Here is a 112,274-nt window from a genome sequence, read left to right on the forward strand (position 1 = left end):
GGTCATCGATGATCTGAATCGGCAGCACCGGGCCGAAAATCTCCAGGCGCATGATTTCCATGTCGGCACGGCAACCGGCCAATACCGTGGGCTGGAAGTGAAAGCCATTGGGCAGATCGGCAATCTGCCCGCCACTGATCAGGCTCGCGCCCTGGCTCAATGCCGTGCGGACTTTGCGGTTGACGCTGTCCAGGCCCTGACGGTTGATCAGGGGACCCATTTCCACATCGGGTTGGGCAATCGGGTCGCCGTAGCGTGTGGCGCTCATCGCCGCCGCGATGCGCTCGATGAACTGATCCGCCACCTTGCGCTCGACATACACCCGCTCGGCACAGTTGCACACCTGTCCGCTATTGATGATGCGCGAATCACGGATGGCCTTCACCGCCAGGTCCAGGTCGGCATCCGCCAGCACGATGGCTGGGGCCTTGCCGCCCAGTTCCAGGTTGAGCTTGGTGATGTTCGGCGCGGCGGCGGCCATGATGCGCGAGCCGGTGTCGACGCTGCCGGTGAAGCTGATCATGTCCACGCCTTTATGCGCGCTCAGCGCCGCGCCGACTTGACCGTCGCCGCACACTACGTTGAACACCCCAGGTGGCAGGTCGGTTTCGGCGACCAGTCGGGCGAACTCAAAGCAGTTGTTCGGGGTTTCTTCGCTGGGCTTGATAACGATGGTGTTGCCGGTCAGCAAGGCCGGGGCTATCTTGCGGGCGATCAGGAAGAACGGGAAATTCCACGGCAGAATCCCGGCCACCACGCCCAGCGGTTTACGGAACAGGAAGATGTTTTCGTTCTGGCGGTCGCTGGTGATGATTTCGCCTTCGATGCGCCGCGCCCACTCGGCCATGTAATCGAGGTAGTCGGCGGTGAAATTCACTTCGACTTCTGCCAGGCCGCTGATCTTGCCTTGTTCCAGGGTGATGGTGCGCGCCAGGTGCGCAACGTTTTCCCGCAGCTTGGCGGCAATCCTGCGCAAGTAGCCGGCGCGGTCATTTGCCGGTTTACGTGACCAGTCCTTTTGCGCGGCGCGGGCGGCAGCGAGGGCGCGGTCGACGTCTTCGGCCGTCGAGGCCGGGACTTTAGACAACACCGCACCGGTTGCCGGGTTGATCACATCGAGATGGGCAGCGCTGGCCACGAACTGGCCATTGATGAAGTTTTCATAGACAGGCACGGACGACATGGGGCGACTCCTTGGCTGATCAGTAGGTACGCGACGGCGCTTGTTCGGTGGTCGGTGTGCGGTAGCGGGCGAGGGTGGCCATGGCGCCCTGGCGTAGCAGGCTGATGTCGATGGCCACCGCGATGAACTGGCAGCCCCAGCTCTGGTAACGGCGCGCATCCTCTTCATTGGGCGCGAGAATGCCGCAGGCCTTGCCGGCCGCGAGCGTGGCGTTGACTGCGTGTTGAATGCGTTCCTGGACTTGCGGGTGACCTGGGTTGCCGGCATGGCCCAGGCCGATGGACAAATCCGCCGGGCCGATGAACACCGCATCGACGCCTTCGACGGCAGCAATCGCTTCGACGTTATCCACGCCCAGCCGCGATTCGACCTGCACGATCAGGCACAGCTGTTCATGGGCGGTATTCAGGTAATCCGGCACGCCGTCCCAACGCGTGGCGCGGGTCAGGCCGCCGCCGACGCCACGTATGCCGTGGGGCGGATAGCGCATGGCGCGCACCAGGGCCTGCGCCTGTTCGGCGGTTTCCACCATCGGGATCATCAACGTCTGCGCGCCGACATCCAGCAGTTGCTTGATCAGATTGGCGTCGCCATTGACCGCGCGAACCACCGGCGATGTGGAGTAGGGCGCGACGGCCTGCAACTGGGCGAGTACGCCGGGCACGGTGTTCGGCGCGTGTTCGCCGTCGATCAGCATCCAGTCGTAACCGGTGGTGGCGACGATCTCGGCGGCATAGCCGGTGGCGAAGCCGGCCCAGATGCCGTATTGGGTCGTCGGGTGTTTCAGCGCGGTCTTGAAGGCGTTGTGCGGCATGTTCATCAAGGGCTCCTTTCTCAGCGGCTGTAGGGCCGATGCAGTTGGCATTCGGGGTTGAGCGTCACACCGAAACCAGGTTGATCCAGTTCAGACAAGCGCATGCGGCCGTTCACGGGCACTGGTTCGCCGAGCAGTTGCGGATGAAACATCGGCACCACTTCGTCAGCCTTCGGCGCCATCATCAGGAACTCGGCGAACGGGCTGTTATGCCGGGTGGCGACGAAGTGATAGCTGTACACCGACGAGCCGTGAGGAATGACCAGCGCGTTGTGCGCGTCGGCCAGGGCCGAGATTTTCACCAGTTCGGTGAGACCGCCGCACCAGCCGACGTCCGGCTGAATGATGTCGCAGCAGCCCATCTCCAACAGCATGCGGAATCCCCAGCGGGTGGCTTCGTGCTCGCCGGTGGTCACCAGCATGCCTTTGGGCACGTTGTTGCGCAGTGCTGCGTAGCCCCAGTAATCGTCCGGTGGCAGGGCTTCTTCGATCCACTTCAAGCCGTGTTCGTGGGCGCCGACCGCCAGTTTGGTGGCGTAGTTGAGGTCAAGGCTCATCCAGCAGTCGAGCATCAGCCAGAAGTCCGGACCGACGCGCTCACGCATGGTGGCCAGTTCTTCGAGGTTTTTGCGCAGGCCTTCCTCGCCTTCGGCGGGGCCGTGGTGCAACGGCATCTTGCCGCCGATGAAACCCATTTTCTGCGCCAGGTCCGGGCGGGCACCGGTGGCGTAGAACTGCAATTCATCGCGCACCGCGCCGCCCAGCAGCTGGTGCACCGGCTCCTGGCGGATCTTGCCGAGCAAGTCCCACAGCGCCAGGTCGACTCCGGAGATCGTGTTGATCACGATGCCTTTGCGCCCGTAATACAGGGTCGACTGGTACATCTGGTCCCAGATTTTTTCGATGTCGGTCACCCGTGCGCCTTCGAGGAAGCGCGCCAAGTGTTTTTCGACGATGTACGCAGCAGGTTCGCCGCCGGTGGTCACGGCAAAACCGACGGTGCCGTCGCTGGCTTCGATCTCCACTACCAGGGTGCCGAGTACGTTGATGCCGAAGGTGCGGCGGCTCTGGCGGTACTCCGGGTATTTGCTCATCGGCGTGGCGATGTGATCGTCGATCCAGTGGCCGTCCGCCTGATCGTGATAATCCGCGCCGCCGCCACGCAGGGTGAAAGCACGGACGTGTTTGATGGTTGGAATGCCCATGGTGTGACTCCTCAGGTTTAAACGGTGGCCGGTTTGTTCGAAGCTTTATGGCCGGGCGAACGCACGCCCAGCACGAGCAACGCGGCAATGACAGTGGTAGAGGCCAGCAGGTAAAGACCGGCGGCCGGTGAATGGAAGGCGCCTTCGGCCCAGTTCTTCAGTACCGGGGCGATGAAGCCGCCGAGGGCGCCGAAGGAGTTGATCAGGGCGATGCCGGCCGCCGCCGCGCTGCCGGCCAGGTAACTGGAAGGGAAGGTCCAGAACACCGGTTGCACGGCGATGAAGCCGGAAGCGGCAAAACACAGGGCGACGATGCCCAGGATCGGACTGCTGAAGGTGACCGAGCAGGCGATCCCGGCCGCGGACATCAGCAACGTCAGGCAGGCTGTGCGCCGACGTTCGCCGGTGCGGTCGCTGTAGCCGGGGATCAGGTACGCGGCGACGATGGCGCAGATCCACGGGATCGCGGTGACCAGGCCGACCATCAGCCCGACCTTGGTGCCCAACAGTCCACCGACCTGAGTCGGCAGGTAGAACACCACGCCGTAGACACTGGCCTGAATCAGCAGGTAGATCAGGCACAGGTACAGCACCGAGGGTTGGCACAACACGTTGAGCAGGCTGCGGCCGTGGTTCTGTTTGTGGCTGTCTTCCTGATCGAGCAGGCTCTGGATTTGCTGACGTTCCTCGGCGGTCAGCCACTTGGCATCGGCGGGGCGATTGTCCAGGTACCAGTAGGCCCAGATGCCCACGGCGGTGGCCATCAAGCCTTCCACGGCGAACAGCCACTGCCAGCCGTGGAAACCGGCCCACCCATCCATTTCCAGCAGCAGACCGGACAACGGGCTGCCGAAGATGAACGCCAGTGGCGCACCGAAATAGAAGAAGCCCATGGCTTTGCCGCGTACCGCGTTGGGAAACCAGTAGGTGAGGTAAAGAATCACGCCGGGGAAAAATCCGGCTTCCGCCACACCGAGCAGAAAGCGCAGGACGTAGAACGTGGTTTCGTTATGGGCAAAGACCATGGCCGCGGAGACCAGGCCCCAGGTCACCATGATCCGGCACATCCACAAACGGGCGCCGACGCGGTGCAGGATCAGGTTGCTGGGCACTTCGAGCAGCGCGTAACCGACGAAAAACACCCCGGCGCCGAAGGCGAAGGCGGCGTCGCTGATGCCGGTATCGGCTTGAAAGGCTTGCTTGGCGAACCCGACGTTGGCGCGGTCGAGGAAGGCCATGATGTACATCAGCAGGAGAAACGGGAGCAGCCGCCAGGAAATTTTGGCGAGCAGAGGCGCGGGTAGAGTCTTCATCGCAGTTTTCCTTTGGTAGGGCATTTGTTCTTATGGGGAAGACTGTACGGCGGCTGATCGATGCGTTACAAATCGAATCTAGCTAACAACTGATACCTTAAGGGTATCGATATAAAAAGGCCCGCCATGACTACGCCGATCCTCTCCCGCAGCCTGTTCAATCGCCTGCGCTACAAGCACTTGCACATGCTGGTGGCGCTCAGCACCAGCCAGAACCTGCACCGCGCTTCGCAATCCCTGAACATGTCGCAACCGGCCGCCACCCGCATGCTCCATGAAATTGAAGACATGTTTGGCTGCGACCTGTTCGAACGGCTGCCTCGCGGCATGCGACCGACGGCGCTGGGCCAGGAGCTGATCCGTTTTGCCGAGTCGGCCCTCAGCGGTCTCGACCGTTGTGCCGAGGACCTGATGGCGCGGCAACAGGGCGGTTACGGTTATCTCTCCATCGGCACCATCATGGGCGCGGCGCCGGATCTGGTCATGGATTCAATTGCCGAGATCAAGGCGCTCAACCCGCAGCTGCGGATTCGCATCATGGGCGACACCAGCGACCAGGTGATCCAGTTGCTGGAGCAGGGCCGCATCGACCTCGCCATCGCTCGGCGCAACGCTGCCACCGACAGCGAGCATTACGAGTTCGAGCAACTGGGTAACGAACGATTGCTGGTGGTGGTACACGCCGGTCACCCGTTGGCCAAACGCAAGAAACTGGAACTGGCGGAACTGGTCAGCGCCTGGCCGTGGATCCTGCAACCGGAAACCAGCCCGGCACGTATCGGTCTGGATCAGGCTTTGCAGCGCCTGGCGTTGCCGCTGCCGGCGGACATCATCGAATGCAGTTCGGTGTACTCCATGCAGCAACTGATTCAACTGACCGACGCGATCATGGTGCTGTCGGAAACCGCCTTGCGCGACTACCTGAAAATGGGCCTGGTGGTGGCGTTGCCGGTGGAACTCGACGTGCAACTGGCGCCGTTCGGGCTGCTGTTGCGCAAGGGCGAACACATCAGCCGGGAACTGGGGTTGTTCATCGATCTGCTGCGTGGGAAGGCTGTAGTTTTTTGATTCTTTGGTCAGTTTTTTGTAACCGGTTGTTTTCTAACGACGCATAACTCTATAAAGTTAACCTTTCGGTCAGCTTTGCACTCTCATCACAGCCCTTTGCAACGTCAGAAAGGGCTTCTGCAAGACTCGAGATTTCCTGTACATAACCAGAAGGGCGGACCCCATAACCGCCCAGAGGATGATCCATGTCCAACCGTGATATATCCCGGCGCTCGTTCCTTCAGGGCGGGCTGGTAGCGGGTGTGAGCGTGACGCTTACACCGCTGAGCAGTCAGGCGCTGGCGGCCTTGATGGAAAACAGCGTGACCGTGCCGTCCGAGCAATGGCTCGGCAACAACGGCAAGGCGCGCGCCCGTAACGATGCCTTGTCCAAGGTCTGCGGCAGCAAGGTCTTTGCCCGTGACATCCGCGCCAAGGACATGCCGGGCTGGCCGCAGCAACAGGGCCATGCGATGTTGCTGAAAACCATCAAGGCCGATCGCATCTATGACGGTTATGACCTGTCGTGGCTCGGTGCCGAATTGCAGCCTGACCGAATCGTCACCGCCGAAGATCTGGTCAAGGACGGCATCGTCTTTCCGGAAGAGCACGCCCCCGATCCGCTGTTGCCGGCCGGCAAGGTGCCGATGTTCATCGGCCACCCGGTGGCGATCCTGATCTGGAACGATTTCGAGCGCTTCCGTCAGGCCAAGGCCCAACTCAAGTTCAATGACAAAGCGATTCGTTACGGTGCCCAGGTGCCGTTCTACGAAGGTGATCCCTACGGCAGCTTCCGCTATGTGCGGGTGGGCGGCGCGACTTCGGCGGACGAGGACGAATTCGCCAGCCTCAAGGATTCGATCCTGTTCCCGATGCTGCGCAACCGCCGTCCGGTGTGGGATTCCCAGCCGAACCTGCACGGCAACCTGACCGAGCGCGGGCTGTTCTACGCCGAGCGCATGAAGCAGCAGATCGACACGCCACCGGACAACTGGCTGGTGTTCGACGAGCGCTACAAGACGCCGTCGATCGAACCGGCCGCCATGGAACCGGACAACGGCAACGGCTGGTACGACCCGGCGACCAAGACCCTGCATTTTGTCGTCGCCACTCAGTGCCCGCTGGAAACCGCCACCGAGACTGCGAAGATGATCGCGCCGTCGCGTTTCGGCCTGGCGAACCTGAACATGCACCCGGGTTACACCGTCGGCTACGGCTCCAAGGACCACAACATTTTTGTGTACTACGCGGCGCTGGCGGCGTTGTATGGCGCCGGTGTGCCGGTGCGCCTGGCCAACGACCGCTACGAGCAGTTCCAGAGCGGCATCAAGCGCCACCCGTTCGATATCCGCTATCAGCTGGCGGTGGACAAGACCGATCACAGCTTCAAGATCTTCCGCGCCGAGATGAGCGTCGACGGCGGCGGACGGATCAACTACAGCCCGTCGGTGGCGGCGGTTGGCGCTACGGCGGCGCAGTCGATCTATTACATGCCGCAGAACGATCTGCAGGTCACCGCCTATCATTCCCGCGCCGTTGAAGCCGGGTCGATGCGCGGGTACGGCACCCTGCAAAGCATGGCTTCCACCGAAATGATGGTCGATGAAATCGCCGATCGCCTCGGCATCGACGCCATCGACCTGCGCAAGAAGAACGCCCTGCGTTCGGGCATGAAGAACACCCAGGGCGCAGTGCCGGCGGGCGCGTTGCGCTTGCATGAAATTCTCGACAAGGCCGCCGTTAACGAGGTCTGGAAAAACCGCGACGCGATCAAGAAGCAGCGTGAAGCGGCGGATCCTGATCACTGGTATGGCGTCGGTTTCGCCATCTGTCAGAAAGACTTCGGCACCGGTTCCGAAGCGCCGATGGCCAGCGTCGAATTCACCGCCGACGGCCGGATCAGCCTGCGTCATATCGGTATCGAGATCGGCACCGGCATGTCCACGTCGCAAGCCATGGTCGTGGCCGATTTCCTCGGTCTGCCGGCGCACGAAGTGAAGACCGGCGAAACCGAATGGAAAGAGTTGCAGCTGATCAGCGGCGGCAACCCTTACATCATGAGCCAGGCCGAGCAGGACAGCTTCCTGCGCAATCCGCGTTGGGTTGGCAAGATCGCGTCGGCCTCGTCGGCGACCAACTCCGCCTACTATTTCAGCCACGCCACCCGTGAAGCGGCGCGCGTGTTGTTCAACCACGGCCTGTGGCCGGCGGCGCTGGAAATCTGGCGACAAGGCCCCTACGGCGGCCAGGCCAACCCTTACGTGGTACGCCGTGAAGACGCCCATTGGGTCGACGGCAAGCTCACCGCCAACGGCATGGAGCCATTGCCCTTCGCGATGCTGGCCAAGCGTGCCCACGAGCGCGGTCTGGTCACCGGCGCGACTGTGCACGGTTTCAACCGCTGGAGCTGGGCCGAGGCCGAGTTCAGCATCGACGGCGTGCGTGAGCGTCTGCCGCTCGATGGCCTGGCGGTGAAGTACGGCGAAGGTGCGCCGAAGGCCAAGCAGGCGCAAATGCACAGCGCCGGTTTCCATCTGCTGGATAGGCAGAACATCGCGTACCCGGCGACTCAGTTGAACAACGCGGCGGTGACCTACTACAGCCCTGTGGCAACCCTGGTGGAATTGAAAGTCAACAAGGGCTCGGCCGAGGTGCAGGTGCTCAACCATCACTCGTGGGTCGAGTGCGGGCGGGTGCTGGTGCCGGAGCTGGTCAAGGGCCAGATCGAAGGCGGCACGGCCATGGGTATCGGCCATGCGTTGATGGAAGAAATGCCGCTGTACGAAGGCGGGCCGGGGGAGGGTGACTGGAACTTCAACCGTTATCGCCTGCCGATGGCGCGGCATGTGGCGGTGTGGAAACAGACCGCGGAAATCCTGCCGCCTCTGTCGCCGAGCGATCCGTCCAAGGGCATCGCCGAAGTGGTGATGATCCCGGTGGTCGGTGCCATCGGCAACGCCGTGGCCCACGCTATCGGCAAACGTGTCCGCGACCTGCCTATCACTTCTGCTCGCATCAAGGAGGCCCTCAATGGCTAACCGTCCGCTTCAACTGACCCTCAACGGTCAAACCGTCGGCCCGGTGGACATCCCTGATGACCTGCCGATGATCGACTACCTGCACGAATACAAAAACCTCACCGGCTCGCGCCTGGGCTGCGGCCAGGGCATCTGCCACGCCTGCGTGGTGATCGTCGACAACCCCGACGGCACCAGCGAAGAAGTGCGCACCTGCATCACCGGCGCGCACTACTTCGAAGGCAAGAAAGTACGCACCATCGAAGGCCACGCGACCCGCGACGAGCAAGGCAAGGTCACCGAGCTGAACCCGATCCAGCAGCGTTTCGTCGACGAATTCGCCTTCCAGTGCAGCTACTGCGCGCCAGGTTTCGTCAACGCCGCGACGGTGCTGGTGGAAAAGCTGCAGCGCCGGCCGATCGTCAAAAGCCAGCTGGAGAAAGTCATCGAGGACAGCCTCGGTCATCACATTTGCCGCTGCACTGGCTACGTGCGTTATTACAACGCGACGCGCAACGTGCTGAGCGATCTCGGCCTGGTCAAAGAGGGTTAAGCATGAAGCATCTATTGACCCGCCTGGCATTGGCGGTCGGTCTGGCTGCGCCTGTGTTGCTGGCGCAGGCGGACGATCAGGTGGTTCGCGGGGCTTATCTGGCTCGCGCCGCTGACTGCATGGCCTGCCATACCGCACCGGGTGGCGCGCCGTATGCGGGCGGTCTGGCAATCGTCTCGCCGTTCGGCACCATCTACGGCACCAACATCACCCCGAGCAAAGAGCACGGTATAGGTCTGTACAACGATGAGGAGTTTTTCGCCGCGTTGACCGAAGGCAAGCGTCGCGACGGTGCCAACCTGTATCCGGCGATGCCGTACACCTCGTATCACCTGATGCCTCGGGAAGACTCCGATGCGATTCATGCCTACCTGAAAACCGTCGAGCCGATCGAACGTGCCGCACCGGTCACCCGCCTGAGCTTCCCGTTCAACGTGCGCCTGGGCCTGATGGGCTGGAACATGCTCTACGGCAAAGAGGTGAAGCTGGCGCCGACCGAAGGCAAAAGCGAAGCCTGGAAGCGCGGCCAGTATATGGTCGATGTTCTCGGTCATTGCGGTGAATGCCATACCCCGCGTGGTTTGCCGGGCGCGATGCAGCAGGACAAGCGCATGACTGGCGGCCTGCTTAACGGTTACCTGGCGCCGAGCTTGCTGGCCACTGACCTGGCGGCTCGCGGCTGGAATCATCAAGACCTGAGCGCCTTCCTCAAGCACGGCATGAGCGCCCAGGGCACGATGTTCAACGAGATGTTCCCGGTGTTCCACAACAGCACCCAGGGCCTGAGCGACCCGGACCTGGCGGCCATGGCGACCTTCTTGCTCGGCGATCAACCACCGGCGGCGAAAGTGCTGATGGATGTGCCGTTTGACGCGCTCAGCGCGAGCGCCCAGCGTGGCCGTCAGGAATATTTGAACGTCTGCGCCGGTTGCCATGCTGTCGGTGGCGAAGGCAAGCCGCACATCGCCGTGGCCATGCGTGGCAACACCACGCTGCGCCTGGAAGATCCGCGCAACCTGGTGCGGGTGATCGACGATGGCATCGGCGAACAGAAGTTTGCCGGGTTCGAACACATGCAGCCGATGCCGGGTTTCGCCGAAAAGCTCAGTCATGAGCAATTGACGGATCTGCTCAATTATCTGCGTCAGGGGTGGGGCGGTCAGGCGGGTGATCTGGCGGTGAACGAGGTGCAGACGTTGCGCGCGGATGCGCCGCCGCTCGAGCACAAGGTGCACTGACATGCAGCATCTGGATCTGCAGGTGGTGCGCCGGGCGTTGGAGTGGTCCACGGCCGGACAGCGTGTCTGGCTGTGCACCGTACTCGCCACTTACGGCTCGGCACCGCGCGCACCGGGTTCGTTGCTGGCGGTGAACGCCGACGGACAGTGGATCGGTTCGCTGTCCGGCGGTTGTGTCGAGGACGACTTCCTCGAGCGTGTTGCCGAAGGTGCCTTTGAACAAGCTGTCAGTGTTGTGCGCTACGGTGAAGGCGATGACCCACGCTCGCGGGTCAGCCTGCCCTGTGGCGGCGTACTCGATGTGCTGGTGGAAAACCTTGAATCGAATTGCGAGGTGCAGGCGCATCTGCGCGAGCTGGAGTCGGCGCTGTTGGGCCGACGCCGCTTGATTCGTGAAGTTGACCTGTCCAGCGGCACGCGCAGTCTGTTCGATGATCGCGAACAGGGCGCGCGGGTCGAACGCGAGATCGACCGGGTTCGACTGCGCATCGGCGCGGCTCAGCGTTTGTTGTTGGCCGGGTACTCCAGCGTGGCGCAGGCCTGTGCGGAATTTGCCGTGGGCCTGGGATTCGAGGTGATTCTGTGTGATCCGCGTGATGAAGTGCTGCAAGGCGTGGTGCTGGACAACGTGGAGATTCGTCGTCAGCTGCCGTCGGTGTTTATCGCCGACGGCGGTTGCCACAGCGATACCGCAGTCGTGGCCTTGACCCACGATCCGCGCATTGACGATTTGGCGATGATGGAGGCGGTGCGCACCGAGGCGTTCTACATCGGTGTGATGGGCTCCCTGCAAACCTCGCAAAAGCGTTTTGAGCGACTGCGTCGCATCGGGTGCTTGGGGGATGCGGAGCTGGCGCGGATTCATGCGCCGATCGGTTTGAACCTGGGCAGCAAGACACCGGCGGAAATTGCCCTGGCCGTACTCGCCGATATCCTGCGGATTCGCAGCGGTATCCCGCGAGAGCAGCTCTAACAGCGCTCCCACAAAGTACTTCGGTGTTGCTTAATACCCGAACTTGTCCCGCAGTCCGTAATACCAGGCACCCAATGCTGCGAACGGAGTGCGCAACAATTGGCCGCCGGGGAAGGGGTAGTGCGGCAGTTCGGCAAATGCGTCGAAACGCTCGGCCTGGCCACGCAACGCTTCAGCCAGGACCTTGCCCGCCAGGTGCGTGTAGGTCACGCCGTGGCCGCTGCAACCCTGGGAATAGTAGATGTTGTCGCCCAGGCGGCCGACTTGCGGTAGGCGCGACAGAGTCAGCAGAAAGTTGCCGGTCCAGGCGTAGTCGATTTTCACGTCCTTGAGCTGCGGGAAGGCCTTGAGCATTTTTGGCCGGATGATCGCCTCGATGTTCGCTGGATCCCGCGCGCCATACACCACACCTCCGCCGAAAATCAGACGCTTGTCGCCACTCAGGCGGTAGTAGTCGAGCAGGTAGTTGCAGTCCTCGACGCAATAATCCTGAGGCAACAGGCTTTTTGCCAACGCATCGCCCAAGGGTTCCGTGGTGATGACCTGAGTGCCGCAGGGCATCGATTTGGCGGCCAGTTCCGGCACCAGGTTACCCAGGTACGCATTGCCCGCCACGATGATGAATTTAGCCCGGACCTTGCCCTGTGGCGTGTGCACCACCGGATTCGCGCCGCGCTCGATGCGCACCGCCGGCGATTGCTCATAAATGGTGCCGCCCAGCGACTCCACAGCCGCCGCTTCGCCCAGCGCCAGATTGAGCGGGTGAATATGCCCGCCGCTCATGTCCAGCATGCCGCCGACGTATTGATCGCAGGCCACCACCTCGCGGATGCGTCGCTGATCCAGCAGCTCAAGTTGCGTGTGACCGAAGCGCTCCCACAAACGCTTCTGCGATTCCAGATGGCCCATCTGCTTGGCCGTGATGGCGGCAAACACGCCACCGTCCTTCAAGTCGCACTGAATGTTGTATTTGGCGACCCGCTCACGAATGATCCGCCCACCCTCGAACGCCATCTGCCCCAGCAACTGAGCCTGCTTGGGACCGACACTGCGTTCGATCACATCGATATCGCGGCTGTAACTGTTGACGATCTGTCCGCCATTACGCCCCGACGCGCCGAAACCCACCTTGGCCGCTTCCAGCACCGTCACCCGAAAACCGTTCTCCAGCAGGAACAGCGCGGAGGACAGGCCGGTGTAACCGGCGCCGATCACACAGACATCAGTCTCAATGTCATCCTGCAAAGCCGGGCGCGGCGGCACCGCATTGGCCGATGCGGCGTAGTAGGACTCTGGGTAGGGGGTGTTCGCCATCCTGCTGCCTCTGTTTAATATATTTTACGAGTGCGTCGATCCTACCCGAGTTAAAAAACCACCGCCAGCCACCGGAAAATCTTCTTCGCAGCCGCAAAATTAAATATTTTGCATATTCATAGGGTTAGCTCGAAAAAAGGTGTTGACACCCCTCCGGAATTCCGTAGAATGCCGCCTCACAGCAGGCACGTAGCTCAGTTGGTTAGAGCACCACCTTGACATGGTGGGGGTCGTTGGTTCGAGTCCAATCGCGCCTACCAAACAAAATCCGCTCTGCTGGGCGGTCTAGAAGGGCTCACCGAAAGGTGGGCCCTTTTTTGTTGTCTGCGATTTGCAAAACCTTGGTAAATCCCAGACGTGCCTGGATAATAACTTAGCTCAAATGAAAACCAATTCGATTTGACATTGAACTGTCAGCACTGAATTGCATCCAACCTGAACACGTGACCAAGTGTTTCGTCGTTTTTAGGGTGGGAGAGCGATTGATGGGGACGCGAACGATCATCAAGTTCCTTGCGGCTTAACTATCCATTTGCCTCCTGCTTCAGTGGACGGTGGTTAAAGCATCTTCGTGGATCGCATCTCATGTGCTTCTGCGATGGATGCTCTGACTAAGCCCTGTCTCGCAGCTTTTCAGGCGTAGAATAGGTAATGCCATCTCATCAAAAGGAGTCGCACATGATCTCCGACCAAATGAACAAGCAGGCATCCGACAGCAAGGCAGTCTGGGATCAATACTTCTGCGCTGCGTTGATTGCCGAAAGCAATCTGACGGCACCCGTTGTAGGCGGAGCTACTCATGAAGACAGGCAGAATCTGTTGATCGAGAGGGCCAAAACCCTCGCCGACAAAATGATGGAAAACCGAAAATAACCAGAGCCCAGCCATCGCGCTGGGCTCTTCACATCTGGCGCATCTCGCCGTGGCCTTGATGATTCAGGCAATCAGCTCGACTTTTCCGGTTGCCAGGCGATAAATGCCCCCGACTATTTTCAACGTTCCCTTGCCGAGTGCGTCGTTCAGCAGTGGTGCGGCTTTCTTGAGGCGCTCGACCGAGTTTTTGACATTTTGCACGGTGGCGTTTTCCACCAGATCTCCAGGCTGGTTGAGTACGGTCTCGATAGATGGTTTGAGTGCGTCCGTCAGTTTCGGGATCTGCCCGGGGAACACCGTGTGATCCTTGACGGCTTTTATGCCGGCCTCGATAGCGCCGCAGCTTTCATGCCCTAATACCAGAATGAGTGGCGCCCCCAGCACGGCGACACCGTATTCAAGACTTGCCAGACCTTCATCCGTGACGAAGTTACCCGCCACGCGGATGGCGAATAGATCGCCTCGTGCGGTATCGAACGCGTACTCGGGGGCGATGCGCGAGTCGGAACAGCTCAGTACTGCCACGAACGGGTTCTGGCCGGAGACCAGGGCTTCGCGTTCGTCCTTGAAGTCATGCGTCTCTGAGTCACCACTGACATACCGTTCATTTCCCTTCATCAGCCTTTCCAGGGCCTCATCCGGATTGATCACGTTTTTTGGTTTTGGCGGCGCGGCGGTTTTTTCGGCTGCCTGAATGATTCTATCGGGCAGTACACCAGCAAGTAGCAGGGTGCCGGCGCCTAACCCGGCGACCCGCAGAAAGTGACGACGATCATTCAATTTTGAAGCAGAGTTTGAATCGCATGATTCACACATGATGTTGTGTACTCAGTTCAATTCGGTGGGAATGACAGCTGTTGGGGGTAGTGCAAGCAGGAACCTGCGGCACTGAAGTGTTGAAGTCTAGTCGGTCTGCAACGTTGTGTTTGGAGAGTGGGGAGGGTGCAAATCGTCGATCCATGGACTACTACTGACAGGTTGATTCAACTTCGTCCTGACGGGAGTTCCTCGATGCTGATTCACTGGTTTCTGGCGGCGGCACATCTTTTGACGCTTGCGCTGGGTTTCTGGGCGGTTCTGGTTCGCGGTACGAATTTTCGGCGTTTGGCAATCGGCGCGGGGGAGGCTCGCAGTGTGTTGATCGCGGACAACCTTTGGGGGATTTCTGCGCTTATTCTGTTGATTACCGGTGGGATGCGAGCCTTCGGTGGGTACGAAAAAGGCACGGATTATTACCTGCACCAACCGTTATTCCACCTCAAGATGACACTGTTCGTGCTTATCCTGCTGCTGGAAGTGGCGCCGATGGTGACTTTGATCAAGTGGCGGGTGGCGCTGGCGCGTGGCGCGGCAATCGATACCGGGCGCGCGATGCTGTTTGCGCGGATCAGTCATGTCGAGGCGTTGCTGGTGCTACTGATGGTAATAGCGGCCACTGGCATGGCGCGCGGCGTGACGTTTGGTTGATTGAGCAGGGGCGGCGAGTCGGCGCTTGAATCTTTAGCCAGCCGTCGTTCCGGGGCGAACGGGCTGGCTACTGACTGCATCAGGATTCAGGGGGTCTGTGGCTTGTCCGGGGCGGTCAGGCCGGCCTGAATACGCTGATAAATCTCTTCGCGATGCACCGCAACGTCTTTCGGGGCGTTGATGCCGATTCTGACTTGCTGGCCGCTTACGCCTAGGATGGTGATCGTAATGTCATCACCAATGTTTATGCTTTCACCGACTTTGCGGGTGAGTATCAGCATGGTCTTCTCCTTGATTGCTTTATGGGGCACCTGATTCGGACAGTGCAGAGGTCGGTGGTATGTATAGATTAGTGCGAAGTCTCACGGTTTGGGTGCCTCTTTCTGACGCGCAGATACAGCATTAATTCCCAAGGCGTAACTATACAGAGGCCGCAACCATCATTCTCGTTGTTTTGCGCCCATTTTGCGGCACTCGAGAAGTATTCATGAGTGTTAAAATCCTCGCTTTAAGCCTTCAGAGGGAAACGCTGTGCGCAAAATGGTCTTGGTAATGGCGGTACTGGCGCTGGCGGGATGCGGTGAAGGCAAGCGTGTGGATGCGCCCAAGCCTGCCCCGGCAACGGCCGTCGCGCCGGCGCAGGCATCGGTGCCGCAATGGGATCTGGAAGTGCGGGGCGCAACTCCCCAGGCCGTCAGCGACCTCAGCGGCTGGTTGATCGAGCACAATTTCATGTCCAATGTCGTCCGGGAAAACGGCAAGGTGCGAGTGTTGATGGGGCCGTTTAATTCGAAAGCCGAAGCCGAGGCCAAACAGGCGCAGGTGAGTACTGCCATCACCAAGGCGAAGAAGCAGAACATCGAGGTGCTGGTGCTGGAGCGTCCGGTCGCTCAGTGAGTCCAGGCAAATATCGGATCAAGCAGCGCGACATGCCCCGCCGGCATTGAACCTGATTTACAACAAGGTCGGCGGCTGAAAACACAAAGGCCTCGGGGAATGAACCCGAGGCCTTTTGTGTTTTCAGCGTGCATTCAACCGCAGGTTTTCATGTCGACCGGACCGACAAATTCGTTGCCGCGTCCCATGACGCACGCCACGCTCTGGTTGCGTTGACGCTCCCAGGCTTGGACCGGATAGGTTTTGTCCCAGGCTTCATACAGTTGCCGATCCTGTTTCGACAGGCGCAAACCGTACTGTTTGCTCATGTAGAAGTAAGTCCGGGCGATCATGCCGCGAATGGACGGGCGCGGCATGACTTTCTTCGCCTTGAAGTCGACCTGTGTCAGGCACGAACCGTATTGACCCGATTGCTCCGGCAGCCAGCCAAAACTGAAATTGCTGCGATCCCCATTCACCTCACCGATGCTGGGCACCAGGTTATGCAGGTCAGCCTCGGCTTTCTGGTAGACGGGATCGTAGCGCGTGCAGTTCTTGCGTCCGCCATCCTGCCAGCACTGGCGCTGATGGCCAATCTGCCAGGCCGGAACAATGTGTTCCCATTCAATGCGGGCCGCGCGCTTGGCATTCTTTCGCGGCACATAACCGCAAGCCGCGAGGTTCACCCGGTTGCCGGTGTATTTGCAGCCGCAATAAAACTCGGTGGATTGTGGGGCGTACAGCTTCCAGGCCACTTTCTTGGCTTCGTTAAAGGTGCGGGGCGCGTCGGCCTGGGCACCCGTGGCGAACAACAGAAACAGCAAAGCAAAACAACGGACACTCATTAACTCAGTCTTCCTTCGGCACAACCCAGAAAATCTGCACACCACCATCGTCGCGATAGGCGAGGGTGACGTTGTCGTTCTCGTCGATCTCTTCCAGCAGGCGCTCCCACTCATCCACGGGCTCGTCCGGAAGACGAAAAATCAGGGCTGCCTTGGCTTTTTGAGCGGTGGGGGAGTTGATGATTTTCTGAACGCGCAGGCCCATGCGGACATAGGCGTCAGGTGAGGCGGAGGTGGTGTCCACGGGATTATCCTTATTAAGCTGTACGTGCATACAGTATTTAACTGTAGGCAATTTCGCAACTGCTTAAAAATCAAGAGAATCCTCTGACAGCGGCTTTTTCAATTTGGTGTAGGACGAAAGGAGTATTTTTGTCAGGCGGGGTAGGAGCCACTCGCCAAGGCTGGCGAGTGGTGAAAACAGTGCCCGACCGGAATCGCTCGGGCGAAGGTGAATCAGTATTCCCAGAACATCCGTTGCAGTTCTTTGCTGTCGTTGGTCTTGGTCAGGGCGACCATGGCCAGGATGCGTGCTTTTTGCGGATTCAGGTCGTGCGCCACGACCCAGTCGTATTTGTCGTCAGGCTGTTCGGCGTTACGCAGTACGAAGCCACCGGCGTTGACGTGGGAAGAGCGAATGATCTGCACGCCGTCCTTGCGCAGGGCTTGCAGGCTTGGAACGACCCGCGAAGACACCGAGCCATTGCCGGTGCCTGCGTGGATGATGGCTTTGGCACCCGACTGAGCCAGCGCCTTGTAGGCGGTGTCGCTGACGTTGCCGTAGGAGTAGGCGATTTCTACGTCCGGCAGGCTCTTGATGGTCTTGATGTCGAACTCGGAATCCATGGTGTGGCGCTTGGCCGGCAGGCGGAACCAGTAAGACTTGCCTTCAACCACCATCCCGAGCGGACCCCAGGCACTTTTAAACGCCTCGGTCTTGATGTTGATCATTTTGCTGACATCGCGACCCGACTGGATTTCATCGTTCATGGTCACCAGTACGCCTTTGCCACGCGCCTCTTTGCTGCTGGCCACGGCCACGGCGTTATACAGGTTCAGCATGCCATCGGCCGACATCGCGGTGCCCGGACGCATGGAGCCGACGACGATGATCGGCTTGTCGGTTTTTTCCACCAGGTTCAAGAAGTAGGCGGTTTCTTCCAGGGTGTCGGTGCCGTGGGTAATCACGATGCCGTCGACGTCTTCGCTATCGGCCAGTTCGGCCACGCGGCGACCCAGTTGCAGCAGGTTGTCGTTGGTGATGCTCTCGGACGCGATCTGCATGACCTGTTCGCCGCGAACGTTGGCCAGTTGGCTCAGTTCCGGAACGCCGGCGATCAGCTTGTCGACGCCGACTTTCGCGGCTTGATAGGTGGCACTGTTGGCCGCGCCGGCACCGGCGCCCGCGATGGTGCCGCCGGTGGCCAGAATCACCACGTTCGCCAATTTCTGTTGGGTTTCGACTTCTTTTGCCTGAAGGGCGGTGGGCAGGAGCAGCAGGAGGGCCAAGGCGCCCGGAACAAAAGTTTTCAAAGCAGATGTCATTATTTTTCTCTCTAGTAGTGACGGTGCTGATGCAGGTTCATCTAGATGCGCCCCAGGCGAATCTGAACGCTTGGGGTGCTGGACAAGAGCAGGATCTGTACCAGTCATGTTTTGCGTTGAGAAAAACGTTTAACTTGATGATTTATTTGGATATTTAAACAGGTTGTGCACTGTGCCCTGGCCTTGAAGTGTCCGGGTTACCGACTATCGGCCACTTTTGCGTTCGGCTCACCGAAAGCCGGATCCTGATTCAGCTCTAAAGAAACCCGTGCACAGGTCGATCTCCCTCTTGAGGAATCTTTTATTCAGGGAGTTCACATGTCGTTGACGGTCGGTTTTCCAAGTGCATCCGTGATCAACATCGGCGGTAAATCGCCGGCAACCGTCGAGACGTTGAATGACGCGGCGACCGAAACCACCGAGCAGCGGTTGGGACTGGAGGAGGGCGAGAAAAAAGCAGTCAGCCTCGGTGATGTTCGCGGTTCCGAAACCGAAAGCGGTGATAGCCAAAGCATCGCGGTGAAGATGCTGCTCAAGCGCATGCAGGAGCTGCAACAGCAACTGCGCGAACAGCAGCAACAACTGGCGGCCACGCAAGCCGCGGAATTTCCGACGCCGGAAGCCAAGGCAACAGCGGTGATGGCGATCCAGAGTCAGATCGCCGACACCTCGGCCGCGCTGTCGCAAGTGGCTGCAGCCCTGGCGAAGGAGTTGACCAAGGCCGCCAGCACAGGAAGCGTGATCAGTACCACGGCATGATAAAAGCGGTCTGTTTTTTCTGCCCGTCGACCCTGCAAAGCGCGCTATCGGTCGTTGACAAATTTTGACAAGGTTCGCATAGTTCGATCTACGCAAACGTTTGCGCGACGTTAACGGTGGATAAATCCATCGATGAGCGTCACGCAGCTTACGCCAGCGCAAGCGTTGCTCACAATAATCATAAGATCGGAGTGAACCCATGAAGCTGCCATTCGCCGGACGCCTTCTTGCTGTCGCTATGCTGGCTGCCGCATCCGCCGCGCTGCCTGTCTCTTCGGCATTCGCCGAGTCCCCGGAAAAACCTAAAGTCGCGCTGGTCATGAAATCCCTGGCCAACGAATTCTTCCTGACCATGGAAGATGGCGCCAAGGCCTACCAGAAAGACCACTCCGGCGAATTCGAGCTGATTTCCAACGGCATCAAGGACGAAACGGACACGGCCAACCAGATCCGCATCGTCGAGCAGATGATCGTGTCCAAAGTCGATGCGCTGGTCATCGCGCCTGCTGACTCCAAGGCCATGGTGCCGGTGATCAAGAAGGCGGTCGATGCCGGCATCACTGTGATCAACATCGACAATCAGCTTGACCCGGTGGTGGTCAAGAGCAAAAACATCAGCGTTCCGTTCGTAGGCCCGGATAACCGCAAGGGCGCGCGCCTGGTAGGCGAGTACCTGGCCAAGCAGCTCAAGGCCGGTGACGAAGTCGGCATCATCGAAGGTGTGTCCACCACCACCAACGCCCAGGCTCGCACCGCGGGTTTCAAGGATGCGATGGAGGCCGCGCAGATCAAGGTGGTGTCGGTACAGTCCGGTGACTGGGAGATCAACAAGGGCAACCAGGTTGCCTCCGCCATGCTCAGCGAATACCCGCAAATCAAAGCCCTGCTGGCCGGTAACGACAGCATGGCGGTCGGTGTCGTGTCTGCCGTGCGCGCCGCCGGCAAGGCCGGCAAGGTGCAAGTGGTCGGCTACGACAACATCAACGCCATCAAACCGATGCTCAAGGACGGCCGCGTGCTGGCCACTGCCGACCAGTTTGCCGCCAAGCAAGCGGTGTTCGGCATCGAGACCGCGTTGAAAATCATCAAGGGCGAGAAAGTCGGCAGCGCCAACGGCGTGATCGAGACCCCGGTAGAGCTGATTACCAAGTAATCCTCAGGCGACACAACGGTGCTCGCCCGTCCGGGCGAGCGCATGGAGAGTTTTTATGTCCGTTCACGCCCCGAACGCTGTCCTGTCGGTCAGCGGTATCGGCAAGACCTACGCCCAACCGGTCCTGACCGGCATCGACCTGACGCTGATACGCGGTGAAGTGCTGGCGTTGACCGGCGAGAACGGCGCGGGCAAAAGCACGCTGTCGAAGATCATCGGCGGACTGGTCACGCCGACCACTGGCCAGATGCAGTTTCAAGGGCAGGATTATCGTCCGGGCAGCCGCACCCAGGCTGAAGACCTGGGCATCCGTATGGTCATGCAGGAACTCAATCTGCTGCCGACCCTATCGGTGGCAGAAAACTTGTTTCTCGATAACTTGCCTAGCCACGGCGGCTGGATCAGTCGCAAACAACTGCGCAAGGCGGCGATCGAAGCCATGGCCCAGGTCGGGCTCGATGCGATTGATCCGGATACCCAGGTCGGCGAACTCGGCATCGGTCACCAACAGATGGTCGAGATCGCCCGCAACCTGATCGGCGATTGCCACGTGCTGATCCTCGACGAACCCACCGCAATGCTCACGGCCCGCGAGGTCGAGATGCTGTTCGAGCAGATCGCCCGTCTGCAGGCGCGCGGCGTGTCGATCATCTACATCTCCCATCGCCTAGAAGAACTGGCCCGGGTCGCCCAGCGCATTGCGGTACTGCGCGACGGCAATCTGGTGTGCGTCGAGCCGATGGCCAACTACAACAGCGAGCAACTGGTGACCTTGATGGTCGGCCGGGAGCTCGGCGAACACATCGACATGGGGCCGCGCAATATCGGCGCGCCGGCGCTGACGGTCAAGGGCCTGACCCGCGCCGACAAGGTCCTGGATGTGTCTTTTGAAGTGCGCGCTGGCGAGATTTTCGGCATTTCCGGCCTGATCGGGGCAGGGCGCACAGAATTGCTGCGCCTGATCTTCGGTGCCGACAGCGCTGACAGCGGCACGGTGGCGCTGGGCTCCCCCGCGCAGGTCGTCAGCATTCGATCTCCGGTGGACGCGGTCGCTCACGGCATCGCCCTGATCACCGAGGACCGCAAGGGTGAAGGCCTGCTTTTGACGCAATCGATCAGCGCCAACATCGCACTGGGCAACATGCCCGGCATTTCCAGCGGCGGCTTCGTCAACAACGGCGACGAGGCCTCCCTGGCCCAGCGTCAGATCGATGCCATGCGCATCCGCAGTTCCGGCCCGACACAATTGGTGTCCGAACTGTCCGGCGGTAATCAGCAGAAAGTGGTAATCGGTCGCTGGCTGGAGCGCGATTGTTCGGTGCTGCTGTTCGACGAACCGACCCGGGGTATCGACGTCGGCGCCAAGTTCGACATTTATGCGCTGCTCGGTGAACTGACCCGCCAGGGCAAAGCGCTGGTGGTGGTGTCCAGCGACTTGCGCGAATTGATGCTGATCTGCGACCGCATCGGTGTGCTGTCCGCAGGCCGCCTGATCGACACCTTTGAGCGCGACAGCTGGACCCAGGATGATTTGCTTGCCGCCGCATTTGCCGGCTACCAAAAACGTGATGCGCTGCTCAACGAAGCAGCGCCTAGGGATCTTCCATGAAAACCGCATCTTTAGCCGGCAAACGCAGCGGCAACTTTTACGGCCTCGGCACTTACCTGGGCCTGGCCGGTGCCTTGCTGGCGATGGTTGTACTGTTCTCGATCCTGAGTAGCCATTTCCTGTCTTACGACACCTTCAGTACTTTGGCCAACCAGATTCCGGACCTGATGGTCCTGGCGGTCGGCATGACGTTCGTGTTGATCATCGGCGGCATCGACCTGTCGGTGGGCTCGGTGCTGGCGCTCGCTGCGTCCACCGTCAGTGTGGCGATTCTCGGCTGGGGCTGGAGCGTCCTGCCAGCGGCATTGCTCGGCATGGCGGCGGCTGCACTGGCCGGGACCATCACCGGCTCGATCACCGTGGCCTGGCGCATCCCATCGTTCATCGTCTCCCTCGGTGTGCTGGAAATGGCCCGCGGCGTGGCGTATCAAATGACCGGCTCGCGCACGGCGTACATCGGCGATGCCTTCGCCTGGTTGTCCAACCCGATCGCCTTCGGCATTTCGCCGTCGTTTATCATTGCCTTGCTGATCATTTTCATCGCCCAGGCGGTGTTGACCCGCACCGTATTCGGTCGCTACCTGATCGGTATCGGCACCAACGAAGAAGCGGTGCGGCTGGCGGGGATCAATCCCAAGCCCTACAAGATCATGGTGTTCAGCCTGATGGGGTTGCTGGCGGGGATCGCCGCGTTGTTTCAGATTTCGCGCCTGGAAGCAGCGGACCCGAACGCCGGCTCTGGTCTGGAGCTGCAGGTGATCGCCGCCGTGGTGATTGGTGGCACCAGCCTCATGGGCGGGCGTGGTTCGGTCATCAGCACGTTCTTCGGCGTGCTAATCATTTCCGTATTGGCGGCCGGCCTGGCACAGATCGGCGCCACCGAACCCACTAAACGCATCATCACCGGCGCGGTGATCGTGGTCGCGGTGGTACTCGATACTTACCGTAGTCAACGCGCAAGCCGGCGGACCTGAGTCATGGCAACGATCAAAGATGTGGCAGCACTCGCGGGCATTTCCTACACCACGGTTTCCCACGTGGTGAACAAAACCCGGCCGGTCAGCGAAGAAGTGAGGATCAAGGTCGAGGCGGCAATCAAAACCCTCGATTACGTTCCCAGCGCCGTGGCTCGATCCCTCAAGGCCAAAACCACGGCCACCATCGGGTTGCTGGTGCCCAACAGCCTCAACCCGTACTTCGCCGAACTGGCCCGAGGGATCGAGGATTACTGTGAGCGCAATGGCTATTGCGTGATCCTCTGCAACTCTGACGACAACCCGGACAAGCAGCGCAGCTACTTGCGCGTGTTGCTGGAAAAACGCATCGACGGTCTGATCGTCGCATCAGCGGGCGGTGACAGCGGGTTGGCGCAGGGCTTGTCGGGTGTGCGCACGCCGATGGTGATTGTCGACCGCGGGCTGGAAGGTGTCGATGCGGACCTGGTGCGCATCGATCACGAATACGGTGCCTACCTGGCGACCCGCCATTTGCTGGAGCTGGGGCACCGGGACATCGCCACCATCAGCGGTCCGGCGACCACCAGCGTGGCGCAGATGCGTCTGGCCGGTTTCTGCCGGGCCTTGAAAGACGCGGGCATCGAAGTGCCTGCCGAGCGCATGCTCGAAAGTGATTTCACCAGCACCGGCGGTTACAACGCCGCCGCGATCCTGCTGGAGCGCAACCCGCCCAGCGCCATCTTCGCCGCCAACGACATGATCGGCATCGGTGTGCTGCGAGCCGCCGCCGAACGCAATGTGCGTGTACCGACGGAACTGTCGGTGATCGGCTTCGACGATATCCAGATGAGCCGATATGTCTACCCGGCGCTGACCACCGTGGGGCAGTCGATCCTGCAGCTTGGCGAGATGGCGGCCGAAGTGCTGCTGCGCCGGATCGCCAAGCCGGATCTGGTCACCGAACAACGGATTGTGATGCCAAGCATCGTCATGCGGGAATCGACTGCGCCTCTGGCCGGTGTTTTTGCCCAGTTCCGTTAAATAAAAGTACCTGATGAAACCGAACAAATGAGTAGCAATGTATGCCAGCAAAAGTAGTGGTGATTGGCAGCCTGAACATGGACCTGGTGACTCGGGCGCCGCGGCTGCCGCAGGGTGGTGAAACGTTGATCGGTCATTCGTTTGCCACGGTGTCCGGCGGCAAGGGCGCGAATCAGGCCGTGGCTGCCGCGCGATTGGGGGCCCAGGTGTCGATGGTCGGCTGCGTGGGCAGTGATGCCTATGGCGAAGAACTTCGCGCCGCCCTGTTGGCTGAGCAGATCGATTGTCAGGCCGTCAGCACCGTGGACGGATCCAGTGGCGTGGCGTTGATTGTGGTGGACGACAACAGCCAGAACGCGATCGTGATCGTTGCCGGTGCCAACGGCGCATTGACGCCGGCGGTGGTCGGCTGTTTCGATTCGGTTCTGCAATCCGCCGATGTGATCATTTGTCAGCTGGAAGTGCCGGATGCCACAGTGGGTCACGCACTCAAACGCGGTCGGGAACTGGGCAAGACCGTGATCCTCAATCCGGCACCTGCCAGCCGTCCATTACCAGCGCACTGGTACGCGAATATCGATTATCTGATTCCCAACGAGAGCGAGGCATCGGCCCTGAGCGGCTTGCCGGTGGACTCTCGGCAATCTGCGCAAGCTGCCGCAACCCGCCTGATCGAACTGGGGGCCGGCAAAGTGATCATCACTCTTGGTGCCCAGGGTTCGCTGTTTGCCGATGGCCAACGCTTCGAGCATTTCCCTGCATCGACCGTGAAGGCAGTCGACACCACGGCGGCGGGCGATACGTTTGTCGGCGGTTTTGCCGCTGCGCTGGCCGGCGGTAAAAGCGAAGCTGAAGCGATCCGTTTCGGCCAGGTCGCCGCGGCGTTATCGGTCACCCGTGCCGGTGCGCAACCCTCGATTCCCTCCTTGTTCGAAGTGCAGGCATTCAAGACTCCATGAAAAAGACACCTTTGCTCAACGTTGCCCTGTCACGGCTGATCGCTTCCCTGGGCCATGGCGACACCGTGGTGATTGGCGATGCGGGGCTGCCGGTGCCACCCGGTGTCGAGTTGATCGACCTGGCCTTGACCCACGGCATTCCGGACTTCATCAGCACCTTGAAAGTCGTACTCAGCGAAATGCAGGTTGAAAGCCACGTAATGGCCCGGGAAATCCTCGAAAAAAAACCGTCGGCACTGGCTGCTCTGGATGAGCTGAATGCCAAGGGTGTCCTGGGGCAGCGTGAGCTGCTCAGTCATGAGCAATTCAAGATTCTCAGCCGGCAGGCCCGAGCGATCGTGCGCACTGGCGAATGCCAGCCGTACTGCAACATCGTGCTGGTCGCCGGAGTGACGTTCTGACCCGCTCTTGTTTTCTACCCTGCACAAGGAGTGCGCCATGTACTGTTATGTCCGCAAACTGCCTCATCTGCTTCGGAGCCTGCTGCTTTTGTCCGTGATAACCACAACCGGCGCCCACGCGGCGCAGAAGATCGACTTGATCATCGACACCGACCCCGGCGCCGACGATGTAGTTGCCTTGCTGTTTGCGCTGGCATCGCCGCAGGAGCTGAACATCCGCGCATTGACCACCGTCGCCGGCAATGTGCGCCTGGACAAGACGTCGCGTAACGCGCGGCTGGCCCGTGAATGGGCAGGACGCGAGGAGGTGCCGGTCTACGCCGGAGCGAAGAAGTCGATGATGCGCAAACCCATCTATGCCGAGAATATCCATGGCAAGGAAGGGCTGTCGGGCATCACTGTCCATGAGCCGAAGAAAGGCCTCGCCGAGGGCAATGCGATCGAGTACCTGATCGACACGCTGATGGCGGCCGAGCCCCATAGCATCACCCTTGCCATGTTGGGGCCACAGACCAACCTTGCCCTGGCGCTGATCCAGGAGCCGGAAATCGTCCGGGGCATCAAGGAAGTGGTGATCATGGGCGGTGCGCACTTCAACGGTGGCAACATTACGCCCGTGGCAGAGTTCAACCTGTTTGCCGATCCGCAAGCCGCCGAAGTGGTGCTCAAGAGTGGGGTGAAACTGACTTACCTGCCGCTGGACTTGACCCACAAGATCCTCACCAGTGACGCGCGCCTGCAACAGATCGCCGCATTGAATAACAATGCCAGCAAGCTGGTGGTCAGTATTCTGAACGAATACATCAAAGCCGATATGGAACACTACGGCATCCCGGGTGGCCCGGTGCACGACGCAACGGTGATCGCCTATCTGCTCAAGCCGCAGCTGTTCAGCGGTCGCGAAGTGAACGTTGTGGTGGATAGTGATGAAGGTCCGTCTTTCGGCCAGACCATCGTCGACTGGCATGACGGCCTCAAAGCGCCGAAGAATGCCTTCTGGGTTGAAAGCGGCGATGCCCAGGGCTTCTTCGATCTGCTGGCTGAACGCCTGGCGCGCCTGAAGTAGCCCTCACGCCCGAAAGTAGCGGCCTGCGGGTTTTTATTCCTTGCCTGTGTTTGCTGAACCCATGTGATCGGTCGCGTACTTTTCGAATACTTGCGCGATAAATTGCCGGGCTGCTTCGGTACCCAATCCTTTGACCAGTAGATCGATACCAATGATTGCCAGCTCTTCCGGACTGCCCGGGCTATAGGAGCTGTGGCCTTGTGGCCACTTGACTGTGATGTTGGCGTCGATGCTTACGGTGGTCATGATGGCGCTCGTGCGGTCGGAAAAGTCTGAGCAACGAGTTAACCATTTTGCAGCGCGTTTGGCACTGCGACTTAGGCATGACTCGAAGGCTATGCGACACTTGGTCTTTGATGACTTTTCAAGGACCGCGCAGTGCAGATCGATTTGAACACACCTGACGGTTTGACCCTTGATTCCGTGCGTCAGCTGTTGGCGTCAGCCAGCGACGATGAACATACGCAATTGCGTGTGACCAAGGGCGGCATCGCCTATATTTCATCGGGAGTCGTGGGTGGTACTGATATCGACGGGCTTCTGTTCCGTCTGGAAACCTGGGCCAAGGGCTCTGGTTATGTCGGGCGCGTCGCGGCCAGCGACGAGGTCTGGGTCATGCAGATTTTCAATGCGCTGAAGCAGAACTGGCCGAAGCCGGCCTTCGACTACATTGATGTCTATTGAGCATCGTTCATATTCAGTCACGATTGAAGGATGAAGGGCAGGGCGATGCTCAGGCAAACTTGCCGTTTGTCTGCGGCGCAAGGACAGGTCGCTGGCTCTCCTTGTGAAACCAAACGCCGGATTGGCGGTCGCACGATCTCAGCTTAACTCTCGAAAAAAGGAGGCTTCATGCCTTGGAAGCTCGCGTCATTGGGTACCTTGTTGGCCGTTGCCATGCTGGCCGGTTGCAGCACTGCCACCACCGAGTCGGCAACAGACCCTGTAACGACGACTGACACAGGTCACAGCCGTTGCGATGCCAAAGCGGCCGAATTCGCCATTGGAAAACAGGCTTCGCCTGAATTGCTGGAGCAGGCGCGTACACGGGCTGGCGCACAGAATGCGCGGTTCCTCCTGCCTACCGACATGGTGACGCTGGAGTATCGCTCCGATCGTCTGAACCTCAACACCGATGCCAATCGGGTCGTCATCCGCATCAACTGCGGCTGATCATTCAGGCTTTTGCGTTGCCCACAAAAAACCCCGTCACATGGACGGGGTTTTTTTAGCGCGCCTGGAAATTACTCTGGGCGAACTTGAGCAGCTTGCATACCCTTTTGGCCTTTCTCAGCCACGAAGGAAACGGTTTGGCCTTCTTTCAGGCTTTTGAAACCGTCGCTTTCGATAGCTTTGAAGTGTACGAACAGGTCGTCACCGCCACCTTGAGGAGTGATGAAGCCGAAGCCTTTTTCATCGTTGAACCATTTAACGGTGCCGGTTTGGCGATTAGACATGGTGTATCTCCAAGAAACATATATTTTCAGTAGTACTGTGCTGCTCAGGCCAACTGGGCACACCGGGGTATCATAGTCGAAATGTTCGCTTTGGGAGCCCCCCGCGGGTGCCGTTTGCCCTACAGTCGCACATTCTTTGTTGCCCGATACGGCTGGAAGCCCCGTTTTAAAAGGCTTTCAGCCGAAAGTAAAGACGATAAAAAAACCTGTAAAACCTGCATAAATCGTAGGAAAAAGCGCTTTTCAGAGGCCGTTCATCGGCTCAAGTCACTTTTTCAGCGTCTTGAGAGGCTTATTTTTTCGCCGGGTTAGTGGCCTTGCATTTGGAAATCTGGGTCAGGGCCTGTTGTTTCAGGGCGTCACTGGCCTGGTTATCCATCAGGGACTGAAGGTCCTTGGCGGGGTACGATTTGATGGCATCGGCTCCGCAGGCGCAGTGGGCTTTTGCAGCCGCGGCGCCGATCTGAGGCGTGGCGGCCTGGGTGCACTGCGCCATGTACTTCTCGCGCTCACCCTTCGGCCAATCGGCGTGGGCGGCCAGCGGCAGCAGCAGGACGATGGGGGCGACTACAGCGAACAAACGATTCAGACGCATGCCGGGATGCTCCTTGTGGGTCAATGTCTTGTTATCTGAGGGGGGAAACGGCGATCAAGTTCAGCACTCTGGCATAAAAACAGCGGATTTGCCCTGACGGAAAACCTCTACGCCGCCCTGACCGTTCATCTGTGCTAGCATGCCTGGCTCGGGCGCTTGCAGGCTCCGGTCGACCTTCAGTCCCGGTCGCGGCAGATGCCCGAATAATCCTGATTTGAATCCCAGTCACTCTGGTTCGGTTTTCCGGTTGGCCGCAAGGCTCCTGCCGCTGTAAGGCAGGCGTTCGTCATTGAATGGCCTGGATCGGATCTTGTACTGGCTCATCCCAACCCACGTGACCTTTGGTAGGGGTCACCACTAGGAGAGGAGGCGCCATGCCAACTATTACTCTTCCCGACGGCAGTCAACGTTCATTCGATCACCCGGTTTCCATCGCCGAAGTCGCCGCATCCATTGGTGCCGGTCTGGCCAAGGCTACTGTGGCCGGCAAGGTCAATGGCAAGCTGGCCGACGCCAGCGACATCATCGACAGCGACGCTACGCTGCAAATCATCACGCCAAAGGATGAAGAGGGGCTGGAGATCATTCGCCACTCTTGCGCCCACCTGGTTGGCCACGCGGTCAAGCAGTTGTACCCGACCGCCAGAATGGTCATCGGTCCGGTCATCGACGACGGCTTCTATTACGACATCGCCTACGAGCGTCCTTTCACCCCGGACGACCTGGCGGCCATCGAACAGCGCATGCAGCAGCTGATCGAGAAAGATTACGACGTCATCAAGAAAGTCACTCCGCGTGCCGAAGTGATTGAAGTGTTCAAGTCCCGCGGCGAAGACTACAAGTTGCGCCTGGTCGAGGACATGCCGAACGAACAGGCCATGGGTCTGTACTATCACGAAGAATACGTCGACATGTGCCGCGGTCCGCACGTGCCCAACACCCGCTTCCTGAAATCCTTCAAGCTGACCAAGCTGTCCGGCGCCTACTGGCGCGGTGATGCCAAGAACGAGCAGTTGCAGCGCGTCTACGGCACTGCGTGGGCTGACAAGAAGCAGCTGGCTGCCTACATCCAGCGCATCGAAGAAGCCGAGAAGCGCGATCATCGCAAGATCGGCAAGCGCCTGGGCCTGTTCCACACGCAGGAAGAGTCGCCGGGCATGGTGTTCTGGCACCCGAACGGCTGGACCCTGTACCAGGTGCTCGAGCAGTACATGCGCAAAGTGCAGCGCGACAACGGCTACCTGGAGATCAAGACACCTCAAGTCGTTGATCGCAGCCTGTGGGAGAAATCCGGGCACTGGGCCAACTACGCCGACAACATGTTCACCACTCAGTCGGAAAACCGCGACTACGCCATCAAGCCGATGAACTGCCCTTGCCACGTGCAGGTGTTCAATCAGGGTCTGAAGAGCTACCGCGAGTTGCCAATGCGCCTGGCCGAATTCGGTGCCTGCCACCGTAACGAGCCATCGGGTGCACTGCACGGCATTATGCGCGTGCGTGCGTTCACTCAGGATGACGCCCACATCTTCTGCACCGAAGAGCAGATGCAGGCCGAGTCCGCTGCGTTCATCAAGCTGACCATGGATGTCTATGCCGACTTCGGCTTCAAAGATATCGAAATGAAGCTGTCCACTCGTCCGGAAAAACGCGTCGGTTCCGATGAGTTGTGGGATCGCGCCGAAGCAGCATTGGCCGCAGCCCTTGATAGCGCGGGCCTGCCGTACGATCTGCAGCCGGGCGAGGGTGCGTTCTATGGTCCGAAAATCGAATTCTCGCTGAAAGATTGCCTCGGCCGCGTCTGGCAATGTGGTACCTTGCAGCTCGATTTTAACCTGCCTGTCCGTCTGGGCGCCGAATTCGTCTCCGAAGACAACAGCCGCAAGCATCCGGTGATGTTGCACCGGGCGATCCTGGGTTCCTTCGAGCGCTTCGTCGGAATTCTGATCGAGCACTACGAGGGTGCATTCCCTGCGTGGCTGGCGCCGACCCAGGCAGTGATCATGAATATCACTGATAAACAGGCAGATTTTGTTGCCGAAGTGGAAAAAACTCTCAACGAAAGCGGGTTTCGTGCCAAGTCTGACTTGAGAAATGAAAAGATCGGCTTTAAAATCCGCGAGCATACCTTGCTCAAGGTTCCCTATCTCTTGGTTATTGGAGATAAGGAAGTCGAGATGCAGACTGTCGCTGTGCGTACTCGTGAAGGTGCTGACCTGGGCTCGATGCCCGTCGCCCAGTTCGCCGAGTTCCTCGCGCAAGCGGTTTCCCGGCGTGGTCGCCAAGATTCGGAGTAATTATTATTAAGCGTGAAATGAGACAAGATAAACGAGCTGCACCGAAAGCCCCGATCAACGAGAATATCTCGGCACGCGAGGTTCGGTTAATTGGCGCTGACGGCGAGCAGATTGGCATCGTCTCGATTGATGAAGCGCTTCGTATTGCTGAAGAAGCCAAGCTTGATCTGGTAGAAATCTCCGCCGACGCCGTCCCGCCTGTTTGCCGGGTGATGGACTACGGCAAATCGATCTTCGAAAAGAAGAAGCAGATTGCTGCGGCGAAGAAGAACCAGAAGCAGATTCAGGTAAAAGAAATCAAGTTTCGTCCAGGGACGGAGGAAGGGGATTACCAGGTAAAACTGCGCAACCTGGTACGTTTCCTGAGTGACGGGGACAGGGCCAAGGTATCCTTGCGATTCCGCGGCCGTGAGATGGCCCACCAGGAGCTGGGGATGGAACTCCTCAAGCGAGTTGAAGGTGACTTGCTTGAGTACGGTTCGGTCGAACAGCATCCTAAGATGGAAGGACGCCAGCTGATCATGGTCATCGCCCCGAAAAAGAAGAAGTAATCAACAGGGCACGGCAGGCCTTCTGATTATGTTTATCAACTGAATGCGGAGTATCCGAACATGCCAAAAATGAAGACCAAAAGTGGTGCTGCTAAGCGGTTTCTGAAAACTGCTAACGGTATCAAGCACAAGCACGCTTTCAAGAGCCACATCCTGACCAAAATGTCGACCAAGCGTAAGCGTCAACTGCGCGGTAGCAGCTTGCTGCATCCGTCTGACGTGGCAAAAGTCGAGCGCATGCTGCGCCTTCGTTAATTTTAGTCAAGAATAGAGGAAGTAACTCATGGCTCGTGTAAAGCGTGGCGTCATTGCCCGTAAACGTCACAAAAAAATTCTGAAACTTGCTAAAGGCTACTACGGCGCTCGCTCGCGCGTATTCCGTGTTGCCAAGCAAGCGGTAATCAAGGCAGGCCAATACGCCTACCGTGACCGTCGTCAGAAAAAACGTCAGTTCCGCGCTCTGTGGATCGCTCGTATCAACGCTGGTGCTCGTATCAACGGTCTGTCCTACAGCCGTTTCATCGCCGGCCTGAAAAAAGCGTCCATCGAGATCGACCGTAAGGTTCTGGCTGATCTGGCAGTGAACGAAAAAGCGGCGTTTGCTGCGATTGTCGAGAAAGCTAAAGCCACCTTGGCTTAAGTACCCCCGACAGTCACCCGGCCTCACATCTGTGGGGTCAGGTGTTAAACGTCATAAATAGGGGAAGAGCCTTCAAGCTCTTCCCCTATTTTGTATCTGGAGTCTGTACATGGAAAACCTGGACGCGCTCGTCTCGCAAGCACTAGAGGCTGTGCAAAGCGCTGAAGATATCAATGCCCTGGAGCAAATCCGGGTTCACTACCTTGGCAAAAAGGGCGAATTGACTCAGGTGATGAAGACCCTGGGGAATTTGCCGGCAGAAGAGCGTCCGCAAGTCGGCGCGCTGATCAACGTTGCCAAGGAGCGTGTCACAGAGGTTCTCAATGCGCGCAAGGCGTTGTTCGAGGAGGCCGATCTTGCGGCCAAGCTCGCCGCCGAATCCATTGATGTGACCCTGCCTGGCCGCGGCCAGACCTCAGGCGGTCTGCATCCGGTTACCCGGACTCTGGAACGTATCGAGCAGTTCTTCACCCACATCGGCTACGGCATTGCCGAAGGCCCTGAGGTCGAAGACGATTATCACAACTTCGAGGCGCTCAACATCCCAGGCCATCACCCGGCCCGTTCGATGCATGACACCTTCTATTTCAATGCCAACATGTTGCTGCGCACCCATACCTCGCCGGTACAGGTCCGCACCATGGAATCGAAACAGCCGCCGATCCGCATCGTCTGCCCAGGCCGTGTGTATCGCAGCGACTCCGATATCACCCACTCGCCGATGTTCCACCAGGTCGAAGGCCTGCTGGTCGATCGCGATATCAACTTCGCCGACCTGAAAGGGACCATCGAAGAGTTCCTGCGCGTGTTCTTCGAAAAAGAACTGGCAGTACGCTTCCGTCCTTCGTACTTCCCGTTCACCGAGCCATCCGCTGAAGTCGACATGGAATGCGTGATGTGCAGCGGTAAAGGTTGCCGCGTCTGCAAGCAGACCGGCTGGCTGGAAGTCATGGGCTGCGGCATGGTTCACCCGAACGTGCTGCGCATGTCCGGGATCGACCCGGAAGAATTTTCGGGCTTTGCCTTCGGCATGGGCGTTGAGCGTCTGGCCATGCTGCGTTACGGCGTGAACGACTTGCGTCTGTTCTTCGACAACGACTTGCGGTTCCTCGCGCAATTTCGCTAGTCGTAACGAATTCTTAGGAGAGCAGGATGAAATTCAGTGAACAATGGCTGCGTGGCTGGGTCAGCCCGCAGGTAAGTCGCGACGAGCTGGTTGCTCGTCTGTCGATGGCCGGTCTTGAGGTCGATAGCGTTACGCCGGCCGCCGGTGTATTCAGTGGCGTAATCGTGGGCGAGGTGCTGAGTACCGAGCAGCACCCTGACGCCGACAAGTTGCGTGTTTGCCAGGTCAGCAATGGCTCGGAGACCTTCCAGGTCGTTTGCGGTGCGCCAAACGTGCGCCCTGGCCTGAAGATCCCGTTCGCCACCCTCGGTGCCGAGCTGCCGGGCGACTTCAAGATCAAGAAAGCCAAGCTGCGTGGCGTCGAGTCCAACGGCATGCTGTGTTCGCAAGCCGAGCTGCAGGTCGGTGAAGGTAACGACGGCCTGATGGAGCTGCCGGCCGATGCGCCGGTGGGTCAGGACATTCGTGAATACCTGAACCTGGACGATGCCAGTATCGAGGTCGACCTGACCCCGAACCGTGGCGACTGCCTGTCCCTGGCGGGCCTGGCCCGTGAAGTCGGTGCACTGTACGCCACCCCGGTCACTCGTCCAGTGGTTGCTGCCGTTCCAGCTGTGCATGATGAAGTGCGTCCGGTTGAAGTGCTGGCGCCTGCCGCTTGCCCACGTTACCTGGGTCGTGTGATCCGTAACGTCGACCTGTCCAGGCCTACACCGCTGTGGATGGTCGAGCGTCTGCGTCGTGCCGATGTACGCAGCATCGATGCTGCCGTCGACATCACCAACTATGTGATGCTGGAACTGGGTCAACCGCTGCACGCTTTCGATCTCGCCGAAATCAATGGCGGCATCCGTGTGCGCATGGCTGAAGAAGGCGAGAAGCTGGTACTGCTCGACGGTCAGGAAGTCAGCCTGCGTAGCGATACCCTGGTGATTGCCGACCACACTCGCGCCCTGGCCATTGCCGGCGTCATGGGTGGCGAGCACAGCGGCGTCAACACCGCGACAACGCGTGACATTTTCCTGGAAAGCGCGTTTTTCGATCAGATCGCCGTCGCTGGCAAGGCTCGCTCCTATGGCCTGCACACCGACGCTTCGCACCGCTACGAGCGTGGTGTGGACTGGCAACTGGCCCGTGAAGCCATGGAGCGCGCCACAGGCCTGCTGCTGGACATCACCGGTGGCGAAGCCGGCCCGATCATCGAAACCGTCAGCGAGCAGCACCTGCCGTCGATCGCGCCAGTAACCTTGCGCGCCCAGCGCATCACTCAGATGCTGGGCATGGAAATGGATTCGGCCGAAGTCGAGCGTCTGCTCAGTGCTTTGGGTCTGAAGATTTCTGCCGAGGGAGCAGGGCAGTGGCGCGTTGAAGTGCCAAGCCATCGCTTTGATATCAGCCTGGAAGTCGACCTGATCGAAGAGCTGGCCCGTTTGTACGGTTACAACCGCCTGCCGGTTCGTTACCCGCAAGCGCGTCTGGCGCCGCAAGCCAAGGCCGAAGCCCGCAGCGATCTGCCTGAACTGCGCCGCCTGCTGGTTGCCCGTGGTTATCAGGAAGCAATCACCTACAGCTTCATCGATCCGAAACAGTTCGAACTGTTCAATCCGGGTGTCGAGCCGTTGCTGTTGGCCAACCCGATTTCCAACGATATGGCCGCCATGCGTTCGTCGCTGTGGCCTGGTCTGGTCAAGGCGCTTCAGCACAACCTGAACCGCCAGCAGGATCGCGTTCGTTTGTTCGAGAGCGGTTTGCGTTTCGTTGGTCAGCTCGAAGGCCTGAAGCAAGAGCCGATGCTGGCGGGCGTTGTTTGCGGTAGCCGTCTGCCGGAAGGCTGGGCGCAAGGTCGCGATGTCGTCGACTTCTTCGACGTCAAGGCTGACGTGGAAGCGGTACTGGGCTTCGCCGGTGCGCTGGATGCCTTCACTTTCGTGCCAGGTAAGCACCCGGCGTTGCACCCGGGTCAAACCGCGCGCATCGAGCGCGAGGGCCGACTGGTCGGTTTCGTCGGTGCCATCCACCCTGAATTGTCGAAAACCCTGGGTCTGGATCGACCAGTGTTTGTTTTCGAGCTGGTTCTGGCGGAAGTGGCTAGCGGAAAAATGCCGAAATTCCACGAGTTGTCGCGCTTTCCTGAAGTGCGTCGTGACCTGGCATTGATTGCGCACAAAGACGTCGCAGCCGCGGCAGTACTGGACGTAATCCGTGAAAATGCAGGCGAATGGCTGACAGACCTCAGGCTATTTGACGTGTATCAGGGTAAAGGCATTGATCCTGATAGAAAAAGCCTCGCAGTCGGCTTGACCTGGCAGCATCCATCGCGCACTCTTAATGACGATGAGGTGAATTCCACGACGCAAAACATCCTCACCTCGCTCGAACAAAGGTTGAACGCCACGTTAAGGAAGTGACGTATGGGGGCTTTGACGAAAGCTGAGATGGCGGAACGTCTGTATGAAGAGCTGGGCCTGAACAAGCGGGAAGCCAAGGAATTGGTCGAACTGTTTTTCGAGGAAATCAGGCACGCTCTTGAAGATAACGAGCAGGTAAAATTGTCCGGTTTCGGCAATTTTGACCTGCGGGACAAACGCCAGCGGCCTGGCCGCAATCCGAAAACGGGAGAAGAAATCCCGATCACGGCTCGCCGTGTGGTCACCTTTCGTCCAGGGCAGAAGTTGAAGGCCCGAGTTGAGGCTTATGCTGGAACCAAGTCATAACGACGAGCTACCCGTCATCCCAGGCAAACGCTACTTCACCATTGGTGAAGTCAGCGAGCTGTGTGCGGTAAAACCGCACGTGCTGCGCTACTGGGAGCAGGAGTTTCCTCAACTCAACCCCGTCAAACGCCGCGGAAACCGCCGGTATTATCAGCGCCAGGACGTGCTGATGATCCGGCAGATCCGCGCGCTTCTTTACGATCAAGGGTTCACCATCGGCGGCGCGCGTTTGCGCTTGTCCGGTGACGAAGCCAAAGACGACACCACGCAATACAAGCAAATGATTCGCCAGATGATCGCCGAACTCGAAGATGTACTGGTGGTCCTCAAGAAATAAATTCCTGCTTTTAAATACTTCCAGTTTTCAAAAGCTTGCGATATATTCTTGAGCGTTCCTCGAGAAGAGGAACAAGATTCACGCCTAGTCGGGGCGTAGCGCAGTCCGGTAGCGCACTAGCATGGGGTGCTAGGGGTCGAGTGTTCGAATCACTCCGTCCCGACCATATTTTTCAATGACTTAGCCCGGTTCGGAGACGACCGGGCTTTGTTGTTTCTGGGCTTTAGTCATTTTGGTCACCGTTGGGTCACCGTTAGCAAAAAGCTCTTAAAGTGCCATTCGGGGCTTCGTCGCGTTGAGACCTGTCAAGGCTGATCAGTTCTGATTGTATTGGCTGCGATCCTTCCTCTTCGCGAATTTTCTCTTGGGGGGCGCTAGCTGACATCGACACGACTAGCTGTCTTCAGATTTTTTCTGATCACCACCAGAAGGATATGACAAATTAGGGCGAGGCCGATCACCAACCGCTTACGGTGGGTGTTTTCGTCCTGCAGCTGGCAGAGTTCCCGTGCCTGTCGCAGCAGTGAGGGGGGGTGGAGCCAGTCAGATGGTCTCAGGAGGCGGCGCAAGCGCGAACCCATCACGTTGCATTGCTTGAGCGGAGATCGTCGCATTATGAGCGTTGTGGGAGGTCGATTTTTCTGGTGTTCGGAGGCAGGCCCGAACTGGGTAGTCAGGCAAAGCTCGAAGCGACTGGCAAAGTAAGCTTTCTCGAAGCTCGTCACATTGAATAGATTCGATGTAGCTGTGCGCCCATCCATCGTAAGTGCATGTAATGGCTGAGGCTATGGGCGCTTAAAGTAAAGCGCCCGGTGCAAACTTCCTTTTAATTACTCATTTTCATCTACGGCTACACTGAAGCCGAGGTCTTTTATCATTAGCGCGCCTGGAGTTACACATTCAGTGGCGTTAATAAATAGCTTGCCAGTGCTGAAGTGTTGGGTGTACTCCACCCTCCATGTGAAGAGCTGCTTTGCTTCTGTGTTTTCACCCCGCGATATAGCGAAGAACGAAGTTTCGAAGTCGACGTCGTCCTCATCATAGGCTTGTTGACTTGTCTGAACAGTATCACCTTGCTTCAAGGTGTCGGAGTCAACTCGAAACTCTTCATTTTGAAGGCTAATCACAGCCTCACCCATACCTTCGATGTAAAACGCCATCCGATTTCACTCCTTGGTTAGAGTGGAATTGTAATGGTGAATCAATGGGTCAAGCCAGTGTTTCGAAAAATGGTACTCAAGCCGGTTTGTAGTGGTCAGCTAATTCCTGACATGACGTTAAGTTTTTCTCGGCCTGAGCTAGCGCCAACCCACCGTTGAATTGATGGGCCGGGGTAATCTGGGCTTGTGTTTTATGTTATTGATTTAAAAGGGAATTTGATATTTTTTATGCTGGAATACTGTTTGGAATTCCATTGGCTGAGGGCTGCAACGGCGAGCTGTGCAATGAAGTTACCTACATTTCAAACCCTGATTGAGTCAGGGCTGCTCTACCGCGGAGGGGACGTTGCTTCGTGGGCCAGGTCATCAATCTATCCTCATTAGTAATGGGGCGGGAGGCCCCTAGCAACATTGCTGCGTTATAGCACCAACGTGACCAATGAATCACCGATGCGGAAAGTCCACTTGCTCTGTCCCTGATCAGTCAGGGGCAGATGTCGGCTTTTGGCAAAGCAGACATTTGGACAACCATCGTCAACAATCTTACTAATCAGAAACCGGCTAACCCTTGAGCCGATCCTGCCGCTAGAGACCGAGCTCATCCAGTGCAAGGAGCAGCTTGGCACCCAGCATGATCCGGTCAGTAGCATCTATGCCGTTTTCCTGTGGCACTCGATATATCTGGTCACTGCCGATGTCGAAGCTTGCACGTAAGTCCTCCATATTCCGTACGAGTTCAGGGTCGTCAGGTAAGTTTTCGAGTTTCCAGCCATCGTCGACACTTTCGATTGCGACAGTACCACCCGTTCGTTCCAGCCAGCGACGCAGGGTTTCGTATCCAATAAACCAGAGGTTGTTGTCTGGAATTTTCAAGCCGCTCGTGGTCGCCACCGCCGAGAGATAGGGGTCGCGGTAGTAACTGCGCATGACTGTCAAGTTCAGCATGCAGATGCTGTAGCCACTTTGGCTGATGGCATAGCGGCCCGAGTTACCTTCACGCATGCGCGGGTACTTGACCAGGTAATAACGCCAGTCCAGCACATGGTCGCGTTCGCACGCGGCGAGAAACGCCTGCTGAATCTCTTTGAGCACGGCGAGATCGTTACCGCTTTGCGCGACCTGATCGAGTAGTTGGGTAAGGGGTTGTACCAACTCGGGACTTTTTCTATTCGCAAGCAGATCTCGCCAGACTGCTTCGCTGCGCGGCGAGCCGAAATCGTAAAAACGGTAGCCGCCATAACGATCCTGCTTGCGCGAATAATCGCCCAGCGAGAGAAGTGCGCCGGTCAACTGTGGCCAACAGTGCACATCTTCGAACAAGGTGAGAAACGCTAAGGCACGTTGGGCAAAAATTGCAGGGTCCTGGGCTGGGTCGAGGTCAAACACGGCCAGTGCGCCGTGCAGCACGATGTTGTCTTCCAGTCGGTAGACCACTTCGCGCAGCGACGGGTGGGCGGCAAGGAAGCTGATCTTGTCCTTTTCGTTCGCTATTTGCTTCTGATTGAAGGTCGATACGCCGTCCAGGGTTCCGTCGACGATGACACGGCGCACATCTTCCAATAAGGCGGGCATGTTCTGCGCGCGCATTTCACCGCCACCGGACGCTTCGATCAGGTTGCGCACGACACGTAACTGTTCAGGGAAATCAGCGGTTTTGTGCATGCGATGCAATAGCACTGCGTAGAGCAGTAGGCTATGAGATTGACTCCACTCGGCATTCCCGTAATGCCGGCAGCAACCACCGAAGAGGTCGATGCGGCTCTGGTCGGGCTGGGAGCGCAGAGGATTGAACAGCAGCAGGGCAGATGAGGATCGAGCGTCGGCTGTACGCAGCCAGCTGTTGAAGGCATTCTTCGTGTCCAGTTTGACCCAGACATCGAAGGCTGCGAACAGGAAGTTCAGGTGCTCGACCGCCTTCGCTTGGTCGCTGGCAAACAGGCTTTGTGCCAACTGATCGAGGCTGGCCTTGCTGTCGGTGCGATTGCCCTCGCGCCAGGCGCAAAGGTCAAACACAAAACGGAAGTAGCGCATGAATTGATCATCAATAAGCTGATCAGCGTCCTTGTAATCCCAGATGACATCCGTCCACACGGTATCAACCCTGTGTGCGAAATCGTCGGCTTGTGCAGGACAAACGCTTTTGAGCAGCGTCTCGAAATGCGCTTTGAAGTTTTCGAACGGTGTCAGCGGCTTGCCGCGAGAGTTCATCTTGATATAGAGGTCGTCATTGAGCTTGTTCTTCACCACCGGCAGTAGGTGGAAGCTAATTGCCGGATGGTCGGTCGCGGCAAGACGTTCCCAGGCAGCAGCGAATGCTTCGCTGCTGGCGCCTGCAAAGCGCTGTTCCAGCGCCTGCAGCATGACTAGCATAGCGCGGATACTGGAGTCATGTTGCCAGCCGTGAAAGTACCAAGGCTGATCGACAACCCAACCCTTCAGGTCGGTTTCGCTGGCGGGTGGTCGATAGTTGGCCAATGCCTCGCAGAACTGACGGGCACTGGCGCGGGTGGCGTAGGTAAAGTTGCGCCATGCTTGCCCTTCGATGGGTTCGCCGGCCTGCCAGCTAAGGTACCAGTGCAGCAGGAACAGCGTGGTCAGGCGCTGTTGGCCATCCAAGGGGTAGAGGGTGCCGTCCACGACATCGCCATAGATGAAATCCAGGCTAATAGGGCGGTCGTCATTCATGACGGCATCATGTAAGGCATCGACGAAGTCCTTGCGGATTCGCTCCACCGATGCACCATGGCGGCCTTGTGCATAATCGCGCTGGATCAGCGGAATTTCGATTCTTCGGATTCCATGAGTTGCATGCAAGTTATTGTCGAAGAGTGAAATGTACGACGTGAGCGTGTGGTTCATGCCATTTTCTCTTCGTTCAGGAAATAGGGCTTTGCGATCTCGAGGATTGTATCGAGGTAATGATTGCGATCTTGTGGGCCCCAGAAATGGTTCTGGTGCGCGTTCGCCGGGGTGTAGTACTTGAGGAAGACATTGCGCGTGCAGACCGGTATATAGCCTCCCTTGCGGTCTACATCCAGTAGCATTTGCCGCTTGGCCTCGAACACCGCGTTGCTCAGCAGGCTGTTGTCCGACCTCGACAGCAGGGCTAGGTTGGCGATGGAATGCAGGCCATGAGCGGAGGCAGTCTGCTCGTCGGGCGCATTGAAAGCGGCGACGACACGACTGGCCAAGTCTTGAAAGGTATTGCCGAAGTTCTGGGCAGTGCCGACCTGCTCAAGCGCTATCTTTAGATCCTCCAGCAGCTGCGACTGTTGCGGGACAGTATTGGGAGCCAGCTCATTGAGCGCGGTCAAATGCAGCCTTAACCAGGTTTGCCATTGTTCGGCCTTGGTCAGGTTCTCGGCATCCTGCGCATGGATGTGCTCCAGCGACCATGCAGTATCGGTGTGCATGTGGAAGGGGAAGCGTTGGTTGGCGTGTGGGACCCGGCGCATGGTTTCGACATTCACCAGTAACAGCAGGTGCAGCAACTTGTCGTAGTCCTTTCGATCGTCATAGCTGAGCGCTTCCACGTCCGAAGCCTTGAGGTCCAACGACTTTCTGATGCGGTGATCCAGGTCCTGTTCGAATTGACGCTTGCTTTGATTTGCGGACAAGCGAGCCAGTTCTCCGAAGTCCATCCCTGTGAGTACCAGATAACCCACCTTATGAAACAGGTTGCGGTTGTTGAACCAGCCAAGCATCAGGTCATGAAGGTTGAGAACCTGCAGCCAGAATGCTAGAGGGTCGGCATCGATATCCTGCCGCAGAGACTCGAAGGTATGGTAGCGCGTTGACTTGCGTGACTGGCTGCCGGGTACCAGGGAATCGAGCAAAAGGCTGATCCTAGTCGGGTAGCGGTCGGCAACCTTCGGCGAATTGCCACAGATGAAACCCCACAGCTCGGGAGCATGGAGATCGCGCTCGATGATGTCCCATTGGCTGGCGACCTCGGCGGCTCGATGGGCATGCTCGACCTTGATCCTGGACAGGAGCAACGCTTTGACCAACTCCGCGTCCGTCAGCGGTATCCTGCCGACGTTCAATCGAGTGAACAGGGCCGTGGCATCCATGTCCTGAGGGGCTTGGTACCAGATCACCGCTACTTTCTCGAACAGCGCTTCATAGAATTTGTTAGCCGCGAATTGAATGCGAGCGCCGTGGGCATCGAACCACTTGCCAATACAGCGGTACGCCCTGTGCAAGTGGAAGTAATCGATGTTGCTGTCGTAGTCGTCCAGCTCCTCATCGCCGAGCCTTTCGAGAAATGTTGCGCTCCCTGGGCGGGTTTCGTAGTGCAGTGAATAGGGCAGCGGGGCCTTGTTCAAACCCGTTTTATGCATGTAGAGCAGTATCAGGTAGATCGTGGTCAAGCGCTGCTGCCCATCGACCAATTCCCATTGACATGTCTGCGCCGTAGAGCCTCGTGAGTGCTGTTTGACCACAATGGGCTGTAGGTTATAGGGCTGGTCCAGTTCTGCGGTTTTCAACGCCTGCCAGATGTCGTTCAGCAGGCGGTCCACATCCGTAGTGTCCCAACGGTAGCCACGTTGGTATCCCGGCACCCTGAAAACACCAGAAATATCGCCTACGAATTTGCTTGCCAGCGTTGCAGCGGTCAAATCGACACTGTGTGAGTCCAAGCAAAGTTCTTCCATGATTTACGATCTCGAATCGGGTGCTGGGTAGGCATAGGATGTTTGGCGCTTCGCGTGGATTCAATCACCCAGTACGGCTTATTGCCATCATTTTGACTGGCGGATGGGCAAAATCCATGAAACTCAGCCTTCCAGGCGTCCACCCGACATCGCGAATGCCTATGTCTGGTCAGTGGCAGCACGTTTGGGTAGTCATGTCCAATGCACTTACGCAATTGCATCGGATCTGCGGTCCGAGCAATTAATCGCCCGCGTATACACTCGCTGCTCGACGAAGCGTTTCGTGCACGTGTGATCGTATTACTGGAGGGGCGAGCACTTCAATGTCGCCAGCATTGCTGAGCAGGAACAGGCGTAAGCCTTGGGTGTCGTGGAGGGTGCAGCTCAAGTCCCATCGGTCGTCGGCGTATTGCACTACAACCTGGTCTTCAGCCAGCGGGTTCTCGGTAAGCCGATTGTGCAGGTTGGGGCTAAGACGTAGTTTGAGTTGGATGGGACTTTCGCCGTGTATCGTCATGAGATGCTTTTGGGCCTCAAAGGAGTTGACGTCGTAGCTGGCCGGGCCAGGTATTTTCTGCCAACTCGTCTTGACCTCTACCATTCGATGCAGCATGAGGGCGCACATCGACTTGGGGCCGTTACTGCTGTACTTGCCGCGGGAGGTGTCTGGCGCGGGTGGATTCGACTGCGGCCACTGCTCCTCGAGCACGTAGGCAGACAGATAGACGTTTGAATCCTGATAGGAAAGTGCCAAGGGTTTAAGTAGGTAAATGCACTCAACGCCGCCGGCGTCTCTTGGAAGGTAGGTCACCTCAAGCGAAGCATCGTCCAGAATCGCCCCTTGGATAAGGTCGAGATGCGCAGGGTCATATTTACCGGGTTTGAGCAGCGTAAAACGGGTCCCCGAAGTGATTCGCTGCGTCCAGGCGACAGTCCGCTTGGAGTGCTTGGTTATTTCCGTGGTTGCGTATTCGCGTAGCTTGGTCAGTTGTTCCGTATGTGGTGGGAAGCCGAAGCGCTCTGCGTGGTCGAAAATAGCGGCCAACGTCATTGCCTCTGTGGGAGAGAGCGTCAAGTCGAAGCTGCCCCGACCGGTTTTCCAATATTTTGATTTCTTATCTGAGCCGGTTTCACCCTGAGTTACCAACTCGGCTTCGGTCAGAGCCTCGAGGTCTCGCAGTGTGGTTTTTACATGGAGGCTGAAATCATTGAACCACCGACATAGTTCAGTGTGGATATCCGCCGTCGACAGGGACTTGCCTTCGCGTTGAAGAATTTTGCGCAAAGCGGTACGGCGTCGGTGATGATTTATCATTGCTGAAGCTCAGGGACAAAAAGTGGGTTTATCTGCTGGGACTATGTACTGGCTGACAAGCAATCCTGCGACTACATGTGTCAGCCCACAGGAGCATTTCATGAACGACCAAACCTATCTAGCCCTTCCTGACGTTTCTGGGTTCATCAGCTGGCTGGCCACTGAGCTCGATTCACAAGTGCACTTTAATCATCAATATGTCAATCGCAAGACTGATGAGAAGTGGTCATGTAGCAGCCTGTACAACGCCTTCGAAAACTACCGTTGGAACCATCCGGGTAATGCCCGCTTAGGCTTCAATCGAGGGGTTTGCTCCAGCAGCAACGGTATCGCTTTGTCTGCCCTGCGTCAGGACTTGGTGAATGCTTGTGGGAGCGACTCGCGCACTCTTGATGCAACCGTCGACGTGATGCGCTGGGGCGGTGTAACTGCCCACAATGTGGATTGGCTGAAGAAGAATGAGGTCGGTCTTGGCCGCATGTTGCAAGACGTACGAGCTGCGATAGTCGCCGGCGACAGCCAGGCACCTGTCTTGCGTTCGAAAAACCTTCGTTTCAACTCGGGGATGACCAAGGTGTACTCCTTGCTCTGCAAGGACTTCATCATCTACGACAGCCGCGTTGCCGCAGGTCTGGGCTGGATGGTCGTAAAGTATTGCCTGGCATACGGACTGTTCAAGGTTCCTGAAGGGCTGTGCTTCCCTTGGGCCGCTGCCAAGGAAGGAGAGAATACGCTCGCTCCCAAGCGCCGCGACCCTGGTACCGGCGGGCTTAAGTTCAAGGTCTTGCGCTCAGGCCATCATCACGCAATGTGGAATATGCGCGCCAGCTGGGTGCTGAGTGCGGTCCTGGCGCATCCAAGCGCCGCCGGCAGCCGCTTCCATTTGGTGCCCACTCCGAATGACCCGCTGCGCGCCCTGGAGGCTGCACTCTTCATGATTGGCTACGACCTGGGTGATCAGCTTCGAGCTTTGGCGGCTTAAAACCAGGTCGACAATTCCCTCCCCGTTGCTTGATGGGGAGGTCATTCTGAATGAGTGAGGTACAGGATGCGTGGCATGAATCCGTTGCAGGCTTTGATTATGCAGCTCGCCGCTGAAGGCGTCAGCGCTGGTGACTTGAGAAAGGCCGTTATGCAGGCATACCCAAATCTTTGTGATGCGAAGTATCAATCCACGCTATTTGGCCTGCAGGAGGCCGATAGCCTTATGGGCCAGGAAGTGGGCGGCGAGTGGTGCTTCACAGCAATCGATAAAACTGCCCCGGACTACCTTCACCCGGAGTACAGCGCTGAATTTGCCGAGAAGATCTTGGCCGCATCATGCGGGGAATTTGTAGAGATCAGCGCAGATGATTTGCTGGCTCAACTGGATGAGATGCTGGCAAAGGCACGCGCCAAGAAACCGGACACAGGGCCGTAAAACACCCGGCAGCCCAGTATTCAATACGGATGCGGTGTTTAACGAACATCAACTGTGTATCAGTCAGCAAGGGGTGTCTTGATGGACATCAAGTCCGATTTTGTGTCCGTCGAACGAGATGAGTTCGATGGTCTCACCACGATTCAGCACCTGCGTCACTGCCGGTATCGCTCTGGCAAGAATGAAATCACCTTCTCGTGGCGCCGCAATATTCGTCCTGCTTCAGACCGCATGATTCTTGATGTTGAGATCAAGACCTCGCGCTCGGGCGGCTGGCTGCCCTCTCAATTGACCTTGTTGGTCGATGGTCGACGGATCGAGTTGAAGTATCTGACAGGCAAAAACAGCGAATTTCGAGGGGGTAGCTTCTTCGAAATCGGTATGTTTTTCATCGACCCATCTCAAAAGGTTCTTCGCTGCCTGTGTGATGCCAAAGTACTGAAGGTCAAGCTTCAATCTGACGAGAAAAATGAGCACACGGTTTTTTCGGACGAGTTTTGTGCCCAGCTACAGTTGCAGGCTCAGCAGTTCTATAACAACGCTTTCGATGGTGACGAGTATTTGTCAGCCGTCAGTGGCGTAGCCGTACGGACAGAAGACACAACGTTCGCTGAACAGATTGCCAGCCGCGAGTCGCGCTATCGGCAATTGTGCAAATATCGACTGCTATGGGCTGTACTCTGGGGCAGTTTTTTTGGTGGGCTGTGTGTGCTTGGCGCGTTCGAGATCATGACGTTTTCCGTCAGGTCGACGGACCAGTTGATCATCGCTGGAGTACTCAGCGCCTCAAGCTGGCTCATTCCTCATCTTAAGATCCTTTGGATCGAACACCAGAAAAACAAAGAGTGTCCGAGTTGTCACCATAGAGCGATAAAGCTGGTCCGCTATCATGAGGCGGTTTATCAGGTCCGATCCGTGGAGCGCCTTGTCATCGACAGGCTGACAGGGCAGCGCAAGTCGCGGCAGGTGACCGTGACGGACCATGAGGTGAGTCAGGATTTCGAGTGCAAGGACTGTCGGCATCTATGGACGCGAAGCCATATTGCTCGAGGTTTCTAAGACATCCTGTCAATGAACGGCATCGCTAGGCTCGGATCTGATCTCGGCTAACGACTCATCTTGTCGCACCACGCTGTAGTCTGGAATAAGTGCCCACAGATTGAGGAGTGTCTATGGTCAGGCCAGTGCGTCCTTTCACCATGCGTTGCAAAAATTGTGGCTGGAGCCAAACGGTTTTCCCGCTCAGTGATGTCTTGCGATTCGAAGACTGTCCTGAGGTTTGCCCGCGTTGTAAAAGTCGGGATGTAAGTATGGAGCAAGCCACGGCCCTGGAAGTGGCCGTGGCGAAAGTAACGCGATTATTTGGTTAGTCCTGAGCCTGAAACTTTGCCTGGCGGCTATAGCGCACCATTTAGTTCTTTTACTTTGTATACGCCAGGCTTGACTCGCAGGTACTTTGCTTCAGCACCCTGTTCGACATTGTAGCCGCCGGCTCCCGTCTGCTCGTCCTGCGCGTAGTTGGCGATGGTCGTCCCGATCGTCGATTCCATAAAGAACTCGAATCCGATCCGATATTTTTCAACCAGGTTCTGCTCTATAGAGCACATGACCCGACGACGTTCGCTCGTCAGTTCCTGCACCTCAAAGGGTTCGCTCAGCGCACCGTTGCGCACTTCCAGCAGGATTGATTCATACAGCGTCATGCTTTTTTCCTTGTGATGTCAGCGGTCGAGATCAACCCGACTGCTGTGATTGGTCGTTTACGCGAATGTGGAATCACGCCGGCGGCTAAAAAACCTGAATCGCTCCCGCGGCCACCGGCAGAAAGAGCCATGCGGCAATGACAGGCCGACCCGATGCCGCCTCAATCGCTTGGGCGTAAGCATCGAGCTGACCCGCATGTTCCTCGGCCAATCGTTCCCACTGGGCTTCGGGCGCCGGGTTAGATTTGTGGTCAATGAGCACCCAGCCATCTTTTGTGTCCAGCAGAAGATCGATCCGACCATTGAGCACCTGACCCGAGCGCAGCAACTGTTGCACCGGATACTCAGCCAGGGCTTTGCCCTCTGGCCAGCGGGATTCGATCCAGGCGTGCAAGGCCAATTGCTGTGCGATGACCTGACTGGCATTCACATGCTCGTGCACTGCGTGGCTCTGCAACAGGTCCTGCACCTCGTCTAAGGTGAGGGGGCAGTTGGGGTCAGTGAATGAAAGGCACAAACTGGCATGAATGGCCGTTCCCAATGCACTCATTTCCGGGCTGCCTTGGAAGGCTATGCGAGTGCCGATTCGGTATGTATTACGGGCTGTGGTGCTGGTGCGAGCGCTACTGCTGGACGGTTGGAAGCCCAGTGGCAAACGAGGCTGGATCGCTTGTGCCGGGGCAAACCAGTGCAGACTCTGCTCAATCACCGCCACGGGCACAGGTGAGTCACTGGCAATGAGCGTTTGGCAATCGGCGCGCAACTCTTTTCCATTCGGCAGCTTCAAAGTCGACAGCCCGGGAGGCGTCATCAACCATGGTGCCTGGACAGTGTCGAGCCACTCTCCTGTGATCTTTCTACTCGAACGGGCGATGACCAGCAGGTCTCGGGCGCGGGTCATGCTCACGTAGAGCAGGCGTTTTGCTTCTTCAGCAGCTTCAGCCCGACACGCCTGGCCCATGGCAGTCTGCTCGAAGGTTTCGCTCAACGGAACCGCTTTCTGTTTGCCCAGTGGCCATGGCCAATAGCGGATAAAGCGGTCATGCAACGGTTTATGTGGATCGAATGCGCTATTGGACTGAGCCGAGACTGACCATAACCGGTCGCTGATATCGCGTGCCAGATCCATCAAAATCACGACCGGCCATTCCAGACCTTTACTGGCGTGATGAGTCATCACTTGAACGGCATCCAGCGCAGGAGTGGCCAGTGCATCGCTTTTGGCGTTGGCGACGTCGTCCAGCCACAACAACAACCCAGAGATGGATGCCGCTCCTAATCCATTTCGGCAGAGATCCTCATATTGCTGCGCCAGATCGATCAAAGCATCCAGGTTGGCCAAACGCTTTTGCGCCAGCGCTGTCGAGGTTGACCAGCCGGTGACACGCGTTGGTAAATCACACTCGGCGATCAGCCGTTGCAATGCCTCTGTCGGTGTCAGCACCGGCAGATCTGTGCGCAGTTGTGCAACGGCCGCCACAAGCGGGTGTTGCGAATACTCGCCGAGGCTCAGTTCACGCCACTGGGCTTTGGGGTGTCCGGCATTGAGGTAACGCAGGCGCTCGGCAACCCAGCTTTCCGGCCCTTCGGTTTCGGTTAACGAGATAATCTGTGCCGTTGCCAGGGTGTCGGTCGGGTCGTTCAATCGGCGCAAACACGCCAGTGCCAGAGTTGCCTCAGCGGTTGCCAGCAACCCGGGTTGGGTTGTGGAGCAGGGAATGCCCAGAGTCGCGAGGGCGGCGGTTACGTTCGCGACGTTACTGTGGGAGTAGCAAAGCACCGTAATATCGCCCAAACGCACCGCACGGGCTTCCTGGCGGGTTTTATCGAATACCTGATAACGGCTGGCCAGCAGTTGGCTAATCCCCTCGGCCAATGCGTTGACTTGCAATTCGGCATTTTTTCCATCCAGTACCCAATTGGCGAAGGCTGGGCCAGGTAGCTGATCCGTACGGGTCGGTATCAGCTCAATGTCCTTTGTTTCCAGGCTATTGGAGAAGGCTTTGTTGAACACATCGTTCGTTAGTTCAACCAGTTCGGTACGTGAGCGCCAAGAGTTAGGCAATACCTCTTTCTTGCCACCCATATCGGGCAAAGCCTTAAGGATGGCTTGCATCAGCGCACAGTCGCTGCCCCTAAAACCATAGATTGCCTGCTTGATATCCCCGACCCAGTAAACCTTTTTTGCAAAGCGTGAAAGCTTGAGAAAAATCGCCAACTGCATAGGGCTGGTGTCCTGGAACTCGTCGACCATGATCAGATCAAGCTCATCCTCAAGCACTTGCGCCACGGCTGGGTTGTCCAGCAACTTGAGCAAGGCGTGTTCCTGATCGGCAAAGTCCAGCACGCCAAACTCACGTTTACTGTGTTCGTACACTTTTAATACATCTATGGCCAGGCCGAAAACCTGTTCGAGATAGACGCGGATGTCGCGATGTAGATCCGGGTGTTCGGCGTAGCGGCCTATGGTTTCAGAGAGGGTTGTTACCAATGGCTTGAGCTTGGCCTCAGGAGCTTCCTTCGCCAGTTTCGCCCAATCACTCCAGCGCGCGTTGCCATGCTGCAGTTCATAGTGGAAGCGGGTAAGCAACGTTATGTAGGCTTCTGTGTTCTTTTTATCGCTGCCAGAGGCCTGTAACAGATCCAGTACCTTGGGAATGCTGTGCAACAACTCGCCGTTCAAGTCGGCTGTGGTCGGTTTGGGGAAATGCTTCAGCATGTCGTCGGCATTTCGGGCAGCAAAACCACGAGACAGTTCAAGATCAATGTCGTTGGTGCGCAACTGACTCAGAAGCTTGCGCAACTCATCGCGCCAGTTGGTATTAGCAAACTCGCCTTGTTGATTGGTGTCTTCAAGGCCCAGACGTCGGGCGACGGCGAGTAGATTATCCAGGCGTTCACCATCAAGGACCCGGTCAACCGCTTTGTTCAGTAGCAGGGCTGCCTGGTTTTCTTCCAACACACGTTGCTCGGGTGGCATGCCTGCTTCGAATGCAAAACGCTCAAGCAATTGCCCGCAAATACTGTTGATGGTCCCGATACGAGCTTGGCCCATGGCTGTGGCTAGGTTGATTTGGCCCTGCTTGAGAAGGTGGCTACGGACTCGCTCGCGCAGCTCGGCAGCGGCTTTTCGGGTAAAGGTCGTGGCAATCACACCCGAAGGCTGGACCTCCTGATCAAGCAACTCCTGGTGCAGTATTTCAGTAAGCCGGTGGGTTTTGCCGCTGCCGGCGCCAGCACTGATAAATGTGATGTGTGCGGTGGTCGACATTGTCATTGCTCCCATCCGGCCAAGGCCAGGTAGTCGTTGTAGGCTTCGTTAAGGTATTCCATCAGCATCGCCTGATCGGGAGGGATCGAGTCCTCATCCTCTTCAATACCTTGCAGCGCAACTTCAAACCGCCCCTCTGCCTGCTGCGCCTTCCGCCACTTCCAGGCCTCGGTAAAGCTGAGCCACAACTGAGGCATTGTGCTTGGCGGATTGGCTGGCACTTGCTCTGAATCTCTGAAGATATGGTCATCCGGGGTCAGCAGGCGCGCGGACTCAAGGATGAAATAGGCTACGGATGGCCATGAACCGTTGTCCTGACGAAGCAGCTCGGCATAAATCACCAATTGCAGGTGGCGGTTTGCCTTGAGCTGCTCCGGGTACTTCTTGCCCCCCGACCACTTCATGTCGACGATGCCACGATGTCCTGACGCAGTGGTCAATACGAGGTCAGCTGAGCCGCCCAATGTGCCACCCGCGAAGCAACCGGCCAGCTCCTGTTCAGACGTTATGACCATGATGCCAGCATTGAGTAAGTGCGATCGCAGTCGAGTCAAAGCACGCAGCGCACGATGGCGCAGTGTTGCCAGGTCGGCACCGCGTCCTTCCATCAGCAACACCGCGCCTTCTTCACGTACCACACGGGGGAAGTGGGTCGAGAACCAGCTGTTAAAATCTGTGGTGCTCATGCTCAGCGCGTCCGGCCGAGTGAAAAAGTGCTCAGCCAAGCGATGGGTCAACGAACCATAGAGCAAAAAACCGTCGCTCAGGCTCTGGCTTTTAGACGCCTGAATCTTGGCTCCGTATTGCAGCAACCATTGATAAGGGTTGAACAGCAACAGGTTGAGGCTCGAGAAAGACGCTTTCTCAGGCGTCTCGATCGGGATGTCGGGTGGCAGGCGCCACCAGCGTTTGCGCAGTGGCAGTGGCGCCGATGCTTGGACTTGGCAAAGCGGGCCGGGGGTATGCAGAAGCTCCTCGAGAATATGCACCTTTGGCTGCTGCACAACGGCTTCGATCATTTGCCAGAGCGGGTGGCTTTCCTCCCGTGGTGGCGCGAGTACCAGTATCAGCCGGCAGTTTGCTGCCAGGACTGGTCGCAGCCAGTCACGGGCTGCTTGAGTCAGTAGTGTGGCACCGTCCGGTAGCGCCACCCCGGCATCGGCCAATTGAATGCGTTCGGCCTTGGACCAGGGCGACAGGGGCGGTAACACCGGCATGCTCAGGTGCCACCAGATCACTGTGTCGGCTTGCTCAATGGCCGCACCTGGACGCGAGACGCTTAAGTGGGCGCCGACTTGTGCGGCCAGCAATGGATTATCCACGCCGCTGGCTGTGGCTTGCTCGATGACCTGCTGCAACTGCCGCGGTTTTAACCGCTCCACACCTTGAAGATGCAAGGTCTTGAGGGAGTCTAGTGCCGCTTCACACTGAGCATAACCTGCCTGAGCCGCGAATCTATGCGCGGGCTCTTGGTGCCCCAGGCGTGCTTTAAAAAACTTCAGCAACCGTTCGACACGTACCAGCACCTCACTGGGCGCCACGCCGTCGTCAGTCGTAAAAGTGGGCATATTCAGCCACTCGTCAATCGAGGCAAGTACGTCGGGCGCATCTGCAGCGTAATGCGCTGCGATTTCCTCCAGTGCATCCTCCCACTTGCTCCCGACGAGGCCGGGTGAGCTTGCTATTTTGGTTGCCAAGCGCCGACGTGCAAACAAACGAATCGGGCATATCGAGTGGGTCAAAAACTGCAGGAGTGCCGGGTAGTTGGCTGGTGCCCAAAGCAGCTCCGTGGCCAGTGGCAATACCTGCAGGGCAGGGCGTAGATTGCTGCTGCCATTGAGGCCATGGCGAGCCTGGCCGGCACCAATAAAATGACCATCAAGACAACCACCCTCATCACCCGTCACCAGCAAGGTGGGGGTGCCCTGGCCCAGTGAGCGGCTCAGCCAGCTGGCGGCCAATGCTCGAGTTTGCGCTTGAACAACTTGCACTGTGCCATCTTCTTGCCATTGAATGGGCGTGACCTCTACACCGGCAATGCTCTGGCGCAATTGCATTTGCAACTGCCCCAGAAAACCTTGCGCCTTACCCTCCGGTATCTCCAGGCGTTCGTTAGGCAGGAGATTCAGCACCATTTGCCAAGCCAGTGGATAAAGCTCGAAAGCGTCAGCCAACAGCACGGTCTTGATCGGGGGGCGACGAGAGCCCAGCGCCTTGGCAACATTTTGCAAGCGCTGTCCCATAGAAGGGGCGACCTGCACGCGAGCTTGAGTCTCGATCTCGGCAAGGTCTTTCAGACGTTGGCTGGCGTCGGCACCGACGCGCCCATCCCAACCGTGCAAATACAAATCATCCCGCCAGGCCAGCAATGCAGCAGCCACCCCCAATTCATCGGAGGAAAAACTGGCATGATAGAAGCGCAGTGGGTTATTGCAGTGCGCCAGGCAATCGCGGTACGTGGCTGTACGTTGTGCCGCACAAGGCTGACGTGCCACTAGGCCCAGCTGGGTCTCCAGAATATCCAGCAGTCCCTGTGGCCCGACGGTCAACGCCCCTAATCGATTACTGGCTCGGGTTGCCCGCTGACCATCGAGTTGCATGCCGAATGTGATAAGCATTTCTGACACGTTGACGCTCCTTGTGAACGCTGGTAGTTCAACGCACCGTGATTGGCACGTTGTTGCATAAGGAAAAATAGACTGCTGATCAGCGACGTGGCGCTACCCTACGAACCTGGTGCGACGGCTTGTGTCGCGCCTGCCAGGTTTTGTAGCGAAACCACGGTACCTATTGCATCCGCCACTGAATCCAGTGGCCGGTAGGCTGCCGCCGCACGATGCAGTGTTTTGCCAATCTGAGCCCGCAGCTCGGGCGGCTGCTCCACCACCATTGAGTCGCCCAGGGACAAAATCCACCAGTGCAACTGCCAGGTGTTGCTCAGTGTCGAGCGTACTCGAAAGCCATTCTCCAACGGCTCCAGTGTCATATCCGCACTCAATGGTGTCTCACGAATCAGCCGCGTCTGATGCTCACTAACCCAAGCTTGAAACTGAATCTTTTCGGGGGTGCCGAACTGCAAGGCGTCACTGGCCAGGTACGCACACAAGTCAAATGCCTGTAATCCCTCTACGGGTTTATCGAGCTGATCGACATTGCGAAAACGATGCACCGCAAACTGGCGCACATCGGTATACGGATGTGCTGTGGCGATCAAATAGGTCACCAACCCACGCTGCACCATGGCTAATGGATTGAGTGTCATTTCACTGAGTTTGTCGGTGTGTGCCGAGTAATACTGACATCGCACTTGACGCTCATTAATCAGCGCCCTCTGCAATGTTTCCAGCAACAGTGGGTCGATATCCGGCGCCTGCAGGTTTAGGTCCGGTCGCACACTAGCGACCTTCTCCAGCCAACGGGCAGCCGGGTTATCGTCCTCCAATCCCTTGAGCTTCTGCCGCGCATGCACGAAGCGCGGCTCCAGCACACTGAGCATGCTAGAGGGCAACAACGGGCGGATCGCGTCTGCAACCAGTGTCAGGCTCAAGGCTTCGGTCAGCGTTATGCCTTGCAATTCCACATTTACGCCAGGAGTCCAGTACCAGGCTTGTGGCGTGATGTTTTCGCTGCACTGCAACGGGAAAACCAGCGACAGATCAATCAAGTCACGTTCAACGGTGCGCCGGCTAATCTTGAAGCCGGAAGACTCCAGTCGTGCCAGCAACTCGGTGACTGTAATACCTGATTCACGTTTGGGCAGGTGTTTGAGCAGTTCCCACTGGCGGCTGACAGTGGAGTGCGATTTGGCTGACGGCACGCGATTTTCCTTGTGCAGGCGAGTTATGACTTAATCACCGGATAACAGGCATCGCCCCAAAGTGTTTTCGGGTTGTCGAGCATAAGCAGAATCACCAGGGGGACAAGCTTTGCCAGCAGGTTTGAGCAGTCACGCAATTGTGTGCGATTGACGCTGCCGTCCCAGGTGGCTCCGCCATGAATCATTTGGTTGCGAAGGGTATAGATGCGGTTAAACATCACCCCCAGCACCTTGGCTGTATCGCGATCGGCCAGTGCTGCATGAGCGCTACGTTTGCCGTTACGCAAGCGTTCCTCCCACATGGCTTCATTGATCTTGCCGTTCTGGAAATCCCAGAAGCTTTGGAAAACATAAGGGTTGTCCAGCAGTGCACGTATGCTCCCGGAAAACTCTGACCAAACCAGTTTTTCGATCAGGTGCTCGGTGTCCAGCGTACAAAGTTTTTGCAGGAAAGCCTTGAATGCCTCCTGTTCGGACAATCGATGCTGCTCATCAATATCGGTGGCATAGGCAGCGTTGAAAGCGATCCAGAGGAAGATGAAGCGCCCGTCAACGTCCTCTGCCTGTTCCGCACGATTGAGCCAGCTCAGGGCTCGGTGAACCCGTAGCGCAAGGTTTGGGTGGTGCGCGTCGCGTTCGTTACGGTGGCGTGTCTTGAGTGACTGGTAATCCATTCCAGGTGCTTCCTTTGGCTGAGGGGATCCGCGGGACCTTGAGGATCATGGTTTTATCGGCGGATGAGGGGCGGGATTGAGCATTCAATGAGCCCTGCGACACATTATGACGCGATATGGCGTTAAGCTATCATGTAATAAAGTTCTGTATCTATTCACTGATACGTTATAGAGCAGGTGTTTTGGATGACGCATTGCGTGTCCATCCAGCGCAGGCTCATATCTAGGCCCCAGACAAAAAATTGAGGCCAGTGGTCGCGGAAGCGGGTGACGAAGACCTCCATTGCTTACTTACATTTAAGGTTTTTTGATGTTGAAACTCGATTCGCCGTTGGCGCGGATGAAGGCAATAGCGTCCGGTTTGTTCTTGTTGGCGGCAGCGCTCTATGTCGCAGCCTTGATGTTGATCCACTCCCATCCCGTGTTGGGGGGGTACATGAAAGCCTTCTCCGAGGCTGCGATGGTTGGCGCTATCGCCGACTGGTTTGCCGTTACTGCCCTGTTCCGACGCCCCTTGGGTTTGCCTATTCCTCACACGGCTATCATCCCGCGCAACAAGGCGCGTATTGGCGCCAACCTGGGGGGCTTTATTTGTACTCACTTTCTTTCACGTGAGCAGGTACTTCAGAAGGTCAGCGAATTTGATACTGCCAGGCGGTTGGCGCAATGGCTGTCGAAGGAAGACAACGCCGCAGTCTTGTCGGGTTTAGCCGTCAATCTGGCTGGGCATGGTATTGGCGCCCTGCGTGACGAGCGTGTGCGCCAGTTTGTACGCAGCACTGCTCTGGCGCGCCTGGAAGAAGTTGATTTGGCAAAAATGAGTGGTCAGTTGCTGGAAGTGCTCACCGATGATGGGAGGGCACAGGAGGTACTCGACGCCGTATTGAATCAAGTCGATGTTTCACTGCAAGGCGAAGCGACAAAAAAACGCATCGCCGACGTTCTGGCCACGGAGTTCGAGTTCTTGCGGTTCAACGTTTTCGGCAAGGAACTGCCTCTGCACAACGTTGCCGGCAACTGGTCATCGGCAAAGTTGGTCGAGCGAATCTCTGACGTGATCAGCGAGGTCAACCACGACACTGAACACCCGTTGCGCAAACATTTCGACCAGCAGTTGGGAGCCTTGGTGCATAAGCTCAAGGAGGAGCCAGCTTTTCGTTTGCGTGCGGCACAACTGCGCGCTCAACTCGTTCAACACCCGGCCCTGCACAGCTACCTGACTGACATGGTCGACGATGTAGTGACCTGGTTCGAGCAAGACGTTGTTCGAGGAGATTCCACAACGCGCCAGCGACTGGAGGAGGGTTCCCGCAAGCTTGGCCAGGCATTGAGCGAAGACGCCTTGATGCAGGGCTGGATAAACGACCGGATTTTGGCAATGGCGGGCCCATTGGTTGAGCGCTATCGCTCAGAGATTGGCCGCTACATCGCTGAGCGCATCGAAGCCTGGAACGAGAACGAATTGGTGGAGCAACTGGAGTCACACGTGGGCAAAGACCTTCAGTTCATTCGTATCAACGGAACATTGGTGGGCGGGTTGGTGGGGGTGATCATTCATCTTGGAACTCAGCTTATATTGCAGATGTGAGCCGTACTTTGAATGGTAGTTACCATGTGAATTTAAATCCGGCGAGGTCGCCGCTTAAAGGTTTCCAGGCAACGGCCGACAAGACAAGAGGCTGAGGCTACCAAGGACCGGATCTTCCATGCAGTTACTCTGTCCGTCACGACGGGTTCAGCGATTCAAAATGAATTTTCTCGAGGCGACGCAATTTGTCGCGAAGCATTGTCATGCTCAACCCAGCCGAAAACAGGAGTATGGATCATGCTGAAAAACATTCTTGCCGCAGTTGGCCTCGTCGTTATCGCTAGGAAAGGGTACGAGGTGTATCGGTCTTACAAGTCAATGGAGGCGGAGAATGAGTTTTTGCGAAAGGGGCAGGGGCCAGTTTAGTGCCCGCTCCATCGCCTTATTGCTGCTTGTAGACCTGCGTCTGATTGACAGTTTACCAAGGCATGGCAAAGTGATATTACTTGAAGGATGACTCCGGTCCATTGGTGTTCAGGCGCCAGGCTGTGCGCTGGACATTACGACTTGGGGGCAACTTGTGTTTGATCCCGGATGCGCCAGTGCTTCCGACACTGTAATAAGGACATTTCATGCCAGCTGAAAATTGGCTGATTCAGCTCAATCGCGAGTCAGCTGAATTCGCGCGTCTGTATCAGGAGTTGCAAGAGGGAAAGACCATCGACCGAACTTTGCGTATAGCGGTCTGTGGTCTGATGAACGCCGGCAAGAGTGCCCTGCTCAATGCATTGACCGGCCATCTTGAAATGGAGTTCTTTGAAACCAAGGCCGTGCGCTCGACGAATACGGTGCAAACCTTGACCCATGGAGGGATTACTTACGTTGACACTCCGGGCATTGACGCCAATGACGAAGATGACCGGAACGCCTGGCGTGGCTTGGCGACCGCCGACTTTATCCTGTTCGCCCACAATCTGGGTACGGGCACACTGGAAACCGTAGAAATCAACTTCCTTAAGGAATTGAAACAGCGGCGTCCTGATATCGAAGACAGCTTACTGGTCGTTCTGACCCATGCCGAAAGTGCGTCGGAGCAAAGGCAGGATCGTCTGGACGCAATCAGCGCCATCCTATCGGCGTTGTTCAAGGCACCTCGCACGTTGATCCCGACCTCGTTCACGACATACCGCAAAGGCGTGTTGGAGCAAAAGCCCGCCCTTATCGAACATAGCGGTATCAACCTGCTGCACCAGCACTTGAAGGCATTTGTCGAGCGCACCGAAAGCGAACTGCACGCCGTCCGCCGTACGCGAGATCAGCAGCGTCTGGGTAAGTTGGAGGCCATTGTCGATAAGGCCATCGCCAAGCGTGAACGCGCACTGGCTGCCGTCGAAGCCAAACAATCACAAGCTTTTCTAGTGTTGAGCCAGAGTGTGAATCAGTTGGTCAGTACGACCCGAGAACGCATCAGTCGCTACGAAACCCTTGAATCCGATTGAGAGAGCATTGCTATGTGGTGGTTTTTGGTGGTACCCGTGATCGGCGCCGTGGCTGCGGCCCTCACTAGCTCCGACGATGAAGAAAAAGAAGAGGCTGAACGCCGGGCACGCATTCAGGCCCGTGAGGCCGAGGCACAAGCCATTGCTCGTCGCAAACAGGCAGACCTGGAAAAACGTAAGGCTCAACTGGTTGCCGACGTTGATGGCCAACTGAACGATTTGTTTGCGACGCACCCCGCCGTGCTCGATCGAACCGACCAGGGCGCGTTGCACGTCAGCTTTGACAGCCTTCGTACCTTTGCAATCAAGAAGGTGCCGAGCAAACCAAAAACCATGTTGAAGCACCTGGAGGCAATTGCCCCCGGTGCAACCTTCAGCCCGATTTGGACGAAGCATGCGGTCCAGGCGCACGCACTTCAGAAAGAAATCACGGGCCTTCAGCGCCTGAAAGAAGAATTGCTGGGATAAGCCACGATGACCGACCGCCACGCCAACCGAAATGATTTGTTAAATGTCTTCGCCGGGATTGCCGGTGAGTTTGATCAGGTTAAACGCCAGATCGACCGCCGGGAAAGCGTGCTCGAGGCTCAGCTGAAGAAGCTTGACGTCGCTCGCAAGACTTCGCCCTGGCGTGAAAGTCCGCTTGAACAACGTCACCCGTTGCAGGACATGGCTGAGCGCTGCCAGCAGGGGCTCGACAGTCAGCTTGATACCTGGATCAAGAGTGCCGAAAACTATGAGCGTAATACTTCGTTTCGCAAGGATTTCGATGACTCGCTGCTGATCTTCGTCTACGGCAAGGTCAAAGCCGGAAAGTCCTCCCTGGGGAATTATCTCGCCTACGGGAACACTGCTCCGGGCGCTGCCGTGATCGACAGCGCCTCCCCTCGCCCCGAGTTTTTCTGGCGCGAAAGTACCGGCACTGCGGAAACCATGTCGGCAGAACTAATGAGCAAGCAGCGATGCTTTGGCGTCGACGTGGTGGAAGCGACCAGCTCAATCCAGGGCTTCAGGTTGCCAGGTATGACCTGGGTCGATTCCCCTGGGGTTCACTCGGTCAACAGCGTCAACGGCCAGTTGGCCGACGACTATGTCGCGTGTGCCGACCTGATCGTATTCCTGAGCAACTCCAGCAGCCCTGGCCGGCACTCCGATATGAATGAGGTCGTCGGGCTGCTCAAGAAAAAGAAAAACCTGATGGTGCTTATTACGGGCAGCGATGTGATTGAGCAGGATGTTGATGACTTGGGTAACCTGGTTAACCAACGGGTAATGAAGGAGCGATCGGATCGCGATGACCAGATTGGTTACGTCGAGTCGGAGCTGGCCAAGATCGACCCATCGGCACACTCGCTCCTGGATCAAATCAATATTCACTCGATTTCGGTGCGTTATGCCGAGGAAGGTGGCCCCCAAGAGCAGGCGCAACGCTGGCAGGACAGTGGGCTGGCCGACTTCGCCGCAGATATTGGCAACATAGCCCGCTCCAAGGGGCTCGCCCTCAAGCGCCAGACACCCTTGAAGAATCTGCAGGCGTTCTGCGTCAAGCTGGTCGAGTCGACGGATAAGCTGGAAAAAGAGCTGGTTGATATCAGAACAGGGCTGAGCGCTGCGCGTAAGGACCTGAAACTGAGCATCGATCATATTCTGAGCCAACTCAGAAAAGAGTTACCGGGTCAGATCGAAAAGTATGCCGATCAATATGCGATGAACGACCAGGCTTTTTCTGAATCCTGCCGTAAGTTGCTCGATCATGCTTTCCAGCATTACGCCAGCGAACTGTGCGATTCGATTGGCCAGAAATTCGAAAACATTGAAATTCACGACCAGGCGGTTGGACCTGTCGCTCGCGAGGTCCCTCAGTTTTCAGAGCGCGTTGAAAAGATCAAATTCGACTCCCGCCGCAATGAGTCATTTGGCAGGGCTGGGGGAGCTGGTTTCGGTGCCTGGGGGGGCGCTGAAGGCGGGGCAATTTTAGGCAGTATGATCCTGCCAGGTGTGGGGACTATCGTCGGTGGCCTGATCGGTGGCGCACTTGGAGCCTGGGCGGGAAACAAGGCTGGGGGCGCGGCGGGCGAATACTTCAATACCACTGAAGAAATCGAAGTGGCTGTAGGCGACAACCGCGACGAAGTTTCACTGGGGACCCGCAAACAGTTGCTTGAGCTTGCCGAGAATCGGCTGAAGGTCCTGTATGAGCAACTGGACCAATTGTGCTTTATCGACATCGCCGACTGGTTGAAAAACTTCCACAGCGCATTGAAAGACATGCGCCAGCACACGCTTACTCAAATTCAGGAAATCGAAAAGGAGCTGTCCCATGGCATTGCCTGACTTCGCACGGGTTATCCACACGTATGAACGGGTCAGCACCCCGCTGGGCCGTTGGCTGTCCGAACAACAACGTGATGAGCTGGGAGCCCGGCTGCAGACCAAGGCTGAGCAGTTACACCCTCGAATCATGGTCTACGGTAACTACAACGCTGGCAAAAGTACCCTGCTCAATGCCTTGATGGGGCGGGCAGATGCCAAGATGGCGGATCGACCGGAAACGGCCGCGGTAACCGAGTACCGCTGGGGCAATTACACGCTGCTCGACACACCTGGCATCGACGCACCGATTGAGCATGAAGAGGTGGCTGAGAACCAACTGCACAATAGCGAAGTGGTGTTGTTCGTGGTCGCTGCAGGCGGTGCCACCGACGAAGCGAAAACCTGGGAGCGGTTGGTCGATATCGTCGCCTCAGAGCGCCGGGTAATGCTTATCGTCAACAACAAGGCAGGCATTACGGTCGGCGATCGCGATTATGTCGGCATCACCGATCGCTTACGCATTCATCTGCAGCGTGCGGCGAGTGAGCGCGGTATTGAAAACATTCTGGACAAGGTCCCGGTGCAATGGGTCAATGCCAGAAGCGCCCTCAAAGGACGACTCGAGGACAAGGCGCCGCTGGTAAGCGCCAGCGGCATTCTTGAACTGGAAGAGGCACTGGGCGACTTCCTGGAGCAGAGCGACACCGGGACAATATTCGCGGCTTGCCGCAAAGACTTGGTGGTTGCGATCGAACAAGCCAATTTGCGTTTGGTGCAGGCCGGTAATGACCGTCAGGCTGAAGCGCTGACAAACGCCAAAAAGCAGATTGAAAACGAGCGCAGCCGTCTGACTGCATGCCTGAACGATCACCTGGATCGCGATTGTCGTAGCGCAAAGCAGGCAATTGTCAGTCTGATTACTTCGGTAGCAGAAGGACAAGTCAGGGGTGACACCAACCAGGCGATGGAAGAGGGGGCGGCAGAAGTTGTCCAGTCTCTGGGCGACAAACTGATGCGCACGCTGGAGTACGAGCTGCCCAAGACTCAGCAGAGCCTGGGTGAAATCGGTGAGAAACTGGCCGAGTCCACTCTCCGACACGCTGACGCCATGCTGAATGCGGATCTGGATGCGCCGCAGGATGCTGGTGAAAGCATCCTGTCGCCAGCCATCAAGGATGCCTTGAAGAAAGTCCCCATGGGTAACGTCAAGGACATGACTGAACAGGGAGTGAAAGCGGCACTGGAGCTAGGAAAAGAGTTTCTGCCCAAACTGTTCAAAGGTATTGGCCCCAAGACCATGGGACGCTGGGCCAGTACAGCGGGTCGCTGGGCGGGGCCTTTGGTACAGGTCGGCGTGGCGTTGTACGACATCTACCAGGCTATTCGTACAGAGAATGCGGAGAAGGCAGCGCAAGCTCGTCGTACCAAAGCCATCGACGATTCTGCCAGTTCGTTTGTCCACGATTTGCGTCAGGCCTACCAGTTCCAAATCACTCTGGTGGTTGAGCAGGTGTTCAAACCTATGGATGAGTGGATCGACGCGCAAAGCCAGGCTCTGGTGCAACAAGACAAGGCCGCAGAGAACGATAGAATTCTGTTCGAACAGGCACTGATTGAACTGCGCCCGCAAGACTGATCTGGTCATTAACGCATCTCATCTCAACATTCGCTCCGGACATAGGACGGGGCGAATGCTTCCAGAGAGCCCAGAGTCACGCCTATTATTCTTCCATCTCGGAAGTTCAATTAATTCGTGATGCAGTTCGTCACGAATCAAAATGCCGGGTTGAGTCACTCATAAAGCCAAGGCTTCAACTCATCCAGATTCTTCACCACGATCTGCTGCGCCGCCGCTTTGGGGTCGAGCTTTTTCGGATCGATTTGAAAGCGTTGCAACACATACTTGACCAAGGCGCGGCGTGTCGGAATGACCAGCACACCATTCTCCATGCCGAAATCGGCTTCGATGATTGCTTTCTGTTCTGGCTTGAGCCTTGAGTCGGGTTCGATGATCACGGCTACCTTGGTGTTCCAGTCTTCATCCTCGTCGATGAGGTTCTCGGTCTTGCGTTCGAACTCCGGTTGGCCGCGCAGACGACTCAGCACAAAATCCCGGTATTCACGATTCTTCTCGCAATACGCCCGCACATGCCAACGCATACCGGTGTAAATCAGTGTGTGTGGTGCAATCAAGCGAGTTTCTGGAGCCGGGTTAGCGAGTGAAACGTACTCGACTTCAATAACCTCGCTGTCGCGGCATGCCTTAAGCAATGGGCGCAACACTTCAGGTCGAATCGTCCGGTCCGGCACCTCCAGAACCATGGTGTGGGCATACGCCAAGGCCAAACCTTCCACATGCGGCGCACGGGAATGGGTCTGGTTCAGCAGGTGCAGATAAGCGCTGGCGCTGTCGTCGATGAACAATGGCTTGAACTGTTTGCTGGGGACGTAGCCCTTCAGCTGCTTGTCATATGTAAGGTTTTTAGGCGCATGTTCGGTGATGTAAGTGTTGATGTCCTTGGACGCCTGCTGACGACTGATCCCGAAGCTTTGGATCAGGTGCACTGTGGTCAGCCGGCCTTCCCACCAGGCGACAGTCTCGATCAGACGATAGCGAAGTGCCAGATCCCAGCGAACTTGCTCGATGTCTTGTTTGCGTTTCATGACCGCTCCATGTGCGTGAATACTTTACCTGTATAAGTCTACATTCTAGACCTGTCGTTTAACACTACATATCTTGTGTCTGTCTTCGAGATTTATCGAACTCACGGAAGGAAGTGGACATGAGTATGTCGGAAGCGGTTTCGACAGGTGCTTTGCTGATGATGGGGGCAATCCTGCTGGTGCTTCTGCTGCAGTACCTGAGGTTGCGTGAACTCTGGCAAATGGCTCTTGGCTATCAAAAGAGCGCGCGTTGGGCACGGATCTGCGAAATGGAGAACCGGGAGCTGCGCTCGGCTCTGCGCGCTGAGAAAGCGCACATCGAGCAGTTGCAAAGAAAGCTCGTGATTTTGCAAGAATTGATACCAGCAGTGTGAAGGAGAAGGATGTGAACAGACTTGAAAGGATCAAAGGCTGCCTTCTGGGTGGTGCCGTCGGAGATGCATTGGGCGCCGCGGTAGAGTTCCTCGATTGGCCTGCAATCGAAGCTAAATTCGGTCCACAGGGAATCGTTGATTTTTCCCCAGCTTTCGGTATCACCGGTGCCATCACCGACGACACGCAGATGATGCTCTTCACGGCCGAAGGCTTGCTGCGGGCTTATGTGTGCGGCAGTTCGCGAGGGATTTGCCACGTTCCCAGCATTATCCATCATGCGTTGCTGCGCTGGTTGATGACCCAGGATTACCCTACGGCGATTCCGGTCAGCACGGACGGGTGGCTGATCGAGCAGCCAGAACTTTGGTCTCGGCGTGCCCCTGGCACTACCTGCCTCAATGCACTCAAAGTCAGTCCACGTCTAGGCGCCGTCGCCGAAAACAACAGTAAAGGCTGTGGCGCCGTGATGCGCGTAGCGCCCTGTGCATTCTTTGGCAACGCCTTCGACTACGCTGCCCAGTCCGGGCGCCTGACTCACGGGCACCCCAGCGGTTACCTTGCGGCAGGGCTATTCGCTGACATCCTCCAGCGTATGGTTGACCGGCAAGACAGCCTCGAACACGCAATCACCGAAAGCCTGGCCAAATACGGGCAAGAGCCCGGTATGGAAGAAACCCGCAGCCTTATCGAACGTGTGCTGTTCTTCTTCTATGAAGGCTACCGGCCCACCCCGCAACGCATCGACGAACTAGGTGGCGGTTGGGTCGCTGAAGGGTCGCTGGCAATTGGTCTTTGGTGTGCCCTGACGGCGAGCTCGTTTGAGGAGGGCGTGATCACGGCAGTGAATCATGGTGGCGACAGCGACGGCACCGGGCTGATCGCTGGACACCTACTTGGTGTTCAGTATGGCGCTGCGGCGATACCTGCTCGGTGGTTCGAACAATTGGAGTTGCGCGAGGTGATTGCGCAGATTGCCGAGGATATTGAGCGCGTTCCGCGGGATTACTGTGGGTATGGTGGAGAGTTCGATCAGTTGATCAAGCAGATGTATCCCGGCGGGTGAGGGAACTGATGGCGGCGCATTTTCATTTCGCCACTGAGCTATTCGCTGCGTAGGCTTTGGAGCCTTCACCAAGGTGATAGGCCTTTCGGTTTTCTGTGGGCATGGGGCGTCCTATGCCGGGTCATGCCCGGGCGGTGAAGGGGTGGGAATCGTCTATAGTTAGGGGTTCAGCCAGTGGAGGTATTTATGGAATGCCTAATTTGCGATGAGCCTGCTTCGGACGTTGATGCTGGTGATGATTACCAGGAAAGAGCGTGCGCGAAGTGCGGACACTATCGAGTTACCCATACAGCGCTTGTTTGGATGGAAACCCATGGCTGGCGATTCGACGTGAAGCTGACTCGGGCCTGGCTCGCACATCAACAGGGCTCTGGGCTGATCCCAACTATTGATTCACAGCAGGCTAGCGTTCTGATCCAGGTTTAAGCTGCCGCCACGCCTCTATCATCTTCCTTTCTCGCCGGCTGGCGTGATTCGTTGAAGTGGGGTATTTGTGTTCGGCCCGACATGGGGCGAATTGGGGATATGAGTGTGGAGACGTTTTTGTGGGGGCTTCTAAGCGCAGCAGTGATAGCGCTAGGTGCGGCGGCTTGGCAGAAACCAGACTTTTACAAGGGCAGCATCAGTCCATGGATGACTAAGGTATTAAACATTGCGGTTGCGCTGACCGCAGCTTGGCAAATTTCGGCTTCCTACACCAAAAGTTTGATAGTCAAGCTCATTCCAGATTTGTCAGGCGATCTTCTATTGAAGATACAAAGCGCAAACGATGTGCCATTTACTTTATGGGCTGGGTTGATCGGCTTCATAGTCTATGAAGGTGTATTGTTTCTACTTGCGATTGGGTTGATACAGCATGAAGCAAAGAAAAATCATTGATCATCATGAGCTAACCGTATCGCATTCAGTTTAAAAGCCAGGTCTAGCTTCCGCACCACGATAGGTGATACCACGAATTCGTGTCGCGGAGGCGTGAGTAGGGGCAAGGCGCCCCCCGGGCCAAGGCCGTCCAGATGGTGAATCATCAGTGTGATCGCCTCGCCCTGTTCCTCGATGCCGCTCCAGGCCATCAACTCAGCAAGTGCTTGCCGTGTGCTGGACAGGCAGTGCAACCGAATTTCCTCTACGCCGCGGCTCTTCTTCTTCGCCGCGGACTTCGCTGAACGTTCCGCATTGCTCTTGGCCATGGCCTGCCTCTTCAATTCCGTGGGCCGGTATATCCAGCCATGTCTGTCGTCGGCGCTGGCGCACCTGGTTGCTGATGCGCTTCATGCTGCGACCTTTACTTGATGCCAGGCGCCGGCTGTATAGAACAGCTTCGCAGCCTGGGCCTCTTCGAGCGACACCTCGGCAGGAACGGCGATCCATCCAGACGCAACCAGGTGGTTCGGGCTGCAGCTGTTTCGCAGCTCCAGGTAGTAATGCTCGATGGCATCTGTCAGGCGCTCCACTTTGTAGATGCCCTCCGGCGATATCTCCACCGACTTGACGTACTCAACGCCGCGTTCGTCTCGACACATGGCGCTGATGTAGATCGTCCAGTGGTAGGAGAAGTCGAGCAGGGCGTTTGCGATCGCCAGGTTACGGATCTGCCGGCAGCTCTTCCAGTTCGCCATGATTTGCATGCCGCTGGGGTCGATGTTCACCACGGCGACGTGGTTGGTCCTGAGCAGCGCCCGGCAGCTTCGTTCGGCGCGGGGGAAGCCGTTGTTTGCCTTGCGCTTGCTCATAGCTCCTCCGTGATTCGCCGCAGTGCGATGCGTTCCGCGTGGGATGGGGAGGGGCGCCGGCGCTTCAGCACGGTGTCGGGATCGATCTTGTCCGAGCGGATTGGGCGAGGCTCAGGCTTGAAGGTGGCGGCCGGTTCAGCCTTGCCACCGGAGCCGAAGAACTGGTCCAGCTTTCGGTTCAGGTCGTCGATCATCGAGTCTCGCGGGTTTGGTATTGGTACGCCGATCACTTTGCACCTCCGGGTTCGCGCTTGGCCTTTTCCTCGAGCTGCATGGCGAAATCGACGGCCGCCGCGTAAGTCCAGCGGAAGGCCTTTGTTTTGTTGGTGACCAGATCCACGACGTGATAGGCGTTGCCGACGTTCTTCACCTGGAAGCGCACGCTCTGCACAGGCGGCTCGGTATCTGGATCGATCAGCGTGGCTCCACAAACACTTCTGAGCGAGTCAGCAAGCACCTACAGGTACTGGAAGCCAACACTGATGCCATTGCTGGATTGATGGCTGACCTGATAGCCAGGTGCAAGCCGGATGAAGAGGAAGATCCGGAAGACTGACAACAACGTTAAGAGTGCCGCAAAGGTCGGTGCCTGGCTTTGATCTCGTAGGGGACTATGTATCAGTTGCTTTGGCAAAGAAAAATCGTCGTAAAGCTAAACGCTCCACGGGCATGCTGTGAGTTGTAAGGTTTTGGTTTGCAGTCGGATGAATTCGGTGGGGGCGCTGACAGTGGGTATCAGGGAATAGCTGATATACGAGAAAGGCTCACTCGAATAATGTTCAGTGGTTCGCCCTGCCAGCTGTTTCAGAGAAATGCTGAGTGGCCGCAACTGGTCAGGGTGGGCTTTTTCTTGGTTCTTCACGGAATCCCGGTCAATATCTGCTTGGGCTATCGATACCCGGAGTCATCATCTTCTTTAGCGGCTGGCCTGCTCAACCCGATAGAAATGGCTGACTTTTCGATGCCCGGAGCGGCTTTCCTGGCTGCGTTTTTCTCGTGCTTCTTGCGCTGCTTTACGACTTGGCGATCAAACCTCCCTAACATCAACCCACCGCCGCTCCCGCGCCGCCAATCGAATCGCCGTCGCCAGTCGCTCCACCTCAAAGGCTTCCTCGAAATCAGTGCCGGCTTGTCCATGCCCCGCCAGGGCCATGATCAGCTCATGCACTTCCAGCGTCTTCAACTCGTTGTAACCCAATTGATGCCCCGGTGCCGGGCTGAATGCTGCGTACCCGGGCAGGTTCGGGCCGGCCAGTAAGCGCTGGAAACCGTCCTGGCCGACGCGGCACAGGCGTAGTTCATTTAAACGCTCCTGATCGAATGTCAGGGTGCCTCGGGTGCCGCTGATTTCGAAGCTCAGGTGATTCTTGTAGCCGTGTTTGAGCCAGCTGCTGCTGAAGGTGCCACGCGCGCCGCTGGCGAAGCGCAGCAAGGCATGGGTCTGATCGTCGACGGCAATGCGGCGTTGATCCTGGCTACCGGCCGTGGTCGGGCGTTGGCGGTGTACGGTCTGGGCGTCGGCACACACCGATTCGACATTGCCCAGCAGATGGCGCGCCATGGCCAGCAAGTGGCTGCCTAGATCCGCCAGTGCGCCGCCGGCGTGTTCGGTCTCGCAGCGCCATGACCAGGGGGACGCTGGATCGGCCATGAAGTCTTCGCTGAATTCGCCTTGAAAGCTGATGATCTCGCCGAGGCTGCCGTTCAGAATCAGTTCGCGCGCCAGGCCGATGATCGGGTTGTGCTGGTAGTTGTAGCCGACACGAGTGACGACGCCTGCGTGCCTGGCCGCCAGGTGCATGGCATTGGCCTGTTCCAGGTTCACCGCCAGCGGTTTTTCGCAGTACACCGGTTTGCCCGCGGCAATAGCGGCCATGGCCATCGGGTAGTGCAGGTGGTTGGGTGTGGTGATGGCGATCAGGTTGACCCTGGGGTCGTCGATCAATTGCTGCCAGTCGCCATGGGCTTGCTCGAAGCCCCAAGCAGTGGCGCTGGTTTGCGCACGAACGGGATCAGCGTCGGCCAGGGCAGCGAGGCGAAGCGTGAAGGGCAGTTCGAATGCCGCGCTGACGTTACGAAAAGCCAGGGCGTGGGCACGGCCCATGAAGCCCGTGCCGATAAGTCCGATTCCGAGTTCGCGCATGACAGGATCCTTGAATTCTTGTTTTCAGAGATCCAATTTATAGAATAAAAATTCTCTAACATCAATTTTTAGAATAAAATTTACATGATGCGTGAACCGCTACCCAAAAATCCTTGGCTATGCGCGGAGCCGTGGCGCCAGTTCTCGGTCAGTCTTCGAACCCGACCTGCTCGTGAATCTCGTCGACCTTCAATTCCAGTCGATAGGCCACGGCGATAAACAGTGCCTGGCACAGGCACAGCGTCGCGCTCAGTGAGCGGAAGGCGAACGAACTGCCTTCGTTGACCAGCAGAACGGCATTGGCGCGCTTGGCCAGGGGCGAGAGGTTGCTGTCGGTGATGATCAGGGTTTTCGCCTGATGGTGTTGGGCAATGCGCAGGCAGTGCTGGGTTTCCTTGCCGTAGGGCGTGAAGCTGATGGCGATCACCAGGTCATTGGCGCGCACGCTGCGCATCTGTTCGCGGTAGCTGCCGCCAAGGCCCGATACCAGGTGGATGCGTTTGTTGGTGTGTTGCAGGTTGTAGACCAGATAATCAGCCACGGCGAACGAACGGCGCACGCCGACCACGTAGATGTTGTCGGCATTGACCACCAGGTCCACTGCCTTGTCGAAGGTCTGGTCATCGAGTTCCAGCCCCAGTCGCTCGATGCCTGACAGGGTAGCGTTGATGCACTCGCGCGCCAGGTCGCCACCACTGGCTTTCTGCGACTTGTTGGCGATCATGCTGCGAATGCGCTGCTGGTAGTTCTGCACCGGCGTGGTTTTGTGGGTATACGCCTCGCGAAACAGCGCCTGCATTTCGCTGAAGCCGCTGAAGCCGAAACGTTGGGAAAACCGCACGATGGCCGACGGGTGCACTTCGCACTCGCGGGCGATGTCGCTGATGCGGTCGACCATGATCCGGTCGCTTTGCTGGCTCATGTAGCTGGCAATGCGTTTGAGCTGGCGCGGCAGGCTTTCGTATTCCTGGGTGATCAGCTGCAACAAACGCTCGGCGTTGATCGGGGGGCTGACAAGATCGCTCTCGGGCGTGCTTTCGGTCGTAGCCGGCTGATCGGTGCGGGACATAGGGAATCCTTCTGGCTTGTTCTTATAGGGACGATTGTTCACCTCGTCCCCTGACAATAGGTTGGCTGTGCGCAGTCTACAGGGTCGGCCCGGACAAAATCTTGAGCTTGCTGTGGTATGAAGCTTGCTGAAACGATGCATCGCGTCTGGAACGCCTGTACCAAAGTTTATTGGAAAAAATATTCCATGTAAAAATATTTGGAATAATTATTGATTGTTCGGTCCCGGTCGTTTTAGTCTGCATCCACCAAGAGTGTTCGGCGCGGTCATCGTCCTGAACACAGGCTGATAAAAATAACAGGAGCCAGCATGGGCCAGACTCGTTTTGCCAGTGGGCGTCAATTGGATCTCATCTGCCTGGGACGCCTTGGCGTCGACCTTTATGCGCAGCAAGTCGGGGCGCGGCTGGAGGATGTAAGCAGCTTCGCCAAGTACCTCGGTGGATCGTCCGCCAACATCGCATTCGGTACCGCTCGACTGGGGCTGAAGTCAGCGATGCTGAGCCGGGTCGGGGACGACCATATGGGGCGTTTCCTGGTCGAATCCCTGGCCCGCGAAGGCTGCGACACCAGCGGTATCAAGGTTGATCCGGAGCGCCTGACCGCGATGGTGTTGCTCGGTCTCAAGGATCGCGAAACCTTTCCACTGGTGTTCTACCGCGAGAACTGCGCCGACATGGCGCTACGGGCCGAAGACATCAGCGAAACCTTTATCGCCTCCAGCAAAGCCTTGCTGATCACCGGCACGCATTTCTCCACCGACGGCGTCTACAAGGCGAGCATCCAGGCGCTGGACTACGCCGAAAAACATAACGTCAAACGGGTTCTGGACATCGACTACCGCCCGGTTCTGTGGGGGCTTGCCGGCAAGGCAGACGGCGAAACCCGTTTCGTCGCCGACCAGAACGTCAGTCAGCACGTGCAGAAAATCCTCCCGCGTTTCGACCTGATCGTGGGCACCGAAGAAGAGTTTCTGATTGCCGGTGGCGCGGTGGACTTGCTCACGGCGTTGCGCAATGTCCGGCGCCTGAGCGCGGCGACCCTGGTGGTCAAGCTCGGCCCGCAGGGTTGCACGGTGATTCACGGGGATATCCCGGCCCGCCTCGAAGACGGCGCGATTTATCCTGGCGTGCGCGTGGAGGTACTCAACGTACTGGGCGCGGGCGATGCCTTCATGTCGGGCTTCCTCAGCGGTTGGCTGGAGGACGCCAGCGACGAGCGTTGCTGCCAGTTGGCCAATGCCTGCGGCGGCCTGGTGGTCTCGCGTCATGCCTGCGCCCCGGCCATGCCGACCCGCGCCGAACTCGATTACCTGTTCAATAGTCCGGTGCCGATTACCCGGCCGGATCAGGATGCCACGCTGCAGCGCCTGCACCAGGTCAGCGTGCCGCGCAAACAGTGGAAGCAACTGTTCATCTTTGCCTTCGACCATCGCGGGCAACTGGTGGAGCTGGCCCAGAAGGGCGGACGCGACCTCAACGCTATCGGTGAACTCAAACAACTCTTCATCAAAGCCGTGGAGCGGGTAGAAATCGATTTGCGCAAGCAGGGCATCGAGGCCGATGTCGGGCTGCTGGCGGACCAGCGTTTCGGCCAGGACTCGCTCAACGCCGCCACCGGTCGTGGCTGGTGGGTGGCGCGGCCGGTCGAAGTACAAGGCTCCCGGCCGTTGGCTTTCGAACACGGGCGTTCGATCGGCAGCAACCTGATCGCCTGGCCGCAAGAGCAAATCATCAAATGCCTGGTGCAATTCCACCCTGACGACGAGCCCATGCTGCGCCTGGAACAGGAAGCGCAGATCAAGGGTTTGTATCAGGCATCGCAAGTCAGCGGACATGAGCTGCTGCTGGAAATCATCCCGCCCAAGGATCACCCCTCGACGCACCCCGACGTGCTGTATCGCGCGCTCAAACGCCTCTACAACCTGGGCATCTACCCGGCGTGGTGGAAGATCGAAGCGCAAAGTGCCGAGGAGTGGAAGCAACTCGACGAACTGATCCAGGAGCGTGATCCGTACTGCCGTGGCGTGGTGTTGCTGGGCTTGAACGCGCCAGCGACGGCGTTGGCCGAAGGGTTTCAGCAAGCCAGTCAGAGCCGGACCTGTCGCGGTTTTGCCGTCGGCCGGACGATTTTTCAGGAGCCGAGCCGCGCGTGGATGGCCGGTGAAATCGACGATGAGGCACTGATCCGTCAGGTACAGGGCACCTTTGTCGAGCTGATCGATGCCTGGCGCAGTGCCCGCGCCTGATGTCACACCGCGAAATCCTGTGGGAGCGGGCTTGCCCGCGATGAAGGCGGCACATTCAGCATCAATGTGACTGCTAGATCGCTATCGCGGGCAAGCCCGCTCTCACAGGGTCCTACGTCGTTCTTACTGATGTGTGTAAAACAATAAAAGGTGCAGCCATGCCCGCTATCCGAATTGGCATCAACCCGATCTCCTGGAGCAACGACGACCTGCCGTCCCTCGGTGGCGAGACGCCGCTGAGTACCGCCCTGAGCGAAGGCAAGGACATCGGCTACGAAGGCTTTGAACTCAACGGCAAGTTTCCCAAGGACGCCAAAGGCGTTGGCGATGTGCTGCGCCCGTATGACCTGGCGCTGGTGTCCGGCTGGTATTCCAGTCGCCTGGCACGCCGCTCCGTGGCCGAAGAAATCGACGCCATCGGCAGTCATGTCGAGTTGCTGGCAAAGAACGGCGCCAAGGTGTTGGTTTACGGTGAAGTCGCTGACTCGATTCAAGGCCAACGCATTCCTCTGGTCGAACGCCCGCGTTTTCACACCGAACAGGCGTGGCAGGCATACGCTGACAAACTGACCGAGCTGGCACGCTTCACCCTGTCACAGGGGGTACGTCTGGCGTATCACCACCATATGGGCGCCTACGTCGAATCCCCGTCGGACATCGACACCCTGATGGCGTTGACCGGCAGCGAGGTCGGCCTGCTGTTCGATTCGGGCCATTGCTACATGGGGGGCGGTGAACCCTTGCAGGTGCTGCGCAAACACATCTCGCGCATCTGTCATGTGCATTTCAAGGATGTGCGCAAACCGGTAGTGCAGCTGGCGCGCAACAACCTCTGGAGTTTCCCGGACTGCATCATCAACGGCACCTTCACCGTGCCGGGCGACGGTGACATCAATTTCGCCGAACTGCTGGACGTGCTGCTGGCGGCCGATTACCACGGCTGGCTGGTGGTCGAGGCCGAGCAGGACCCGGCGGTGGCGCCAAGTTATGTCTACGCGAAAAAAGGCTTCGACACCTTGCGCGCGCTGCTCGACGAGAGGACTGCACGATGAGCCTGCTCGTCAAAAGCAATGCCCGTGGCCGGACCATGGTCGAGTTGGGCGAAGGTGAGCTGCAATACGTTGGCTTCGCTGCCTATCGATTGAGCCTGGGTGAAACCTTGCCAGTCGCATCTGGCGACAAAGAACTGTGCCTGGTGCTGCTCAGCGGCCGGGTCAGCCTCAAGGGTGAAGCGCCGGGGCAGGGCGCGTTCGACTGGGACAACATCGGCGATCGCCAATCGGTGTTCGAAGACAAATCCCCGTTCGCCGCGTACTTGCCACCCGGCAGCCAGGCGCAAGTCGTTGCGTTGAGCGATGTGCAAATCGCTGTATGTGCCGCACCCGGTTCGGCCACCGCCAACCACGGCCCACGCCTGATCAGACCAGAAACCATGAAACGCAGCGTGCGCGGCAAGGGTGCCAACACCCGTTACGTCTGCGACATTTTGCCGGACACCGAGCCCGCCCATTCGTTGCTGGTGGTGGAAGTGCGCACGCCCTCGGGGCACTCGTCGAGCTACCCGCCGCACAAGCACGACACCGACGACCTGCCGCACCAGAGCTTTCTCGAAGAAACCTATTACCACCAGATCAGCCCGCCCCAGGGCTTCGTGTTCCAACGGGTCTACACCGACGATCGCAGCATCGATCAGGCCCTGGCCGTGGAAAACAGCGACCTGGTGGTCGTGCCCAAGGGCTATCACCCGGTCAGCGTGCCGTACGGCTACGAGTCGTACTACCTGAACGTAATGGCCGGCCCGAAGCGCATCTGGCAGTTCCATAACGATCCGCAGCACAGCTGGCTGCTGGATCTCTGAATTCCAACGTCTGAATTTCAAGCTCTGCACGGAGAACACGCACAATGAGCGATGCCCAGGTTGTAGGCCATTACATCGACGGACAAGTGCAGGACAGCGGTAGCGAACGGTTCAGCCATGTCTTCAACCCGGCCACCGGCAGCGTTCAGGCGCGGGTCGGGCTGGCCAGCCAGAAGACCGTGGACGACGCCGTCGCCTCAGCCCTGAAGGCCTTCCCGGCCTGGTCCGAACAATCGTCCCTGCGGCGTTCGCGGGTGATGTTCAAGTTCAAGGAATTGCTCGATCGCCATCACGACGAACTGGCGCAAATCATCAGCCGCGAACACGGCAAGGTCTTTTCGGACGCCAAAGGCGAAGTCACCCGCGGCATCGAAATCGTCGAGTACGCTTGCGGTGCGCCGAACTTGCTGAAGACCGAGTTCAGCGACAACATCGGCGGCGGCATCGACAACTGGAACCTGCGCCAGCCCCTCGGTGTTTGCGCCGGGGTCACGCCGTTCAATTTCCCGGTGATGGTTCCGTTGTGGATGATCCCGCTGGCGCTGGTCACCGGTAACTGCTTCATCCTCAAACCCTCCGAGCGTGATCCCTCCGCCAGTTTGCTGATGGCCCGCCTGCTCACCGAAGCCGGGTTGCCGGACGGTGTGTTCAATGTGGTCCAGGGCGACAAGGTGGCGGTCGACGCTTTGCTGCAACACCCGGACATCGAGGCGATTTCCTTTGTCGGCTCGACGCCGATTGCCGAATACATCCACCAACAAGCGACCTCGCGCGGCAAACGTGTACAGGCGCTGGGCGGGGCGAAGAACCACATGATCGTCATGCCCGATGCGGATCTGGATCAAGCGGCGGATGCCCTGATCGGCGCTGCGTATGGTTCGGCCGGTGAGCGCTGCATGGCGATTTCGATTGCCGTGGCCGTCGGTGATGTCGGCGATCAACTGATTGCCAAACTGCTGCCACGTATCGATCAATTGAAGGTTGGCAACGGTATGCAGGGTGACAGCGATATGGGGCCACTGGTCACTGCCGAACACAAGGCCAAGGTTGAGGGCTTCATCGATCAGGGCGTGGCCCAAGGCGCGCAACTGATCGTTGACGGACGTCACTTCAAGGTGCCGGGAGCCGAGAACGGCTTCTTTGTTGGCGCGACGCTGTTCGACCACGTCACGACCGAAATGAGCATCTACCAGCAAGAGATTTTCGGGCCGGTGCTGGGCATCGTGCGCGTGCCGGACTTCGCCAGCGCCGTGGCGCTGATCAATGCCCATGAATTCGGTAACGGCGTGTCCTGCTTCACCAGCGATGGCGGCATCGCACGCTCGTTTGCCCGCAGCATCAAGGTCGGCATGGTCGGCATCAACGTGCCCATTCCCGTGCCCATGGCCTGGCATTCATTCGGCGGCTGGAAGCGCTCGCTGTTCGGCGACCACCATGCCTACGGCGAAGAAGGTATCCGTTTCTACAGTCGCTACAAAAGCGTGATGCAGCGCTGGCCCGACAGCATTGCCAAGGGTCCTGAATTCAGCATGCCGACGGCCAAATAATTCACCTGTGCGGAGAACAACAATAATGAGCAAACCCCTGCGTTTCGCCCTGAACCGTATGGTCGCCCCACGTTTGTCCCTGCCTGCGTTCATCGAATTGGCGGTGACCCTCAAGGCCGACGCCATCGAGATCCGCAACGACCTCAAAGGCGTCGAGATCGAGGATGGCACCGCGCCTGGGCACGTCCGTGAATTGTGTGCGGCCAAGGGCATCACCGTATTGTCGATCAATGCGTTGTATCCGTTCGATGTCTGGAATGACGAGCGCCGCACGCAAGCCCGCAAGCTTGCCGCTTATGCCCGTGACTGTGGCGCACAGGGTTTGGTGATGTGCCCGTTGAACGACCGTGCCGATCCGCGCAGCGAGGCCGAGCGCGCGTCAGGCCTGCGCACGGCGCTGAGTGAATTGGCGCCGATCCTGCGCGATCACGGCATCCTCGGTTTCATCGAACCGCTGGGCTTCGAAGAATGCTCGCTGCGGCGCAAACGCACGGCGGTCGATGCGATCAAGGCCATCGGCGGGCTGGATGTGTTCCGCCTGGTGCATGACACCTTTCACCATCACCTGGCCAGCGAACATGAATTCTTTCCCGAGCTGACCGGGCTGGTGCACATCTCCGGTGTCGAAGATGCCGAGGCGCCGCTGACGACCATCCGCGACGGTCATCGGGTGCTGGTGGGCGAGGGCGACATTCTCGGCAACGCGGCACAAATCGACACCTTGCTCAGCAGCGGCTACAGCGGCTACCTGTCGTTCGAGCCCTTTGCCGACAGCGTCCATGGGCTGGCGGATATCCAATCGGCAATCGGCGCCAGCATGGATCACCTGCAGAAATCTCAAGGTTAATGGAAATTCCCCCTGCGGGAGCACTCCACAGCGCACACCGGATTCAGCTTCAAAGGAAGGTGCAAGCATGACCACAACAAGACTGACCATGGCCCAGGCCCTGGTGAAATTCCTCGATAATCAGTACATCGAGGTCGATGGCGTCCAGAGCAAATTCGTCGCCGGGATCTTTACCATTTTCGGCCACGGTAATGTGCTGGGGCTGGGGCAAGCCCTGGAGCAGGACAGCGGCGAACTGATCGTCCATCAGGGCCGCAACGAACAAGGCATGGCTCACGCCGCCATCGGTTTCGCCAAACAACACCTGCGGCGCAAGATCTACGCCTGTACATCATCCGTGGGACCCGGCGCGGCGAACATGCTGACCGCTGCCGCAACGGCCACCGCCAACCGTATTCCCTTGCTGTTGTTGCCCGGTGACGTTTATGCCTGCCGTCAACCAGACCCGGTGTTGCAACAGATCGAACAGTTCCACGACCTGAGCATCAGCACCAATGATGCGTTCAAGGCGGTGAGCAAATACTGGGATCGCATCAACCGTCCCGAGCAGTTGATGACGGCGGCGATCCACGCGATGCGCGTGCTCACCGACCCCGCCGAAACCGGTGCCGTCACCCTGGCCTTGCCGCAAGACGTGCAGGCCGAGGCGTATGACTATCCTGATTACTTCCTGCAAAAACGCGTGCACCGCATCGAGCGTCGTCCGGCGACTCAAGCAATGCTCGGCGATGCCGTGGCGCTGTTCAAAGGCAAGCGCAAACCGCTGATCATCTGTGGCGGTGGAGTCAAATACTCGGGCGCCAATGCGGCGTTACAGGCCTTTGCCGAACGCTTCGATATTCCCTTCGCCGAAACCCAGGCCGGCAAGAGTGCAGTGGTGTCCGGCCATCCGTTGAACGTTGGCGGGATCGGCGAAACCGGTTGCCTGGCGGCGAACCTGTTGGCCAGGGACGCGGATTTGATCATCGGCGTCGGCACCCGCTACAGCGATTTCACCACCGCGTCGAAATCCTTGTTTAAACACCCGGACGTGCAATTTCTCAACCTCAATATCAGTCCGTGCGACGCCCTGAAACTCGACGGCGTGCAACTGCTGGCAGATGCCAAAACCGGTTTGCTGGCGCTGGCCGAAGCACTGGGCGATTACCGCTCCAGCTGGGGCGATCAACCTGGTGAAGCCAAGGCGCAATTGAACGAGGAAGTCGACCGCATCTATCAGGTCGAGTACCAGACTCAGGACTTCGTCCCGGAAATCAACGACCACCTGGACCCGGCGGTGCTGCGCGAATTCATCGAGCTGACCGGTTCCTGCCTGACCCAGAGCCGGGTGCTCGGTGTGCTTAACGAGACCCTGGCCGATGATGCCGTGATCGTCGCCGCCGCCGGCAGCTTGCCTGGCGACCTGCAGCGCAGCTGGCGCAGCAAGGGCGTGAACACCTATCACGTCGAGTACGGTTATTCGTGCATGGGGTATGAGGTGAACGCCGCATTGGGCGTGAAGCTCGCCGAACCCGAACACGAGGTCTACGCGCTGGTGGGCGACGGCTCCTACATGATGCTGCACTCGGAACTGGCAACCTCGATCCAGGAACATCGCAAAATCAACGTGGTGCTGCTGGACAACATGACCTTCGGCTGCATCAACAATCTGCAAATGGAACACGGCATGGACAGCTTCGGCACCGAGTTCCGGTTCCGCAATCCTGAAACCGGCAAGCTCGATGGCGGCTTCGTGCCGGTGGATTTTGCCATGAGCGCGGCGGCTTACGGCTGCAAGACCTACAAGGTGAACACGGTTGAAGCGCTGCGGGCCGCGCTGGCCGATGCGCGCTTGCAGACAGTGTCGACGCTGATCGACATCAAGGTCCTGCCCAAGACCATGATTCACAAATACCTGTCCTGGTGGCGGGTCGGCGTGGCGCAAGTCTCCACCAGCGCGCGGACCGATGCGGTGGCCAAGACCCTGAACGAACGACTGGCCAAGGCCCGTCAGTACTGATTGCCCTGAATCGAACAACAAGGAGTCCTTTCATGTCATCGCTTACTCATTCTTTGCGCTTAGGCGTCATCGGCACCGGGGCCATTGGCCAGGACCACATCCGTCGTTGCAGCCAGACCTTGCTCAACAGCCAGGTCGTCGCCGTCACCGACATCAATTTGCAGCAAGCGGCCAAGGTCGTAGCCGATCTGAAACTGACCGCCGAGGTCTATCCGGACGGCCACGCGCTGATCAAGGCGCCGGAAGTCGAGGCGATCCTCGTCACTTCCTGGGGGCCGAGCCACGAAGAGTTTGTACTGGCGGCGATTGCGGCGGGAAAACCGGTGTTCTGCGAGAAACCGCTGGCGGTCACCGCCGAAGGCTGCCGCAAGATCGTCGAGGCCGAAGTGGCCCACGGCAAGCGACTGGTACAGGTCGGTTTCATGCGTCCGTACGATGAAGGTTATCGAGCATTGAAAGCCGTGATCGACAGCGGCCAGATCGGCGAGCCGCTGATGCTGCATTGCGCCCATCGCAACCCGACCGTGGGTGAAAACTACAAGACCGACATGGCGATCACCGACACGCTGATCCATGAACTGGACGTGCTGCGATGGTTGCTCGATGACGATTACGTTTCGGTGCAAGTGGTATTCCCGCGCAAGACCAGCAAGGCTCTCGCGCATTTGAAAGATCCACAGATCGTTCTGCTGGAAACCGCCAAGGGCACGCGCATCGATGTGGAAGTGTTCGTCAATTGCCAGTACGGCTACGACATCCAGTGCGAAGTGGTGGGGGAGACGGGCATCGCCAAACTGCCGGAGCCGTCGCAGGTTCAGTTGCGCAGTGGGGCGAAGCTGTCCAATGCGATTCTGATGGACTGGAAGGACCGGTTCATTGCGGCCTATGACGTCGAGTTGCAGGCGTTCATCGATGGCGTGCGGGCCGGTCAGGTGGGCGGGCCATCGGCGTGGGACGGTTTTGCCGCTGCCGTCGCCGCAGATGCGTGTATCGAAGCGCAAAACAGTGGCCAGATCGTCAAAGTCGCACTCCCTGACCGCCCCCACTTCTACGGCTAACCGCAATACCTGTGGGAGCGGGCTTGCCCGCGATAGCGGTGTATCAGGCGACATCAATGTTAAATGTACCGCCGTCATCGCGGGCAAGCCCGTTCCCACAAGGACCGCGTTCTATTTAGGGAAATACGTGTATGCGTATCGGACTTGTCGGTTACGGCCATGGTGGCCGGTTTTTTCATGCTCCGCTGATCAGCAGTTTACCGGCGGCGACCTTCGTGGGCGTGGTTACCCGCTCTGCCGAGCGCCGGCAACTGCTGGCCGCGGAGCATCCCGGTGTACCGGCCTTCGACAGCATTGGCCAACTGGTCGAAGCCGGGGTCGATGTGCTGGTGGTGTCCACGCCGCTCAAAGGTCGCCCGGCACTGGTACTCGACGCTATCGAACATGGCGTGGCGGTGGTCAGCGACAAGCCATTCGCCGCCGATACGCAACAGGCGCAAACCCTGATTACCATGGCCGAACGTCAGGGCGTGCAATTGAGCGTCTACCAGAATCGGCGCTGGGACTCGGATTTCCTCACCGTGCGCAAACTCATTGAGTCCGGTGCGTTGGGCCAGATCACCCGTTTCGAATCGCGGATCGAGCGCTATTCGCCGCAGTCAGTGAACAACGGCAGCGGCGGCGGTTTCCTGCGCGATCTGGGCAGCCACCTGGTGGATCAGGCACTACTGCTGTTCGGCCCCGTCACCCGGGTGTATGCCGAACTGGATTACGCCGAAAAAGGCCAGACCTTCGACAATGGTTTCTTCATGTCCCTGACCCATGCCAACGGCGTGATTTCACACTTGGGTGGCAGTTGTCTGCAAAACACCCCCGGCCCACGTTTTCGTGTGACCGGCACCCAGGGCTGCTACAGCGTCGATGGTCTGGACGGGCAGGAGGCGTCGGCCCTCGCCGGGCTCACACCCAAATCCGAGGGCGAGCGCTGGGGCGTCGAGGAGCATCGTCGCTGGGGCTGGTTCGAGCAGGGTGAGGTACGCGAACGGGTGCCGTCCGAGCGGGGCTGCTGGAACCAGTTCTATTTGCAGCTGAAAACCTCGTTACAGAGCGGTGGCCCACTGCCGGTCGAGGCCCGTGATGCACTGGCGACTACCCACGTACTAGACGCTGCGCGGCTTAGTTTTGAGCGTCATCAAGTAGTGGCATTGGGCCCACTCAAGAGCCATGGAATGAAATCAGAAAAAAATTCTAAAATCGGTTGATGTAGAAAATATTTTCCAATAAAGTCATTTCCAGCGAACTGCTTCGCACAACGTTTCAACACTTTTCCTGCTTGTCCGCTTACTGAAATCGTCACGCCTCATCCATAAAACCAACAAAAATGTGGAGAAAGACTTTTCATGAAGACCAAGATCCGTTTCGCCTCTCTCGCTTTGTCCCTGATGTTCGCCAGCGGCGCTGCGCTGGCCGATGTGAAGATCGGTGTCAGCATGTCCCAGTTCGATGACACCTGGCTGACCTACCTGCGTGAATCCATGGACAAGAAAGCCAAGTCTTACCCCGACGGCGTCCAGCTGCAATTCGAAGACGCCCGCAGCGATGTGGTCAAGCAACTGAGCCAGGTCGAAAGCTTCATCAGCCAGAAAGTCGATGCCATCGTGGTCAATCCGGTGGATACAGCCGCTACCAAAAAAATCACTGAAGCCGCGGTGAAGGCCGGCATTCCGCTGGTCTACGTCAATCGTCGTCCCGATGACCTGAACCTGCCCAAAGGCGTGGTGACTGTCGCTTCCAACGACCTGGAGGCCGGTGAAATGCAAATGCAGTACCTGGCCGACAAGATGGGCGGCAAGGGCGATATCGTGATTTTGCTGGGTGACCTGGCGAACAACTCCACCACCAACCGCACCAAGGGCGTCAAAGAGGTGCTGGCCAAATACCCGAACATCAAGATCGAGCAAGAGCAGAGCGGTATCTGGCTGCGGGATAAAGGCATGACCCTGGTCAACGACTGGCTGACCCAGGGCCGCAAGTTCGACGCGATCGTCTCCAACAACGATGAGATGGCCATTGGTGCCGCGATGGCGCTTCAACAGGCTGGTGTCGAAAAAGGCAGCGTGTTGATTGCGGGTGTCGACGGTACGCCGGACGGTTTGAATGCCGTGAAGAAAGGTTCGCTGGCCGCTTCCGTGTTCCAGGACGCCAAGGGGCAGGCCGACGGCTCCATCGATACCGCCGTGAAAATGGCGAAAAACGAGCCGGTCGAATCAGCTGTCTGGGTGCCGTTTCGCCTGATCACGCCGCAAAACGTTGACCAGTTCAAATAGTCCATCCGTTCGATAACAACAATAAGCACGCAAGGTTGCGACGCGACCTTGCTGATGGAGTACCTGATCATGTTCGCTTCAGCGACTGCTTCGAGCACCCCGTTGGTGGGTGTCCAGCCAACCGCAACACCTGTCGATGAGCCGTACCTGCTGGAGATCATCAACGTCAGCAAGGGTTTTCCCGGTGTGGTGGCCTTGTCCGACGTACAACTGCGGGTGCGTCCCGGTTCCGTGCTGGCGCTTATGGGGGAAAACGGCGCAGGCAAATCCACCTTGATGAAAATCATCGCCGGCATCTACCAGCCGGATGCCGGCGAGTTGCGCCTGCGGGGTAAGCCGGTGGTCTTCGAAACACCCCTGGCGGCGCTCCAGGCCGGGATCGCGATGATCCACCAGGAACTCAACCTGATGCCGCACATGAGCATCGCCGAAAACATCTGGATCGGCCGCGAGCAGCTCAACGGTTTCCACATGATCGACCACCGCGAAATGCACCGCTGCACGGCAAAGCTGCTGGAGCGCCTGCGGATCAATCTCGACCCGGAGGAGCTGGTAGGCAACCTGAGCATCGCCGAACGGCAGATGGTCGAGATCGCCAAGGCCGTGTCCTACGACTCCGACATCCTGATCATGGACGAACCGACCTCAGCCATCACCGAGAAGGAAGTCGCCCATCTGTTCTCGATCATTGCCGACCTGAAAAGCCAGGGCAAAGGCATCATCTACATCACGCACAAAATGAACGAAGTGTTCAGCATCGCCGATGAAGTGGCGGTGTTCCGTGACGGCGCCTACATCGGCCTGCAGCGGGCCGACAGCATGGACGGCGACAGCCTGATCTCGATGATGGTGGGGCGCGAGCTGAGTCAGTTGTTCCCGGTGCGTGAGAAGCCGATCGGCGATCTGCTGCTGTCGGTGCGCAACCTCAAGCTGGACGGCATTTTCAAAGACGTCTCCTTCGACCTGCATGCCGGGGAGATCCTGGGCATCGCCGGTTTGATGGGGTCGGGGCGGACCAATGTCGCCGAGGCGATTTTCGGCATCACGCCAAGCGACGGAGGTGAGATCCGGCTCGACGGCGAGGTGGTGCGCATCAGCGACCCGCACATGGCGATCGAGAAGGGCTTCGCGCTGTTGACTGAAGATCGCAAGCTCAGTGGCCTGTTCCCATGCCTGTCAGTGCTGGAAAACATGGAAATGGCGGTACTGCCCCATTACGTCGGTAACGGCTTCATTCAACAGAAAGCCCTGCGCGCACTGTGTGAAGACATGTGCAAAAAACTGCGGGTGAAAACACCGTCGCTGGAGCAATGCATCGACACGCTTTCCGGTGGTAACCAGCAGAAAGCCTTGCTGGCGCGTTGGCTGATGACCAACCCAAGAATCCTGATTCTCGACGAGCCGACCCGCGGTATCGATGTCGGGGCCAAGGCCGAGATTTACCGGCTCATCGCCTGCCTTGCCACCGAAGGCATGGCGGTGATCATGATTTCCTCGGAGCTGCCGGAAGTACTCGGCATGAGCGACCGGGTGATGGTCATGCACGAGGGCGACCTGATGGGCACCCTCGACCGCTTCGAGGCAACTCAGGAACGCGTGATGCAACTGGCCTCGGGCATGTCCGCGGTTCATTAAGTCAAGGTGAACGCAGTCCTGTGGCGAGGGAGCTCCCTCGCCACACGGATTTCAAATGAAGGGTGAATGGTTATGAACGCGATACTGGAAAACAAACCGGCAACGGCACCGGTCAAGAGTCGCCGGCGCTTTCCGACCGAGCTGAGCATCTTCCTGGTGCTGATTGGCATCGGCCTGGTGTTCGAACTGTTCGGCTGGATCGTGCGCGACCAGAGTTTTTTGATGAACTCCCAACGGTTGGTATTGATGATCCTGCAAGTGTCGATCATCGGCCTGCTGGCGATCGGCGTGACCCAGGTGATCATCACCACCGGCATCGATCTGTCGTCGGGCTCGGTGCTGGCCTTATCGGCGATGATCGCTGCCAGCCTGGCGCAGACATCGGATTTCGCTCGGGCGGTATTCCCGTCGCTGACCGACTTGCCGGTGTGGATTCCAGTGATTGCCGGGCTCGGTGTCGGGCTGCTGGCGGGGGCAATCAACGGCAGCATCATTGCCATCACCGGGATTCCACCGTTCATTGCCACCTTGGGCATGATGGTCTCGGCCCGTGGCCTGGCGCGTTACTACACCGAAGGCCAGCCGGTGAGCATGCTGTCGGATTCCTACACGGCCATCGGTCACGGCGCGATGCCGGTGATCATTTTTCTGGTGGTGGCGGTGATCTTCCATATCGCGCTGCGCTACACCAAGTACGGTAAATACACCTACGCCATCGGCGGCAACATGCAGGCGGCGCGTACATCGGGTATTAACGTCAAGCGCCATCTGGTCATCGTCTACAGCATCGCCGGGTTGCTGGCGGGACTGGCGGGCGTGGTCGCTTCGGCCCGTGCCGCCACCGGGCAGGCCGGGATGGGCATGTCCTATGAACTGGATGCGATTGCCGCGGCGGTCATCGGCGGTACCAGCCTGGCAGGCGGAGTAGGGCGCATCACCGGCACGGTCATCGGCGCACTGATCCTCGGGGTGATGGCCAGCGGGTTCACTTTCGTCGGGGTCGATGCCTACATCCAGGACATCATCAAGGGCTTGATCATCGTGGTCGCGGTGGTCATCGACCAGTACCGCAACAAACGCAAACTCAAGCGCTGACATTGACTGCAAGCTATTGCACAAGGGGACCAGGCACTGGGTAGCCTGGCTTTCTTGTGTAAGCGTGCACCCCGGACGTGCGTCAGGTTAGAAGACGTTCACTCCCACCCGTAATCGAGCGCAGGGTCGATTGGCGGAAAACATTCCAGTGTGGCCAGATCCAGCAACGTGAAGTAACCATTCTTCCAGCCCGCAGTATCTATGTGGTAGACATTCCCGAGTATGACCGGCTGCCTGAGTGGCGTATGGCCCACGATCACGGCCCGCACGCCGTCAACACCCGTGTGGTTTTCGTCAGTCAAGCGCTTGCGTGACCACTGAAGGATGGCGGCAACGTGGTCGGCCTCCCTCGCCGATCCAGAAAGCGCTGTAATCATTTCTCCCCAGCTAGCGCGCGGAACGTCGGCATGCACGATGCCGATCAGGCCCTGTGCGGTCTCGACTTCGATCACCAGAGGCAAGGCATGAAAGAGGCTGGCGTAGCGGTCTTGCTCGATGCTCGACAGCCCGTAGAACCACGCGCCACCATTGAGCAAGTGCAGGCTGCATTCATAGCTGATGCGGCCGGTGGCGTTCGAATCAACAGCCATCTGCTCATGGTTGCCACGCACTGCATGGAACCAGGGCTTGCGCAGCAGCCATTCATCGACATCCAGCGACTCAGGCCCGCGGTCGACCAGATCACCGACGCTGAACAGGCGGTCGACGGCAGGATCGAATTTGACCGCATCCAGCGCCGCCTGTAGCCGGGTGAAGTGGCCGTGAATGTCGCCGACCGCGAGATCCCGGCCCGCCGTATTGGCGGCGAAGTGCTTCACGCGCGACATCTCGGTAGTTTCGGACATTGGATACTCCGGCATTGCAGCAAGCGAGGCGGTCAGGCCATTGGTTTGACGAAGAGGCCTGTCGCCCGGTACGAGATAATGGAATTCAAACTCATGGACCTATTACTGTCGACCCATCAAAGACCGCCGGCTGTCCTCGTTCACTCAAAACCGATCCAGTCGATACGGCTTGATCGCCGGCAATCCTTGCCTCTCAGTGATTCTGGGAGGCAAAGTCAACTGCACAATAAGCTCAGCAGTCACCGCTGCCTGAGTCAGACCCAAATGCTGATGACCAAACGCAAGCAACACCTTGCCGTCGCACACCCGATCAATAATCGGCAATGAATCCGGCAGCGAAGGACGAAACCCCATCCATGGTGTTGCAGCCTCGGCATTCAGATCACGCTTGAACAGGCCTTTGCTCAATCGGTGCAACTGCCAGGCGCGCTCCATGTTCGGGGGGCTGTCGAGGCCGGCGAATTCGACGGTGCCGGCCAGCCTCAGGCCGTCGGCCATGGGGGTCATGATGAATTTGCGTTCCAGCGAGGTGACGGCGAAAGGCAGGCGCTGGTGTTCATGGGGCAGCATCAGGTGATAGCCGCGTTCGGTGTCCAGGGGCACTTTTTTGCCGGTCAGCGCGGCGGTCAGCCTGGCGGAGTGAGCGCCGCAGGCGATGAGGACCTGGCGGGCAGTCAGGCTGCCCTGGTGGGTGAGCAGTGACACGCCGTGCTCCTGCACACGCCCGCCCATCACCTGATGTTTGATGAACTGCACGCCGCTGGCCTTGGCCGCTTTCACCAATTCGCCAACGACGCGGTAGGGGTCCAGGAAGTGCCCGGTGCGCGGGAAGAACAGCCCGCCCTGAATGTGCTCGCTCAGCTGCGGGGCGACCTCGCGCACTGCGCTCGCCTGCCATAAATCGACGGGCACTGCTTGATGGCGCATGCGTGCCTGTAACGCGTCGATTGCCTGTCGCGAGTCGGGACGCTCGAACACCAACAGCGAGCCATCCTCTTTCAGCAGGTCCGGATGGGCAATCGTTTCGAGCAGCCGTTGCCAAGCGCCAAGGCTGCTTTCGTTGAGTGCGCGGATGCCGGCCACGGTGCGCTGGAAAGGTGCCGGTCGCAGGTTCAGCAACAAACGGGTGAACCACGGTAATGCCCGGGGCATGTATCTCCAGTCCAGGCGCAACGGGCCCATGGGGTCCATGAGCATCGCCGGCAGACGCTTGAGGATGGACAGGTCGGCGATGGGAAACATTTGCTCGGTCGCCAAATGCCCGGCGTTGCCGAATGAAGCCCCGTGTCCCGGATCCTGATGATCGATGACCACCACCCGCTGACCCTGACGTGCCAGGCGCAGGGCGCAGGCGACGCCGATGATGCCGGCGCCGATCACGGCGATATCCGCGGGGTTGTGCGTATTGCCTGAGTTAAGGGAAGTCATGTTCCTGGGCTTCTGTTGGGTCATCCAGCAAAAGATGCGCATTGGCGCACCACGATGTGAATCGAGTCGGGTGTCAGACCAGGTTCTGCTCTTTCGACCAGTCCTCGTACCACCGGCGGAACAACCCGTACTGGGTCTCGGCGTAACGACGTTGGGCATCGCTGAGCGCATCGGTCTCGTTGAAGTGCAGGGTGTATTCCTGGTCGCCATTGAGCACCATCAGATACTTGTAATAGAGCACCAGATCGTAGCCCTCGTCGAAGGACGACAGCACGGCCAATGCAGACTCCAGTTCGCGCGCCAGACGGCGAGCCTTGGCGTCACCTTTGGCCGCCTGCCTGCTCAGGGCCACCAGTTGCAGCACTTCGCGCGGCAGTGCGTTGCCGACGCCGGTGATGGCGCCGGTGGCGTTGCAGTTGACGAAGCCGTGCACCACCTGGGTATCGACGCCCACCATGAGGGTCAGATCATCGTCCCTGGAAGTGATGTTCTCGGCGGCGTAGCGCAGGTCGGCGGCACCGCCGAACTCCTTGAAGCCGATCAGGTTCGGATGCTCTCGACGCAGTTCGAAGAACAGATCGGCGCGGGTGGCGAAGCCGTAGTAAGGACTGTTGTAAATCACCGCCGGTAGATTCGCAGCGGCGTTCAGGATGGCGGCGAAATGCGCCTTTTGGGCGGTTGCGGATGCGCCACGGGACAACACGCGAGGAATGACCATCAAGCCATGGGCACCGACTTTGGCCGCATGGGCTGCATGGGACACCGCTTCGCGGCTGTTGACGGCACCGGTACCGACGATGGTCGGGATGCCGGCGGCGACCAGGCGCGCCACACCTTCCTGACGCTCGGCTTCGGTGAGCAGGGGCCAGTCGCCCATCGAGCCGCAGTACACGACAGCGCTCATGCCGATATCGATCAGTTCGCGACCCTTGGCCACCAGGGCATCGAAGTCCGGCTTGCGCTCGGCGGTGCAGGGTGTCATCAGCGCGGGAATGCAACCGGTGAAGATGTTGTCGCTCATGGTTGTCGCTCCTTGGAACGTTGTTCCAGATATACAGGGAGGTACGGGGCTCAAATACCCCAGGCGAAGGGGTCCTGCTCGTCGATCAGCAGCGTGCTGTCGGCAGTCATCCAGGCGCGGCCGGTAATGAACGGGCGGATGCGTTCGCCTTCCCATTCGTAGCGGCCCTCGAACTGGCTGGCGGTGATGCCGGCTTGTACCCAGCGTTCGCCCGCAGCCAGTTTTCCATCGGCAGCCAGGCACGCCAGTTTGGCGCTGGTGCCGGTGCCGCAAGGCGAACGGTCGTAGGCCTTGCCCGGGCACATGACGAAGTTGCGGCTATCGGCATGATCGTCGTCGGCGAACAGCTCGACATGGTCGATGAGGGCGCCGTCTTCGCCGTGGATGCCTTGGTCCTTCAGCGCCTTTTGCATTGCCCAGGTGTACTCGGTCAGTGCTTCGACGTTGTCCAGCTGCAGCGACTTGCCATGGTCGGATACCAGAAAAAACCAGTTGCCGCCCCAGGCAATATCGCCATACACGCGGCCATGGCCGGGCACCACGACCGGTACTTGTCGGCGGTAGCGGTAGGCGGGCACGTTGCCCACAGTCACCGCACCGTCTTCATGCAGGGTGGCGCTTACCTGGCCTACCGGCGTATCGATCTTGTGCACGCCCGGGCTGATATGTCCCAAGTGGTGCAAGGACGCGACCAGGCCGATGGTGCCGTGGCCGCACATGCCCAGATAGCCGGCATTGTTGAAGAAGATCACGCCGCAGGTGGCGTCCGGTGAAACCGGCTCGCAATACAAAGCACCCACCAGTACATCGTTGCCCCGGGGTTCCAGCAGGCAGGCGCGACGCCATTGGTCATGCCCCTCGCGCAGGGCATCGCGTTTTTCGGCCATGGTATTGCCAGGCAATTCGGGAAAGCCTTTCATCACCAGGCGAGTCGGTTCGCCGCCGGTGTGGGAATCGATGACATGTACTTTTTTCATAGTCCCGTCCATTAGAGGAGATCGGCAGGCTGTGGGTCTGAACTCACCTGCAATGGCTTCAGAGTGAACTCGTCAGCCTGGCCACGATTGATGTTTTTCACTGGCATCGATGACGAAATCAGCACAGTACGAATGATCGTGATGCGCCCTCGACAGGGCACCGGGGTTGGGGCAACCTGCTCGGCGTGCTGGTTGCCTGGACGAAAGTGGGGGAGGGAGCTTCATGACGCAGAACGCGTTTGCGATCCTGTGCCAGGGGAACGATGCCAGTCGTCCTCTGACCATCGATGAATTATTGGCGGGCGTGGCACTGCTGCTGCCGATGCTGGATGTCATTCCCAATGCCGCGATCTTTATCAAGGATGTCCAGGCGCGCTACGTCATGGCCAACCTGACCCTGGTGCGTCGCTGCGGGCTGAAACACCTGCAATCCTTGCTTGGAAAAACCAGTGCCGAGGTTTTTCCGGCGCAGTTGGGGCCTGGCTATACCGAACAGGATCGACGGGTGCTGGAGCAGGGGCTTGTTCTGGAGGATCAGTTGGAGTTGCACTTGTACGGCAGTCGGGAGCCCGGTTGGTGCCTGACGCACAAACGGCCCTTGTATAACCGCAACGGTGAGGTCATCGGTTTGGTGGGGATCTCGGTCGACCTGCAGTCGGCCAGCGAGACGCATCCGGCCTACCAGCGCCTGGCTGCGGTAGACGAATACATTCGCGCGCATTACAACCGCCGCGTCACCCTGGGTGAACTGACGCGGATCGCCGGTATTTCAGTGGCGCAACTGGAACGGTACTGCAAACGTGTGTTCAACCTGACACCGCGGCAGATGATCCAGAAAATACGCCTGGAGCATGCACATCGCCTGCTGCATACCGACATGCCGATCACCGAGGTTGCACTGCAGTGCGGCTATACCGACCACAGTGCGTTCACCCGCCAGTTCAAGGCATTGACGGGTTTTACACCACGCCATTACCGGCAAGTGACATTCGGTGAATCCTGACGATCAGAAACCAACGGCCTGCCCGACAAGGTTGTCTTGCGCCCCAGCCATCAGGTGCAACGGAACCTGTTGCTGCTTCTCCAGGCACGGGATTTCAAAACCACCGACGATCTGAAGCTGTCGCTCATTCAATCCGGTCGCCTCCTCTTCTTTTGCCTTGGCCATTCTCGCGTGGTTCGCTGCGATTTCATTAAGAGTTGACACGTTACATCTCCGGTGACTGACCAAGCGTATTGCTGGAGGCCTTAAGCATTAGTTTGAGGGGCTGGCGTGTCAGAATTATGTCGTTCTGGGGCCGCTACGACCGCCTGTGCAAGCCGTAAGCCAGACAGGGGCGCATAGAGCGCCCCGGGTTTTGATTTGCGACGAAAGGTTGTGCGATGAGTCAGACCAGGGATGTCGACAACTACGACCGGTACTTGATGACTATCCCCTTGAGCTTGCGTCCCTCGATGGCTTTCACATCGCGCGCCCACAGCGGCCCGTTGGCATGGGCGCCTACGGTCCCGATACGGTCATAGACCACCACCACGGCATCGCCGCCCAGCTTGGCGGATTCCTCGCGCAATTTCTGTTCGACCTCGGCAATCGGTGGCGCGGGATCAACGCTGGCATCGATCAGCACTTCACCCAGGCGAATGTGCGGGCGAAGGGGTTCGGAGCGTAGTACCACGACTTCGCTGGGCATCGTCGGAGCGGGGTGCTCGACACCGACATAGGCGGTGCTCTGGGCATCGACGGTGGCGCAGCCACTGAGAACGAGGAGGGTGGCGGTGAGCCCGCCGGCCAGTAGCGACAGTTTGAAACGGGTGGACCAGGGCGCAGGCATGGTGGGTTTCCTCCGGACAATCCGCTGCTATACGGGGAATGGCATGTTGACGGTAGCAGACGACCCGGGAGTTGCCAGAAAGCCCAACCTGTTCAGGTTGGGCTGTTTCATGTGTCGAACATCGTCGATCTTGTAGGAGCGAGCTCGCTCGCGATGGACTACAGAGCTCTGCGGTTAACCAGCAAAAATGCATTTCGTTCACGACCATCGCGAGCAAGCTCGCTCCTACGCTTTTTCGCAATTGACCATCCACGACACGCCAAAGCGGTCGACCAGCATGCCGAAGCGGGCCGCCCAGAATGTGGTCTCCAGCGGCATTTGCACATTGCCGCCTGCTGACAGCGCGGAGAACACCCGTTCAGCCTCGGCAATGCTGTCGACATTCAGCGAAATCGAACAGCCGTTCATTTCTTCGGTGGGGCGGTCGGGGGTGGTATCCGACCCCATGATCGCCTGATCGCCCACTACCAGGCGGGTGTGGATGATCAGGTTATGCAGGTCCTTGGGTACATGATCGCCGGCGGGTGTTTCACCATAGGTCAACATGGCTTCGATCTGGCCTTTCAGACATTCGGCATAGAAGGTGAATGCGGCTTTGCAGTCGCCATTGAAGATAAGGTAGGGATTGATTTTCATGATGCGGCTCCCGGTCATTGAAGGGACACATCGGATTGGACGCTTGGTTCAGGAGCGAATTCCGATGACATTGACCGGGCAAGCAAAGCCTTAAATCGCGGTGGGGGCCTGGTTTTTTTTAGACGTTTTTTCGATAGACCGGGCGAGGCTTATTGCCTCGACCGAGCGTCGTGGTGCGAGTACGCGCTCGATGGCTCCGCTGAGCATGTTTTCCAGCAGTTCGTCCTGCTCGCCTTCATCCAGCGAATGGGGTGAGAGCCAACTCGGGGCGCTGTTAAGCAAGGCGGCAATGGCGTGCCCAGCTGCCGGCAGACCTGATTCGCTGAATCGGGAGCGGGCGCCGAGCATCACCAGCAACCGGCATTCGTACTGTTCGCGCAACTGGCGAACCCGCGCCTGTTGCTCTTCATTCAGGCAACCGCTGTCGCGCTCCACCAGTCGAAAGTGCCACGGCATATCGCGATGCAGGTTCAGGTGCGCGCGGATCAGGCTGTTGAGCCGGTCGCGTTTGGCCGGGGCCTTTTGTTCGATGCGGCCAAGGGTGGCCAACAGCTCTTCGTAAAACTCCTCGATCAGATCAAGCAGCAAGTGCTGTTTGCTCGGGTAATGGTGATACAACGAGCCTGGGGAAAGCCCCAGGCACGTGGCGAGTTCGCGCATGCCGACCTGACCGAAACCTTTGCTGGCAAACAACTCCAGCACCTTGTCCCGGTACTCGGCAAACCGCGAGCAACGCTCAGGCATAGGCATGGAAGCCACGCCCCGTCTTGCGGCCCAGGTAACCGGCGGCGACCATTTCCTTGAGCAGTGGCGCCGGGCGGTATTTGCTGTCGTTAAAGCCTTCGTAGAAGGCTTCCATGATCGCCAGCAAAGTGTCCAGGCCGATCAGGTCCGCCAGGGCCAGCGGGCCGATGGGTTGGTTGCAGCCCAGGCGCATGCCGGCGTCGATGTCTTCGGCGCTGGCCAGGCCTTCCTGGAACACCAGGACCGCTTCGTTGATCATCGGTACCAGAATCCGGTTGACCACGAACCCCGGGCGGTTGCCAGCGGTGATCGCGGTTTTGCCCAGCGCGGTCGCCATGTCCAGTGCCAGGGCGTGGGTGGCGTCGCTGGTTTGCAGGCCGCGGATGACTTCAATCAGGCCCATTACCGGCACCGGGTTGAAGAAGTGCAGGCCGATAAAGCGCTCAGGCTGGCTGACGCTGGCGGCGAGCTGGGTAATCGACAGCGACGAAGTGTTGGAGGCAATCACGCAGTCGGCGCTGACCTGCGAAGCGATCTGTTGCAGTACCCGCAGTTTCAGCTCGAGGTTTTCCGTGGCGGCTTCGATCACCAGTTGCGCGTTGTGCAGGCTGCTGTAGTCGGTGCTGGTGCGGATCTTGTCGAGGGCGGCGAGTTTTTGCTCCGGCGTCAGGGTCTCCTTGGCAACCTGACGATCGAGATTCTTGCCAACGGTCGCGACGGCTTTTTGCAAAGCGCTCTCAGAGATGTCGAGCAGGGTCACGCTGAAACCGGCCAGGGCGCAGACTTGCGCAATGCCATTGCCCATGGTGCCGGCGCCGATCACGCCAATGTGTTGCAGATTCATGTTGCCGTCCTTTCGCTCAAACCCTGCGATACCTTGGCCGTGGTGGCAGCCGAAGGCGTACTATTGGCGCGAGTCTAGAGCTGGCAAGGCGGTTGTCCTATGCCGAAACTGTTCAACGGCACTGGTGTTTTTTGCCATTTCGAATGATGGGGAGCGTTGCGTTCAGATGCGGGAAAAGGACTCGGTGGCCGCCTACTTCGTGCAGGCAATGATCCACGGGCTGGGGGATGATCCGCAGCGAGTGCGGGCGGTGCTGGAACAGGCCGGCATTGATCCGGCGCTGATGCAAGAGCCGACGGCGCGGGTGCCGGCCAATGCTTTTGCGGCGTTGTGGCTGATTCAGATCCGCGAACTGAATGACGAGTTCTTCGGGCTCGACTCCCATGGTATGCCGCCGGGCGCCTTCGCCCTGATTTGCCGCGCCTTGATTCAGGAGCCCGACCTGCACAAGGCCATGCGTCAGTGCCTGGCCAACTTCGCCCTGTTCCTCCACGATTTTCGCGGCACGCTGACCGTGCGCGGTAAACGGGCCTTCATCAGCCTGGACAGCCAGGCGGCAAACGATGACGTCGGCCGCTTCGGCGAAGAGACGTTCCTGGTGTTGATGATCAGCCTGTTGTGCTGGCTGGGCGGTCGGCGCATTCCCATCGACCGCGCGGATTTCCGCCACGAGCGGGTGTCCCTCAGTGACGATCGCTTGCTCTGGGGACCGAACCTGACTTTCGGCGCCGAACGCACCGAAATCGAATTCGCCAGCCACTACCTGCGCCTGCCGGTGGTGCAGGACCTGGCTTCGCTGAAAGTATTCCTGCGCACCGCGCCGCAATGGCTGGTGATTCGCTTCCGCAACCAGCACGGCCTGGCGTCACAGGTGCATCAGCGCCTGCGCAACAGCCATTACAGCCACTGGCCGACCTTGCAGGCCTTCGCCCTGGAACAGCACCTGAGCCCCAGCACCTTTCGCCGCAAGCTGGAACGTGAAGGCTGTTCCTATCAGGAGATCAAGGACGAAGTGCGCCGTGCGGTGGCCTTCGAGCAATTGCGCCAGAGCCGGGCGAGCATCAGCGACATCGCCGAGCAACTGGGATTTCAGGAGCCGAGTGCATTTCATCGTGCGTTCAAGAAGTGGACGGGGGAGAGTCCGGGGCGGTATCGGGCAAGGTTTCAGGAATAGTTGGTGTGGGCCTTCGATTAAGTATTTGTAGGCGTTTTCCATGATTTTTGCCCGCAATTTCCAAGCCTCTAATCTTGAAATTTCTTGTGACGACAGGGACTCTGCAACGGGTGGAATGAGTCGGTGAAGTGAGGTATTTCTTTTCGTCGCATCGGAGCTTTCAATGGATTGAAAACTTGCATGGATGATTTGATCAAGGAAGTGATTCCGCTACTCCAGTATTTGATTCCGGGATTTTTGGCCGCCTGGATCTTTTATTCACTGACAGCCTTCAAGCGGCCGGACACTTTTGGACAAATAGTTCAGGCGCTGATCTTTACCTTTGTGATCCAGTCGCTGGTTGTTGGGTTGGGAGCGTTGCTGTTGGTTGCAGGTGAACGGATCTTTTCAGTCGGCATGTGGGACAGAAAATCAGAGACCTTGTGGTCGGCGGTGATAGCGGTGCTGATGGGGTTTATTTCCTGTCACATTGCCAGTAGCGACAAGCTTCACGCTCTCCTGCGCAAGCTGAACATAACCCGGCAATCTTCATATCCTTGCGAGTGGTACAGTGCTTTTTCAACGCGGCAAAGACATGTCGTGCTGCACTTGGTCGATGGCAAACGCCTGTTTGGTTGGCCGATAGAATGGCCGGCGGAGCCTGCAAGAGGGCAGTTCGTTCTTGAGTACCCTCGCTGGATTGATGATTCAGACAAGGGGATTCGCACCGGGGCGGAAATCATTGTTATCGATGTTTCAAAAGTACAGTGGGTCGAATTCCTGAAAATAAAAGGGTAATCAAATGACAAGCAGGGCACCGCAGGAAATGCCGCCTGAACTCAAGCGGCTTATGGAGGAATGGGATAACGGCGGTCCTCCTCCCCCGGGGTTGGTGATTCCACTCGGCCCTCCACCTTCAAGAAAAGAGTCTGAGAGACCGCGTCGGCGCAACAGATAATATGCCCGCGGTCCTTACCCGCTTCTCCTCATTACTCGACCAGTCCCGGCGCGCCTTGCTGCTGGTCTGGGGCACTTCTCGCGGCCTGTTCCTTGGCCTGGTGCTGGCGACGCTGATCGCCGGGGTGCTGCCGGCGTTGGCAGCGTGGTTGGGGCAGCGCATTGTCGATGCCGTGGTATTTGCCATGCAGTTGCACGCGCAGCAGGGCAGTGCGCCGTTGTGGCCAGTGCTTCGCTATGTGCTGTTGGAAGCCGGGGTGCTGGCGTTGCTGTCCGCCACCCAGCGTGCGCTGTCGGTGCAGCAGTCGCTGTTGCGCGTGCAGTTGGGGCAGAAGGTCAACACGATGATTCTGGAAAAGGCCCAGACGCTGTCGCTGGTGCAATTCGAGAATTCCGAGTTCTACGACAAGCTTGTGCGGGTAAGACGCGAGGCCTCGACCCGGCCATTGGCACTGGTGATGAAGTCGCTGGGGTTGATCCAGAACCTGATCGTGTTGATCAGCTTCGGTGTGTTGCTCGTGCATTTTTCGCCGTGGGCGCTGGTGTTGTTGGTGGTCGGCGCGTTGCCGGTGTTTTTTGCCGAGGCGCATTTTTCCGGCGATGCCTTTCGCTTGTTCACCCGCCGCGCACCGGAAAGCCGACAGCAGACGTACATCGAGACGCTGCTGTCCCATGAGGCCTACATCAAGGAGGTCAAGCTGTTCGGTTTCGCGCCGCTGCTGTTGCGGCGTTACCGCGAGACGTTCGCCCGTCTCTATGCCGAGGACCGGCGGCTGACCCTGCGCCGCGACGGCTGGGGTTTCGTGCTCGGCCTGCTCGGCACGGGAGCGTTTTATCTGGCCTATGCCTGGGTGGTGGTCGATGCGGTTCACGGCAATATCAGCCTTGGGCAGATGACCATGTACCTGGTGCTGTTCAAGCAGGGACAGTCAGCGGTGAGCAGCAGCCTGAGCGCCATCAGTGGCCTTTATGAAGATGGCCTCTACCTGTCCAGCCTTTATGAATACCTGGCTGAGCCTGTGGTGGTCGATACCGGGCATCTCACCGTCGGTGCAGTGCCCGGCGACGGCTTGCGTTTCGAGAACGTCGGATTCCGTTATCCGGGCGCCCGTCTCGCTGCGCTGGAAGGTATCGATCTGCACCTTGTACCCGGACACAGTGTGGCGCTGGTGGGGGAAAACGGTTCGGGCAAGACCACGCTGATCAAGCTGCTGACCCGTCTATACCGTCCCGATCAGGGGCGAATTCTGCTGGACGGCAGCGACTTGCAGGCCTGGGAAGAAGACGCGCTGCGTCGGCGCATCGGCGTGATTTTCCAGGATTACATTCGCTACCAGTTCTCCGTCGGCGAGAACATCGGTGTGGGGGACACCCTGGCGTTCAACGATGAGCAGCGCTGGCACGAAGCCGCCGCCGAAGGTATGGCTGCGCCCTTTATCGAGCGTCTGGATCGCGGCTATGCCACGCAATTGGGGCGCTGGTTTGCCGGGGGGCAGGAACTGTCCGGCGGGCAATGGCAGAAGATCGCGTTGTCCCGTGCCTACATGCGTCGCGATGCCGATATCCTGATTCTCGACGAGCCGACGTCGGCCCTTGACCCGGCGGCGGAAGCGGCGGTGTTCGAACATTTCAGCCGGCACACTCAGGATCGCATGACCCTGCTGATCTCCCACCGTTTTTCCAGTGTGCGTAACGCCGACCACATCATCGTACTCGACCAGGGCAGGATTCTGGAGCGCGGTGATCACCACAGTCTGGTCGCGGCGGGTGGGCGTTATGCGCAGTTGTTCGACTTGCAGGCGCGGGGTTATCGATAACAATCAGGAGTCCTGCGCACCCCTTGAAATCGTCGGCCCGGCGATCTGCGATTTGGCTTTCATCAAGCCGTCGAGCGCCTGGCGGTATTGGCTACCGCCCAGGCTCATGCTGTTGTTATGCGTGCCACCGGGTACCAGCAGCAGGCGCTTGGGCTCATTGGCGGCATTGAACAATTGCTGGCTGAAGCGCGGGGGCATGAACGCGTCGGCTTGACCGTGAACCACCAGCAGCGGCATGTCGATATCGACGATCTTGTCGATCGAGTCGAACTTCTGCGACAGCAGCCAGCGCACCGGCAGCCAGTTGACGGGCAGGTTGTTGCCGGCCACTTCCGCCACGGCATCGCCCAGTGAGGTGAAGGTGGATTCGATCACCAGACCGCGCACCGGCACCGCGACATGCTCCTTTTTTGCCTGCGCGGCTAGGTCTGCCGCCAGGTCGACGGCCACCGCACCACCAAGGGAATGGCCGTAGATCAGGCGTTTGCCGGGATCAGGCTGCATTGCCGTAAAGCGCTCCCAGGCAGCCCGGGCGTCTTCGTAGACGCTGGCTTCCGACGGCAGATCGCCTTTGCTCTGGCCGAACCCCCGGTAGTCGATGGCCAGCACCGAATAACCCATGGCGCGCAGTTGCTCGATGCGGAACGCCTGGCCGGTAAGGTTCCAGCGCACACCGTGCAGGTAGAGAATCGACGGCGCATCGCGGCGCGCCGCCGGCCACCACCAGGCATGCAGATTTTGCCCGGCCTTGAAATTGGCGGGCTTGATGTCGAACGCCTGAACATCCCCCGGCAAACCGCGATACCAGCTCGCCGTGCCCGGTTCGATGCGGAACAGCAACTCGCGCTCCTTGTACTTGAGTGCGCCGCAGCTCGCCGGCAGGCCGACGACCAGCGCAGCCATGCACAGCAGCGGCAGCCAGCGTCGGCGCAGGCGAGTGAGGGGGGCCGTGGGCATCGGGTGTTCCATTGGCACAGACATGAAGTCCGCGTTTTAACAGATGCGTGCGCAGGGCGGGAAAAATTTCGACCTGTGGGAGCGAGCCTGCTCGCGAAGGCGTCTACACATCCAATATCTATTTGTCAGACATTCCGCTGTCGCGAGCAGGCTCCCACAAGATGTTCGTAGGGGAGCGCCTGTGGTCATGGCATTTCAGGCAATTCCTGCGGCCGCAGATCAAACACCAGCACCTCTGCATCCACGCCGTTGCTCAAGGTCAGCAACTGTTCTTCGCGAACCCGCACACCGTCGCCTTCCTGCAAGCGCAGGCCGTTGAGTTCGACACTGCCACGCGCCACATGCACGTAGGCGTAGCGATGGGCGGCCAGTTCCAGGGTGGCACTCTCCTGGCCGTCGATCAGGCCGGCATACACCCGGGCATCCTGACGCACCTTCAGCGAACCCTTGTCCCCGTCGGGGGAGATGATCAATTGCAGGCGGCCGCGTTTCTTCTGCGTGCTGAAGTGTTCTTGCTGATAGCGCGGTTTGGCGCCGCTTACATCCGGCACGATCCAGATTTGCAGGAAGTGCACCGCACGCTTGTCCGAGTGGTTGTATTCACTGTGCGCCACGCCACTGCCGGCGCTCATCAATTGCACGTCGCCAGGGCGGATCACCGAGCCGGTGCCCAGGGTGTCCTTGTGCTCCAGTGCGCCGTCGAGCACATAGGAGAAAATTTCCATGTCACGGTGCGGATGCTGGCCGAAGCCTTTACCGGCGGCGACGCGATCATCGTTGATCACCAACAGATCGGAAAAACCCTGTTCTTTCGGGTTGCGATAGTTGGCGAAAGAGAAGGTATGGAACGACTTCAACCAGCCATGGTTGGCCATGCCACGTTCAGAAGCTTTGCGAAGGGTCAGCATGATGGAATCTCCTGTGGGGACGTTGATTCGTCCGAGTGAGGAGAAGGTTAATGATTACCAAATGGTGCAAAAAGTAGATGAAAATTGAAATACTGTCGCATTCAGGTTGACAGTAATGTTGGCGACGCTGAATCCGCAGTTCGCCATAATGCAGGAGCAAGCTTTGCTCCTGCAGGGCTTGGTGTTTTTCTTATTAGCTCAGTGATTTGAACCCATGAAAACCGTGGCAATGGTGCTGTTCCCCAACTTTCTCCTGCTCGACATGGCCGGGCCCATGGATGTTTTTTCCATTGCCAACCGGTACCTCAAACCCGACGACCATTACGTGCTGACGACCATCGGCACCGAACCCGGTGCGCTGCGGGCGTCCAATGGCGTGAGGGTGCTCGCCGATCTGACTATCGATCAGGCCTGTGACGGATTTGATCTGCTGCTGGTGCCCGGAGGCCCCGGCGCCTACAACGAAAAACATCCTCGATTGCTCGACTGGCTCACGCATAACGTCAGTCGATCAAGAGTCTACGGCTCAATCTGCACCGGGGTGTTTGTGTTGGGCCATGCCGGGTTGATCGACGGCTATCGCGTGACCACCCACTGGCACTACACCGAGCGCTTGATTCAGGCTTTCCCCAAGACCACCGTCGAGACCGATCGGATTTTCGTCCAGGATCGCAATCTCGTGACGTCCGGTGGCGTCACCGCCGGCATTGACCTGGCGCTGGCAGTGGTTGCCGACGACCATGGCAAGAAACTCGCACAGGATGTGGCCAAGGTGTTGTTGGTGGTGATGAAACGCCAGGGCGGCCAGGCGCAGTTCAGCCCGTTGATGGCGGCAGTGGCGCCCCAGGAAACGGCGATCACCCGATTGCAGAACCATGTACTCGAGCATCTCGACGAAACCTTCAGCATTGAACGCATGGCCGGACTGGCCGCCATGAGCCCGCGTCATTTCGCCAGGGTTTTTGCCCGGGAAGTGGGCATGACGCCCATGGAGTTTCTGCAAAGTGCGCGGATCGATTGCGCTCGCAACCTGCTCGAAACCACAGAGTTGCCGCTCAAGACCGTGGCCTTCAAAAGCGGTTTCGGCAGCGTGCGGCACATGCGTTTTCTGTTCGGTGAGAAGCTCGGTCTGACCCCGATCCAGTATCGCGAGCAATTCAGCTGACGTTCTTGGCCGTGATGCGCACCGTAATGGCCGTGATGCTCCCCCCGTGACGGTTGTACGGTCGCCGAGGCCTGCCAAGATAGCCTTGAACTCATAGCAAGGAAGGTACCGTCCGGATGTGTGCCGGGCAGGCTCCCTGCGGGTGAAGGTCAATGATTAGCCTTGGATACATTAATAGCGACACAGTGCTGCGCTTCGGTCCCTATGCGTTCCACCTCCATCAGCGATTGGTGCTGGAAGGCGATCAGCCGCTGCGCCTGGGTGGACGGGCCCTGGATATCCTCCAGGTGCTGGTCGAACACGCGGGCTCGGTGGTCAGCAAGGACGAATTGATCGCCAAGGTCTGGCCGAGGTCGGTGGTCGAGGAAATCAATCTGCGGGTGCATATTGCTGCGCTGCGTCGGGCCTTTCGCGATGGCGAGGGCGGTCACTGCTACATCGTCAACATTCCCCAGCGCGGCTACAGTTTCGTCGCACCGGTGCAACAGGCATCGGAGCTCATGCCGATCTCTTGCGCCCCGGCGCATAAACCCCAACACAACCTGCCGGCACGGCTGACGTCGATCACCGGACGTGATGCGGTGGTCGGCAGTCTGGTCCGGCAGTTGCCGATACGGCGCTGCATGACCCTGGTCGGGCCCTGCGGTATCGGCAAGACCACGGTCGCCCTGCGAGTCGGCGAGCTGCTGTTGCAGCACTATCGCGACGGCGTGTGGCGAGTGGACCTGGCAATGATCGATGATCCGGCGCAGGTGGAAGATCACCTGACGCGCACCCTGGCGTTGGAAACCGGCACCACCCTGGACGTGCTGAGGCAACGGCATGCGCTGTTGATCCTGGATAACTGCGAACACTTGCTTGAGCGTTGCCGGGCCCTGGTCGAAAGGCTGCTGGACTCGGCGCCGCGCCTGTCGATTCTGATCACCAGTCGTGAACCGCTGCTGGCCACTGGCGAAGCGCTATTGGCGCTGCCGCCGCTGGTGGTTCCGCCGATATCGGCGTTGCACAGTGTCGACGAAGTCATGGGCTATTCGGCGGCGCAGCTGTTCGTCAGCCGGGCACGCGCCCGTCAGCAAGGATTTTCCCTGCGCGAGCAGGACCTCAGGGCCGTGCGCGAAATCTGTCGACGGCTCGACGGTTTGCCCCTGGCGATAGAACTGGCGGCGGCGCAGATCGATGCGCTGGCGCTGGTGGGTTTGCAAGCGCAACTGGATAACTGCTTTCAACTGTTGACCCAAGGCCGGCGCACGGCAGTCCCTCGGCACCAGACTCTCAAGGCCGCCCTGGACTGGAGTTACGAACGGCTGAGCCCGGTTGAGCAAACCGTGTTGCAGCGCCTGGCGGTGTTCAAGTCGGCGTTCACCCTGGACGCGGCGATGGGCGTGGTCAGTTGCGCCACGCTGCTGTCCGCCAGCCTGAATAAGGTGCTGGAAAGCCTGGCGCTGAAGTCGCTGCTATCGCGCGAGCAAGCCAGTGGCATAACCCGTTACCGCTTTCTCAATACCACCCGCAGTTACGCCCTGGAAAAACTCGAACACAGTGGCGCCTTGCGCACCTTCGAAATGCGTTACGCCGACTACATCAGTCAGTCACATCGACGATCAGGCCGGCAGGTGGGCCTGCAACTCGCCGAGTAATCGGCGCACAGCAATCAGGTCCGGCGTGGCATGCCCTTCGGTGAAGCGTTGGTAGATTGGTGCTAACAGTTCATGTGCCTGCTGGTGGCGACCCTGACGCTGCCAAAGCCGCGCCAGCGCAGTGGCGCTGCGCAGCTCCCAGGCCAGGGCGCCTTGAGTGTTTGCCACGTTGAGCGCCTTGAGCAGCAGGGGTTCGGCGTCACGGTTTTTCACCGGGCAATCCGCTGCCAGCAGCGCATCGGCGCGGGCCCGCAGAATCTCTGCGGTACTCCAGCCCGCCGCGCCGCTGTTGGCGCGTTGCAGCAAGTCGTCATCGACGAAGCCGGTGTCCAGGGTCACCATGATTTCCTTGATCAATCCGACACCCGCCAGTCGCGGCGGGGGGGCGTCAGAGCTGTCCATGACCTGCGCATAGTGTTGCGCAAAGGTGTAGAACGGCAGCACCGAGTGTTTGCGCGACTGATCCAGCAGCAGGCGCAACAGTTCGCGGGAAGTGCGGGTGTCGCCGTTGTAGTGGGCGATCAGGCAACCCGAGAGCGCCAGGGTGTAACAGATGGAGGTGCCATGGTTGATCTGCAGGGCAATGTTCAGCGCCTGTCGGGCCGTACGCCAGGCCTGATCCGGCAGACCCTGTATCCAGAGGACGCGCGCCAGGATGGTCAGGGCGGCGACGCTCTGGTCGTACTGCACGCCAAAACCGTGGGTGAAGCGGTTGAGGTGGCCACTGTGGGCCATGCGCTGGAGTACCTCTTCGGCGTTCAGCCGCGCCCGTGATTGATCCCCGGCAAAGTGCAGTGCCAACACCCGCAAACGATGGGTGCTGAGAGACAACACAGGGTCGCCGGACACTCCCAAACGGTCGAATTGCCGGCTCTGCTCCAAGGCCATCCGATAGTTGCCGCAGAGGAGATTGACTGCCAGATACCCGGAAACGGCGCGCAGTTCTCCAACCACGTCATTGCACTGCCTGGCGAGGGTTCTGGCGGTGACGAAAGCGCCGATGGCTTCAGCGGTGCCGCCCTGGGCGTGGTAGCAGGCGCTGCCGAGGGCCAGCTTCAGGGCCATTTTCAGGTGCGGGCAGGGTTCAAGCGTCGCATCGAGCAAGGCCAGGGCCTTGCGCACATGGCCGCCATGCTCCCTGGGTAGCGATAGCTCTTGCCAAAGTGGTGTGGATACCGCGGTCAACCGGATGGCCAGTGTCTGTGGTCCCCGGGCATCCAGGCCCCAATCGAGGGCCGCGCGGATATCTTCCAGGCCACGGGCGTACCGCTCGATCCACAGCGTTGTCGGTATCCGTTCCCACTCTTTCTGCGCCTGTTGCATCAAGACCAGGCAGCGTTCGGCATGGCGCTCGCGGGTGCCGGGCAGCTCGCTGGTCTGCTCGAGTTTTTCCAGGGCATAGCTGCGGGTGGTATCGAGCAGGCGGTAGAACACCTCTTCGTCGCCGACGTCGACGCTCAGCAGCGACTTGGCCACCAGTTGCGTGATCGAGCCGAATACTTCGCGCGGTTCGATATGCCCGCCGACGATCACCGCCGCGGCCGACTCAAGGGTAAAGCCGCCGCGGAAGACACTCAGTCGACGCAAGCAGGTCTGTTCGCAGGTGCTGAGCAGTTCGAAGCTCCAGTCCAGTGTGGCGCGCAGGGTCTGATGCCGGCCGAGCGTCGTGTTGCTGCTGTGGGTGAGCAGGCGAAAACTGTCCTGCAGTTGCGCCAGCAAGCCAGCGAGGTCGAGGCTGGCGACTTGCGCGGCCGCCAGTTCCAACGCCAGTGGTATGCCGTCGAGGCGTCGGCAGATGTCGATCAACAACGGCAACTCGGCATCGCTCAATTCGAAGCTGTCGTGGCTGGCCATGGCCCGTTCGACGAACAATTGCAGCGCGGAAAAACTCAGGGCCTGGGCACGGTCCAGCACGGCAATGGGCGGCGGGCAGTCCAGCGATTCCAGGCGCTGAACGAATTCGCCCTCGGCACGCAGGCCCTCGCGGCTGGTGGCGAGAATTTGCAGTTGCGGCGCGCCACGCAGCAGGCTTTCACAGAGAACAGCCACATGGTCGATCAGGTGCTCGCAGTTATCGATGACCAGCAGCATCTCCCGCTCGCGCAGGAACAGGGCGAGGCTGTTCAGTGGTTCGGTGTCGTGCAGGGACAGGCCCAACAACGCGGCCAGGTGACCGGCGATCATCAGCGGATCATTGATCGGCGCCAGGTCCAGCAGACGAATGCCGTCGCGGTACCGGCCGATCAGCTGTTCGGCGACACGCAAGGCCACGGTGGTCTTGCCGATGCCACCGGGGCCGACCAGGGTGATGAAGCGCTGGCGCGGCAGTTGCGTCATCAGGTTGTCGACCAATACCTGACGACCAATCAGGCGGGTGCGACGCAGGGGCAGGTTGTGTCCGCTCGATGGCGGACCTTCGTTGGCTGGCTGCTGCTCGACACGCTCAAGCGAGCAGGGTGCCACGAAACTGTAGCCACGCTGAGCCACGGTGACGATGTAGCGCTGGCCGGCCTGACCATCGCCGAGGGCCTTGCGCAGGGCCGCCATATGCACCCGCAGGTTGATCTCTTCCACCACAGTGTCGGGCCAGACTTCGGCGAGCAGTTGTTGTTTGCTGACCACGTTCCCGGCGTGTTTGAGCAGGATCAACAGGATGTCCATGGCCCGTCGGCCCAGGCGCAGCGGCTGGTCGGCCTCCAGTATCTGGCGTTGCCCGGGGTAGACCCTGTAAGGGCCGAAATGTACAGCTTGTACGAGGGAAAGGGGCAACGGCTAACTCCTGCTTGCATCCGTCTGAATCGCGGTTCTCAAGCATATTCTCAGGTTTTCTGATCCGCGCAATGTGCCGTTTGGATGACTGCGGGGTGCCTGTTGCGACTGCAGCGTTCCACGGACCTTAACGTACGCCTGTTTTTATTGGACGCGGCGCTGACAAACGGCTGGGCAACGCTGTTTGCGCGTCATGGAAAATTAACAACGTTTAACTCGTCCTGCGTCCGGTTTTCGCCCAAAACTCATGCCCTGTAGGAGCGAAGCTATCAGGGATTCGACATATCGCAAGGACACCGGAATGAGCAACGTGGTGGTGGTCTATCACAGTGGCTACGGGCATACCCGCGTCATGGCCGAGGCCGTGGCCCAGGGTGTGGAGCGACACCCGGGCAGCACCTGTCGGCTGGTGGCCGTCGAAGATGTGGACCGATACTGGGACACTCTGCACTGCGCCGACGCGATCATTTTTGGCGCCCCGACCTACATGGGCAGCGCCTCGGCCGCCTTCAAGGGCTTCATGGAAGCCACGGCGCCGTTCTACCTGGCCCGGCCGTGGCGCGACAAGCTGGCGGCCGGCTTCACCAATTCCGGCTGCCTGTGCGGCGACAAGCTCAACACCCTGCTGCAGATGGCGGTATTCGCTGCCCAGCATTCGATGATCTGGGTTGGCCTCGACCTGCTGCCGGCGCGTTCCGGTAGTGGAGTGTTCGACGGGCAACTCAATCGCCTCGGCAGCTCGCTGGGCGCCATGGCCCAATCGAACGTCGAACAATCCCCCGAACAGGCGCCCCCCGACGAAGACCGCTGCACCGCCGCGCACTTGGGCGAGCGGGTGGCGCGGCTGGCCGACCGTTTCGGCCGCCAAGCTGATTGATTGACCTCAACCCTCACGTAAAGGAGCACGTTCCATGAGTACATTTACCACCCGCGACGGTACCGAGATTTATTTCAAGGACTGGGGCAGCGGTCAGCCCGTCGTCTTCAGCCACGGCTGGCCGCTGAATGCCGACAGCTGGGAATCGCAGATGATCTTCCTCGCCTCCCAGGGCTATCGGGTAATCGCCCACGACCGCCGTGGTCATGGCCGTTCCAGCCAGCCGTGGTTCGGCAACGACATGGACACCTATGCCGACGACCTTGCGCAACTGATCGAACACCTGGATCTACAGAATGCCGTGCTGTTCGGCTTCTCCACCGGTGGCGGCGAAGTGGCGCGCTACATCGGTCGCCACGGCACCGACCGCGTGGCCAAGGCCGGGCTGATTTCCGCGGTGCCGCCGCTGATGCTCAAGACCGACGCCAACCCCGGCGGCCTGCCCATCGAAGTGTTCGACGGCATTCGCCAGGCGTCACTGGTCGACCGTTCGCAGTTGTACAAGGACCTCGCCAGCGGCCCGTTCTTCGGCTTCAACAAACCCGGCGCCAAGCCGTCCCAGGGCATGATCGACTGGTTCTGGATGCAGGGCATGACTGCCGGGCACAAGAACGCCTACGACTGCATCAAGGCGTTCTCGGAAACCGACTTCACCGAGGACCTGAAGAAGTTCGACGTGCCGACCCTGGTGGTGCATGGCGACGCCGATCAGGTGGTGCCGATCGAAGCGGCGGGCATCGCTTCGGCAGGATTGGTGAATGGTTCTACGCTGAAGATCTACCCCGGTGCGCCCCATGGCTTGACTGATACCCACAAGGATCAGCTCAACGCCGATCTGCTGGCGTTCCTCAAGGGTTGACCGATCCCGGCGCGGGCGTAGACCCGCGCCGGATTTAGTTCCTGATGAGCCGCTATCAATCGAGATGAAGTCCCATGAAAAAGCTGACCAACGCCACAGGCGCCCCGGTGGCCGACAACCTTAATATCCAGACCGCCGGCCCCCGTGGCCCGGCACTGCTGCAAGACATCTGGTTGCTGGAGAAACTTGCCCATTTCGACCGTGAATTGATCCCGGAACGGCGCATGCATGCCAAGGGTTCGGGCGCCTACGGCACCTTCACCGTGACCAATGACATTACTCGTTACACAAAAGCCGATATTTTCAGCTCGGTGGGTAAAGAGACGCCGCTGTTCGTACGTTTCTCCTCGGTGGCCGGTGAACGCGGCGCCGCCGATGCCGAGCGTGACATCCGTGGTTTCGCGGTGAAGTTCTATACCCAGGAAGGCAACTGGGACATTGTCGGCAACAACACACCGGTGTTTTTCTTCCGCGACCCGCTGCGTTTTTCCGACCTCAACCACGTGGTCAAGCGCGACCCGCGCACGGGCCTGCGCAACGCCACCAGCAACTGGGATTTCTGGACCCTGCTGCCCGAGGCACTGCATCAGGTGACCATCGTGATGAGCGACCGCGGGATTCCCACCAGTTTCCGTCACATGCACGGCTTCGGCAGTCACACCTTCAGCCTGATCGACCGCGACAACCAGCGGGTGTGGGTGAAGTTTCATTTCGTCTGCCAGCAAGGCATTGAGAACCTGTCGGATGCCGAGGCTGCCGTGGTGGTTGGCAAGGACCGCGAAAGCAACCTGCGGGATCTGTACGAGAGCATCGAACAGGGCCATTTTCCGCGCTGGAAACTGTGCATCCAGGTGATGACCGAGGAGCAGGCCAACACGTACCGGCACAACCCGTTCGACCTGACCAAGGTCTGGCCGCACGGCGAGTTTCCGCTGATCGAAGTCGGCACCATGGAGCTCAATCGCAACGCCGAGAACCACTTTGCCGAAATCGAACAAGCGGCGTTTTCCCCGGCCAACGTGGTGCCCGGCGTCAGCTTCTCGCCGGACCGCATGCTCCAGGCGCGGCTGTTTTCCTATGGCGACGCCCAGCGTTATCGCCTGGGGGTGAACTTCAATCACATCCCGGTCAATGCGCCGCGCTGCCCGCATCACAGCTACCACCGCGACGGCGCCATGCGCACCGATGGCAACCTGGGCGGCACCGCCAGTTACTTCCCGAACAGCGTGGGTGAATGGGAGGATTCGAAGGAATTGTCCGAACCGCCGCTGCCGCTGGAAGGCTTCGCCCAGCACTATGATCATCGGCTCGAAGAGGATCACTGGGAGCAACCGGGCAACCTGTTTCGCCTGATGGACCCGGCACGCCAGCAGTTGCTGTTCGAGAACACGGCGCGGGCCATGAACGGTGTGCCGCAATTGATCCGCCAGCGGCATATCGACAACTGCACCAAGGCTGATCCGGCTTATGGGCGCGGGGTGGCCGAGGCACTGGAGCGGTTGGTTCCGCTGGGATAATGCGGACACCTTGATCCCTCTGTGGGAGCGAGCCTGCTCCCACACGGGGATTCGCCATCTTCGTATTTGTCTCCGGCCTATAAGGCTGTCTGGCGAACGGAACGTATCGTCCGGCAACGCCAGGCAAACGGATTGATGCCTTCGCTGCGGGTAAACATATGGCAGAAGTGCGCCTGATCGCAGAAGCCGCACTCCAGGCTGATTTGCGTAAGGCTAAGGTCGGTGTGCTGGATCAGCAGCTTGGCGCGGGCAATGCGTTGCTGGCGAATCCACTCTTGGGGCGAGTGGCCGGTGCTGCATTTGAACGCGCGGGAGAAATGACTGCGCGACAACGAACAGGCCTGGGCCAGCTCGGTCACTTCCAGGGGCTCACCCAGGCGTTCGAGGATCAGTTGTTTGACCAGCCGTTCGCGCTGCGGACTGAGGCCGCCGGCGCTTTTTCTTTGTGTTTCAGTGACTGTCGCGCGGGCAGTGTTTTGCTGGAAATGAGCCATGGCGAATGTCCGAGTCGGTAGGCTCAATTCTTGAGCCCGAGGGCTCTGGCCCGCGAGTTAATCGTTGTTAATTCCTCATTCCCTGCGGGAAGTCTTGCGTAAAGTCAGACACAATCGTCACTCTCGTGCCTGGCTCAATACACAAGGAACCCGTGCCTATGAATCGAAACGATCTGCGTCGCGTCGACATGAACCTGCTGGTGATTTTCGAAGCGCTGATGTTCGAAAAGAACCTGACCCGTGTGGCGGAAAAACTGTTCATGGGGCAGCCGGCGGTGAGTGCCGCCCTCGGTCGGTTGCGCGATCTGTTCGATGATCCGCTGCTGTTGCGCAACGGTCGCGGCATGGAGCCGACAGGGCGGGCGCTGGCGATCCTCAAGGAGCTGCAACCGGCGATGGACACCATCTCCGGCGCGGTCAGCCGGGCCAAGGAGTTCGATCCGGCGACCAGTTGCGACGTGTTTCGCATCGGGCTGTCGGACGATGCCGAGTTCGGTCTGTTTCCGCCGCTGTTGCGCCAGTTGCAGGAAGAGGCACCGGGCATCGTCGTCGTGGTGCGCCGCGCCAATTATCTGCTGATGCCGGCATTGCTGGCCTCCGGGGAAATCTCCGTGGGCGTCAGTTACACCCAGGAGTTGCCGGCCAATGCCAAGCGCAAGAAACTGCGCGACATCCCCTGCAAAGTGTTGCGTGGCGACACCCGGCCGGGGCCGCTGACCCTCGACGAATACTGCGCGCGACCCCATGCGATGGTGTCGTTTTCCGGTGACCTGAGCGGCAACATCGACCTGGACCTGGCCAAGGTCGGACGGTGTCGCAAGGTGGTGCTGGGCGTGCCGCAGTTCAGTGGCTTGCGCGCCTTGCTGGCCGGGACCGAGATGATTGCGACCGTGCCGGATTATGCAGCGTGCGCGTTGGTGGAGGGCTGTGGTTTGCGTGCCGAGGATCCGCCGTTCGAGATTGAGGCGGCGCAATTGTCGATGGCCTGGAGCGGGGTGCATGACAATGATCCGGCGGAGCGCTGGCTGCGTTCGCGGATCAGTCAGTTCATGTCGGCGTCGTTGGAGATTGCCTGACTCTTAAGGATGTACCCGATCCCCTTTTGGGAGCGAGCCTGCTCGCGAAGGCAGCCTGACAGCCGCCCCATCCCTCCCGGATGTACCCGAACCCACTGTGGTTTCGTGTTGATTTTCAGATCCAAACACCGTCGCAAAAAGAGCACGTACATCCAATTTTTTCCTTCCCAGCCCCGGCATGATCCACCCATTCCCAACCCAGTTTCGCCGGAGCCCGTTCGTCATGCCTGTAGCCCATTCCCAGAGCAAGCCAGCACCGGGGTCCGATGAGATTGTCACGCTGATCGTCAAGCATCGGATCAAGGCCGGTCATGAAGCCGCTTATGAAGCCTGGCTGCGGCGCATCGTCGGTATTGCCGGGCAGAGTGAAGGGCATTTGGGTGTCGATGTGATTCGCGGTCAGCACGGCGGCTTGCAGATGTTCACCTGCGTGCTGCGCTTTTGTTCCACAGAGGCCATGCAGCGCTGGCTCGATTCGCCGCAGCGCCAGGCACTGGTCGACGAAGCCGCGCCGATGCTGGCGGACGGCGACCAGACCGAGGTCAACCCGCTCAACGAATTCTGGTTTACCCCGCTGGCCGATGCCGCGTCGCCCCCGCCGCGCTGGAAGCAGGCAGTGGTGACGTTGCTGGTGATCCTGCCTCACACCTTGCTCGTGCCGCTGCTTTGGGGGCCGTTGTTGCAACTCAACGCCTTCCTGTCCAGCTACGTGGTCGCCACGTTCCTGATCACCCTGACCATCGTGCTGTCGGTGGTGTATGTCTTCATGCCGCTCGCCACGCGCCTGTTCGCACCCTGGCTGGAAGCCGGCCAGTCCCATTCCGCTTAGCCCTATACCACCAAGCCTTAAGGAAACGCGATGAACGCCGATCTGATTTTGTTCAATGGCCAGTTTCATACCGTTGACCGTGAAAAGCCCTTCGCCAGCGCCGTGGCCATCAGCGATGGTCGTTTCGTCGCCGTTGGCAGCGATGCCGAGGCCATGGCGTTGCGCGGCTCGGGCACGCAGGTGATCGACCTCAAGGGCCGTTGCGTGATTCCCGGCCTCAACGACTCGCACCTGCACCTGATCCGTGGCGGCTTGAACTACAACCTTGAGCTGCGTTGGGAGGGTGTGCCGTCGCTGGCCGATGCGCTGCGCATGCTCAAGGAACAGGCCGATCGCACGCCGACGCCGCAGTGGGTGCGGGTGGTCGGTGGCTGGAACGAGTTCCAGTTCGCCGAAAAGCGCATGCCGACCCTCGAAGAGCTCAATCAGGCCGCGCCGGACACCCCGGTGTTCGTCCTGCATTTGTACGACCGCGCCTTGCTCAACCGTGCCGCCTTGCGCGTGGCCGGTTATACCCGTGACACACCGAACCCGCCGGGTGGCGAAATCGTCCGCGATGCCAATGGCAACCCTACCGGCATGCTGGTGGCGCGACCCAACGCGATGATTCTCTACTCGACCCTGGCCAAGGGGCCAAAGCTGCCGCTGGAATATCAGGTCAACTCGACCCGCCAGTTCATGCGCGAACTCAATCGCCTGGGGCTGACCAGCGCCATCGATGCCGGTGGCGGTTTCCAGAATTATCCGGACGATTACCAGGTGATCGAGCAGTTGGCCAAGGACCAGCAGTTGACCATTCGCATCGCCTACAACCTGTTCACCCAGAAGCCCAAGGAAGAGCTGACGGATTTCCAGAACTGGACCGGCAGCGTCAAGCTGCACCAGGGCGATGACTACCTGCGGCACAACGGCGCCGGGGAGATGCTGGTGTTCTCGGCGGCGGATTTCGAGGACTTCCTTGAGCCACGCCCGGACCTGCCGCAAAGCATGGAAGACGAACTGGAGCCGGTGGTGCGCCATTTGGTCGAGCAGCGCTGGCCGTTCCGTTTGCACGCCACCTACGACGAATCCATCAGCCGCATGCTCGACGTGTTCGAGAAGGTCAACCGCGACATTCCGTTCAATGGCTTGCCGTGGTTTTTCGATCACGCCGAAACCATCACTCCCCGGAACATCGAGCGGGTGAGGGCACTAGGCGGCGGTATCGCGATTCAGGATCGCATGGCGTTTCAGGGTGAGTATTTCGTCGAGCGCTACGGCGCCAAGGCCGCCGAAGCCACGCCGCCGATCCAGCGCATGCTCGCCGAAGGCGTGCCGGTGGGTGCCGGCACCGACGCCACGCGAGTGTCGAGCTACAACCCATGGACCTCGCTGTACTGGATGGTCAGCGGGCGCACCGTCGGCGGCATGGCATTGCACGCCGAAGGCCTGTCGCGGCAGACCGCGCTGGAACTGTTCACCCACGGCAGTGCCTGGTTCTCGTCCGAGCAGGGCAGGAAAGGCCAGATCAAGGTCGGGCAACTGGCGGACCTCGCCGCGCTGAGTGCGGACTTTTTCAGCGTCGACGAAGAAGCGATCAAGTGGATCGAGTCGGTACTGACCGTGGTCGGCGGCAAGGTGGTGTACGCCGCCGGCGATTTCGAGAAGCTGGGACCTGCCAGCGTGCCGGTGCTGCCGGACTGGTCGCCGGTGGTGAAAGTCCCGGGTCACTGGCGGCCGAACTCGCCGTTGCAGGCGCAGGTTCACCAGTGCAGCGGGCCTTGCGCGGTGCACTCCCACAGCCACGAGCGGGCACGCCTGTCGAATGCGCCGGTCAGCGATTTTGCGGGTTTCTGGGGCGCCTTCGGCTGCTCGTGCTTTGCCTTCTGACGAACACCCAAAAGCGCCGGCCGCATGGACCGGCGCAGCAAGCAACAACCATCCACCAAGGAGTTTTTTCATGAGCAACGTTCCGTACAAACGCCTGAACAAAGACGATGCAGTGGTGCTGCTGGTCGACCACCAGACCGGTCTGATTTCGCTGGTGCAGGATTTCTCGCCCAACGAATTCAAGAACAACGTGCTGGCCCTGGGCGACATCGCCAAGTTTTTCAAACTGCCGACCATCCTCACCACCAGTTTCGACAAGGGGCCTAACGGTCCGATCGTACCGGAGCTCAAGGCGCAGTTCCCTGACGCACCGTTCATTGCCCGCCCGGGCCAGATCAACGCCTGGGACAACGAAGACTTCGTCAAAGCCGTTAAGGCCACCGGTCGCAAGCAACTGATCATTGCCGGTGTGGTGACTGACGTCTGCGTCGCGTTCCCGACCCTGTCGGCCATTGCCGAAGGTTTTGAAGTGTTCGTGGTGACCGACGCTTCCGGCACCTTCAACACCACCGTGCAACAAGCCGCCTGGGCGCGCATGTCGGCCGCCGGTGCACACCTGCTGAACTGGTTCTCGGTGGCCTGCGAGCTGCAAGGCGACTGGCGCAATGACATGGAAGGCCTGGCCAACCTGCTGTCCGAACGCCTGCCGAACTACCGCAACCTGATCAACAGCTACACCACGTTTACTGCCCAGTAAGCTCAACGCAATCCTTTGTGGGAGCGAGCCTGCTCGCGAAAGCGGTTTGACAGTCACTGAAAGGTGTCTGGCCTGCCCCCTTCGCGAGCCGGCTCGCTCCCACATTGTTTTTCGCAAGGGTGATAAAAAGGGGAAAACAGTTATAGAGTGCCATCACTGTCACCCAGAGCATGACAATGAACCCATTCGAAGACATGCGTATCTTTTGCCAGGTCATGGACTCCGGCAGCTTCACGGCGGCCGCCGATCAACTGGGCCTGTCCAAGCAATTCGTCAGCCGACGCCTGATGCAGCTTGAAGAACGCCTGGGCGTGCGGTTGCTCAATCGTTCGACCCGACGCCTCGACGTCACGCCCCTGGGCCAGAGTTATTACGAATCGGCCCTGCGATTGCTCGGTGAAGTCGAGCAAGTGGAGCAGGGCATCGCCGGGCAAACCACCGAACCACGCGGGACTATTCGCGTCAGTGCACCGCTGTCGTTTGCGCTGGCGCACCTGGGCTGTCTGCTGCCAGTGTTTTTGCAGCGCTATCGTGAGGTCACGGTGGAAGTGGACCTGAGTGATCGTCCGGTGGACTTGCTCGGTGAAGGCTACGACCTGGCCCTGCGCATCGGCATTCTCGAGGATTCGACGCTGATTGCCCGCCGCATCGCGTCTATCGAGCGCGTGTATTGCGCGAGTCCGGCTTACCTGGCTGAACGCGGCACACCACTTAAACCGGAAGACCTGCTTGGCCACGACTGCCTGCCTTACGGCCACGGTCGTCAAGTGCAATGGCGCTTCGCGGGGCAGGGCAAACCGCTGGCCGTCAACGTTACCGGGCGGATGCGGGTCAACAACGGTGAGTTGCTTAAGGACGCGGCGATTGCCGGGATGGGCATAACCTACCTGCCGACCTTTATCGTCGGTTCGGCGCTGAAGGATGGGAGGCTGGTACCGGTGCTGGATGAGTTTCGGACAGAGCCGCTGCTACTGTCGGCGGTGTATCCGCAACACCGGCAATCGTCGCGGCCGGTGCAGGCGTTGATCGAGTTTTTGCGGGAGCGTCTGGATCGGTCCGAGGGTGGGTTGTAAATCTGCGGTTCACACAACCCACTGTGGGAGCAGGCTTGCTCCCACAGGTTCTAGTGCAGGTCAGTTCACGCGTTTGTCATCCCCCGGCTCGCCGCCGGCATGCAGTCCGCGATCGTCGCCCGAGCGATGAACCCCGTGGTCATCACCCGAACGGTGAACACCATGGTCGTCGCCCGAGCGATGAACGCCATGGTCATCACCCGAACGGTGAACCCCATGATCATCACCCGGTTCGGCATGGGTGCCGCTGCGACCGGAATTCGAGGCTGTGCTGCCAGCATGGTCGCTGCCACTGTGACCACTGCTGCCGCCGTGACCACTGCCGCTACTGCCGCCGTGACCACTGCCGCTTCCGCCGCCATGGCCACCGCCGTTACCGCCACCACCGTGGCCACCACCCCCACCTCCATGGCC

General features: G+C 58.8%; 104 protein-coding genes, 2 tRNA genes and 1 pseudogene. 64 read left to right on the forward strand and 43 right to left on the reverse strand.

Annotated features, from left to right (window positions below):
• The 4 genes from aldA to FFS64_RS17755 form a co-directional block, all read right to left on the reverse strand.
• Nucleotides 1-1,183 (reverse strand): aldehyde dehydrogenase (gene aldA / locus FFS64_RS17740; RefSeq protein ID WP_137806474.1); only part of this gene is annotated, 1,183 nt, incomplete at its 3' end.
• A gap of 19 nt (nt 1,184-1,202) precedes the next feature.
• Complete coding sequence (locus tag FFS64_RS17745; protein WP_137806475.1) at nt 1,203-2,003, reverse strand: aldolase/citrate lyase family protein; 801 nt, start codon at nt 2,001-2,003, stop codon at nt 1,203-1,205.
• A gap of 14 nt (nt 2,004-2,017) precedes the next feature.
• Entirely contained in the window at nt 2,018-3,202 is a 1,185-nt protein-coding gene (rhmD, locus tag FFS64_RS17750) for an L-rhamnonate dehydratase (RefSeq protein ID WP_056853692.1), read from the reverse strand.
• A gap of 17 nt (nt 3,203-3,219) precedes the next feature.
• The gene (locus tag FFS64_RS17755) at nt 3,220-4,515 is read right to left on the reverse strand and encodes an MFS transporter (protein ID WP_137806476.1); all 1,296 of its coding nucleotides are present in this window, start codon (nt 4,513-4,515) and stop codon (nt 3,220-3,222) included.
• Nucleotides 4,516-4,641: 126 nt separating this feature from the next.
• Here FFS64_RS17755 and FFS64_RS17760 point away from each other — a divergent pair, with 126 nt between their 5' ends.
• From FFS64_RS17760 to FFS64_RS17780, 5 genes are all read left to right on the forward strand, one after another.
• Entirely contained in the window at nt 4,642-5,583 is a 942-nt protein-coding gene (locus FFS64_RS17760) for a LysR family transcriptional regulator (RefSeq protein ID WP_137806477.1), read from the forward strand.
• A gap of 185 nt (nt 5,584-5,768) precedes the next feature.
• Entirely contained in the window at nt 5,769-8,600 is a 2,832-nt protein-coding gene (locus tag FFS64_RS17765) for a xanthine dehydrogenase family protein molybdopterin-binding subunit (RefSeq protein ID WP_137806478.1), read from the forward strand.
• Nucleotides 8,593-9,132: a (2Fe-2S)-binding protein gene (locus tag FFS64_RS17770; RefSeq protein WP_137806479.1), complete on the forward strand. Its 540-nt coding sequence runs from the start codon at nt 8,593-8,595 to the stop codon at nt 9,130-9,132. The genes FFS64_RS17765 and FFS64_RS17770 overlap by 8 nt, the downstream gene beginning before the upstream one ends.
• Before the next feature lie 2 nt (nt 9,133-9,134).
• Entirely contained in the window at nt 9,135-10,370 is a 1,236-nt protein-coding gene (locus FFS64_RS17775) for a cytochrome c (RefSeq protein ID WP_137806480.1), read from the forward strand.
• Nucleotide 10,371: 1 nt separating this feature from the next.
• Nucleotides 10,372-11,343 (forward strand): XdhC family protein, encoded by a 972-nt coding sequence (locus FFS64_RS17780; protein ID WP_137806481.1) that lies wholly within the window; start codon nt 10,372-10,374, stop codon nt 11,341-11,343.
• Between the two features lie 30 nt (nt 11,344-11,373).
• Here FFS64_RS17780 and FFS64_RS17785 read toward each other — a convergent pair whose 3' ends face one another.
• Nucleotides 11,374-12,657, reverse strand: a complete 1,284-nt coding sequence (locus FFS64_RS17785; protein ID WP_137806482.1) for an FAD-binding oxidoreductase — start codon at nt 12,655-12,657, stop codon at nt 11,374-11,376.
• Between the two features lie 183 nt (nt 12,658-12,840).
• Between FFS64_RS17785 and FFS64_RS17790 the strand changes: the two genes are divergently transcribed.
• Nucleotides 12,841-12,917: transfer RNA gene (locus tag FFS64_RS17790), tRNA-Val, on the forward strand.
• A gap of 418 nt (nt 12,918-13,335) precedes the next feature.
• Nucleotides 13,336-13,530, forward strand: coding sequence for a hypothetical protein (locus tag FFS64_RS17795; protein WP_095193340.1), 195 nt, complete (start codon nt 13,336-13,338; stop codon nt 13,528-13,530).
• 63 nt (nt 13,531-13,593) lie between these two features.
• Here FFS64_RS17795 and FFS64_RS17800 read toward each other — a convergent pair whose 3' ends face one another.
• On the reverse strand, nt 13,594-14,346 hold the full coding sequence (locus FFS64_RS17800; protein WP_137806483.1) for a carbonic anhydrase: 753 nt from the start codon (nt 14,344-14,346) through the stop codon (nt 13,594-13,596).
• A 195-nt stretch (nt 14,347-14,541) separates the two neighbouring features.
• Between FFS64_RS17800 and FFS64_RS17805 the strand changes: the two genes are divergently transcribed.
• Nucleotides 14,542-14,997: a DUF2214 family protein gene (locus FFS64_RS17805; protein ID WP_137806559.1), complete on the forward strand. Its 456-nt coding sequence runs from the start codon at nt 14,542-14,544 to the stop codon at nt 14,995-14,997.
• Nucleotides 14,998-15,083: 86 nt separating this feature from the next.
• On the opposite strand, the gene csrA is transcribed toward FFS64_RS17805, so the two are convergent.
• On the reverse strand, nt 15,084-15,278 hold the full coding sequence (csrA, locus tag FFS64_RS17810; RefSeq protein WP_007938114.1) for a carbon storage regulator CsrA: 195 nt from the start codon (nt 15,276-15,278) through the stop codon (nt 15,084-15,086).
• A 250-nt stretch (nt 15,279-15,528) separates the two neighbouring features.
• On the opposite strand from csrA, the gene FFS64_RS17815 reads away from it, so the two are divergent.
• Nucleotides 15,529-15,894, forward strand: coding sequence for an SPOR domain-containing protein (locus tag FFS64_RS17815; protein ID WP_137806484.1), 366 nt, complete (start codon nt 15,529-15,531; stop codon nt 15,892-15,894).
• A 134-nt stretch (nt 15,895-16,028) separates the two neighbouring features.
• Here the strand turns inward: FFS64_RS17815 and FFS64_RS17820 are convergent, their stop codons facing one another.
• The 3 genes from FFS64_RS17820 to FFS64_RS17830 form a co-directional block, all read right to left on the reverse strand.
• The gene (locus FFS64_RS17820) at nt 16,029-16,718 is read right to left on the reverse strand and encodes an endonuclease (protein WP_137806485.1); all 690 of its coding nucleotides are present in this window, start codon (nt 16,716-16,718) and stop codon (nt 16,029-16,031) included.
• 4 nt (nt 16,719-16,722) lie between these two features.
• Nucleotides 16,723-16,992 (reverse strand): DUF1654 domain-containing protein, encoded by a 270-nt coding sequence (locus FFS64_RS17825; RefSeq protein WP_170948642.1) that lies wholly within the window; start codon nt 16,990-16,992, stop codon nt 16,723-16,725.
• Between the two features lie 182 nt (nt 16,993-17,174).
• Nucleotides 17,175-18,263, reverse strand: coding sequence for an asparaginase (locus FFS64_RS17830; protein WP_137806486.1), 1,089 nt, complete (start codon nt 18,261-18,263; stop codon nt 17,175-17,177).
• A gap of 318 nt (nt 18,264-18,581) precedes the next feature.
• Here FFS64_RS17830 and FFS64_RS17835 point away from each other — a divergent pair, with 318 nt between their 5' ends.
• The 8 genes from FFS64_RS17835 (at nt 18,582) to FFS64_RS17870 (ending at nt 26,207) form a co-directional block, all read left to right on the forward strand.
• A complete protein-coding gene (locus tag FFS64_RS17835) occupies nt 18,582-19,022 on the forward strand; it encodes a hypothetical protein (RefSeq protein ID WP_137806487.1) in 441 nt (146 codons plus the stop codon).
• 199 nt (nt 19,023-19,221) lie between these two features.
• Nucleotides 19,222-20,175 carry a sugar ABC transporter substrate-binding protein gene (locus FFS64_RS17840; protein WP_137806488.1) on the forward strand — a complete coding sequence of 318 codons (954 nt, stop codon included), beginning with the start codon at nt 19,222-19,224 and terminating at the stop codon, nt 20,173-20,175.
• 55 nt (nt 20,176-20,230) lie between these two features.
• Nucleotides 20,231-21,784: a sugar ABC transporter ATP-binding protein gene (locus tag FFS64_RS17845; RefSeq protein ID WP_137806489.1), complete on the forward strand. Its 1,554-nt coding sequence runs from the start codon at nt 20,231-20,233 to the stop codon at nt 21,782-21,784.
• Entirely contained in the window at nt 21,781-22,758 is a 978-nt protein-coding gene (locus FFS64_RS17850) for an ABC transporter permease (RefSeq protein WP_095193350.1), read from the forward strand. The genes FFS64_RS17845 and FFS64_RS17850 overlap by 4 nt, the downstream gene beginning before the upstream one ends.
• A 3-nt stretch (nt 22,759-22,761) precedes the next feature.
• Complete coding sequence (locus tag FFS64_RS17855; RefSeq protein ID WP_095193351.1) at nt 22,762-23,781, forward strand: LacI family DNA-binding transcriptional regulator; 1,020 nt, start codon at nt 22,762-22,764, stop codon at nt 23,779-23,781.
• A gap of 41 nt (nt 23,782-23,822) precedes the next feature.
• Nucleotides 23,823-24,740, forward strand: a complete 918-nt coding sequence (gene rbsK / locus FFS64_RS17860; protein WP_137806490.1) for a ribokinase — start codon at nt 23,823-23,825, stop codon at nt 24,738-24,740.
• Entirely contained in the window at nt 24,737-25,141 is a 405-nt protein-coding gene (gene rbsD / locus FFS64_RS17865; protein WP_137806491.1) for a D-ribose pyranase, read from the forward strand. Before rbsK ends, rbsD begins: the two co-directional genes overlap by 4 nt.
• Before the next feature lie 37 nt (nt 25,142-25,178).
• Nucleotides 25,179-26,207, forward strand: a complete 1,029-nt coding sequence (locus tag FFS64_RS17870) for a nucleoside hydrolase (RefSeq protein ID WP_137806492.1) — start codon at nt 25,179-25,181, stop codon at nt 26,205-26,207.
• Between the two features lie 33 nt (nt 26,208-26,240).
• Here FFS64_RS17870 and FFS64_RS17875 read toward each other — a convergent pair whose 3' ends face one another.
• Complete coding sequence (locus FFS64_RS17875; RefSeq protein ID WP_137806493.1) at nt 26,241-26,453, reverse strand: hypothetical protein; 213 nt, start codon at nt 26,451-26,453, stop codon at nt 26,241-26,243.
• 132 nt (nt 26,454-26,585) lie between these two features.
• Between FFS64_RS17875 and FFS64_RS17880 the strand changes: the two genes are divergently transcribed.
• Together FFS64_RS17880 and FFS64_RS17885 are read left to right on the forward strand one after the other, a co-directional pair.
• The gene (locus FFS64_RS17880; RefSeq protein ID WP_137806494.1) at nt 26,586-26,891 is read left to right on the forward strand and encodes a hypothetical protein; all 306 of its coding nucleotides are present in this window, start codon (nt 26,586-26,588) and stop codon (nt 26,889-26,891) included.
• 168 nt (nt 26,892-27,059) lie between these two features.
• On the forward strand, nt 27,060-27,380 hold the full coding sequence (locus tag FFS64_RS17885; RefSeq protein ID WP_137806495.1) for an I78 family peptidase inhibitor: 321 nt from the start codon (nt 27,060-27,062) through the stop codon (nt 27,378-27,380).
• Nucleotides 27,381-27,451: 71 nt separating this feature from the next.
• On the opposite strand, the gene FFS64_RS17890 is transcribed toward FFS64_RS17885, so the two are convergent.
• Nucleotides 27,452-27,664, reverse strand: a complete 213-nt coding sequence (locus tag FFS64_RS17890) for a cold-shock protein (protein ID WP_003179963.1) — start codon at nt 27,662-27,664, stop codon at nt 27,452-27,454.
• Between the two features lie 292 nt (nt 27,665-27,956).
• Nucleotides 27,957-28,259, reverse strand: a complete 303-nt coding sequence (locus FFS64_RS17895; protein ID WP_137806496.1) for a hypothetical protein — start codon at nt 28,257-28,259, stop codon at nt 27,957-27,959.
• 374 nt (nt 28,260-28,633) lie between these two features.
• Between FFS64_RS17895 and thrS the strand changes: the two genes are divergently transcribed.
• From thrS to FFS64_RS17940, 9 genes are all read left to right on the forward strand, one after another.
• Complete coding sequence (gene thrS, locus FFS64_RS17900; protein ID WP_137806497.1) at nt 28,634-30,556, forward strand: threonine--tRNA ligase; 1,923 nt, start codon at nt 28,634-28,636, stop codon at nt 30,554-30,556.
• Entirely contained in the window at nt 30,556-31,107 is a 552-nt protein-coding gene (gene infC / locus FFS64_RS17905; RefSeq protein ID WP_169843736.1) for a translation initiation factor IF-3, read from the forward strand. Before thrS ends, infC begins: the two co-directional genes overlap by 1 nt.
• 60 nt (nt 31,108-31,167) lie before the next feature.
• Nucleotides 31,168-31,362 (forward strand): 50S ribosomal protein L35, encoded by a 195-nt coding sequence (rpmI, locus tag FFS64_RS17910; RefSeq protein ID WP_002553160.1) that lies wholly within the window; start codon nt 31,168-31,170, stop codon nt 31,360-31,362.
• 28 nt (nt 31,363-31,390) lie between these two features.
• On the forward strand, nt 31,391-31,747 hold the full coding sequence (gene rplT, locus FFS64_RS17915) for a 50S ribosomal protein L20 (RefSeq protein WP_007905879.1): 357 nt from the start codon (nt 31,391-31,393) through the stop codon (nt 31,745-31,747).
• A gap of 109 nt (nt 31,748-31,856) precedes the next feature.
• Nucleotides 31,857-32,873, forward strand: coding sequence for a phenylalanine--tRNA ligase subunit alpha (pheS, locus tag FFS64_RS17920; RefSeq protein WP_007940232.1), 1,017 nt, complete (start codon nt 31,857-31,859; stop codon nt 32,871-32,873).
• A 26-nt stretch (nt 32,874-32,899) separates the two neighbouring features.
• Complete coding sequence (pheT, locus tag FFS64_RS17925; protein WP_137806498.1) at nt 32,900-35,281, forward strand: phenylalanine--tRNA ligase subunit beta; 2,382 nt, start codon at nt 32,900-32,902, stop codon at nt 35,279-35,281.
• 3 nt (nt 35,282-35,284) lie between these two features.
• Nucleotides 35,285-35,587, forward strand: a complete 303-nt coding sequence (gene ihfA / locus FFS64_RS17930) for an integration host factor subunit alpha (protein WP_002553164.1) — start codon at nt 35,285-35,287, stop codon at nt 35,585-35,587.
• Nucleotides 35,568-35,924, forward strand: a complete 357-nt coding sequence (locus FFS64_RS17935; protein ID WP_003179985.1) for a MerR family transcriptional regulator — start codon at nt 35,568-35,570, stop codon at nt 35,922-35,924. Before ihfA ends, FFS64_RS17935 begins: the two co-directional genes overlap by 20 nt.
• An 89-nt stretch (nt 35,925-36,013) precedes the next feature.
• A tRNA-Pro gene (locus FFS64_RS17940) sits at nt 36,014-36,090 on the forward strand.
• Between the two features lie 664 nt (nt 36,091-36,754).
• Here FFS64_RS17940 and FFS64_RS17945 read toward each other — a convergent pair.
• The 4 genes from FFS64_RS17945 to FFS64_RS17960 all read right to left on the reverse strand — a co-directional run bounded on the left by FFS64_RS17945 (nt 36,755) and on the right by FFS64_RS17960 (nt 43,057).
• On the reverse strand, nt 36,755-37,084 hold the full coding sequence (locus tag FFS64_RS17945) for a hypothetical protein (protein WP_137806499.1): 330 nt from the start codon (nt 37,082-37,084) through the stop codon (nt 36,755-36,757).
• Nucleotides 37,085-37,669: 585 nt separating this feature from the next.
• On the reverse strand, nt 37,670-39,943 hold the full coding sequence (locus FFS64_RS17950) for a DUF262 domain-containing protein (protein ID WP_137806500.1): 2,274 nt from the start codon (nt 39,941-39,943) through the stop codon (nt 37,670-37,672).
• The gene (locus tag FFS64_RS17955) at nt 39,940-41,742 is read right to left on the reverse strand and encodes a DUF262 domain-containing protein (RefSeq protein WP_137806501.1); all 1,803 of its coding nucleotides are present in this window, start codon (nt 41,740-41,742) and stop codon (nt 39,940-39,942) included. Before FFS64_RS17955 ends, FFS64_RS17950 begins: the two co-directional genes overlap by 4 nt.
• Before the next feature lie 241 nt (nt 41,743-41,983).
• Entirely contained in the window at nt 41,984-43,057 is a 1,074-nt protein-coding gene (locus FFS64_RS17960; RefSeq protein WP_137806502.1) for a YafY family protein, read from the reverse strand.
• Nucleotides 43,058-43,157: 100 nt separating this feature from the next.
• Here FFS64_RS17960 and FFS64_RS17965 point away from each other — a divergent pair, with 100 nt between their 5' ends.
• The 3 genes from FFS64_RS17965 (at nt 43,158) to FFS64_RS17975 (ending at nt 45,536) form a co-directional block, all read left to right on the forward strand.
• The gene (locus FFS64_RS17965) at nt 43,158-44,039 is read left to right on the forward strand and encodes a hypothetical protein (protein ID WP_137806503.1); all 882 of its coding nucleotides are present in this window, start codon (nt 43,158-43,160) and stop codon (nt 44,037-44,039) included.
• Between the two features lie 75 nt (nt 44,040-44,114).
• Nucleotides 44,115-44,477 (forward strand): hypothetical protein, encoded by a 363-nt coding sequence (locus FFS64_RS17970; protein ID WP_256660478.1) that lies wholly within the window; start codon nt 44,115-44,117, stop codon nt 44,475-44,477.
• Nucleotides 44,478-44,558: 81 nt separating this feature from the next.
• Nucleotides 44,559-45,536: a hypothetical protein gene (locus FFS64_RS17975; RefSeq protein WP_137806505.1), complete on the forward strand. Its 978-nt coding sequence runs from the start codon at nt 44,559-44,561 to the stop codon at nt 45,534-45,536.
• Between the two features lie 338 nt (nt 45,537-45,874).
• Here FFS64_RS17975 and FFS64_RS17980 read toward each other — a convergent pair whose 3' ends face one another.
• The 5 genes from FFS64_RS17980 to FFS64_RS18000 all read right to left on the reverse strand — a co-directional run bounded on the left by FFS64_RS17980 (nt 45,875) and on the right by FFS64_RS18000 (nt 53,942).
• Nucleotides 45,875-46,180 (reverse strand): hypothetical protein, encoded by a 306-nt coding sequence (locus FFS64_RS17980; protein ID WP_137806506.1) that lies wholly within the window; start codon nt 46,178-46,180, stop codon nt 45,875-45,877.
• Nucleotides 46,181-46,265: 85 nt separating this feature from the next.
• Nucleotides 46,266-49,451 carry an exodeoxyribonuclease V subunit beta gene (locus FFS64_RS17985; RefSeq protein ID WP_137806507.1) on the reverse strand — a complete coding sequence of 1,062 codons (3,186 nt, stop codon included), beginning with the start codon at nt 49,449-49,451 and terminating at the stop codon, nt 46,266-46,268.
• Between the two features lie 2 nt (nt 49,452-49,453).
• Entirely contained in the window at nt 49,454-52,069 is a 2,616-nt protein-coding gene (locus FFS64_RS17990; protein WP_137806560.1) for a PD-(D/E)XK nuclease family protein, read from the reverse strand.
• Between the two features lie 107 nt (nt 52,070-52,176).
• Nucleotides 52,177-53,268: a YafY family protein gene (locus FFS64_RS17995; protein ID WP_137806508.1), complete on the reverse strand. Its 1,092-nt coding sequence runs from the start codon at nt 53,266-53,268 to the stop codon at nt 52,177-52,179.
• Nucleotides 53,269-53,291: 23 nt separating this feature from the next.
• Nucleotides 53,292-53,942 (reverse strand): HEPN domain-containing protein, encoded by a 651-nt coding sequence (locus FFS64_RS18000; RefSeq protein ID WP_137806509.1) that lies wholly within the window; start codon nt 53,940-53,942, stop codon nt 53,292-53,294.
• Nucleotides 53,943-54,252: 310 nt separating this feature from the next.
• On the opposite strand from FFS64_RS18000, the gene FFS64_RS18005 reads away from it, so the two are divergent.
• The 5 genes from FFS64_RS18005 to FFS64_RS18025 all read left to right on the forward strand — a co-directional run bounded on the left by FFS64_RS18005 (nt 54,253) and on the right by FFS64_RS18025 (nt 60,918).
• The gene (locus FFS64_RS18005; RefSeq protein ID WP_137806510.1) at nt 54,253-55,530 is read left to right on the forward strand and encodes a DUF445 domain-containing protein; all 1,278 of its coding nucleotides are present in this window, start codon (nt 54,253-54,255) and stop codon (nt 55,528-55,530) included.
• A gap of 572 nt (nt 55,531-56,102) precedes the next feature.
• Nucleotides 56,103-56,969: a GTPase gene (locus FFS64_RS18010; protein WP_137806511.1), complete on the forward strand. Its 867-nt coding sequence runs from the start codon at nt 56,103-56,105 to the stop codon at nt 56,967-56,969.
• Nucleotides 56,970-56,981: 12 nt separating this feature from the next.
• Nucleotides 56,982-57,437: a hypothetical protein gene (locus tag FFS64_RS18015; protein WP_137806512.1), complete on the forward strand. Its 456-nt coding sequence runs from the start codon at nt 56,982-56,984 to the stop codon at nt 57,435-57,437.
• A 6-nt stretch (nt 57,438-57,443) separates the two neighbouring features.
• A complete protein-coding gene (locus tag FFS64_RS18020; protein WP_137806513.1) occupies nt 57,444-59,303 on the forward strand; it encodes a hypothetical protein in 1,860 nt (619 codons plus the stop codon).
• The gene (locus tag FFS64_RS18025; protein WP_137806514.1) at nt 59,290-60,918 is read left to right on the forward strand and encodes a GTPase; all 1,629 of its coding nucleotides are present in this window, start codon (nt 59,290-59,292) and stop codon (nt 60,916-60,918) included. The genes FFS64_RS18020 and FFS64_RS18025 overlap by 14 nt, the downstream gene beginning before the upstream one ends.
• 155 nt (nt 60,919-61,073) lie before the next feature.
• Here FFS64_RS18025 and FFS64_RS18030 read toward each other — a convergent pair whose 3' ends face one another.
• Complete coding sequence (locus tag FFS64_RS18030; protein WP_137806515.1) at nt 61,074-61,946, reverse strand: WYL domain-containing protein; 873 nt, start codon at nt 61,944-61,946, stop codon at nt 61,074-61,076.
• A 119-nt stretch (nt 61,947-62,065) separates the two neighbouring features.
• Between FFS64_RS18030 and FFS64_RS18035 the strand changes: the two genes are divergently transcribed.
• The 3 genes from FFS64_RS18035 to FFS64_RS18050 all read left to right on the forward strand — a co-directional run bounded on the left by FFS64_RS18035 (nt 62,066) and on the right by FFS64_RS18050 (nt 64,263).
• Nucleotides 62,066-62,320: a hypothetical protein gene (locus tag FFS64_RS18035; RefSeq protein WP_137806516.1), complete on the forward strand. Its 255-nt coding sequence runs from the start codon at nt 62,066-62,068 to the stop codon at nt 62,318-62,320.
• 11 nt (nt 62,321-62,331) lie between these two features.
• Nucleotides 62,332-63,384: an ADP-ribosylglycohydrolase family protein gene (locus FFS64_RS18040; protein WP_137806517.1), complete on the forward strand. Its 1,053-nt coding sequence runs from the start codon at nt 62,332-62,334 to the stop codon at nt 63,382-63,384.
• Nucleotides 63,385-63,909: 525 nt separating this feature from the next.
• Complete coding sequence (locus FFS64_RS18050) at nt 63,910-64,263, forward strand: hypothetical protein (protein WP_137806519.1); 354 nt, start codon at nt 63,910-63,912, stop codon at nt 64,261-64,263.
• On the opposite strand, the gene FFS64_RS18055 is transcribed toward FFS64_RS18050, so the two are convergent.
• The 6 genes from FFS64_RS18055 to FFS64_RS18080 all read right to left on the reverse strand — a co-directional run bounded on the left by FFS64_RS18055 (nt 64,257) and on the right by FFS64_RS18080 (nt 68,326).
• The gene (locus FFS64_RS18055; protein WP_137806520.1) at nt 64,257-64,571 is read right to left on the reverse strand and encodes a hypothetical protein; all 315 of its coding nucleotides are present in this window, start codon (nt 64,569-64,571) and stop codon (nt 64,257-64,259) included. The genes FFS64_RS18050 and FFS64_RS18055 overlap by 7 nt on opposite strands.
• Nucleotides 64,572-64,652: 81 nt before the next feature.
• Nucleotides 64,653-65,114 (reverse strand): hypothetical protein, encoded by a 462-nt coding sequence (locus tag FFS64_RS18060; protein WP_137806521.1) that lies wholly within the window; start codon nt 65,112-65,114, stop codon nt 64,653-64,655.
• Nucleotides 65,111-65,308, reverse strand: a complete 198-nt coding sequence (locus FFS64_RS18065; protein WP_137806522.1) for a hypothetical protein — start codon at nt 65,306-65,308, stop codon at nt 65,111-65,113. The genes FFS64_RS18060 and FFS64_RS18065 overlap by 4 nt, the downstream gene beginning before the upstream one ends.
• 32 nt (nt 65,309-65,340) lie before the next feature.
• On the reverse strand, nt 65,341-65,571 hold the full coding sequence (locus tag FFS64_RS18070) for a hypothetical protein (protein WP_137806523.1): 231 nt from the start codon (nt 65,569-65,571) through the stop codon (nt 65,341-65,343).
• A 570-nt stretch (nt 65,572-66,141) separates the two neighbouring features.
• Nucleotides 66,142-67,257 (reverse strand): Gfo/Idh/MocA family protein, encoded by a 1,116-nt coding sequence (locus tag FFS64_RS18075; RefSeq protein WP_137806524.1) that lies wholly within the window; start codon nt 67,255-67,257, stop codon nt 66,142-66,144.
• Nucleotides 67,258-67,405: 148 nt separating this feature from the next.
• Nucleotides 67,406-68,326 carry a MurR/RpiR family transcriptional regulator gene (locus FFS64_RS18080; protein WP_095193370.1) on the reverse strand — a complete coding sequence of 307 codons (921 nt, stop codon included), beginning with the start codon at nt 68,324-68,326 and terminating at the stop codon, nt 67,406-67,408.
• 309 nt (nt 68,327-68,635) lie between these two features.
• Between FFS64_RS18080 and iolC the strand changes: the two genes are divergently transcribed.
• From iolC to FFS64_RS18140, 11 genes are all read left to right on the forward strand, one after another.
• The gene (gene iolC, locus FFS64_RS18085) at nt 68,636-70,573 is read left to right on the forward strand and encodes a 5-dehydro-2-deoxygluconokinase (RefSeq protein ID WP_137806525.1); all 1,938 of its coding nucleotides are present in this window, start codon (nt 68,636-68,638) and stop codon (nt 70,571-70,573) included.
• Nucleotides 70,574-70,731: 158 nt separating this feature from the next.
• The gene (gene iolE / locus FFS64_RS18090; RefSeq protein ID WP_137806526.1) at nt 70,732-71,625 is read left to right on the forward strand and encodes a myo-inosose-2 dehydratase; all 894 of its coding nucleotides are present in this window, start codon (nt 70,732-70,734) and stop codon (nt 71,623-71,625) included.
• Nucleotides 71,622-72,431, forward strand: coding sequence for a 5-deoxy-glucuronate isomerase (iolB, locus tag FFS64_RS18095; protein WP_137806527.1), 810 nt, complete (start codon nt 71,622-71,624; stop codon nt 72,429-72,431). The genes iolE and iolB overlap by 4 nt, the downstream gene beginning before the upstream one ends.
• A 44-nt stretch (nt 72,432-72,475) precedes the next feature.
• The gene (locus FFS64_RS18100; protein ID WP_137806528.1) at nt 72,476-73,978 is read left to right on the forward strand and encodes a CoA-acylating methylmalonate-semialdehyde dehydrogenase; all 1,503 of its coding nucleotides are present in this window, start codon (nt 72,476-72,478) and stop codon (nt 73,976-73,978) included.
• A gap of 25 nt (nt 73,979-74,003) precedes the next feature.
• Entirely contained in the window at nt 74,004-74,825 is an 822-nt protein-coding gene (locus FFS64_RS18105) for a TIM barrel protein (protein WP_137806529.1), read from the forward strand.
• Nucleotides 74,826-74,892: 67 nt separating this feature from the next.
• The gene (iolD, locus tag FFS64_RS18110; protein WP_137806530.1) at nt 74,893-76,824 is read left to right on the forward strand and encodes a 3D-(3,5/4)-trihydroxycyclohexane-1,2-dione acylhydrolase (decyclizing); all 1,932 of its coding nucleotides are present in this window, start codon (nt 74,893-74,895) and stop codon (nt 76,822-76,824) included.
• A 32-nt stretch (nt 76,825-76,856) separates the two neighbouring features.
• The gene (locus tag FFS64_RS18115) at nt 76,857-77,882 is read left to right on the forward strand and encodes a Gfo/Idh/MocA family protein (protein WP_137806531.1); all 1,026 of its coding nucleotides are present in this window, start codon (nt 76,857-76,859) and stop codon (nt 77,880-77,882) included.
• Nucleotides 77,883-78,013: 131 nt separating this feature from the next.
• Nucleotides 78,014-79,084, forward strand: coding sequence for a Gfo/Idh/MocA family protein (locus FFS64_RS18125; protein ID WP_137806532.1), 1,071 nt, complete (start codon nt 78,014-78,016; stop codon nt 79,082-79,084).
• Nucleotides 79,085-79,222: 138 nt separating this feature from the next.
• Nucleotides 79,223-80,149, forward strand: coding sequence for a sugar ABC transporter substrate-binding protein (locus tag FFS64_RS18130; protein ID WP_095193379.1), 927 nt, complete (start codon nt 79,223-79,225; stop codon nt 80,147-80,149).
• A gap of 69 nt (nt 80,150-80,218) precedes the next feature.
• Nucleotides 80,219-81,784: a sugar ABC transporter ATP-binding protein gene (locus tag FFS64_RS18135; RefSeq protein WP_137806533.1), complete on the forward strand. Its 1,566-nt coding sequence runs from the start codon at nt 80,219-80,221 to the stop codon at nt 81,782-81,784.
• Between the two features lie 72 nt (nt 81,785-81,856).
• The gene (locus FFS64_RS18140) at nt 81,857-82,879 is read left to right on the forward strand and encodes an ABC transporter permease (RefSeq protein ID WP_007956055.1); all 1,023 of its coding nucleotides are present in this window, start codon (nt 81,857-81,859) and stop codon (nt 82,877-82,879) included.
• Nucleotides 82,880-82,977: 98 nt separating this feature from the next.
• Here the strand turns inward: FFS64_RS18140 and FFS64_RS18145 are convergent, their stop codons facing one another.
• From FFS64_RS18145 to FFS64_RS18160, 4 genes are all read right to left on the reverse strand, one after another.
• The gene (locus FFS64_RS18145) at nt 82,978-83,724 is read right to left on the reverse strand and encodes a metallophosphoesterase (RefSeq protein ID WP_256660481.1); all 747 of its coding nucleotides are present in this window, start codon (nt 83,722-83,724) and stop codon (nt 82,978-82,980) included.
• Nucleotides 83,725-83,868: 144 nt separating this feature from the next.
• The gene (locus FFS64_RS18150) at nt 83,869-85,152 is read right to left on the reverse strand and encodes an FAD-binding oxidoreductase (RefSeq protein ID WP_137806534.1); all 1,284 of its coding nucleotides are present in this window, start codon (nt 85,150-85,152) and stop codon (nt 83,869-83,871) included.
• 73 nt (nt 85,153-85,225) lie between these two features.
• Nucleotides 85,226-86,173 (reverse strand): dihydrodipicolinate synthase family protein, encoded by a 948-nt coding sequence (locus FFS64_RS18155; RefSeq protein WP_137806535.1) that lies wholly within the window; start codon nt 86,171-86,173, stop codon nt 85,226-85,228.
• Between the two features lie 50 nt (nt 86,174-86,223).
• A complete protein-coding gene (locus tag FFS64_RS18160; protein WP_137806536.1) occupies nt 86,224-87,150 on the reverse strand; it encodes a 4-hydroxyproline epimerase in 927 nt (308 codons plus the stop codon).
• A 223-nt stretch (nt 87,151-87,373) separates the two neighbouring features.
• On the opposite strand from FFS64_RS18160, the gene FFS64_RS18165 reads away from it, so the two are divergent.
• Entirely contained in the window at nt 87,374-88,153 is a 780-nt protein-coding gene (locus FFS64_RS18165) for an AraC family transcriptional regulator (protein ID WP_137806537.1), read from the forward strand.
• Nucleotides 88,154-88,156: 3 nt separating this feature from the next.
• On the opposite strand, the gene FFS64_RS18170 is transcribed toward FFS64_RS18165, so the two are convergent.
• From FFS64_RS18170 to FFS64_RS18190, 5 genes are all read right to left on the reverse strand, one after another.
• Nucleotides 88,157-88,357, reverse strand: a complete 201-nt coding sequence (locus tag FFS64_RS18170) for a hypothetical protein (RefSeq protein ID WP_137806538.1) — start codon at nt 88,355-88,357, stop codon at nt 88,157-88,159.
• 202 nt (nt 88,358-88,559) lie between these two features.
• The gene (locus FFS64_RS18175; RefSeq protein WP_137806539.1) at nt 88,560-88,982 is read right to left on the reverse strand and encodes a hypothetical protein; all 423 of its coding nucleotides are present in this window, start codon (nt 88,980-88,982) and stop codon (nt 88,560-88,562) included.
• Nucleotides 88,983-89,207: 225 nt separating this feature from the next.
• Nucleotides 89,208-89,618, reverse strand: a complete 411-nt coding sequence (locus FFS64_RS18180) for a VOC family protein (RefSeq protein ID WP_137806540.1) — start codon at nt 89,616-89,618, stop codon at nt 89,208-89,210.
• 90 nt (nt 89,619-89,708) lie between these two features.
• Complete coding sequence (locus FFS64_RS18185; RefSeq protein WP_137806541.1) at nt 89,709-90,368, reverse strand: TetR/AcrR family transcriptional regulator; 660 nt, start codon at nt 90,366-90,368, stop codon at nt 89,709-89,711.
• Nucleotides 90,355-91,206 carry a 3-hydroxybutyryl-CoA dehydrogenase gene (locus tag FFS64_RS18190; protein WP_137806542.1) on the reverse strand — a complete coding sequence of 284 codons (852 nt, stop codon included), beginning with the start codon at nt 91,204-91,206 and terminating at the stop codon, nt 90,355-90,357. The genes FFS64_RS18185 and FFS64_RS18190 overlap by 14 nt, the downstream gene beginning before the upstream one ends.
• A 166-nt stretch (nt 91,207-91,372) precedes the next feature.
• Here FFS64_RS18190 and FFS64_RS18195 point away from each other — a divergent pair, with 166 nt between their 5' ends.
• The 3 genes from FFS64_RS18195 (at nt 91,373) to FFS64_RS18205 (ending at nt 95,133) form a co-directional block, all read left to right on the forward strand.
• Nucleotides 91,373-92,380 carry an AraC family transcriptional regulator gene (locus tag FFS64_RS18195; RefSeq protein WP_137806543.1) on the forward strand — a complete coding sequence of 336 codons (1,008 nt, stop codon included), beginning with the start codon at nt 91,373-91,375 and terminating at the stop codon, nt 92,378-92,380.
• A gap of 180 nt (nt 92,381-92,560) precedes the next feature.
• Nucleotides 92,561-93,157: a DUF6338 family protein gene (locus FFS64_RS18200; protein WP_137806544.1), complete on the forward strand. Its 597-nt coding sequence runs from the start codon at nt 92,561-92,563 to the stop codon at nt 93,155-93,157.
• Between the two features lie 161 nt (nt 93,158-93,318).
• The gene (locus FFS64_RS18205; protein WP_137806545.1) at nt 93,319-95,133 is read left to right on the forward strand and encodes an ABC transporter ATP-binding protein; all 1,815 of its coding nucleotides are present in this window, start codon (nt 93,319-93,321) and stop codon (nt 95,131-95,133) included.
• Between the two features lie 3 nt (nt 95,134-95,136).
• On the opposite strand, the gene FFS64_RS18210 is transcribed toward FFS64_RS18205, so the two are convergent.
• Both FFS64_RS18210 and FFS64_RS18215 read right to left on the reverse strand, forming a co-directional pair.
• Nucleotides 95,137-96,090: an alpha/beta hydrolase gene (locus tag FFS64_RS18210; protein ID WP_137806546.1), complete on the reverse strand. Its 954-nt coding sequence runs from the start codon at nt 96,088-96,090 to the stop codon at nt 95,137-95,139.
• A gap of 185 nt (nt 96,091-96,275) precedes the next feature.
• The gene (locus FFS64_RS18215; RefSeq protein ID WP_137806547.1) at nt 96,276-96,998 is read right to left on the reverse strand and encodes a pirin family protein; all 723 of its coding nucleotides are present in this window, start codon (nt 96,996-96,998) and stop codon (nt 96,276-96,278) included.
• A gap of 214 nt (nt 96,999-97,212) precedes the next feature.
• Here FFS64_RS18215 and FFS64_RS18220 point away from each other — a divergent pair, with 214 nt between their 5' ends.
• Entirely contained in the window at nt 97,213-98,163 is a 951-nt protein-coding gene (locus FFS64_RS18220; protein WP_137806548.1) for a GlxA family transcriptional regulator, read from the forward strand.
• A 152-nt stretch (nt 98,164-98,315) separates the two neighbouring features.
• Nucleotides 98,316-99,800 carry a winged helix-turn-helix domain-containing protein gene (locus FFS64_RS18225; RefSeq protein WP_137806549.1) on the forward strand — a complete coding sequence of 495 codons (1,485 nt, stop codon included), beginning with the start codon at nt 98,316-98,318 and terminating at the stop codon, nt 99,798-99,800.
• Here FFS64_RS18225 and FFS64_RS18230 read toward each other — a convergent pair.
• Nucleotides 99,765-102,569 (reverse strand): winged helix-turn-helix domain-containing protein, encoded by a 2,805-nt coding sequence (locus FFS64_RS18230; RefSeq protein ID WP_137806550.1) that lies wholly within the window; start codon nt 102,567-102,569, stop codon nt 99,765-99,767. The two genes, FFS64_RS18225 and FFS64_RS18230, sit on opposite strands and share 36 nt — an antisense overlap.
• Nucleotides 102,570-102,870: 301 nt before the next feature.
• Here FFS64_RS18230 and FFS64_RS18235 point away from each other — a divergent pair, with 301 nt between their 5' ends.
• The 3 genes from FFS64_RS18235 to FFS64_RS18245 all read left to right on the forward strand — a co-directional run bounded on the left by FFS64_RS18235 (nt 102,871) and on the right by FFS64_RS18245 (nt 105,822).
• Nucleotides 102,871-103,446 carry a flavodoxin family protein gene (locus tag FFS64_RS18235; RefSeq protein ID WP_137806551.1) on the forward strand — a complete coding sequence of 192 codons (576 nt, stop codon included), beginning with the start codon at nt 102,871-102,873 and terminating at the stop codon, nt 103,444-103,446.
• A 34-nt stretch (nt 103,447-103,480) separates the two neighbouring features.
• Entirely contained in the window at nt 103,481-104,305 is an 825-nt protein-coding gene (locus FFS64_RS18240; RefSeq protein WP_137806552.1) for an alpha/beta fold hydrolase, read from the forward strand.
• A gap of 74 nt (nt 104,306-104,379) precedes the next feature.
• Nucleotides 104,380-105,822: a catalase gene (locus FFS64_RS18245; protein WP_137806553.1), complete on the forward strand. Its 1,443-nt coding sequence runs from the start codon at nt 104,380-104,382 to the stop codon at nt 105,820-105,822.
• Between the two features lie 77 nt (nt 105,823-105,899).
• On the opposite strand, the gene FFS64_RS18250 is transcribed toward FFS64_RS18245, so the two are convergent.
• Complete coding sequence (locus FFS64_RS18250; protein WP_137806554.1) at nt 105,900-106,316, reverse strand: helix-turn-helix domain-containing protein; 417 nt, start codon at nt 106,314-106,316, stop codon at nt 105,900-105,902.
• A gap of 158 nt (nt 106,317-106,474) precedes the next feature.
• On the opposite strand from FFS64_RS18250, the gene FFS64_RS18255 reads away from it, so the two are divergent.
• The 5 genes from FFS64_RS18255 to FFS64_RS18275 all read left to right on the forward strand — a co-directional run bounded on the left by FFS64_RS18255 (nt 106,475) and on the right by FFS64_RS18275 (nt 111,860).
• Nucleotides 106,475-107,392, forward strand: a complete 918-nt coding sequence (locus FFS64_RS18255; protein ID WP_095193412.1) for a LysR family transcriptional regulator — start codon at nt 106,475-106,477, stop codon at nt 107,390-107,392.
• 223 nt (nt 107,393-107,615) lie between these two features.
• Nucleotides 107,616-108,221, forward strand: coding sequence for an antibiotic biosynthesis monooxygenase (locus tag FFS64_RS18260; protein ID WP_137806555.1), 606 nt, complete (start codon nt 107,616-107,618; stop codon nt 108,219-108,221).
• A 30-nt stretch (nt 108,222-108,251) separates the two neighbouring features.
• Nucleotides 108,252-110,090: an amidohydrolase gene (locus FFS64_RS18265; protein ID WP_137806556.1), complete on the forward strand. Its 1,839-nt coding sequence runs from the start codon at nt 108,252-108,254 to the stop codon at nt 110,088-110,090.
• A gap of 70 nt (nt 110,091-110,160) precedes the next feature.
• Nucleotides 110,161-110,787: an isochorismate family cysteine hydrolase YcaC gene (gene ycaC, locus FFS64_RS18270; RefSeq protein WP_137806557.1), complete on the forward strand. Its 627-nt coding sequence runs from the start codon at nt 110,161-110,163 to the stop codon at nt 110,785-110,787.
• Nucleotides 110,788-110,963: 176 nt separating this feature from the next.
• Nucleotides 110,964-111,860 (forward strand): LysR family transcriptional regulator, encoded by an 897-nt coding sequence (locus tag FFS64_RS18275; protein WP_137806558.1) that lies wholly within the window; start codon nt 110,964-110,966, stop codon nt 111,858-111,860.
• A gap of 60 nt (nt 111,861-111,920) precedes the next feature.
• Here the strand turns inward: FFS64_RS18275 and FFS64_RS18280 are convergent.
• A pseudogene (locus FFS64_RS18280) lies at nt 111,921-112,274 on the reverse strand (hypothetical protein); the annotation flags it as partial.

This window comes from Pseudomonas sp. G(2018), assembly GCF_005502415.1.
Lineage (GTDB): Bacteria > Pseudomonadota > Gammaproteobacteria > Pseudomonadales > Pseudomonadaceae > Aquipseudomonas.

What these genes read in the sequence shown, in the direction of transcription:
- FFS64_RS17985 (WP_137806507.1), bottom strand. Translation starts at nt 49,451, where the DNA reads ATGTCGACCACCGCACACATCACATTTATCAGTGCTGGCGCCGGCAGC.
- FFS64_RS17755 (WP_137806476.1), bottom strand. Translation starts at nt 4,515, where the DNA reads ATGAAGACTCTACCCGCGCCTCTGCTCGCCAAAATTTCCTGGCGGCTG.
- FFS64_RS17770 (WP_137806479.1), top strand. Translation starts at nt 8,593, where the DNA reads ATGGCTAACCGTCCGCTTCAACTGACCCTCAACGGTCAAACCGTCGGC.
- FFS64_RS17970 (WP_256660478.1), top strand. Translation starts at nt 44,115, where the DNA reads ATGAATCCGTTGCAGGCTTTGATTATGCAGCTCGCCGCTGAAGGCGTC.
- FFS64_RS18080 (WP_095193370.1), bottom strand. Translation starts at nt 68,326, where the DNA reads ATGTCCCGCACCGATCAGCCGGCTACGACCGAAAGCACGCCCGAGAGC.
- FFS64_RS18240 (WP_137806552.1), top strand. Translation starts at nt 103,481, where the DNA reads ATGAGTACATTTACCACCCGCGACGGTACCGAGATTTATTTCAAGGAC.
- rpmI (WP_002553160.1), top strand. Translation starts at nt 31,168, where the DNA reads ATGCCAAAAATGAAGACCAAAAGTGGTGCTGCTAAGCGGTTTCTGAAA.
- iolD (WP_137806530.1), top strand. Translation starts at nt 74,893, where the DNA reads ATGACCACAACAAGACTGACCATGGCCCAGGCCCTGGTGAAATTCCTC.
- FFS64_RS18075 (WP_137806524.1), bottom strand. Translation starts at nt 67,257, where the DNA reads ATGCGCGAACTCGGAATCGGACTTATCGGCACGGGCTTCATGGGCCGT.
- FFS64_RS18000 (WP_137806509.1), bottom strand. Translation starts at nt 53,942, where the DNA reads ATGGATTACCAGTCACTCAAGACACGCCACCGTAACGAACGCGACGCG.
- FFS64_RS18255 (WP_095193412.1), top strand. Translation starts at nt 106,475, where the DNA reads ATGAATCGAAACGATCTGCGTCGCGTCGACATGAACCTGCTGGTGATT.
- FFS64_RS17935 (WP_003179985.1), top strand. Translation starts at nt 35,568, where the DNA reads ATGCTGGAACCAAGTCATAACGACGAGCTACCCGTCATCCCAGGCAAA.
- FFS64_RS17850 (WP_095193350.1), top strand. Translation starts at nt 21,781, where the DNA reads ATGAAAACCGCATCTTTAGCCGGCAAACGCAGCGGCAACTTTTACGGC.
- FFS64_RS17975 (WP_137806505.1), top strand. Translation starts at nt 44,559, where the DNA reads ATGGACATCAAGTCCGATTTTGTGTCCGTCGAACGAGATGAGTTCGAT.
- FFS64_RS18265 (WP_137806556.1), top strand. Translation starts at nt 108,252, where the DNA reads ATGAACGCCGATCTGATTTTGTTCAATGGCCAGTTTCATACCGTTGAC.
- rbsK (WP_137806490.1), top strand. Translation starts at nt 23,823, where the DNA reads ATGCCAGCAAAAGTAGTGGTGATTGGCAGCCTGAACATGGACCTGGTG.
- FFS64_RS18155 (WP_137806535.1), bottom strand. Translation starts at nt 86,173, where the DNA reads ATGAGCGACAACATCTTCACCGGTTGCATTCCCGCGCTGATGACACCC.
- ihfA (WP_002553164.1), top strand. Translation starts at nt 35,285, where the DNA reads ATGGGGGCTTTGACGAAAGCTGAGATGGCGGAACGTCTGTATGAAGAG.
- thrS (WP_137806497.1), top strand. Translation starts at nt 28,634, where the DNA reads ATGCCAACTATTACTCTTCCCGACGGCAGTCAACGTTCATTCGATCAC.
- FFS64_RS18030 (WP_137806515.1), bottom strand. Translation starts at nt 61,946, where the DNA reads ATGAAACGCAAACAAGACATCGAGCAAGTTCGCTGGGATCTGGCACTT.
- FFS64_RS17885 (WP_137806495.1), top strand. Translation starts at nt 27,060, where the DNA reads ATGCCTTGGAAGCTCGCGTCATTGGGTACCTTGTTGGCCGTTGCCATG.
- pheT (WP_137806498.1), top strand. Translation starts at nt 32,900, where the DNA reads ATGAAATTCAGTGAACAATGGCTGCGTGGCTGGGTCAGCCCGCAGGTA.
- FFS64_RS17830 (WP_137806486.1), bottom strand. Translation starts at nt 18,263, where the DNA reads ATGACATCTGCTTTGAAAACTTTTGTTCCGGGCGCCTTGGCCCTCCTG.
- FFS64_RS17960 (WP_137806502.1), bottom strand. Translation starts at nt 43,057, where the DNA reads ATGATAAATCATCACCGACGCCGTACCGCTTTGCGCAAAATTCTTCAA.
- FFS64_RS17965 (WP_137806503.1), top strand. Translation starts at nt 43,158, where the DNA reads ATGAACGACCAAACCTATCTAGCCCTTCCTGACGTTTCTGGGTTCATC.
- FFS64_RS18160 (WP_137806536.1), bottom strand. Translation starts at nt 87,150, where the DNA reads ATGAAAAAAGTACATGTCATCGATTCCCACACCGGCGGCGAACCGACT.
- FFS64_RS17780 (WP_137806481.1), top strand. Translation starts at nt 10,372, where the DNA reads ATGCAGCATCTGGATCTGCAGGTGGTGCGCCGGGCGTTGGAGTGGTCC.
- FFS64_RS17765 (WP_137806478.1), top strand. Translation starts at nt 5,769, where the DNA reads ATGTCCAACCGTGATATATCCCGGCGCTCGTTCCTTCAGGGCGGGCTG.
- FFS64_RS18260 (WP_137806555.1), top strand. Translation starts at nt 107,616, where the DNA reads ATGCCTGTAGCCCATTCCCAGAGCAAGCCAGCACCGGGGTCCGATGAG.
- FFS64_RS18105 (WP_137806529.1), top strand. Translation starts at nt 74,004, where the DNA reads ATGAGCAAACCCCTGCGTTTCGCCCTGAACCGTATGGTCGCCCCACGT.
- FFS64_RS17760 (WP_137806477.1), top strand. Translation starts at nt 4,642, where the DNA reads ATGACTACGCCGATCCTCTCCCGCAGCCTGTTCAATCGCCTGCGCTAC.
- FFS64_RS17895 (WP_137806496.1), bottom strand. Translation starts at nt 28,259, where the DNA reads ATGCGTCTGAATCGTTTGTTCGCTGTAGTCGCCCCCATCGTCCTGCTG.
- FFS64_RS18130 (WP_095193379.1), top strand. Translation starts at nt 79,223, where the DNA reads ATGAAGACCAAGATCCGTTTCGCCTCTCTCGCTTTGTCCCTGATGTTC.
- FFS64_RS18020 (WP_137806513.1), top strand. Translation starts at nt 57,444, where the DNA reads ATGACCGACCGCCACGCCAACCGAAATGATTTGTTAAATGTCTTCGCC.
- FFS64_RS17955 (WP_137806501.1), bottom strand. Translation starts at nt 41,742, where the DNA reads ATGGAAGAACTTTGCTTGGACTCACACAGTGTCGATTTGACCGCTGCA.
- FFS64_RS18225 (WP_137806549.1), top strand. Translation starts at nt 98,316, where the DNA reads ATGATTAGCCTTGGATACATTAATAGCGACACAGTGCTGCGCTTCGGT.
- iolE (WP_137806526.1), top strand. Translation starts at nt 70,732, where the DNA reads ATGCCCGCTATCCGAATTGGCATCAACCCGATCTCCTGGAGCAACGAC.
- FFS64_RS18215 (WP_137806547.1), bottom strand. Translation starts at nt 96,998, where the DNA reads ATGCTGACCCTTCGCAAAGCTTCTGAACGTGGCATGGCCAACCATGGC.
- FFS64_RS18060 (WP_137806521.1), bottom strand. Translation starts at nt 65,114, where the DNA reads ATGAGCAAGCGCAAGGCAAACAACGGCTTCCCCCGCGCCGAACGAAGC.
- FFS64_RS17840 (WP_137806488.1), top strand. Translation starts at nt 19,222, where the DNA reads ATGAAGCTGCCATTCGCCGGACGCCTTCTTGCTGTCGCTATGCTGGCT.
- FFS64_RS18250 (WP_137806554.1), bottom strand. Translation starts at nt 106,316, where the DNA reads ATGGCTCATTTCCAGCAAAACACTGCCCGCGCGACAGTCACTGAAACA.
- FFS64_RS18035 (WP_137806516.1), top strand. Translation starts at nt 62,066, where the DNA reads ATGAGTATGTCGGAAGCGGTTTCGACAGGTGCTTTGCTGATGATGGGG.
- FFS64_RS18135 (WP_137806533.1), top strand. Translation starts at nt 80,219, where the DNA reads ATGTTCGCTTCAGCGACTGCTTCGAGCACCCCGTTGGTGGGTGTCCAG.
- FFS64_RS18205 (WP_137806545.1), top strand. Translation starts at nt 93,319, where the DNA reads ATGCCCGCGGTCCTTACCCGCTTCTCCTCATTACTCGACCAGTCCCGG.
- FFS64_RS17805 (WP_137806559.1), top strand. Translation starts at nt 14,542, where the DNA reads ATGCTGATTCACTGGTTTCTGGCGGCGGCACATCTTTTGACGCTTGCG.
- FFS64_RS18210 (WP_137806546.1), bottom strand. Translation starts at nt 96,090, where the DNA reads ATGCCCACGGCCCCCCTCACTCGCCTGCGCCGACGCTGGCTGCCGCTG.
- FFS64_RS17845 (WP_137806489.1), top strand. Translation starts at nt 20,231, where the DNA reads ATGTCCGTTCACGCCCCGAACGCTGTCCTGTCGGTCAGCGGTATCGGC.
- rhmD (WP_056853692.1), bottom strand. Translation starts at nt 3,202, where the DNA reads ATGGGCATTCCAACCATCAAACACGTCCGTGCTTTCACCCTGCGTGGC.
- FFS64_RS17795 (WP_095193340.1), top strand. Translation starts at nt 13,336, where the DNA reads ATGATCTCCGACCAAATGAACAAGCAGGCATCCGACAGCAAGGCAGTC.
- FFS64_RS18220 (WP_137806548.1), top strand. Translation starts at nt 97,213, where the DNA reads ATGAAAACCGTGGCAATGGTGCTGTTCCCCAACTTTCTCCTGCTCGAC.
- FFS64_RS17775 (WP_137806480.1), top strand. Translation starts at nt 9,135, where the DNA reads ATGAAGCATCTATTGACCCGCCTGGCATTGGCGGTCGGTCTGGCTGCG.
- iolC (WP_137806525.1), top strand. Translation starts at nt 68,636, where the DNA reads ATGGGCCAGACTCGTTTTGCCAGTGGGCGTCAATTGGATCTCATCTGC.
- FFS64_RS18005 (WP_137806510.1), top strand. Translation starts at nt 54,253, where the DNA reads ATGTTGAAACTCGATTCGCCGTTGGCGCGGATGAAGGCAATAGCGTCC.
- FFS64_RS18235 (WP_137806551.1), top strand. Translation starts at nt 102,871, where the DNA reads ATGAGCAACGTGGTGGTGGTCTATCACAGTGGCTACGGGCATACCCGC.
- FFS64_RS18165 (WP_137806537.1), top strand. Translation starts at nt 87,374, where the DNA reads ATGACGCAGAACGCGTTTGCGATCCTGTGCCAGGGGAACGATGCCAGT.
- FFS64_RS17875 (WP_137806493.1), bottom strand. Translation starts at nt 26,453, where the DNA reads ATGACCACCGTAAGCATCGACGCCAACATCACAGTCAAGTGGCCACAA.
- FFS64_RS17800 (WP_137806483.1), bottom strand. Translation starts at nt 14,346, where the DNA reads ATGTGTGAATCATGCGATTCAAACTCTGCTTCAAAATTGAATGATCGT.
- FFS64_RS18175 (WP_137806539.1), bottom strand. Translation starts at nt 88,982, where the DNA reads ATGCCTGCGCCCTGGTCCACCCGTTTCAAACTGTCGCTACTGGCCGGC.
- FFS64_RS18145 (WP_256660481.1), bottom strand. Translation starts at nt 83,724, where the DNA reads ATGTCCGAAACTACCGAGATGTCGCGCGTGAAGCACTTCGCCGCCAAT.
- FFS64_RS18140 (WP_007956055.1), top strand. Translation starts at nt 81,857, where the DNA reads ATGAACGCGATACTGGAAAACAAACCGGCAACGGCACCGGTCAAGAGT.
- FFS64_RS18180 (WP_137806540.1), bottom strand. Translation starts at nt 89,618, where the DNA reads ATGAAAATCAATCCCTACCTTATCTTCAATGGCGACTGCAAAGCCGCA.
- FFS64_RS17890 (WP_003179963.1), bottom strand. Translation starts at nt 27,664, where the DNA reads ATGTCTAATCGCCAAACCGGCACCGTTAAATGGTTCAACGATGAAAAA.
- FFS64_RS17835 (WP_137806487.1), top strand. Translation starts at nt 18,582, where the DNA reads ATGTCGTTGACGGTCGGTTTTCCAAGTGCATCCGTGATCAACATCGGC.
- FFS64_RS18190 (WP_137806542.1), bottom strand. Translation starts at nt 91,206, where the DNA reads ATGAATCTGCAACACATTGGCGTGATCGGCGCCGGCACCATGGGCAAT.
- FFS64_RS17950 (WP_137806500.1), bottom strand. Translation starts at nt 39,943, where the DNA reads ATGAACCACACGCTCACGTCGTACATTTCACTCTTCGACAATAACTTG.
- FFS64_RS17785 (WP_137806482.1), bottom strand. Translation starts at nt 12,657, where the DNA reads ATGGCGAACACCCCCTACCCAGAGTCCTACTACGCCGCATCGGCCAAT.
- FFS64_RS18100 (WP_137806528.1), top strand. Translation starts at nt 72,476, where the DNA reads ATGAGCGATGCCCAGGTTGTAGGCCATTACATCGACGGACAAGTGCAG.
- csrA (WP_007938114.1), bottom strand. Translation starts at nt 15,278, where the DNA reads ATGCTGATACTCACCCGCAAAGTCGGTGAAAGCATAAACATTGGTGAT.
- FFS64_RS18195 (WP_137806543.1), top strand. Translation starts at nt 91,373, where the DNA reads ATGCGGGAAAAGGACTCGGTGGCCGCCTACTTCGTGCAGGCAATGATC.
- FFS64_RS18025 (WP_137806514.1), top strand. Translation starts at nt 59,290, where the DNA reads ATGGCATTGCCTGACTTCGCACGGGTTATCCACACGTATGAACGGGTC.
- iolB (WP_137806527.1), top strand. Translation starts at nt 71,622, where the DNA reads ATGAGCCTGCTCGTCAAAAGCAATGCCCGTGGCCGGACCATGGTCGAG.
- FFS64_RS17990 (WP_137806560.1), bottom strand. Translation starts at nt 52,069, where the DNA reads ATGCTTATCACATTCGGCATGCAACTCGATGGTCAGCGGGCAACCCGA.
- FFS64_RS17945 (WP_137806499.1), bottom strand. Translation starts at nt 37,084, where the DNA reads ATGGCGTTTTACATCGAAGGTATGGGTGAGGCTGTGATTAGCCTTCAA.
- FFS64_RS17825 (WP_170948642.1), bottom strand. Translation starts at nt 16,992, where the DNA reads ATGCACGTACAGCTTAATAAGGATAATCCCGTGGACACCACCTCCGCC.
- FFS64_RS17980 (WP_137806506.1), bottom strand. Translation starts at nt 46,180, where the DNA reads ATGACGCTGTATGAATCAATCCTGCTGGAAGTGCGCAACGGTGCGCTG.
- rbsD (WP_137806491.1), top strand. Translation starts at nt 24,737, where the DNA reads ATGAAAAAGACACCTTTGCTCAACGTTGCCCTGTCACGGCTGATCGCT.
- FFS64_RS17870 (WP_137806492.1), top strand. Translation starts at nt 25,179, where the DNA reads ATGTACTGTTATGTCCGCAAACTGCCTCATCTGCTTCGGAGCCTGCTG.
- ycaC (WP_137806557.1), top strand. Translation starts at nt 110,161, where the DNA reads ATGAGCAACGTTCCGTACAAACGCCTGAACAAAGACGATGCAGTGGTG.
- rplT (WP_007905879.1), top strand. Translation starts at nt 31,391, where the DNA reads ATGGCTCGTGTAAAGCGTGGCGTCATTGCCCGTAAACGTCACAAAAAA.
- FFS64_RS17745 (WP_137806475.1), bottom strand. Translation starts at nt 2,003, where the DNA reads ATGAACATGCCGCACAACGCCTTCAAGACCGCGCTGAAACACCCGACG.
- FFS64_RS18200 (WP_137806544.1), top strand. Translation starts at nt 92,561, where the DNA reads ATGGATGATTTGATCAAGGAAGTGATTCCGCTACTCCAGTATTTGATT.
- FFS64_RS17855 (WP_095193351.1), top strand. Translation starts at nt 22,762, where the DNA reads ATGGCAACGATCAAAGATGTGGCAGCACTCGCGGGCATTTCCTACACC.
- FFS64_RS18150 (WP_137806534.1), bottom strand. Translation starts at nt 85,152, where the DNA reads ATGACTTCCCTTAACTCAGGCAATACGCACAACCCCGCGGATATCGCC.
- FFS64_RS18275 (WP_137806558.1), top strand. Translation starts at nt 110,964, where the DNA reads ATGAACCCATTCGAAGACATGCGTATCTTTTGCCAGGTCATGGACTCC.
- FFS64_RS18125 (WP_137806532.1), top strand. Translation starts at nt 78,014, where the DNA reads ATGCGTATCGGACTTGTCGGTTACGGCCATGGTGGCCGGTTTTTTCAT.
- FFS64_RS18055 (WP_137806520.1), bottom strand. Translation starts at nt 64,571, where the DNA reads ATGGCCAAGAGCAATGCGGAACGTTCAGCGAAGTCCGCGGCGAAGAAG.
- FFS64_RS18185 (WP_137806541.1), bottom strand. Translation starts at nt 90,368, where the DNA reads ATGCCTATGCCTGAGCGTTGCTCGCGGTTTGCCGAGTACCGGGACAAG.
- FFS64_RS18065 (WP_137806522.1), bottom strand. Translation starts at nt 65,308, where the DNA reads ATGATCGACGACCTGAACCGAAAGCTGGACCAGTTCTTCGGCTCCGGT.
- FFS64_RS17820 (WP_137806485.1), bottom strand. Translation starts at nt 16,718, where the DNA reads ATGAGTGTCCGTTGTTTTGCTTTGCTGTTTCTGTTGTTCGCCACGGGT.
- pheS (WP_007940232.1), top strand. Translation starts at nt 31,857, where the DNA reads ATGGAAAACCTGGACGCGCTCGTCTCGCAAGCACTAGAGGCTGTGCAA.
- FFS64_RS18010 (WP_137806511.1), top strand. Translation starts at nt 56,103, where the DNA reads ATGCCAGCTGAAAATTGGCTGATTCAGCTCAATCGCGAGTCAGCTGAA.
- FFS64_RS18015 (WP_137806512.1), top strand. Translation starts at nt 56,982, where the DNA reads ATGTGGTGGTTTTTGGTGGTACCCGTGATCGGCGCCGTGGCTGCGGCC.
- FFS64_RS18115 (WP_137806531.1), top strand. Translation starts at nt 76,857, where the DNA reads ATGTCATCGCTTACTCATTCTTTGCGCTTAGGCGTCATCGGCACCGGG.
- FFS64_RS18050 (WP_137806519.1), top strand. Translation starts at nt 63,910, where the DNA reads ATGAGTGTGGAGACGTTTTTGTGGGGGCTTCTAAGCGCAGCAGTGATA.
- FFS64_RS18245 (WP_137806553.1), top strand. Translation starts at nt 104,380, where the DNA reads ATGAAAAAGCTGACCAACGCCACAGGCGCCCCGGTGGCCGACAACCTT.